This window comes from Pseudomonas fluorescens, assembly GCF_018614775.1.
Lineage (GTDB): Bacteria > Pseudomonadota > Gammaproteobacteria > Pseudomonadales > Pseudomonadaceae > Aquipseudomonas > Aquipseudomonas fluorescens_BY.
Genome location: NZ_JAGGOF010000010.1, coordinates 57672 through 170250, shown reverse-complemented (window position 1 = coordinate 170250; position 112579 = coordinate 57672). Strand labels below are relative to the sequence as shown.

The 112579-nt window shown below is 61.3% G+C and carries 104 protein-coding genes and 4 pseudogenes (2 of these 108 only partly in view); 52 read left to right on the top strand and 56 right to left on the bottom strand.

What is annotated here, in order from left to right:
* Both J7E36_RS03280 and J7E36_RS03275 read right to left on the bottom strand, forming a co-directional pair.
* A protein-coding gene (locus J7E36_RS03280; protein WP_214999822.1) for a YaiI/YqxD family protein crosses the window boundary here: on the bottom strand, nt 1–114 show its beginning. 342 nt of this gene lie to the left of the window's left edge; only the first 114 of its 456 coding nucleotides appear in the window; it begins with the start codon at nt 112–114; the stop codon falls past the left edge of the window.
* A complete protein-coding gene (locus tag J7E36_RS03275; protein WP_214999820.1) occupies nt 114–2012 on the bottom strand; it encodes a cytochrome c/FTR1 family iron permease in 1899 nt (632 codons plus the stop codon). Before J7E36_RS03275 ends, J7E36_RS03280 begins: the two co-directional genes overlap by 1 nt.
* Nucleotides 2013–2327: 315 nt before the next feature.
* Between J7E36_RS03275 and J7E36_RS03270 the strand changes: the two genes are divergently transcribed.
* From J7E36_RS03270 to J7E36_RS03255, 4 genes are all read left to right on the top strand, one after another.
* Nucleotides 2328–3725, top strand: a complete 1398-nt coding sequence (locus J7E36_RS03270) for a COG3014 family protein (protein WP_214999818.1) — start codon at nt 2328–2330, stop codon at nt 3723–3725.
* Nucleotides 3726–3744: 19 nt separating this feature from the next.
* A complete protein-coding gene (locus J7E36_RS03265) occupies nt 3745–4116 on the top strand; it encodes a YcfL family protein (protein ID WP_042731148.1) in 372 nt (123 codons plus the stop codon).
* Between the two features lie 117 nt (nt 4117–4233).
* Nucleotides 4234–4821 (top strand): penicillin-binding protein activator LpoB, encoded by a 588-nt coding sequence (gene lpoB, locus J7E36_RS03260; RefSeq protein WP_214999816.1) that lies wholly within the window; start codon nt 4234–4236, stop codon nt 4819–4821.
* 3 nt (nt 4822–4824) lie between these two features.
* Nucleotides 4825–5568 carry a penicillin-binding protein activator LpoB gene (locus tag J7E36_RS03255; RefSeq protein WP_214999814.1) on the top strand — a complete coding sequence of 248 codons (744 nt, stop codon included), beginning with the start codon at nt 4825–4827 and terminating at the stop codon, nt 5566–5568.
* A gap of 76 nt (nt 5569–5644) precedes the next feature.
* On the opposite strand, the gene rhtB is transcribed toward J7E36_RS03255, so the two are convergent.
* The 3 genes from rhtB to J7E36_RS03240 form a co-directional block, all read right to left on the bottom strand.
* A complete protein-coding gene (gene rhtB / locus J7E36_RS03250) occupies nt 5645–6277 on the bottom strand; it encodes a homoserine/homoserine lactone efflux protein (RefSeq protein ID WP_214999812.1) in 633 nt (210 codons plus the stop codon).
* Nucleotides 6278–6378: 101 nt separating this feature from the next.
* Complete coding sequence (locus J7E36_RS03245) at nt 6379–6960, bottom strand: mechanosensitive ion channel family protein (RefSeq protein WP_214999810.1); 582 nt, start codon at nt 6958–6960, stop codon at nt 6379–6381.
* Entirely contained in the window at nt 6960–8870 is a 1911-nt protein-coding gene (locus tag J7E36_RS03240; RefSeq protein WP_214999808.1) for an ATP-binding cassette domain-containing protein, read from the bottom strand. Before J7E36_RS03240 ends, J7E36_RS03245 begins: the two co-directional genes overlap by 1 nt.
* A 50-nt stretch (nt 8871–8920) precedes the next feature.
* Between J7E36_RS03240 and J7E36_RS03235 the strand changes: the two genes are divergently transcribed.
* Complete coding sequence (locus J7E36_RS03235; RefSeq protein ID WP_214999806.1) at nt 8921–9385, top strand: TIGR02444 family protein; 465 nt, start codon at nt 8921–8923, stop codon at nt 9383–9385.
* Here the strand turns inward: J7E36_RS03235 and J7E36_RS03230 are convergent.
* On the bottom strand, nt 9382–10506 hold the full coding sequence (locus J7E36_RS03230; RefSeq protein ID WP_214999804.1) for an AlgP family protein: 1125 nt from the start codon (nt 10504–10506) through the stop codon (nt 9382–9384). The genes J7E36_RS03235 and J7E36_RS03230 overlap by 4 nt on opposite strands.
* 191 nt (nt 10507–10697) lie before the next feature.
* On the opposite strand from J7E36_RS03230, the gene J7E36_RS03225 reads away from it, so the two are divergent.
* Complete coding sequence (locus J7E36_RS03225) at nt 10698–11363, top strand: FKBP-type peptidyl-prolyl cis-trans isomerase (protein WP_214999802.1); 666 nt, start codon at nt 10698–10700, stop codon at nt 11361–11363.
* Between the two features lie 55 nt (nt 11364–11418).
* Here the strand turns inward: J7E36_RS03225 and rsd are convergent, their stop codons facing one another.
* The 8 genes and pseudogenes from rsd to J7E36_RS03190 form a co-directional block, all read right to left on the bottom strand.
* Nucleotides 11419–11877 (bottom strand): sigma D regulator, encoded by a 459-nt coding sequence (rsd, locus tag J7E36_RS03220; RefSeq protein WP_214999800.1) that lies wholly within the window; start codon nt 11875–11877, stop codon nt 11419–11421.
* Between the two features lie 175 nt (nt 11878–12052).
* The gene (locus tag J7E36_RS03215; RefSeq protein ID WP_214999798.1) at nt 12053–12595 is read right to left on the bottom strand and encodes a disulfide bond formation protein B; all 543 of its coding nucleotides are present in this window, start codon (nt 12593–12595) and stop codon (nt 12053–12055) included.
* Between the two features lie 265 nt (nt 12596–12860).
* Nucleotides 12861–14108, bottom strand: coding sequence for a heme biosynthesis protein HemY (locus J7E36_RS03210; RefSeq protein ID WP_214999796.1), 1248 nt, complete (start codon nt 14106–14108; stop codon nt 12861–12863).
* On the bottom strand, nt 14105–15238 hold the full coding sequence (locus tag J7E36_RS25185; RefSeq protein ID WP_231286329.1) for a uroporphyrinogen-III C-methyltransferase: 1134 nt from the start codon (nt 15236–15238) through the stop codon (nt 14105–14107). The genes J7E36_RS03210 and J7E36_RS25185 overlap by 4 nt, the downstream gene beginning before the upstream one ends.
* A gap of 36 nt (nt 15239–15274) precedes the next feature.
* Nucleotides 15275–16021: pseudogene (locus J7E36_RS25180) on the bottom strand (uroporphyrinogen-III synthase); the annotation flags it as partial.
* Nucleotides 16018–16959, bottom strand: coding sequence for a hydroxymethylbilane synthase (gene hemC / locus J7E36_RS03200; RefSeq protein ID WP_214999792.1), 942 nt, complete (start codon nt 16957–16959; stop codon nt 16018–16020). The pseudogene J7E36_RS25180 and the gene hemC, both read right to left, overlap by 4 nt.
* A gap of 136 nt (nt 16960–17095) precedes the next feature.
* The gene (locus tag J7E36_RS03195) at nt 17096–17842 is read right to left on the bottom strand and encodes a LytR/AlgR family response regulator transcription factor (protein WP_214999790.1); all 747 of its coding nucleotides are present in this window, start codon (nt 17840–17842) and stop codon (nt 17096–17098) included.
* A pseudogene (locus J7E36_RS03190) lies at nt 17839–17991 on the bottom strand (sensor histidine kinase); the annotation flags it as partial. The gene J7E36_RS03195 and the pseudogene J7E36_RS03190, both read right to left, overlap by 4 nt.
* A 312-nt stretch (nt 17992–18303) precedes the next feature.
* On the opposite strand from J7E36_RS03190, the gene argH reads away from it, so the two are divergent.
* Entirely contained in the window at nt 18304–19698 is a 1395-nt protein-coding gene (gene argH / locus J7E36_RS03185; RefSeq protein WP_214999788.1) for an argininosuccinate lyase, read from the top strand.
* A gap of 131 nt (nt 19699–19829) precedes the next feature.
* On the opposite strand, the gene J7E36_RS03180 is transcribed toward argH, so the two are convergent.
* Nucleotides 19830–20489 (bottom strand): glutathione S-transferase family protein, encoded by a 660-nt coding sequence (locus J7E36_RS03180; protein WP_214999786.1) that lies wholly within the window; start codon nt 20487–20489, stop codon nt 19830–19832.
* Between the two features lie 125 nt (nt 20490–20614).
* On the opposite strand from J7E36_RS03180, the gene J7E36_RS03175 reads away from it, so the two are divergent.
* The 3 genes from J7E36_RS03175 to J7E36_RS03165 all read left to right on the top strand — a co-directional run bounded on the left by J7E36_RS03175 (nt 20615) and on the right by J7E36_RS03165 (nt 24396).
* The gene (locus tag J7E36_RS03175) at nt 20615–20899 is read left to right on the top strand and encodes a hypothetical protein (protein WP_214999784.1); all 285 of its coding nucleotides are present in this window, start codon (nt 20615–20617) and stop codon (nt 20897–20899) included.
* Nucleotides 20900–21132: 233 nt separating this feature from the next.
* Nucleotides 21133–21378, top strand: coding sequence for a TIGR02647 family protein (locus J7E36_RS03170; protein ID WP_214999781.1), 246 nt, complete (start codon nt 21133–21135; stop codon nt 21376–21378).
* A 174-nt stretch (nt 21379–21552) separates the two neighbouring features.
* On the top strand, nt 21553–24396 hold the full coding sequence (locus J7E36_RS03165; RefSeq protein WP_214999780.1) for a class I adenylate cyclase: 2844 nt from the start codon (nt 21553–21555) through the stop codon (nt 24394–24396).
* Nucleotides 24397–24409: 13 nt separating this feature from the next.
* On the opposite strand, the gene rnk is transcribed toward J7E36_RS03165, so the two are convergent.
* From rnk to cyaY, 3 genes are all read right to left on the bottom strand, one after another.
* Nucleotides 24410–24820 (bottom strand): nucleoside diphosphate kinase regulator, encoded by a 411-nt coding sequence (gene rnk / locus J7E36_RS03160; RefSeq protein ID WP_214999777.1) that lies wholly within the window; start codon nt 24818–24820, stop codon nt 24410–24412.
* Between the two features lie 181 nt (nt 24821–25001).
* On the bottom strand, nt 25002–25220 hold the full coding sequence (locus J7E36_RS03155; protein ID WP_214999775.1) for a DUF1289 domain-containing protein: 219 nt from the start codon (nt 25218–25220) through the stop codon (nt 25002–25004).
* 4 nt (nt 25221–25224) lie between these two features.
* The gene (gene cyaY / locus J7E36_RS03150; RefSeq protein WP_214999773.1) at nt 25225–25557 is read right to left on the bottom strand and encodes an iron donor protein CyaY; all 333 of its coding nucleotides are present in this window, start codon (nt 25555–25557) and stop codon (nt 25225–25227) included.
* 184 nt (nt 25558–25741) lie between these two features.
* Between cyaY and lptM the strand changes: the two genes are divergently transcribed.
* Genes lptM through J7E36_RS03120 form a run of 6 tightly spaced genes read left to right on the top strand, consistent with a single transcriptional unit; the run spans nt 25742 to nt 30349 of the window.
* A complete protein-coding gene (lptM, locus tag J7E36_RS03145) occupies nt 25742–25915 on the top strand; it encodes an LPS translocon maturation chaperone LptM (protein ID WP_214999771.1) in 174 nt (57 codons plus the stop codon).
* 9 nt (nt 25916–25924) lie between these two features.
* Nucleotides 25925–27172 carry a diaminopimelate decarboxylase gene (lysA, locus tag J7E36_RS03140; RefSeq protein WP_214999769.1) on the top strand — a complete coding sequence of 416 codons (1248 nt, stop codon included), beginning with the start codon at nt 25925–25927 and terminating at the stop codon, nt 27170–27172.
* A 4-nt stretch (nt 27173–27176) separates the two neighbouring features.
* On the top strand, nt 27177–28007 hold the full coding sequence (gene dapF / locus J7E36_RS03135; protein WP_214999766.1) for a diaminopimelate epimerase: 831 nt from the start codon (nt 27177–27179) through the stop codon (nt 28005–28007).
* A gap of 13 nt (nt 28008–28020) precedes the next feature.
* Entirely contained in the window at nt 28021–28746 is a 726-nt protein-coding gene (locus J7E36_RS03130) for a DUF484 family protein (RefSeq protein ID WP_214999764.1), read from the top strand.
* A gap of 2 nt (nt 28747–28748) precedes the next feature.
* On the top strand, nt 28749–29648 hold the full coding sequence (xerC, locus tag J7E36_RS03125) for a tyrosine recombinase XerC (RefSeq protein WP_214999842.1): 900 nt from the start codon (nt 28749–28751) through the stop codon (nt 29646–29648).
* Complete coding sequence (locus J7E36_RS03120; protein ID WP_214999763.1) at nt 29645–30349, top strand: HAD family hydrolase; 705 nt, start codon at nt 29645–29647, stop codon at nt 30347–30349. Before xerC ends, J7E36_RS03120 begins: the two co-directional genes overlap by 4 nt.
* A 201-nt stretch (nt 30350–30550) precedes the next feature.
* On the opposite strand, the gene sutA is transcribed toward J7E36_RS03120, so the two are convergent.
* The 4 genes from sutA to glnK form a co-directional block, all read right to left on the bottom strand.
* The gene (gene sutA, locus J7E36_RS03115) at nt 30551–30874 is read right to left on the bottom strand and encodes a transcriptional regulator SutA (RefSeq protein ID WP_214999761.1); all 324 of its coding nucleotides are present in this window, start codon (nt 30872–30874) and stop codon (nt 30551–30553) included.
* A gap of 101 nt (nt 30875–30975) precedes the next feature.
* The gene (locus J7E36_RS03110; protein ID WP_214999759.1) at nt 30976–31401 is read right to left on the bottom strand and encodes a secondary thiamine-phosphate synthase enzyme YjbQ; all 426 of its coding nucleotides are present in this window, start codon (nt 31399–31401) and stop codon (nt 30976–30978) included.
* Nucleotides 31402–31612: 211 nt separating this feature from the next.
* Nucleotides 31613–32947, bottom strand: coding sequence for an ammonium transporter (locus J7E36_RS03105; RefSeq protein WP_214999757.1), 1335 nt, complete (start codon nt 32945–32947; stop codon nt 31613–31615).
* A gap of 33 nt (nt 32948–32980) precedes the next feature.
* Nucleotides 32981–33319, bottom strand: a complete 339-nt coding sequence (gene glnK, locus J7E36_RS03100; RefSeq protein WP_002555808.1) for a P-II family nitrogen regulator — start codon at nt 33317–33319, stop codon at nt 32981–32983.
* Between the two features lie 413 nt (nt 33320–33732).
* Between glnK and J7E36_RS03095 the strand changes: the two genes are divergently transcribed.
* Together J7E36_RS03095 and J7E36_RS03090 are read left to right on the top strand one after the other, a co-directional pair.
* Entirely contained in the window at nt 33733–33987 is a 255-nt protein-coding gene (locus tag J7E36_RS03095; protein WP_214999755.1) for an accessory factor UbiK family protein, read from the top strand.
* Between the two features lie 788 nt (nt 33988–34775).
* On the top strand, nt 34776–34946 hold the full coding sequence (locus tag J7E36_RS03090; protein ID WP_214999753.1) for a hypothetical protein: 171 nt from the start codon (nt 34776–34778) through the stop codon (nt 34944–34946).
* Between the two features lie 80 nt (nt 34947–35026).
* On the opposite strand, the gene J7E36_RS03085 is transcribed toward J7E36_RS03090, so the two are convergent.
* Nucleotides 35027–36667, bottom strand: a complete 1641-nt coding sequence (locus tag J7E36_RS03085; RefSeq protein ID WP_214999752.1) for a methyl-accepting chemotaxis protein — start codon at nt 36665–36667, stop codon at nt 35027–35029.
* A gap of 353 nt (nt 36668–37020) precedes the next feature.
* Between J7E36_RS03085 and J7E36_RS03080 the strand changes: the two genes are divergently transcribed.
* On the top strand, nt 37021–38514 hold the full coding sequence (locus J7E36_RS03080; RefSeq protein ID WP_214999750.1) for a YifB family Mg chelatase-like AAA ATPase: 1494 nt from the start codon (nt 37021–37023) through the stop codon (nt 38512–38514).
* Between the two features lie 6 nt (nt 38515–38520).
* Here the strand turns inward: J7E36_RS03080 and J7E36_RS03075 are convergent, their stop codons facing one another.
* From J7E36_RS03075 to J7E36_RS03065, 4 genes and pseudogenes are all read right to left on the bottom strand, one after another.
* A complete protein-coding gene (locus J7E36_RS03075; RefSeq protein WP_214999748.1) occupies nt 38521–39735 on the bottom strand; it encodes an aldose 1-epimerase family protein in 1215 nt (404 codons plus the stop codon).
* Between the two features lie 306 nt (nt 39736–40041).
* Nucleotides 40042–40764 carry a methyl-accepting chemotaxis protein gene (locus J7E36_RS25460; protein ID WP_369811651.1) on the bottom strand — a complete coding sequence of 241 codons (723 nt, stop codon included), beginning with the start codon at nt 40762–40764 and terminating at the stop codon, nt 40042–40044.
* A gap of 180 nt (nt 40765–40944) precedes the next feature.
* A pseudogene (locus J7E36_RS25455) lies at nt 40945–41859 on the bottom strand (Cache 3/Cache 2 fusion domain-containing protein); the annotation flags it as partial.
* A gap of 346 nt (nt 41860–42205) precedes the next feature.
* Nucleotides 42206–43126: a LysR substrate-binding domain-containing protein gene (locus tag J7E36_RS03065; protein ID WP_214999744.1), complete on the bottom strand. Its 921-nt coding sequence runs from the start codon at nt 43124–43126 to the stop codon at nt 42206–42208.
* A gap of 156 nt (nt 43127–43282) precedes the next feature.
* Here J7E36_RS03065 and J7E36_RS03060 point away from each other — a divergent pair, with 156 nt between their 5' ends.
* The gene (locus tag J7E36_RS03060; protein ID WP_214999743.1) at nt 43283–44677 is read left to right on the top strand and encodes a NorM family multidrug efflux MATE transporter; all 1395 of its coding nucleotides are present in this window, start codon (nt 43283–43285) and stop codon (nt 44675–44677) included.
* A gap of 37 nt (nt 44678–44714) precedes the next feature.
* On the opposite strand, the gene J7E36_RS03055 is transcribed toward J7E36_RS03060, so the two are convergent.
* Nucleotides 44715–46385, bottom strand: coding sequence for a putative bifunctional diguanylate cyclase/phosphodiesterase (locus tag J7E36_RS03055; RefSeq protein WP_214999741.1), 1671 nt, complete (start codon nt 46383–46385; stop codon nt 44715–44717).
* A gap of 273 nt (nt 46386–46658) precedes the next feature.
* Between J7E36_RS03055 and rep the strand changes: the two genes are divergently transcribed.
* On the top strand, nt 46659–48668 hold the full coding sequence (rep, locus tag J7E36_RS03050) for a DNA helicase Rep (protein WP_214999739.1): 2010 nt from the start codon (nt 46659–46661) through the stop codon (nt 48666–48668).
* Nucleotides 48669–48723: 55 nt separating this feature from the next.
* Nucleotides 48724–49296, top strand: coding sequence for a xanthine phosphoribosyltransferase (locus tag J7E36_RS03045; protein WP_214999737.1), 573 nt, complete (start codon nt 48724–48726; stop codon nt 49294–49296).
* A 123-nt stretch (nt 49297–49419) separates the two neighbouring features.
* On the opposite strand, the gene J7E36_RS03040 is transcribed toward J7E36_RS03045, so the two are convergent.
* The gene (locus J7E36_RS03040) at nt 49420–51342 is read right to left on the bottom strand and encodes an acetyl-CoA hydrolase/transferase C-terminal domain-containing protein (protein WP_214999735.1); all 1923 of its coding nucleotides are present in this window, start codon (nt 51340–51342) and stop codon (nt 49420–49422) included.
* Between the two features lie 741 nt (nt 51343–52083).
* Between J7E36_RS03040 and J7E36_RS03035 the strand changes: the two genes are divergently transcribed.
* Genes J7E36_RS03035 through J7E36_RS03015 form a run of 5 tightly spaced genes read left to right on the top strand, consistent with a single transcriptional unit; the run spans nt 52084 to nt 57492 of the window.
* The gene (locus J7E36_RS03035; protein ID WP_214999734.1) at nt 52084–53778 is read left to right on the top strand and encodes a DUF4135 domain-containing protein; all 1695 of its coding nucleotides are present in this window, start codon (nt 52084–52086) and stop codon (nt 53776–53778) included.
* Nucleotides 53779–55017: a lanthionine synthetase LanC family protein gene (locus J7E36_RS03030; RefSeq protein ID WP_214999840.1), complete on the top strand. Its 1239-nt coding sequence runs from the start codon at nt 53779–53781 to the stop codon at nt 55015–55017.
* A 2-nt stretch (nt 55018–55019) separates the two neighbouring features.
* Entirely contained in the window at nt 55020–55895 is an 876-nt protein-coding gene (locus J7E36_RS03025; protein ID WP_214999733.1) for a hypothetical protein, read from the top strand.
* Complete coding sequence (locus tag J7E36_RS03020; protein ID WP_214999732.1) at nt 55888–56757, top strand: hypothetical protein; 870 nt, start codon at nt 55888–55890, stop codon at nt 56755–56757. Before J7E36_RS03025 ends, J7E36_RS03020 begins: the two co-directional genes overlap by 8 nt.
* Nucleotides 56758–57492 carry an AAA family ATPase gene (locus J7E36_RS03015; RefSeq protein ID WP_214999731.1) on the top strand — a complete coding sequence of 245 codons (735 nt, stop codon included), beginning with the start codon at nt 56758–56760 and terminating at the stop codon, nt 57490–57492. It begins immediately after the preceding gene.
* 69 nt (nt 57493–57561) lie between these two features.
* On the opposite strand, the gene J7E36_RS03010 is transcribed toward J7E36_RS03015, so the two are convergent.
* The 5 genes from J7E36_RS03010 to dadA all read right to left on the bottom strand — a co-directional run bounded on the left by J7E36_RS03010 (nt 57562) and on the right by dadA (nt 61620).
* On the bottom strand, nt 57562–57975 hold the full coding sequence (locus tag J7E36_RS03010) for a c-type cytochrome (RefSeq protein ID WP_214999838.1): 414 nt from the start codon (nt 57973–57975) through the stop codon (nt 57562–57564).
* Between the two features lie 182 nt (nt 57976–58157).
* Nucleotides 58158–58706, bottom strand: a complete 549-nt coding sequence (locus J7E36_RS03005) for a cupin domain-containing protein (RefSeq protein WP_092276228.1) — start codon at nt 58704–58706, stop codon at nt 58158–58160.
* Nucleotides 58707–58834: 128 nt separating this feature from the next.
* Nucleotides 58835–59908, bottom strand: a complete 1074-nt coding sequence (gene alr / locus J7E36_RS03000; protein WP_214999729.1) for an alanine racemase — start codon at nt 59906–59908, stop codon at nt 58835–58837.
* Between the two features lie 82 nt (nt 59909–59990).
* Entirely contained in the window at nt 59991–60344 is a 354-nt protein-coding gene (locus J7E36_RS02995) for a RidA family protein (RefSeq protein WP_214999727.1), read from the bottom strand.
* Nucleotides 60316–61620, bottom strand: a complete 1305-nt coding sequence (gene dadA / locus J7E36_RS02990) for a D-amino acid dehydrogenase (RefSeq protein WP_214999724.1) — start codon at nt 61618–61620, stop codon at nt 60316–60318. Before dadA ends, J7E36_RS02995 begins: the two co-directional genes overlap by 29 nt.
* A 156-nt stretch (nt 61621–61776) precedes the next feature.
* Between dadA and J7E36_RS02985 the strand changes: the two genes are divergently transcribed.
* Entirely contained in the window at nt 61777–62265 is a 489-nt protein-coding gene (locus tag J7E36_RS02985; protein ID WP_003177284.1) for an Lrp/AsnC ligand binding domain-containing protein, read from the top strand.
* Between the two features lie 128 nt (nt 62266–62393).
* On the opposite strand, the gene J7E36_RS02980 is transcribed toward J7E36_RS02985, so the two are convergent.
* Entirely contained in the window at nt 62394–62747 is a 354-nt protein-coding gene (locus tag J7E36_RS02980) for a YkgJ family cysteine cluster protein (protein ID WP_214999722.1), read from the bottom strand.
* A gap of 146 nt (nt 62748–62893) precedes the next feature.
* On the opposite strand from J7E36_RS02980, the gene J7E36_RS02975 reads away from it, so the two are divergent.
* Nucleotides 62894–64207 (top strand): NAD(P)/FAD-dependent oxidoreductase, encoded by a 1314-nt coding sequence (locus J7E36_RS02975; RefSeq protein WP_214999720.1) that lies wholly within the window; start codon nt 62894–62896, stop codon nt 64205–64207.
* Nucleotides 64208–64253: 46 nt separating this feature from the next.
* On the opposite strand, the gene J7E36_RS02970 is transcribed toward J7E36_RS02975, so the two are convergent.
* Nucleotides 64254–64499, bottom strand: coding sequence for a DUF1127 domain-containing protein (locus J7E36_RS02970; protein ID WP_214999718.1), 246 nt, complete (start codon nt 64497–64499; stop codon nt 64254–64256).
* A gap of 179 nt (nt 64500–64678) precedes the next feature.
* Here J7E36_RS02970 and J7E36_RS02965 point away from each other — a divergent pair, with 179 nt between their 5' ends.
* Both J7E36_RS02965 and J7E36_RS02960 read left to right on the top strand, forming a co-directional pair.
* On the top strand, nt 64679–66112 hold the full coding sequence (locus J7E36_RS02965) for a PLP-dependent aminotransferase family protein (RefSeq protein ID WP_214999716.1): 1434 nt from the start codon (nt 64679–64681) through the stop codon (nt 66110–66112).
* A 60-nt stretch (nt 66113–66172) separates the two neighbouring features.
* Nucleotides 66173–67738 carry a phospholipase D family protein gene (locus J7E36_RS02960; protein ID WP_214999714.1) on the top strand — a complete coding sequence of 522 codons (1566 nt, stop codon included), beginning with the start codon at nt 66173–66175 and terminating at the stop codon, nt 67736–67738.
* Between the two features lie 33 nt (nt 67739–67771).
* Here J7E36_RS02960 and J7E36_RS02955 read toward each other — a convergent pair whose 3' ends face one another.
* Both J7E36_RS02955 and J7E36_RS02950 read right to left on the bottom strand, forming a co-directional pair.
* Nucleotides 67772–68914, bottom strand: a complete 1143-nt coding sequence (locus tag J7E36_RS02955) for an MFS transporter (protein ID WP_214999712.1) — start codon at nt 68912–68914, stop codon at nt 67772–67774.
* A 197-nt stretch (nt 68915–69111) separates the two neighbouring features.
* The gene (locus tag J7E36_RS02950) at nt 69112–70605 is read right to left on the bottom strand and encodes an aldehyde dehydrogenase (protein WP_214999709.1); all 1494 of its coding nucleotides are present in this window, start codon (nt 70603–70605) and stop codon (nt 69112–69114) included.
* A gap of 243 nt (nt 70606–70848) precedes the next feature.
* On the opposite strand from J7E36_RS02950, the gene J7E36_RS02945 reads away from it, so the two are divergent.
* Together J7E36_RS02945 and J7E36_RS02940 are read left to right on the top strand one after the other, a co-directional pair.
* Nucleotides 70849–71211: a cupin domain-containing protein gene (locus J7E36_RS02945; protein WP_214999707.1), complete on the top strand. Its 363-nt coding sequence runs from the start codon at nt 70849–70851 to the stop codon at nt 71209–71211.
* A 172-nt stretch (nt 71212–71383) separates the two neighbouring features.
* A complete protein-coding gene (locus J7E36_RS02940) occupies nt 71384–71602 on the top strand; it encodes a peptidase inhibitor (protein ID WP_214999705.1) in 219 nt (72 codons plus the stop codon).
* Between the two features lie 97 nt (nt 71603–71699).
* Here the strand turns inward: J7E36_RS02940 and rpmG are convergent, their stop codons facing one another.
* Together rpmG and rpmB are read right to left on the bottom strand one after the other, a co-directional pair.
* On the bottom strand, nt 71700–71855 hold the full coding sequence (rpmG, locus tag J7E36_RS02935) for a 50S ribosomal protein L33 (RefSeq protein ID WP_003177274.1): 156 nt from the start codon (nt 71853–71855) through the stop codon (nt 71700–71702).
* A gap of 11 nt (nt 71856–71866) precedes the next feature.
* The gene (gene rpmB / locus J7E36_RS02930; protein WP_003177273.1) at nt 71867–72100 is read right to left on the bottom strand and encodes a 50S ribosomal protein L28; all 234 of its coding nucleotides are present in this window, start codon (nt 72098–72100) and stop codon (nt 71867–71869) included.
* A 437-nt stretch (nt 72101–72537) separates the two neighbouring features.
* Here rpmB and J7E36_RS02925 point away from each other — a divergent pair, with 437 nt between their 5' ends.
* Nucleotides 72538–74127 carry an ABC transporter substrate-binding protein gene (locus tag J7E36_RS02925; RefSeq protein WP_214999703.1) on the top strand — a complete coding sequence of 530 codons (1590 nt, stop codon included), beginning with the start codon at nt 72538–72540 and terminating at the stop codon, nt 74125–74127.
* Nucleotides 74128–74215: 88 nt separating this feature from the next.
* Here the strand turns inward: J7E36_RS02925 and radC are convergent, their stop codons facing one another.
* Entirely contained in the window at nt 74216–74890 is a 675-nt protein-coding gene (gene radC / locus J7E36_RS02920) for a RadC family protein (RefSeq protein WP_214999701.1), read from the bottom strand.
* A 145-nt stretch (nt 74891–75035) separates the two neighbouring features.
* Between radC and coaBC the strand changes: the two genes are divergently transcribed.
* The 4 genes and pseudogenes from coaBC to argB all read left to right on the top strand — a co-directional run bounded on the left by coaBC (nt 75036) and on the right by argB (nt 79295).
* Nucleotides 75036–76244: a bifunctional phosphopantothenoylcysteine decarboxylase/phosphopantothenate--cysteine ligase CoaBC gene (gene coaBC / locus J7E36_RS02915; protein ID WP_214999699.1), complete on the top strand. Its 1209-nt coding sequence runs from the start codon at nt 75036–75038 to the stop codon at nt 76242–76244.
* Nucleotides 76245–76248: 4 nt separating this feature from the next.
* Nucleotides 76249–76704 (top strand): dUTP diphosphatase, encoded by a 456-nt coding sequence (dut, locus tag J7E36_RS02910; protein WP_214999697.1) that lies wholly within the window; start codon nt 76249–76251, stop codon nt 76702–76704.
* Nucleotides 76705–76959: 255 nt separating this feature from the next.
* A pseudogene (locus J7E36_RS02905) lies at nt 76960–78363 on the top strand (phosphomannomutase/phosphoglucomutase); the annotation flags it as partial.
* A 26-nt stretch (nt 78364–78389) separates the two neighbouring features.
* On the top strand, nt 78390–79295 hold the full coding sequence (gene argB / locus J7E36_RS02900) for an acetylglutamate kinase (RefSeq protein ID WP_214999693.1): 906 nt from the start codon (nt 78390–78392) through the stop codon (nt 79293–79295).
* A 184-nt stretch (nt 79296–79479) separates the two neighbouring features.
* Here the strand turns inward: argB and pyrE are convergent, their stop codons facing one another.
* Nucleotides 79480–80124, bottom strand: a complete 645-nt coding sequence (gene pyrE / locus J7E36_RS02895) for an orotate phosphoribosyltransferase (RefSeq protein ID WP_214999691.1) — start codon at nt 80122–80124, stop codon at nt 79480–79482.
* 83 nt (nt 80125–80207) lie between these two features.
* Between pyrE and J7E36_RS02890 the strand changes: the two genes are divergently transcribed.
* Nucleotides 80208–80987 (top strand): exodeoxyribonuclease III, encoded by a 780-nt coding sequence (locus J7E36_RS02890; protein ID WP_214999689.1) that lies wholly within the window; start codon nt 80208–80210, stop codon nt 80985–80987.
* Nucleotides 80988–81093: 106 nt separating this feature from the next.
* Here the strand turns inward: J7E36_RS02890 and gltS are convergent, their stop codons facing one another.
* The 3 genes from gltS to rph form a co-directional block, all read right to left on the bottom strand.
* Complete coding sequence (gltS, locus tag J7E36_RS02885) at nt 81094–82299, bottom strand: sodium/glutamate symporter (RefSeq protein ID WP_214999687.1); 1206 nt, start codon at nt 82297–82299, stop codon at nt 81094–81096.
* 574 nt (nt 82300–82873) lie between these two features.
* Nucleotides 82874–83242 (bottom strand): DUF4870 domain-containing protein, encoded by a 369-nt coding sequence (locus J7E36_RS02880; RefSeq protein ID WP_214999685.1) that lies wholly within the window; start codon nt 83240–83242, stop codon nt 82874–82876.
* Nucleotides 83243–83272: 30 nt separating this feature from the next.
* The gene (gene rph / locus J7E36_RS02875; RefSeq protein WP_214999683.1) at nt 83273–83995 is read right to left on the bottom strand and encodes a ribonuclease PH; all 723 of its coding nucleotides are present in this window, start codon (nt 83993–83995) and stop codon (nt 83273–83275) included.
* Nucleotides 83996–84271: 276 nt separating this feature from the next.
* On the opposite strand from rph, the gene J7E36_RS02870 reads away from it, so the two are divergent.
* The 6 genes from J7E36_RS02870 (at nt 84272) to J7E36_RS02845 (ending at nt 89565) form a co-directional block, all read left to right on the top strand.
* Nucleotides 84272–85135, top strand: a complete 864-nt coding sequence (locus J7E36_RS02870) for a YicC/YloC family endoribonuclease (protein WP_214999680.1) — start codon at nt 84272–84274, stop codon at nt 85133–85135.
* Between the two features lie 12 nt (nt 85136–85147).
* Nucleotides 85148–85768, top strand: coding sequence for a guanylate kinase (gene gmk, locus J7E36_RS02865; RefSeq protein WP_214999678.1), 621 nt, complete (start codon nt 85148–85150; stop codon nt 85766–85768).
* 167 nt (nt 85769–85935) lie between these two features.
* Complete coding sequence (gene rpoZ, locus J7E36_RS02860; protein ID WP_003177259.1) at nt 85936–86199, top strand: DNA-directed RNA polymerase subunit omega; 264 nt, start codon at nt 85936–85938, stop codon at nt 86197–86199.
* A 60-nt stretch (nt 86200–86259) separates the two neighbouring features.
* Nucleotides 86260–88365, top strand: a complete 2106-nt coding sequence (spoT, locus tag J7E36_RS02855) for a bifunctional GTP diphosphokinase/guanosine-3',5'-bis pyrophosphate 3'-pyrophosphohydrolase (RefSeq protein ID WP_214999676.1) — start codon at nt 86260–86262, stop codon at nt 88363–88365.
* A 24-nt stretch (nt 88366–88389) separates the two neighbouring features.
* The gene (locus tag J7E36_RS02850; protein WP_014340863.1) at nt 88390–88770 is read left to right on the top strand and encodes a RidA family protein; all 381 of its coding nucleotides are present in this window, start codon (nt 88390–88392) and stop codon (nt 88768–88770) included.
* Between the two features lie 54 nt (nt 88771–88824).
* Entirely contained in the window at nt 88825–89565 is a 741-nt protein-coding gene (locus J7E36_RS02845) for a hypothetical protein (protein WP_214999674.1), read from the top strand.
* A gap of 130 nt (nt 89566–89695) precedes the next feature.
* Here the strand turns inward: J7E36_RS02845 and J7E36_RS02840 are convergent, their stop codons facing one another.
* Nucleotides 89696–90553 carry an SDR family oxidoreductase gene (locus tag J7E36_RS02840; protein WP_214999671.1) on the bottom strand — a complete coding sequence of 286 codons (858 nt, stop codon included), beginning with the start codon at nt 90551–90553 and terminating at the stop codon, nt 89696–89698.
* Between the two features lie 188 nt (nt 90554–90741).
* Here J7E36_RS02840 and exbB point away from each other — a divergent pair, with 188 nt between their 5' ends.
* The 6 genes from exbB to J7E36_RS02810 all read left to right on the top strand — a co-directional run bounded on the left by exbB (nt 90742) and on the right by J7E36_RS02810 (nt 97624).
* On the top strand, nt 90742–91692 hold the full coding sequence (exbB, locus tag J7E36_RS02835) for a tonB-system energizer ExbB (protein ID WP_214999669.1): 951 nt from the start codon (nt 90742–90744) through the stop codon (nt 91690–91692).
* A 6-nt stretch (nt 91693–91698) separates the two neighbouring features.
* Nucleotides 91699–92127: a TonB system transport protein ExbD gene (gene exbD / locus J7E36_RS02830; protein ID WP_214999667.1), complete on the top strand. Its 429-nt coding sequence runs from the start codon at nt 91699–91701 to the stop codon at nt 92125–92127.
* Nucleotides 92124–92882 (top strand): energy transducer TonB, encoded by a 759-nt coding sequence (locus tag J7E36_RS02825; RefSeq protein WP_214999665.1) that lies wholly within the window; start codon nt 92124–92126, stop codon nt 92880–92882. Before exbD ends, J7E36_RS02825 begins: the two co-directional genes overlap by 4 nt.
* Nucleotides 92883–93142: 260 nt before the next feature.
* A complete protein-coding gene (locus tag J7E36_RS02820) occupies nt 93143–94063 on the top strand; it encodes a hydrogen peroxide-inducible genes activator (protein ID WP_214999663.1) in 921 nt (306 codons plus the stop codon).
* 9 nt (nt 94064–94072) lie between these two features.
* Nucleotides 94073–96148 (top strand): ATP-dependent DNA helicase RecG, encoded by a 2076-nt coding sequence (gene recG / locus J7E36_RS02815; protein ID WP_214999661.1) that lies wholly within the window; start codon nt 94073–94075, stop codon nt 96146–96148.
* 78 nt (nt 96149–96226) lie between these two features.
* The gene (locus J7E36_RS02810; RefSeq protein ID WP_214999659.1) at nt 96227–97624 is read left to right on the top strand and encodes an aminoacyl-tRNA deacylase and HDOD domain-containing protein; all 1398 of its coding nucleotides are present in this window, start codon (nt 96227–96229) and stop codon (nt 97622–97624) included.
* Between the two features lie 87 nt (nt 97625–97711).
* Here J7E36_RS02810 and J7E36_RS02805 read toward each other — a convergent pair whose 3' ends face one another.
* On the bottom strand, nt 97712–98095 hold the full coding sequence (locus J7E36_RS02805) for a helicase (protein WP_214999657.1): 384 nt from the start codon (nt 98093–98095) through the stop codon (nt 97712–97714).
* Nucleotides 98096–98604: 509 nt separating this feature from the next.
* Between J7E36_RS02805 and J7E36_RS02800 the strand changes: the two genes are divergently transcribed.
* Nucleotides 98605–98988 carry a DUF6124 family protein gene (locus tag J7E36_RS02800; RefSeq protein ID WP_214999655.1) on the top strand — a complete coding sequence of 128 codons (384 nt, stop codon included), beginning with the start codon at nt 98605–98607 and terminating at the stop codon, nt 98986–98988.
* 845 nt (nt 98989–99833) lie between these two features.
* On the opposite strand, the gene tagQ is transcribed toward J7E36_RS02800, so the two are convergent.
* The 9 genes from tagQ to J7E36_RS02755 all read right to left on the bottom strand — a co-directional run.
* Nucleotides 99834–100769 (bottom strand): type VI secretion system-associated lipoprotein TagQ, encoded by a 936-nt coding sequence (gene tagQ / locus J7E36_RS02795; RefSeq protein ID WP_214999653.1) that lies wholly within the window; start codon nt 100767–100769, stop codon nt 99834–99836.
* A gap of 85 nt (nt 100770–100854) precedes the next feature.
* Nucleotides 100855–102537: a formylglycine-generating enzyme family protein gene (locus J7E36_RS02790; RefSeq protein ID WP_231286327.1), complete on the bottom strand. Its 1683-nt coding sequence runs from the start codon at nt 102535–102537 to the stop codon at nt 100855–100857.
* A gap of 37 nt (nt 102538–102574) precedes the next feature.
* On the bottom strand, nt 102575–103771 hold the full coding sequence (locus J7E36_RS02785) for an ABC transporter permease (protein WP_214999649.1): 1197 nt from the start codon (nt 103769–103771) through the stop codon (nt 102575–102577).
* Complete coding sequence (locus J7E36_RS02780; protein ID WP_214999647.1) at nt 103771–104487, bottom strand: ABC transporter ATP-binding protein; 717 nt, start codon at nt 104485–104487, stop codon at nt 103771–103773. The genes J7E36_RS02785 and J7E36_RS02780 overlap by 1 nt, the downstream gene beginning before the upstream one ends.
* Nucleotides 104487–107576, bottom strand: a complete 3090-nt coding sequence (locus J7E36_RS02775) for a serine/threonine-protein kinase (protein WP_269216526.1) — start codon at nt 107574–107576, stop codon at nt 104487–104489. Before J7E36_RS02775 ends, J7E36_RS02780 begins: the two co-directional genes overlap by 1 nt.
* Complete coding sequence (locus tag J7E36_RS02770) at nt 107573–108304, bottom strand: PP2C family protein-serine/threonine phosphatase (RefSeq protein ID WP_214999645.1); 732 nt, start codon at nt 108302–108304, stop codon at nt 107573–107575. The genes J7E36_RS02775 and J7E36_RS02770 overlap by 4 nt, the downstream gene beginning before the upstream one ends.
* On the bottom strand, nt 108305–108958 hold the full coding sequence (gene tagF, locus J7E36_RS02765) for a type VI secretion system-associated protein TagF (RefSeq protein ID WP_214999643.1): 654 nt from the start codon (nt 108956–108958) through the stop codon (nt 108305–108307).
* Complete coding sequence (gene tssM, locus J7E36_RS02760; protein ID WP_214999641.1) at nt 108955–112455, bottom strand: type VI secretion system membrane subunit TssM; 3501 nt, start codon at nt 112453–112455, stop codon at nt 108955–108957. The genes tagF and tssM overlap by 4 nt, the downstream gene beginning before the upstream one ends.
* Nucleotides 112452–112579, bottom strand: partial view of a DotU family type VI secretion system protein gene (locus tag J7E36_RS02755; RefSeq protein ID WP_214999639.1) — the final stretch only. The gene runs 1183 nt beyond the window's last position; the window shows 128 of its 1311 coding nt (coding positions 1184–1311); the start codon falls outside the window, past its right edge; its stop codon occupies nt 112452–112454. The genes tssM and J7E36_RS02755 overlap by 4 nt, the downstream gene beginning before the upstream one ends.

Sequence of the window (112579 nt, the reverse complement as noted above, 5' to 3'; positions counted from 1 at the left end):
GATCTGTGGCTGACCGGCCACCAGGACCACTTCGAACTGGCGCTTCAAGGCGAACTTGACCACCAGTTCCTTCGCCGGCTTGGGGCAGGCGTCAGCGTCGATCCATACGCGCATCAGGACACCTGCACCCTGCGCTTCTCTGCCACCCAACTGCGGCCATACAGCACGACGATCGCCAGGATCGCGATCACTTGGGCGGTCAGCGAGTAGGCGTCGGCATGGATGCCCAGCCAATCGAAATCGAAGAACGCCACCGGACGGGTGCCGAAGATTCCGGCTTCCTGCAAGGCCTTCACGCCATGGCCGGCGAACACCACGGACAGGGCGCACAACAACCCGGCGTTGATGCTGAAGAACAATGCCAGCGGCAGCTTCGCCGAGCCGCGCAGGATCACCCAGGCCAAGCCGACCAGCAAGACCAGCGCCGTCGCGCCGCCAGCCAGCACCGCGTTGTGCCCGGCAGGGCCGGCCTGCAACCAGAGGGTTTCGTAGAACAGGATCACTTCGAACAGTTCGCGATAGACCGAGAAAAACGCCAGGATGGCAAAACCGAAACGGCCCCCGCCGCCCACCAGGCTGCTCTTGATGTAATCCTGCCAGGCAGCCGCGTGGCGACGGTCGTGCATCCATACACCCAGCCACAGCACCATCACGCTGGCGAACAATGCCGTCGCACCTTCGAGCAGTTCGCGCTGGGCGCCGCTGACGTCGATCACATAGGCGGCCAGCCCCCAGGTCCCCAGGCCGGCCAGCAACGCCAGGCCCCAGCCCATGTTGACGCTACGCACCGCCGATTCCTGGCCGGTGTTGCGCAGGAACGCCAGAATCGAGGCCAGCACCAGGATCGCTTCCAGGCCTTCGCGTAGCAGAATCAGCAGACCGGAGATGAAGCTCAGCGACCAGCTCAAGCCATCGCCGCCCAGCAGGCCCGCAGACTGTTTCAATTTCGCCTTGGCCGCGTCCAGACGCTGAGTAGCCTGTTCGATCGGCAAGCCGTCCTGCAGCGACTGACGGTAGGCCATCAGGGACTTTTCCGTGTCCTTGCGCACGTTGGCATTGACGTTATCCAGCGAGCTTTCCACCAGCTCGAAACCTTCCAGGTAAGCCGCTACCGACAGGTCATAGGCCTGGTCGTGGTCGCCAGCGCGATAAGCCGCGATGCTCTTGTCCAGCGTGGCGGCGGTGTAGTCGAGCAACTGCGCCGGACCGCGCTGCACCTGCGGCGGCTGAGCGCGCTGGGCGCGGAACGTTGCCGCCGCTGCGGGCCCTTGGGCGGCGAGGACTTCGGCGGGCGTCTGGCGAGCGAGGTCGGCGAGGTTGTAGGTCTGTTCAGTTCTGGCGGCAGCCGGGTCGACGCTGAAGCTGGCGATGTAGGTCGCCAGGTCCCAGCGCTGACGGTCATCGAGTTGATCGGCGAAGGCCGGCATGTCCGTGCCTTCGATCCCCATGCCCAGGGTGTTGTAGATCGCGTAGAGACTCAGGCGATCCAGGCGCTGGCCGTCTCGCAGGTTGGCGGGCGGCGGTTCCAGGCCGACACCGGCTGGGCCATCGCCGGCACCATTGGCACCGTGGCACACCGAGCAGTTCTGGGCATACAGCGGTGCGCCGCGGGTGGGATCCGGGGTGATGATCGGTGCCTGGCTGACTTCATACGCCACTGCCAGCTTCGCCCCCAATTGCCGCGCCTGACGGGCAACATCGCCGCCGTCCTGGCGCTGGCTGATTGCATTGCGCAGGGCACTGATGCCCTGGCTCAGCTCAGCCTTTTCCGGCTTGGCCGGCAGCCCGGCGATCAGTCCTTCCAATACCTGGGTAAATTCAAGTTGCTCGCGGTATTCGGCATCGTCGATGACCTTGCCCGCGTCGACCGTCGCCGGATAATCCGCCCCGATATAATCCAACAGGTGCAGCGCCTGGGGGGCGCCCTCGACAGTATCGGCCAGCAGTGACGGGCTGCTCAGTGCCAGCATCGACAGCACAAGCCAGGCCAGGAAACGGAACGGGGCAGTCATGAATGACTCTCGATTGGTAATAAGAAGTAACACATTGTTCACTTCCAATGACTTTGGCTCAAGAGCCGAGATGATTTGGCGGCATTTTTTCATCGGAAATTCATGCTTTGGGTGTGATATCACAAAAACAGCATCACGGAATTGAAAAGCCATTACATAGCCAATCGCCATGTTTATAATCCCGCCGCCTTCTTATTATCAGAGGGCATAAAAGCGCCTCTTTTTATGAGGAACAGACAGCGTCTCGACGCTCGTCCGTGGGATCGCCCCAGCCCGACCCGCACACCCCGGCTGCTATTCAGGGAAGAAATGTCCATGGCATCCCGTGCCGTTTTCTCGGTCGCCCTTGGTGCGATTACCTTGCTGTCCGGCTGTACCGCCTTTCGCAACTACGACAGCGAACTGGCCCAGACCAACCAGCAGCTGGCTTCCGGCAACGTCGACGCAGCGTTGACCCTGCTGGAAAAGAACAACACCAGCCAGGACAAGGACCTGCTGTATTATTTCGAGAAAGGTGAGCTGCTGCGCGCCAAGGGCGACCTGTCCGGCAGCCAGACGGCCTGGAACAGTGCCGACCGACAGGTTGGCCAGTGGGAAGACGCGGTCAAACTCGACACCGCCAAGTACGTGGCCCAATTCGGCAGTTTCCTGGTTAACGACAAGGTCCGTCGCTACGAAGGCTACGACTACGAAAAAGTCATGCTGACCACGCAGATGGCCCTGAACCTGCTGGCCGTGAACGACTTCGATGGTGCACGGACCCAGATCAAGAAAACCCACGAACGCGAAGCGGTAATTGCCGACCTGCGGGACAAGGAATACCTCAAGCGCGAAGAAGAAGCCGAAGAGCACGGGGTCAAGACCGAATACAAGGACCTCAAGGGCTACCCGGTGGCCAGTCTCGACGCGCCGGAAGTGGTCAGCCTGAAAAACAGTTACCAGAGTGCGTTCAGCCATTACCTGGCCGGCTTCGTCTACGAAGCCCTGGGCGAAAAGGACCTGGCTGCACCGGGTTATCGCACGGCCGCCGAACTGCGGCCCAACACGCCGCTGCTGGAGCAGGCCCTGCTCAACCTCGACAAACCGGCCGCCAGGAACGACGACAGCGATATCCTGATCGTGGTGCAGAGCGGCCTGGCGCCGTCCCGGGACTCAATGCGTATTCCCCTGCCCTTGCCGATCAGTGGCCACCTGGTAATCACCCCGCTGTCGTTCCCGGTGATCAAGCCTGACACCTCCACGGCCACCTTCGCCCAGATCGGTGTCGACGGCCGCCAGATGGACCTGACCCAGCTCAGTAGCACCACCGCCATGTCCCGCCGCGCCCTGCGCGACGACATGCCCGGCATCATCCTGCGTACCACCGTGCGCGCCATCACCAAAGGCGTGGCGCAAAAGCAGATCAACGACACCAATCCCCTGGCCGGCCTGGCCGTGGGTATCACCTCGGCGGTGCTTGAAGGTGCCGACACCCGCACCTGGCGCACACTGCCCGATTACACCCAAGTGGTACGCCTGCGCCTGAAGAAGGGCGAGCACCAGGTCACCCTCCCGAGTGCGGTGGGTGGTTCGGTGGTCAAGGTCAACGTGGACCAGCGCTACCAGGTCATCAGCCTGCGGGCGGTGGGCAATCAGGTCTTCGCCGGCGGCCTGGCGGCCCAGGTGGTCCCGAGCGCCAACCCGAGCGCGGTCGCCAGCCTCAAACAACCTTAAGAACGGAGTCTTTGTTCACATGCGTTTAAAACTGATCGCCGTCGGCGCCCTGGCCTTGCTGGCCGGTTGCGCCACCCCGCCGCCACCGGAGCCGGGCACCGCCGCCAGCAAAGTCGTGGCCATGGGCAAGACCAAGAACATCGTGGTCGGCGCCATGCGCGTGGCCCGGGAAAACGGCTACATGACGGTCAATGTGCAGCTGAGCAACACCAGCTACAACAACAAGACGATGTATTACCGCTTTGCCTGGCTGGGGCCGGAAGGCTTTCCGATCGCCGAGGAAGAAACCTGGAAAACCCTGACGCTGTACGGCGAACAGACCAAGTTCCTGCCGGCCATCGCGCCGACGCCCAAGGCCGTGGACTTCCGTCTGGAGATCAATACGCCTTAAAGGCAAACCCTGTGGGAGCGAGCCTGCTCGCGATGGCGACGAGCAGGCTCGCTCCCACAGTTTGTTGACTGACTGGCATCACGCGTCATTCCTTATTCAGTTTTCGAGAGCCTCCACATGTTCCTACGCATTTCCTCCCTAGCCCTCGCCGTCCTGCTGGTCAGCGGCTGCGCCAACAACTCGCCGGTGCTGGGTAACAAGAACATCAGCTATGGCGACACCAAGGCCGTGGAAACCGTGACCAACGAGTTCGGCTCCACCGACCTGCAAATGATCGCCGAGTCCATGACCCGCTCGCTGGCCCAATCCGGTGTTCTGCAGGGTCGTCCCGTGGTGCAGGTCTATGACGTGAAGAACAAGACCAGCGAGTACATCGACACGCGCGAAATCACCACCAGCATCAAGACCCAACTGATGAAGACCGGCGCGGCGCGATTCGCCAGCGACAACAACGCCATGGACAGCCAGGTCGACCAACTCAAGCTGCAGAACCAGAGCGGCCTGTACAAGAAAAACACCGTAGCCAAGACCGGCAACATGATCGCGGCCAAGTACCGTATCGAGGGTTCCATCAGCTCCATCGTCAAGCGCAGCAGCGACTACAAGGACGTCTTCTACAAATTCAGCCTGCAATTGATCGACGTCGAAAGCGGTCTGGCCGAGTGGATGGATGAGAAAGAAATCCGCAAGACCACGGAGCGCTGAGTCATGCGCACATGGATTGGCATCATGGCCCTGGCCTGTGCGTTCGGCGCGCAGGCGGCCCCGAAAGTCGCGGTCACTGACCTGGCATATCAGGAACGGGTGGAGGAATACATCCACACCGTTTCGGCCCAGAGCAACTTCCAGGCGAACGCCTACAGCGCCAGCGCTTCGTCGAGCTACGACGAGATGGAAGCCACCAGCAGCTACATCGAGCAGGGTGAGCTGCGCAAGTTCACCGGTGACATCAAGGGCGAGATTCTGCGCAGCGGAATGTTCCAGCTGGTGCAGGGCACGCCCTACACCGCTGCGTCCAAGGGCGACGTCCATGACGTCATCAAGCGCATCAAGGCCGGGAACTTCAAGGGTGCCGACTACGTGCTGTTCGGTACGGTGTCGGACATCGATTTCACCCGCGACATCAACGAGCTGGCCAACACCAACAGCTACTCGGCGGTGCTGGCGTTGACCCTGGTGGCGGACTTCAGCCTGATCAACACCAAGACCTTCGAGATTACCTCGGCGTTCACCGCCATGGGCGAAGGCCAGGACACCAAGCTGCTGAACCACCGGGACGTGCACATCAGCCTCAACCGCCCGCGGGTGGTGCGCGATGTGTCCAAGGCTCTGGGTGAAGACGTGGCGCGGCAGATGAGCGAACAGCTCGGTGGTCCGAGCTACGAAGCACCCCGCGAGCCCGCGCAGCGCAACAACCTGCCACGGGATACGGCGCCGGTGATTTTGCGCTGAGCCCAACCACTGGATAGAGGCTTATGTGGCGAGGGAGCTTGCTCCCCCGTCACAGGTGGCGTGTTGAACGGTGCGGTTACACCGCCGCCTTGCGAATCGTCGCCAACAACCCCGCTGCGCCGATGAACAGACCGGCAAACGTGCGGTTCATCCGTCGTTGCTGTTTCGGCGTGCGCAACAGGCGCAGGACTTTCGACGCCAGTCCGGTGTAACCGGCCATGACGACAAGGTCGACGCAGATCATGGTCACGCCCAGGATCAGGTACTGCTTGAGCAAGGGGGCGTGGGGATCGATGAACTGCGGCAGCACCGCCAGCATGAACACCAGGGCCTTGGGGTTGCTGATGTTCACCAGGAACCCGCGAAACACCAGCGCCAAGGGCTTGCCGATAGGCCGCACGGCCGCATCGTCGCTGATATCGCTTGGGATGGCTCGCCACTGCTTGATGCCCAGGTAGACCAGATAGGCCACACCGAACCACTTGATCGCATAGAACGCGGTGGCCGACGCCGTGAGGATCGCCCCCACACCGGCCGCCACGATCGCAATCTGCAACGCCAGGCCCAGTTGCAGGCCCAGGGCATTCCAGTAGCCGCGCCAGAAACCGTATTGCAGGCCGCTGGACATCGATGCAATGGCACCGGCACCCGGCGAAAGACTGATCACCCAGCAGGCGGCGAAAAACGCCAGCCATGTTTCCAGGACCATTGCACACCTCGGCTCGGATTCGTCGAAACGACTACGCTAATACCCCGTTGCGCGGTTGACCACTGTTTTTTTGCATCGACTCGCGAGGAATGAACGCCACGCTATTCGACGAAACCACCCACCGGGAATGCCTCGCTGCCGCGCCAGCGCCGGACCGAACGCTGGAAGAACAGACTGTTGGGCACTTGCACCATGGCGCTGCCGGTGCCGAGCTCCTCGGGTTCGATCAGGGTGGTGTAGAGCAGATTGATCGCGACCACTCGGCCCTTGATGCCGGGTTTGTCGGTGGCGTCCACCAGCTCGACCACGTCACCCAGGCGAAACGGTCCGACGGTGTAGATGAGTACGGCGCAGAGCAGGTTCGACAAGACGCTCCAGATGGCGAAGAACGCCACCGCCGCCACCGCGACGAAACCCGACAGCGCGGTCCACAGCACCGTGGCCGAGACGCCCAGGCGCTCGAGCACGATCAACACCGCGCTGCCCATGATCAGCCAGCGCAACACACCCCGCAGGATGATCAGCAGCTGTGGCGGAAAGGGATAACGTTCGCCAAGGCCCGTGAGGGCGCGTGCCACGAAACGTTGTGCAAGATAACCGACCAGCAGGATCAGCAGGATTTGCACCCCGAGCCAGATCGGCTCGATCCACGTGACGGGGACAGGCAACGCCAACGCTTCCATCAGGACAATGCCTCCAGCTCCGCTTGCAGGTTTTCCAGCAACTCCAGGGCTTGCATCCAGGCTTCCTCCAGCTCTGCTTCGCGAACTTTCAGCTTGGCCTGTTCGGCCAGCAGGTCACGCAACTCATCCTTGCGCGCCGCCTCGTAGAGACCGCTGTCACCCAGGCTGGTTTCGATTTTCTGCAGCCTTTCATGCAGCTTGCCCAGTTCGGCTTCGAGCTTGTCGGCCTCGCGCTTGTGGGGCGCCAGTTGCTGACGCAACGCGGCGGCGGCCTGGCGCTGGGCCTTCTTGTCGGTCTTGTCCGGGTTGACCGGGGTGGTACTGACCGGCGCGTTGCGCTGGCGATAATCCACCAGCCAGCGTGCGTAGTCCTCCAGATCGCCGTCGAACTCCTCGACCTTGCCGTCAGCCACCAGGAAGAAATTGTCCGTGGTGCTCTTGAGCAGATGCCGATCGTGGGACACCACCAGCACCGCGCCGCTGAATTCCTGCAAGGCCATGGTCAGGGCCAGGCGCATTTCCAGGTCCAGGTGGTTGGTCGGTTCGTCGAGCAGCAACAGGTTCGGCCGGCCCCAGGCGATCAACGCCAATGCCAGGCGAGCCTTTTCGCCACCGGAAAAATTCAGCACCGGCTCGTCGATGCGCGCGCCACGGAAGTCGAAGCCACCGAGAAAATCGCGCAGGACCTGCTCGCGCTCGGTCGGCGCCAGGCGTTGCAGGTGCAACAACGGGCTGGCCTTGGAATCGAGGGAGTCGAGTTGATGTTGGGCGAAGTAACCGACCACGGTGTTTTCGCCACGGGTCAGGCGCCCGCCCAACGGCTGGAGGTCACCGGAGAGGTTTTTGATCAGGGTCGACTTACCGGCACCGTTAGGCCCCAGCAGGCCGATCCGCGCACCGGGGGTCAGCTGCAGCTTGACCTTCTCCAGCACGGTCTTGTCGCCGTAGCCCAGGCGTGCGTCGGACAGGTCGATCAACGGGCTGGAGATTTTGCTCGATTCGCGGAAGACGAAATCGAACGGCGAATCGACGTGGGCGGCCGACAGCTCTTCCATCCGCTCCAGCGCCTTGATCCGGCTCTGGGCCTGGCGGGCCTTGGTGGCCTGGGCCTTGAAGCGGGCGATGTAGCTTTCCATGTGCGCACGTTGCGCCTGCTGTTTCTCGTAGGCCTGCTGTTGCTGGGCCAGGCGCTCGGCACGGGCGCGCTCGAAGGCGCTGTAGCCGCCACGGTACAAGGTCAGCTTGCGTTGATCGACATGGGCGACGTGATCGACCACCGCATCGAGGAAGTCGCGGTCGTGGGAGATCAGCAGCAACGTGCCCGGATAGCTCTTGAGCCAGTCTTCGAGCCAGATGATCGCGTCCAGGTCCAGGTGGTTGGTCGGCTCATCGAGCAACAGCAGATCCGAAGGGCACATCAAGGCCTGCGCCAGGTTCAGGCGCATCCGCCAGCCGCCGGAGAAGTCCCCGACCTGGCGGTCCATCTGTTCATTGGTAAACCCCAGGCCGGCGAGCAGTTTGCGCGCGCGGGCATCGGAGGTGTAGCCATCGGCGCTGTCGAGCTCCGAGTGCAGGCGGGCCTGCGCCGCGCCGTCGTGGGCCGCTTCGGCCGCCGCCAGGTCGCGTTGCACCTGACGCAGACGCAAGTCGCCGTCGAGCACGTAGTCCACCGCCAGGCGCTCAAGGGTATCGACCTCCTGGCGCATGTGGGCAATACGCCAGTCGGCCGGCAGCAGGCAATTGCCCGAGTCCGGGTGCAGCTCACCGCGGAGCAAGGCGAACAGGCTCGATTTGCCGGCGCCGTTGGCACCGATGAGGCCGGCTTTGTGGCCGGCGTGCAGGGTCAGCTCGGCGTCTTCTAGCAGACGTTGCGGGCCACGCTGTAAAGTCAGGTTCTGAAGTCGGATCATAATGGCGGCGGAGTCTACCAGCTTCGCTCGCAACTGGCGCGAGTAGCACGATGTCCCTTGACCTTTGGAGCTTTTCCCTCGACCTCTATGCCAGGCCTGGCGTAGAAGCCGCTTGCCTGGCGGCACAGGACGCCGGCAGCCCTGTCTGCCTGCTGCTTTGTGGCCTGTGGCTGGAACAGCGCGGCGTGGCCTATAGCGAACAACGGCTGCAACAGCTTCGAGAACTGCTCGAACCCTGGGACAGAGAAGTGGTGCAGCCATTGCGCGCGCTTCGCACTCAATGGAAAACCAACGTACTACAAGACTCGGCACTGGAGAACCTGCGCGAACAGGTCAAGCGACTGGAACTGGAAGCCGAACGGCGGTTGCTGGAGCGATTGGAAGCGGCGACCAAGGATTGGCCCGCGGCACAAAACAAGGACTCAGCGCAATGGCTGCAAGCGCTGGCGGCGAATACCGACCCAGCGAACCATGACGCGCTGCATCAGCTGCGCGTCGCGGTGTCCGGCATTTAGGAAGCGCTGGTTGGGGTGCTGGTGCTTGGCGCCACGGAAGCGGACGGGCTGACCGTCGGGGTCGGAGTACTGGCGGTTGAAGCAGAAGCGGCTGCCGGGGCTGCGGTTGCCGGCTTGGCAGCAGGTGCGGTCGACGGCTTCGCGGCGGCTGGTTTTTTCACCGCAGGTTTAGCCGCCGGCTTGGCAGGCGCTTTTGCAGCGGCAGGCTTGGTGGCAGCTGGCTTGGCAGCAGGTTTTGCCGTAGCAGGTTTTGCCGCAGCTTTGGCTGGGGCTTTAACAGGTGCTTTGGCAGCGGCAGGCTTGGCAGCGGCTTTTACAGCAGACTTGGCAGCAGCGGGTTTGGCGGCGGTGGTCTTAGTTGCCGCTGGTTTGGCCGCTGGTTTCGCAGCAGCGGTTTTTGCAGTCGTTTTAGCAGCCGGTTTAGCTGCGGCGGTTTTCGTCACTGCGGGTTTGGCGGCGGTGGTTTTGGCAACCGGTTTAGTCGCAGCTTTTGCCACAGGTTTGGCGGCTGCAGTTTTGGCAGTTGGCTTGGCAGCAGTTCTGGCGGCCGATTTTCTTGCCGCAGGTTTTGCAGCACTCGCAGCGACCGCTTTGGCAGCCGGCTTGCTCGCGGTCTTGGCCGGTGCTTTTGCAGCGGATTTGGCTGCCACTTTGGCCGGTGTTTTTGCCGGGGTGGGTTTAGCGGCTGGCTTCTTGGCCGATACAGCAGCAGGCTTGGCAGCACGAAGGGTCAGCGCCTTGCTGGCAGCCTCTTGTACGCGACCCACACCTTGGGCCAGTTTCAGGCTTTCCTGGGCATCACGCTTGAGTTGCAGAATGTAGGCGCGGGTTTCGGACTGACGATCTTTCAGTGCGTCGAGCAGGTCTTCGAGTTCTTTCACACCGTCTTTGGCCTTGGCTTGTGCCTTGGCCTTGCCAGCAGTGGCTGCGCCTTGCAATTTGGTGCGCGACTTGTGCAGTTTTTCCTGCGCCTTGCCGCGTTGTTTTTCCAGTTTGGCGAGCAGTTTTTCAGCATCAGCCAGGGCTTGGGAGCAGGCATTTTCCAGATGTTCGAGCAGGCTGCCCGAGAGTTGTTGGAGTAAGTGCAACGGAGTGTTTACAGGCTTCTTGGTGGCCGACATGGTTTACCTCCTGACTGACGTGAGTGCGGCTCATACTAGACCTCTGCTACAACCGCCGCTAGGGCATGTTGACAGTACACAAGCCGTTGCGTTGCAAGGTACGAAAAATCTTCTGCATCAACGTCTGAGCAATTCATCTCTACCGATATCGGCACTGGCATAATCCCTCGATTCGAGGCCGGAGTTCCCCCATGTTGCGTCACCTGTTTCTATTCTTGTGCGTGAGTTGCGCCATGGCTCAGGCCGCTGAAAAAACCAGCACAAACGATGCCCGTGATCTGGCTTACAGCCTCGGCGCGAGCCTGGGTGAACGCTTGCGCCAGGACGTACCCGACCTGCAAATCCAGGCGTTGATCGAAGGCCTGCAACAGGCCTATCTGGGCAAGCCGCTGGCGCTCAAGGATGAACGCATCGAACAGATCCTGGCTGAGCACCAGGCACAACTGACAGCGCAGTCGACGACGCCGCAGGCCGAGAAAGCGTTGAAGATGGAGCAGAAGTTTCTCAACGAAGAAAAGAGCCGCCCCGGTGTCCAGCAACTCGCGGACGGCATCCTGTTGACCGAACTCAAACCAGGCAAAGGCGCAAAGGCAGGCCCCCATGGCAAGGTCCAGGTGTTGTATACCGGCCGATTGCCGGACGGCACCGTATTCGACTCCAACCGCCAGGCACAGTGGTTCAATCTCGACAGCGTGATTGATGGCTGGCGCAGCGCGTTGCCGCAGATGCCAGTAGGCGCGAAGTGGCGACTGGTGATTCCTTCGACCCAGGCCTACGGTGCCGAAGGGGCCGGGGATGTGATCCCGCCCTTCACGCCATTGGTGTTTGAAATCGAATTGCTGGGTGCGACGACCTGACGGCGCCCAAACGAAAACGGTGCGCAATGCGCACCGTTTTTAGACCGCGAAGCCTTCAGGCCTGGACCGCGGCTTCTTCCTTGTGAGCGTTGTGCAGCACTTCGATCAGGCAATCTTCCAGTTCGAAGCGCTCATGCAGCAAGCCACCCAGCTCCTTGAATTTCTCCGCGACGCATTTGCCTTCATCGCACAGGTCATTGAACGCCAGCAGTTTCTCGGTGATGACGTCGATTCGCGGATAGATCTGCTCGGCGAGTTCCAGGCCGCGCTTGTCGTTGAAGGCCTTGGCTTCGCCCGTCAGTTGTTCGTAGATCTCGAAATGACCGGCCGACACATAGTCGACCAGTACACCGCAGAACTCCTGCAAGGGTTTGCGGCTTTCGCTCAGCACTTCAGGCTTGTCGCCAAGGGCGTCGTAGGCTCGAACCAGCTCGTGACGCTCCTGCAACCAACGATCGATCAGCAGATGCACCCCACCCCAGCGTTCCTGAGCATTCTGACAACTTTCGAGCATGGTGATTTCTTCCCTTGTGAGTCATGCCCCTCGCAGCCTGCATACGCCTGAATGTTCAGGGACAAGCCAGACACAACATGATCGAGTGGCACAATTCCAATAACACGTGCGGGCCAGATTATGCCCGCACGACAACCGCTTCAAGGTACGCAGGAGATAAAGTTCATACAAGTGTTTAATCCACGGCCCGGGCCAACTGCGATGTATCGCCGCCGAGCGGTCGTGCCAGAGCATTGCGGACAAGGCGCAGCAGCAAGCAGGTCATCGCGACAGACACCGCAAGAAAAAACAACAGGCTCCATTCCGGGATGCTCAGGCCGAACAGCGTCCAGGAGATATTCGCGCAGTCAACCGCACCATCGAGGACGCGATGCAGCGCATACCACCAGGATTGCGCCCGGCTGAACGGCCCCACGCAATCAGCTAATAGCTGGATCGAACGACTCTGGATCAGGACCTGATGCCACGCCAACGTCATTCCCCCCGACGAAAATACCCATGCCGTGACGCCATAGAAAATGCTGCCCTTGCGCCTTGGGCCGTGCACGCAAGCCACGAGGCTGTTCACCAGGAACAGCATCAGGCATATACGCTGCAAGACACAGAGGCTGCATGGCGTCAGGCCGACCGAATATTCCAGGTAACTGGCGATGCCCAGGGCCAGGGCCGCGGCGATGGAAGCCATGAGAAACACGAAGCGTGAGCAAGCCGAAAACATGGCGATTCCGTAACAGAAGAGACAAGTAGTTACGGTAGAGGAAAGCCCTCGGGCCTTTCAAGGCGGGGCCACGCAGACACTTCACCAGGGATGTAGGGAATTCCCGACAGAGACAACAGGACTTAGTACCAGCCGCTGTAGGACTTTGCTGATGGCAGTGCTAAATGCCTCCAGACTCACAGAGATCAGCGGCGGCTGATGATCCTCTGAGGGATCAATCCCGTGGCGAGGAAGCTTGCTCCCTCGCCACGGGCCCAGGCGCGCTTCAGTTGGACACGACCTGCGCCGAAACCGGCAGTGGCGCGGCCAACAGGCGCTCGTCCAACAGCCCCAACCCTTCCTGGAACAATTGATTGCTGCGCTCGGCATCGCCCAGTTGCGCCAGCAGCCGCGCCAGCTCGGCGCAGGCTTCAGGGTTGCGCTGGACTCGTAGGCTGCTTTCCAGGTAATCCCGCGCCTTGCCCCACAAACTGTTTTGCAAGCAGAGACGCCCCAGCGTGAGCAGCAGGCTCGGATCGGCCGGATGGTCCTTGAGCCAACCTTCAGCGGTCTGCAGTTGTCGAGTCGGATCGCTGCCGCGCACCAACCCGTACAGACGCGCCAGATGGCTGTCGTAGTGACGCTTGAGTGCAACTCGTAACACCTCTTCGGCCTCGACCTGGGCCCCGAGCTGCCGCAATTGCTCGGCGTAAGCCAACACCAGCGCCGGCTCCTGGCGCTGGGCCGAGGTCAGTTGCTGCCAGGCGCGGTTCAGCGATTGCAGACCAACACTGCCATCCTCTTCACGGTGGGCCGCCAGGGTGAGGTTCTCGCCCCATGCCCGACGCTCCAGTTCAGCCAGTTCAGCGGCGGGCAGCACCTTGTCCTTGCGCAGCTCCGGCAACAGCCGGATCACTGCCGACCAGTCACCGCGCTGCTGATGCAGCCGTTGCAACTGACGCAGGGTCTGGGCGTTGTGGGGGTGACGCTCATGCATGGCTTGCAGCGTACCCAATGCACCTTCGGTATCACCCCGGTCGGTCTGCAACTGCGCGTGCGTCAGCGCGATCGCCAACTCTGCCTGGGGCTGACGTTCCAGGGCGCGCTCCAGCAGACTGTCGCTTTGCTCGTAAAGCCCCTGTTCATTCGCCGCTCGGGCAGCACCCAGGTAATACAGCAGCGGCTGGCGTTCGGCCTCGGCGGCACGGTGCAGGTGCCGCTGGGCGCTGGCCCAACGACCTTCGGCCAGGTCCAACTGGCCGTGTTCGATCGCCACTTGCACGCGACGGCTGCGGTTGCGCCGCGACCATGGGTTGACCACGCCACCGGAGGTGGTCACCAGCCCGATCAAGGCGCTCACGCCCTTCCACACCAGCCAGAGCAGTGCCACCAGCGCCAGGGTGACCCACAGGCCGGCTTCGTAACGAAAGTTCTTGTACGCCACCAGCACGTAACCCGAATGCTCGGCGATCGCCATGCCCAACAACGCGGCAGCAGCGATGACCACGAACAGAATCACGTAGAGACGCTTCATGGCGTGGTCTCCTGCGTGCCCGGTTTGGGCAGCGGCTTGACCGATTCTTCGGCATTCAGGTTGCGCCGCTCAAGGTAGGCCTGGACGCTGCTCAGGGTGCCCGTCAGGTCCGGCGTGACCACGGTCACTGGCTGGCTGGACAGCTCGGCCACGCGATCGAGCATGATTTTGCTTTGCGGGTTGTCCTGGTTGAAGTTGTGCTTCAACACGTCCCGCGCCTCGGTCAGCGCCTGGGTATACACCGGCGCTTGTCCATTAAGAGCGGCCCATTGCGCCTGCTCCAGCGCCAGGCTCAAGGCCAGGCGCACCTGCATCAGGCTTTGCCCGGCCAGGAGCGGACGGACGTTTTCATCGGCATTGAAATCGATGCGGATGTAACGCGAGAGCTGGTCCCACCACTGCGCCCACCGGCTGGCACCGTCGCCATCGGCGGTCAGGCCCAGCAGGGATTCACCGCGGTCCTTGTATTCCGGCGCCAGCTCAGTGAGCTGCTGCACCTGTTCACGCAGGGCGCCCAGTTGCAGGAACAGCCCGGTGCGATCCGGTTGCTCGGTGCTGCGCAGTGCAGCGAGGGTCTTTGCCAGCTGTTCACGGGCAGCGAACGACCCGGGGTCGTCCTGCTCGCGCAGGATTTCGTCAGCGCCCTGGACCAGGGCCTGAGCGCTGTTGATGTCCTGCAGGGCGGAAAGACGCAGGCTGGCGAGACGCAACAGGTGCTCGGCCTCTGCCAGGCGCCAGTCCTTGCGGCTGGCACCGAGCACGGTTTCCAGGCGCTGGTTCAAGTGCTGCTGATCGCCTTGCAGCTGGGCCACCAGGCGCCGCCGCTCCTCCAGCTCTTCGGCAGGGGGTAACTGGGCCAGGCGCTCGGTCAGGCGTTGCTCGTTGAGCTTGAGGGTCTGGGCCTGATCGTTCAGTGCCTGGACCTGGGCGGACTGCTGTTGGGTGTTGGCTTGCAGATGACGCATCTGCCATACGCCCCAACCCCCTACGGCCACGCCGGCAGCACCCAGCAACAACGCGATAATTGCCAGCCCGTTGCCACGACGCGGCGCCACGGTGGCCGGACTTTCAATCGGCGCATCGAGCGCCGGCTGGTTTTGATCTTCTTTTGGCAAGGCTGTTTCGCTCACGTATCCATCCTTTGCATTAGAAAACGGCACGGAGTGTGCCCGTAACGCCGCCAGCAAAGCCGCGGCATTGGCGCCACGGCAATCCACAACTGTTCGGGCCCCGGCGGCACGCGCCATCTCGGCAACCCTTGGGCTTGGAACAAACAACGGTAACCGCGCCAGCGCCGGCCACGCATCGCCGGCCAACCGCTGCAGATGCTCCAGGCCCTGCCCACTGCTGACCACCAGCGCGTTCAAGCGTTCCGCTTCAACCCTCGCCAGCAACTCCCCTGCGGCGTAACGCGGCACGTCGCGTCGGTACAACTCCAGGTAATCGACACTAGCACCTTGCTCGCGCAAACGCTCTGCCAGCAAGCCGCGCCCGCCCTCGCCGCGCACGATCAAGACCCGTGGATCGGGGCGGCTGACCGCCTGGCGCAGCGTCGCAAGTTCGAGCAAGGCTTCGCTGTCGTCACCGTTATCGGGATAGAACACGCTGAGGCCGGCGTCGGCAAGGATCTGTCCAGTGGCGGCCCCCACGCTGAACCAGGGCAGGTCGGGGGGCTCAGGCCAGTATTGACGCAGCCGCTCGACGCACAGGCGCGCGGCGGGTTTGCTGACCACGATCACCGCGCAATATTGGTCGAGTGCCTGAAGGATAATCCGCCCGGCATCGGACAGCGGGATCGGCTCGATCGCCAGCAACGGCAGGCTGCTGCTGAATATGCCCGCGTCGGCGAGAACCGCCGCCAAGACCGACGATTCGTCCTCTGGCCGGGTGAGCAGCAGTCGCCAGCCCGTCACGCGGGGCCAGCCTCGCCGTAGACCGCCTTGAGAATGTCGGCGGCGCCCTGGCTCAGCAGGTCTTCGGCTACCCGCACGCCCAGCGCCTCGGCGTCGCGGTGCGGCGCCCGGGCTTGGGCACTGATCAGCCGGCCGCCGTTCGGATCCCCCACCAGGCCACGCAACCAGACCTGCTCGCCTTCCAGCACGGCGTAACAGGCAATCGGCACCTGGCAGCCGCCATTGAGGTGTTTGTTGAGGGCGCGTTCGGCGAAAACCCGGGTGGCCGTATCTGCATGGTGCAGCGGCGCCAGCAGCGCGTGGATATCGCTGTCGGCGCTGCGGCACTCGATGCCCACCGCCCCTTGCCCACCGGCCGGCAGGCTGTCGTCGACGCTGATGGCCGTGGTAATGCGGTCTTCAAAGCCCAGGCGGATCAGGCCGGCGGCAGCGAGGATGATCGCGTCATACTCACCGGCATCGAGCTTGGCCAGGCGCGTGTTGACGTTGCCACGCAGGAAACGGATCTGCAGGTCAGGGCAACGGGTCAGCAACTGCGCCTGGCGACGCAGGCTGGAGGTGCCCACCACGCTCCCGGCAGGCAGTGCTTCCAGGCTGGCAAACGTGTTGGACACGAACGCATCGCGCGGATCTTCCCGCTCGCAGATACAAAACAGGCCCAGGCCTTCGGGGAAATCCATGGGCACGTCTTTCATCGAATGCACGGCGATGTCGGCTTCGTTATCCAGCAAGGCAGTTTCAAGTTCCTTGACGAACAACCCCTTGCCGCCGATTTTCGACAAGGGCGAGTCCAGCAGTTTGTCGCCGCGACTGACCATGGGCACCAGGGTCACGATCAACCCGGGATGAGCGGCTTCCAGGCGGGATTTGACGTATTCGGCCTGCCAGAGGGCCAGGGCACTTTTACGGGTGGCGATGCGGATCTCGCGAGGGGACATGGATCAATCCGTACTTAAAAGATACGGCAGATAATAACAGCTCAGTCAAAACCGCTTTGACTTGAATCACGACCCCAAGGCCTCCCTGGCCGCCAATGTCCTGGCATTGAAAGTCTGCAGCGCCCCGCAATCCGGGCTAAAGCTGCTGCATCATCTTGCGCACGCCGGCCACGTGCCGTCGGCTGACAATCAACGCATCGCCATTGAGGCCTTTGAGGAATAGCTGGAAATGCCCAAGGGGAGTGCGTTGCAAACGCTCGATCCGCTCGCGGGCCACCAGGGCATTGCGGTGGATCCGGACAAACCGCTCGCCAAACTCGTCCTCAAGGGCCTTGAGCGGCTCGTCCAGCAACACCTCGCCACTCTCATGGCGCAAGGTCACGTATTTATGGTCGGCAATGAAGTAGACCACCTGGTTCAGCGGGATCAGTTCGATGCCCTTGCGGGTTCGCGCGCTGATGTGGCTGCGAGGGCCGCTGCCGCTTTCGGCGGCCGGTCGGGTCAGCGCCGCCAGTTGCACCCGGTTGGGCCGCTCGGCCTTGCGCAAGGCGTCAATCAACGCCTCGGACGCCACCGGTTTGATCAGGTAGCCCACGGCACCAGCCTGCAACAACTCGGGTGCAAAGTCGTCCCGGGTGGTGCAGAACACCACCGCGGGCGGTGACTCTCGTTCGCACAACTTCGCCGCGACCTGCAGGCCATCCAGGCCAGGCATGCGAATGTCGAGCAGCACGATATCCGGCTTGTGGCTGTCAATAAGGGCCAACGCCTCTTCGCCATTGGTGGCGCTCGGCTCCAGGACACTGTAACCCTCGAGTTCGCCGACCATTCGGCTCAGGCGCTCGCGGGCCAGTGGTTCGTCATCAACGATCAGGACATTCATATTGCGCTGGATTCCTGCGTGAGTCTCGCACAAGGATAGCGTAGACAGGGGAAGTGACATCCGTCACCGCGATCCACGCTAAGACTCGCTCGAGGGCCAAAAAGTGCCGCGAGGCGGTTGCCTATCTTTACCAGCGCTTGCCTACCGATGCTCGAGGCCTGTTGTCGCACGGCGCCGCCGTAGGGATTGTTCATTCTCGATCTGACCAATATTGAGCACCCCCCTGATTGATTCGACCCATGCGCCCTGATGGAAAAGCACAACTCCTATCGTCCACTGTAGACGGTTGCAACGACGATATTGCTCAATCGAAAAATATCGTCGTGCAGAAACCTGCCCGGATGCCCGGGTCGTGCACAAAAAAACCTGGCGACCAGTGCCAGCGCCAGCCCCGGCAACCCTGCTATCATCCGCCGCAGCCTATAAGCGCATTTTTTCCACAGCCGATCACGAGCGAATTCATGAGCACTGACAAGACCAATCAGTCCTGGGGCGGCCGCTTCAGTGAACCCGTCGACGCCTTCGTCGCCCGCTTCACCGCCTCCGTCAACTTTGACCAGCGCCTGTATCGCCACGACATCATGGGTTCGATCGCCCACGCCACCATGCTGGCCAAGGTCGGCGTACTGACCGATGCCGAGCGTGACAGCATCATTGACGGCCTGAAGACCATCCAGGCTGAAATCGAGGCCGGCCAGTTCGACTGGCGCGTCGACCTTGAAGACGTGCACATGAACATCGAAGCGCGCCTGACCGACCGCATCGGCGTGACCGGCAAGAAACTGCACACCGGCCGCAGCCGCAACGACCAGGTCGCCACCGACATCCGCCTGTGGCTGCGCGACGAGATCGACCTGATCCTGGCCGAGATCACCCGCCTGCAAAAAGGCTTGCTGGAACAGGCCGAACGCGAAGCCGAGAGCATCATGCCCGGCTTCACCCACCTGCAGACTGCGCAACCGGTGACCTTCGGGCATCACATGCTGGCCTGGTTCGAGATGCTCAGCCGCGATTACGAGCGCCTGGTCGACTGCCGCAAACGCACCAATCGCATGCCTCTGGGCAGCGCCGCGCTGGCCGGCACCACCTACCCGATCGATCGCCAATACACCGCGCAGCTGCTGGGCTTCGACGCCGTGGGCGGTAACTCGCTGGATAATGTCTCGGACCGCGATTTCGCCATCGAATTCTGCGCCGCCGCGAGCATTGCGATGATGCACCTGTCGCGCTTCTCCGAAGAGCTGGTGTTGTGGACCAGCGCGCAATTCCAGTTCATTGACCTGCCAGACCGCTTCTGCACCGGCAGCTCGATCATGCCGCAAAAGAAAAACCCGGACGTGCCGGAACTGGTGCGTGGCAAGAGCGGCCGGGTGTTCGGCGCACTGATGGGCCTGCTGACGCTGATGAAAGGCCAACCGCTGGCGTACAACAAGGACAACCAGGAAGACAAGGAACCGCTGTTCGATGCCGCCGACACTCTGCGCGACTCGCTACGGGCCTTCGCCGACATGATCCCGGCCATCAGGCCCAAGCACGCGGTGATGCGCGAAGCGGCCCTGCGCGGTTTCTCCACCGCCACCGACCTGGCCGATTACCTGGTGCGCCGCGGCCTGCCGTTCCGCGACTGCCATGAAATCGTTGGTCATGCGGTGAAGTACGGCGTGGACAGCGGCAAGGACCTGGCGGAAATGAGCCTGGACGAACTGCGCCAGTTCAGCGACCAGATCGAACAGGACGTGTTTGCGGTGCTGACCCTCGAAGGCTCGGTCAATGCCCGTGACCACATCGGCGGCACCGCACCGGCGCAGGTCAAGGCTGCCGTCGTTCGTGGCCAGGCGTTGCTGGCCAGCCGCTAAGCGCTGAAAAGCATCGCGAGCAGGCTCGCTCCCACAATGGATCTCTGGGTGTTCACAAGATTGTGTTCACTGAAGATCCAAATGTGGGAGCGAGCCTGCTCGCGATGGCGGACTTCAATGCGCCACAACCCTCACTGCTTGGCAGCAATCATCGCCAAAAACCCCGGCATTGCCGCCTCCCTGTCCGCTGCGATGCGCTGCACATGCGGGTTCTGCTCCAGGCGTTCCATCAACGCCTTGGCCGCCGGCATATCCGCCAGCAGGTCGATGTCGAACAGTTTCCTGCCCACCTGTAAAGCCAGCGAAACACTGTAGAGAAAATACAGGTCGGCAATGCTCAGGCTGTCGCCCGCCACATAGGGCGCAAACTTGCCATGCCTGCCCAGCGAGGCGAACCCCAGCAATAATTCGGCCTTGGTTTTTTCCTTGATGGCATCGGCCACCGACATGCCGAAAAATGCCTCGGCATAACAAGCGCGCCCGGGCAGCTCGATGTACAGTTCGATCTCCCTGCACAGGGCCAATACCTGAGAGCGCTCGAACGGGTCGCTGGGCAGCAGGGCCTTGCCTGGCTGGGTCTGCTCGATGTATTCGAGGATCACACTGGTTTCGTTGACAAACCCGTGTTCGGTTTTCAACACCGGGACCTTGCCGCGCGGGCTGATGGCCAGCACCTCGGGGGTCTGGCTGCCATAGAACGGCACTTCCTCGAAGGGCACGCCCTTCTCCAGCAGCGCCAGCTTGACCATGTTGTAGTAGTTGCTGATACAGAAACCATAAAGCTTGAGCATTGCAGACGCCTCCGGGCCGTGTAGGGTTGGCAGCCTAGGGTTATAGACCGCCGGGGCACTTCGCGCCACAAGCAACACTCTGCTGAATGCAGGTAGACTGGCGACCTTTCTTACAGGAGCCTGCCATGAGCGAGCCAACCGACATCGACAGCGACGAAGAAGAGTTCGTCGAATCGACGCTGATCGAAGCCATTGAAAACCAGATCGAAAGCAACACTCCGCCAGCCGCCAAAGCCACCTTGAACAAGTTGACCCTGGTCGGTTATGAGCGTGAAGACATCCTCAATCTCATGGCCCATGTGCTGGCTTACGAGATCGACGCCATGCTCGATGAAGACCGCCCGTTCGATACCCAATGGTACGAAACCGCGCTGCGCGAACTGCCCGAGCTGCCGCCGCAAAGGCACTGAACCCACGGCCGTGGGAGGGACTGCCTCACACGCTGTGGGAGCAAGGCTTGCCCGCGATGAAGGCGGTGCGATCCCTCATGAATCGAGGCGCCTGTATCGCGAGCAAGCTTTGCTCCCCACAAAGCTCCATTGCACGAAAACGAAAAAAGCCTGCTTCTGACACTGGACAGCTCGGCCGAGTGCGCTCACCTTAGTGACGCTGTCGACCAATTCCTAGAAAGTCTGGAGTCCTTATGTCGCTTACCCCTGAGCTGGTTGCCGAACTGGAAATCCTCGCACTCTTCAACCTGGACAGTTCCCAGGAAGGTCTGAAAATTCATCAGACCGCTGCCCCTAAAGCGATTGCTGCCGCCCAACGCCTGTACGAAAAAGAGCTGATCAGCCAACCCGATGGTGGTTACCTGACCAGCCTGGGTCGGGACGCCGCACAGAATGTACAAACCGTCCTGACGATACTCAGCGTCCAAGAAGCCGCCTGATCCCCTGTCGCCCACGGAAATCTGCTTCGCCGGGTTTCCGCAGGCGCGGGCGCCTTGTGTGAAAAATCTGACATCCAAATCCTACTTTCGGCTTAAGAATTCCCGGGGCCGGACGCTAAACTCCCATCATCCCCGATCTTCCACGTTCGACGCCGCGAGCCGGTTTGAGCTGACATGACCCGCAACCACGAAATACGCCCTGATCTGGACGAGGGAATCGACCGCAAGGTCCTGAGCCAGTTGCGCGCACGTTTTCTCAAGCTCAACAGCGTCCGGATGGAACGTGCCCTGGAGGGTTTGTCATCGCGTCAGCAAGGCGTGTTGACGCTGCTGCCGCTGTTCTTCCACGTCAACCATCCGCTGTTGCCCGGCTACGTCTCCGGCAGCACGCCGGCGGGGCTGTCGAACTATGAGCCGGATGCCAGCGTTCTCGCCGAAGCCCAGCGGCTGACCCGTTCGTTTTCCTACAAGCCGCGCCACGGCACCAACCCGCCGCGACCGATTCTCGGCCTGTTCCTGATGGGCAGCCTCGGCACCCTGGCCCAGGCCGACCAGAGTGACATGGACGTGTGGGTTTGCCATGGACCGGACCTGAGCGACGACGAACTGGCCGAACTGCGCAGGAAATGCCAACTGTTGGAAGCCTGGGCGGCGACCCAGGGCGCCGAAGCGCATTTTTTTCTGATCGACCCGGCGCGTTTCGTCCGGGGCGACCGCGACAACCAGCTCAGCTCCGACGATTGCGGCACGACCCAGCATTACCTGCTGCTGGACGAGTTCTACCGCACCGCGATCTGGCTGGCCGGGCGCACCCCCATCTGGTGGCTGGTGCCGGTCTACGAGGAAGATAACTATGAGCAATACACCCACACATTGCTCTCCAAGCGTTTCATTCGCGCCGATGAGACGCTGGACCTGGGCCACTTGGCCTACATCCCGCCGGGAGAATTCATCGGCGCCGGGCTCTGGCAGTTGTTCAAAGGCATCGACTCGCCCTACAAGTCAGTGCTCAAGCTGTTGCTGACCGAGGTTTATGCCAGCGAACACCCGAATGTGCGCTGCCTGAGCCTGCGCTTCAAACAAGCGGTGTTCGCCAATCGCCTGGACCTGGACGAGCTGGACCCGTACATGGTGGTTTACCGCCGTCTCGAGGAATACCTCAACGCTCGCGGCGAACCCGAACGCCTGGAATTGATCCGCCGAGCGCTGTACTTGAAGGTCAACCGCAAGCTGACCGGCCAGGGCCGCAGCAGCGGCTGGCAACGGGTGCTGCTCGAACGGCTTGCCCGGGAATGGGGTTGGGACCCGCGTCAACTGGCGCTGCTGGACAGCCGCAGCCAGTGGAAGGTGCGCCAGGTCAGCCATGAGCGGCGGGCGCTGGTCAACGAACTGACCCACAGTTACCGCTTCCTGACCCAGTTCGCCCGTACGGAGAAAACCGTCAGCCTGATCAACAAGCGCGACCTGAACGTGCTCGGTCGGCGCCTGTATGCAGCATTCGAACGCAAGGCCGACAAGGTCGAAGTCATCAATCCCGGCATCGCCCCGGACCTGGCCGAAGACACCCTGACGCTGGTCCAGTCGCCCAACAAGAAAGAACCGGGGCAGAACCAGTGGGGCCTGTACAACGGCAGCCTCAATGCCCTGGAATGGGAAAACTTCGCGCCGATCAAGCGCAGCCGCGAGTTGCTGGAACTGCTGACCTGGTGCCATCGCAACGGCGTGATCGACAGCAGCACGCGCCTGGCCCTGCATCCGGGCAGCAGCGACCTGAGCGAGTTCGAACTGTTCAACCTGCTGGGCAGCCTGCAACAGTCCATCGCCCTGCCCTTGGGCACGGTCGATGAAGAACAGCTCTTGCGGGCCAGCGTACCGGGTGAAGTGCTGATCCTGGTGAACGTCGGTGTCGACCCGCTCAAGCATCACCGTGACCTCAATATCCTGATGACCACCGAGCGCACCGACTCCCTGAGCTATGCCGGGGTCCGGGAAAACCTGGTGCTGACCCTCGACCAGGTCACGCTCAACAGCTGGAACGAGGTGCTGGTCAACCGTTTTGACGGTGAGCACGCGCTGCTCGACTGCCTGCGCGACTACCTCAACGACCTGCCCGCCACGCAGCGCCAGCCGCACCTGCAGGTACGCTGCTTCTGCCACAACCGGGCGCAGTTCATTGCGCGTCGGGTTGAAGAAGTCTTCGAAACCGCGCAGACCCTGTTATTGAGCAAGCTCAACTACCGCTACCTGTTGCAGGTCCAGCAGCACTATCACGTACTGGAACTGGTGCCCGGCCAGGTCAATCACGTGGCGCTGGGCAGCCAGTCGGCGTTGATGGACTACCTGGGCGAAGAGTTGACTGCCTACAGCCCGCTGCACCTGGACTCGATGGCTCTGGAAGACCACGACCTGGCGCTGGTCCTGCCCATGGGGCAGCCCGAGTGCATCCAGGTGTTCTACCGGGTCAACGAAGACGATGCCGATCTGTACGTGCTCGATGAGCTCAATGCCCTCTGGCAGCAGCGTTTGCCGTATCACGACGAGCACAGCCTGCTGGTGCCGTTGCAGCGCTTTCTGCAATCAGTGCTGTATCGCCGCGACGCCCTGTTGCCGATGGATGCCGCCCAGCCGCTGACCCTGGAAACCCTGTATTACCAGCTTCTTCCACCAGGCAACGGGCGGGCACGGCGGATCGAGGCACGGCAGGCGCCGCAGACGCCGGAGAACAAGCCGTTCTACGACGTGCAGGCGATCATCGGCAAAGCGACCCACGGGCAGGTGCACGTCACGCTGTATTGCGATCAGCAGGAATTTTCCGAACTGGAACATGGCGACCAGCTGTTCCGGGTGGTCGCCAGGGAGATCGTCGGGCAGCGCCGCGAGGCCCAGCGCTATCGCTGCTACATCACCGATCTGGATCTCTCCGGCCTGGTGGGTGATGGTGCCTGCTCGAGCAATCTGTACCTGCGCTACAAGGCCGATCTTGAACGCGCCCTGAACGAGGCGCTGGCCCTGGCCTGAAGGGCCCGGGCACTCAGAGGTGGAAGTCACCACCGGCTTCGGGCTGGTACTCGACGTCGAGCAATGTCAGCTTCAGGGTCTTGCCGCCCGGGGCCGGCCAGTCGATGTGCTGGCCGACCTTCAGGCCCAGCAACGCACTGCCCACAGGTGCCAGGATCGAGATCCTGCCTTCGTCGGCGTTGGCGTCCTGGGGGTAAACCAGCGTCAGGTGATAATCCTTGCCACTGCTTTCTTCGCGGCAGTGCACGCGCGAGTTCATGGTCACGACATCGGCGGGCACTTCATCGTGGCCCACCAGGGTCTCGGCGCGGTCCAGTTCGGTCTGCAACGCAATGACGCCCGGCAGCGTTTCATCCAGGCTGTCGATCAGGCGCTCCAGACGCTGGACGTCCAGGCGGGTAAGGGTGATGGAAGGTACGGTCATGATCCTGGCAGACTCCTTTCTTCTGCACGAAAAAAGCAAAACCCCGCCACAAGAAGACGGGGTTTTCACGGGCCTCGATGGGTTGAGGCGTTGCCGGACACTACCACAGCTCAATAAATAAACAACCCGGGCCAGGCAGATGCACGCTTGCCGGGTCAGACAGCTCCCACAAGTACTGCATTCACTGTCGATGCTTGCGTTCGAGCGCCTCGGCACAGATCACCCGCCGACGCTCGTCATCGGCCGAGCGCCATTCGCGGATGTCCTCCACGTGGCGGAAGCAGCCGAGGCAAACCTTGCGTTCATCCAGTTTGCACACGCTGGTACAGGGTGACGGTACGGCCGGGCTGACGTTGCTGTAGAGCGGCTTGGGCGGCCGGGCCGGGGCGGTCTGGCTCACGCGGTCACAGGCCTTCGAAATCGAGTTTCACCCCGGCCTGCGTCTCGACGATGCGCTCGAGCATTTCACCCAACTGCTCCTCGCTCTTGTCGCACATCCAGCGCTCGCTTTCCTCGTCGTAGTCGAAGTGGAAACCACCGGACACCGCCGCCAGCCACAACTGGCGCAGCGGTTCCTGGCGACTGAAGATCAACTGGCTGCCGTTTTCGAACTTGACGGAGAGCACACCGGCGGAGCTTTCCAGGTCGATGTCCAGCTCACTGTCGTCGAACACATCTTCCAGCGTTTGCTGGGTCGCATCGACCAGATCGTGGAAACGGGCTTCAGTCAAACTCATTGCGGCAACCTCGAAAATGTCAGCTCATGCTCAAGCGCCGCAAGATACGGGCGCGGCCGGATGATTGCAAAGGATAACCCATCGACGACCAGCAGCGCCGCCGGACGGGTGCCCCGTTGCATAGGCAAGGCGCCGGGTGGCCGGTATACTCCGGCGCAATTAATGCATTTTCAAGGATTTCGCCATGAAGCGCCTGATCTCTTCCCTTGCTGCGCTCGTCGCGGTTGCCTGCCTCGTCACCGCCTGCGGTCAAAAAGGTCCGCTGTACCTGCCTGATGACAGCAAGTCCCCTGAAGAGCAGGCCAAGTCGTCGCAATCCAAGGCCCACGCGCACGACACCCACTCCACCACTTACTAAGGGAACGCCATGGACGCTTTTAACTACCGTGGCGGGGAACTGTTCGCGGAAGGGGTTGCCCTGTCCGCGATCGCAGAACGTTTCGGCACGCCGACCTACGTCTATTCCCGTGCCCATATCGAAGCCCAGTACCTGGCCTTCGCCGATGCCCTCGCCGGCATGCCGCACCTGGTGTGTTTCGCCGTCAAGGCCAACTCCAACCTGGGTGTGCTCAATGTCCTGGCACGCCTGGGCGCCGGTTTCGATATCGTTTCCGGGGGCGAACTCGAACGCGTCCTGGCCGCCGGCGGCGGCGCCGACAAGATCGTGTTCTCCGGCGTCGGCAAGACCCGTGAAGACATGCGCCGCGCCCTGGAAGTCGGCGTGCACTGCTTCAACATCGAATCCACCGACGAGCTTGAGCGTCTGCAAATCGTCGCCGCCGAGCTGGGCGTTCGCGCGCCGATCTCCCTACGCGTGAACCCGGACGTCGACGCCGGTACCCATCCGTACATTTCCACCGGTCTCAAGGAAAACAAGTTCGGCATCGCCATCGCCGACGCCGAAGACGTCTACGTGCGCGCCGCCCAACTGCCGAACCTGGAAGTGCTCGGCGTCGATTGCCACATCGGCTCGCAGCTGACCACCCTGGAACCCTTCATCGATGCCCTCGACCGCCTGCTGGCGCTGGTCGACCGTCTCGGCGATTGCGGCATCTACCTGCGCCACATCGACCTCGGCGGCGGTGTCGGCGTGCGCTACCGCGACGAAGAGCCGCCGTTGGTGGCCGACTACATCAAGACCGTGCGCGAGCGCCTCGAAGGTCGCGACCTGGCGCTGATGTTCGAGCCGGGTCGCTACATCGTGGCCAATGCCGGCGTGCTGCTGACCGAGGTCGAATACCTCAAGCACACCGAGCACAAGGATTTCGCCATCGTCGACGCGGCCATGAACGACCTGATCCGCCCGGCGCTGTACCAGGCCTGGATGGACGTGACGGCCGTGCGCCCACGCGATACCGCTGCCCGCAGCTACGACATCGTCGGGCCGATCTGTGAAACCGGTGACTTCCTGGCCAAGGGCCGGGAGCTGGCACTGGAAGAAGGCGATCTGCTGGCAGTGCATTCAGCGGGGGCCTATGGGTTTGTCATGAGTTCCAACTACAACACCCGCGGCCGTTGCGCCGAGGTGCTGGTGGACGGTGACCAAGCCTTCGAAGTGCGTCGCCGCGAGACGGTAGCCGAGTTGTTCGCCGGCGAAAGCCTGCTGCCGGAGTAAAACCATGCTGCTGCGTTTTACCAAGATGCACGGCCTGGGCAATGACTTCATGGTCCTCGACCTGGTCAGCCAGCACGCACACATCCTGCCCAAACACGCCAAGCAATGGGGCGATCGCCACACCGGCATTGGCTTCGACCAGTTGCTGATTGTCGAGGCGCCCAATAACCCGGATGTGGACTTCCGTTACCGGATCTTCAACGCCGACGGTTCGGAAGTGGAACAATGCGGCAACGGCGCGCGCTGCTTCGCCCGCTTCGTGCTGGACAAGCGCCTGACCGCCAAGCGGCAGATCCGTGTCGAGACCAAAAGCGGCATCATCGAACTGGATGTGCGCAGTGACGGCCAGATCGGCGTCAACATGGGCGCTCCGCGCCTGGTACCGGCGGATATTCCATTCCAGGCGCCGGCCCAGGCGTTGAGCTATCAGATCGACGTCGACGGCACTCCGGTGGAGCTGGCGGCGGTGTCCATGGGCAACCCCCATGCCGTGTTGCGGGTGACCGATATCAACAGCGCGCCGGTGCATGCACTGGGGCCGAAAATCGAACACCACCCACGCTTCCCCGCGCGGGTGAACGTCGGTTTCCTGCAAGTCATCGACCGTCACCGCGCGCAATTGCGCGTATGGGAGCGCGGCGCCGGGGAAACCCAGGCCTGCGGTACCGGCGCCTGTGCGGCGGCCGTTGCGGCGATCAGCCAGGGGTGGATGGATTCGCCCTTGTTGATCGACCTGCCCGGCGGGCGCCTGTCCATCGAATGGGCGGGCCCCGGCCAACCGGTGATGATGACCGGTCCGGCAGTACGCGTATACGAAGGACAAGTTCGTCTTTGAGTGAGCCAACCCCATGACCGACACGCCACAGGTTCCAGCCCCGCAGCCCGACGAATTGCCGAGTCAGCTTCCAGAAGCCGCGGCCGTGGCCGCTTACCTGGAGGCTCACCCGGACTTCTTCGTCGAGCATGAAGAGTTGCTGGCGACAATGCGCATCCCCCACCGGCGCGGCGACACCGTGTCGCTGGTGGAGCACCAGATGAAGATCCTGCGCGAGCGCAACATCGAGATGCGCCACCGTCTTTCACACCTGATGGACGTGGCCCGGGACAATGACCGGCTCTTCGACAAGACCCGTCGGCTGATCCTGGCCCTGATGGACGCCAGCACCCTCGAAGACCTGGTGATGAGCGTCGAAGACAGCCTGCGCCAGGATTTCCAGGTGCCCTTTGTGAGCCTGATCCTGTTCGGCGACAACGCCATGCCGGTCGGCCGCTGGGTAACCCACGCCGAAGCGCAGACAGCCATTGGCGGCCTGCTCACGGAAAACAAAAGCGTCAGTGGCAGCCTGCGTGAACATGAACTGGACTTCCTGTTCGGTGAAGAACAGCGCAAGCAGATCGGTTCCACCGCAGTCGTCGCCATCGCCCATCAGGGCGTGCACGGCGTGTTGGCCATTGCCAGCCGCGACCCGCAGCACTACAAGAGTTCGGTGGGCACACTGTTCCTCAGCTACATCGCCGAAGTCACCGGCCGCGTGCTGCCACGGGTTGCCGGTTCGCTGCGCTCGGTACGCTGATGATGGAGCGACAACTGGACGCCTACTGCGAACACCTGCGCAGTGAGCGCCAGGTGTCGCCCCACACGCTGTCGGCCTATCGCCGTGACCTGGACAAAGTGCTGGGCTGGTGCCAGAAACAGAACATCGGCAGCTGGCAGGCACTGGACATCCAGCGCCTGCGCAGCCTGGTCGCCCGCTTGCATCAACAGGGGCAATCCTCCCGCAGCCTGGCGCGATTGCTGTCGGCGGTACGCGGCCTGTATCACTACCTGAACCGCGAAGGCCTCTGCGACCACGATCCGGCCACCGGGCTGGCGCCTCCCAAAGGCGAGCGCCGGCTGCCGAAAACCCTCGACACCGACCGGGCCCTGCAATTGCTTGAAGGCGCCGTCGAGGATGATTTCCTGGCGCGGCGGGACCAGGCGATTCTCGAGCTGTTCTACTCTTCCGGCCTCAGGCTTTCAGAGCTGACCGGGCTGAACCTGGATCAACTGGACCTGGCCGACGGCATGGTCCAGGTGCTCGGCAAGGGCAGCAAGACCCGCCTGCTGCCCATCGGCCGCAAGGCCCGTGAAGCCCTCGATCTGTGGCTGCCGCTGCGGGCGCTGACCAACCCCGCCGACGATGCGGTATTTGTCAGCCAACAGGGCCGGCGCCTTGGCCCGCGGGCAATTCAGGTACGAGTCAAGGCAGCTGGCGAACGTGAGCTGGGGCAGAACCTGCATCCGCACATGCTCCGGCATTCCTTTGCCAGCCACCTGCTGGAGTCCTCCCAGGACCTGCGCGCCGTCCAGGAATTGCTCGGCCACTCGGACATCAAGACCACACAGATCTATACCCACCTGGACTTCCAGCACCTGGCGACGGTCTATGACAGTGCCCATCCCAGGGCCAAACGCATCAAGGGCGACGAATCATGACCATCGAGCTCATCACTTTCGACCTGGACGACACCCTGTGGGACACCGCCCCGGTGATTGCCAGCGCCGAGGCCGTCTTGCGCCAGTGGCTGACCGACAACGCACCCAACCTGGGCGGCGTACCGGTAGAGCACCTCTGGGCGATTCGCGAACAGGTCCTGCGCGAAGAACCCGGCCTGAAGCACCGTATCAGCGCGTTGCGTCGGCGCGTGCTGTTCCGCGCGTTGCAAGAAGCCGGTTATGACCAGTGGCAGGCGTCGGAGCTGGCGGACCAGGGATTCGAAACGTTCCTGCATGCCCGTCATCAGCTGGAGATCTTTCCCGAGGTGCAGCCCACCCTGGAAATCCTCGCCAATCAGTTCGCCCTCGGCGTAGTCACCAACGGCAACGCCGACGTGCGCCGCCTGGGGCTGGCGGACTACTTCAAGTTTGCTCTGTGCGCCGAAGACATCGGCATCGCCAAGCCCGACGCCCGACTGTTTCACGAAGCCTTGCAACGCGGCGGCGCTACAGCACAAACCGCCGTGCACGTGGGCGATCACCCGGGCGATGACATCGCCGGCGCCCAACAGGCCGGCCTGCGCGCGGTGTGGTTCAACCCGACGGGCAAGGCCTGGGATGCCGAGCAGGCGCCGGACGCCGAGATTCGCAGCCTGACCGAATTGCCAGGGTTGTTGGCGGGCTGGCATCGCCAGCGCTGAGTCTGCAAACACCACTAAACCCTAATGTGGGAGCGAGCCTGCTCGCGATGAGGGCGTGTCAGAGACATTCATGTAACAGACACACCGCAATCGCGAGCAGGCTCGCTCCCACGGGGGTTGTGCATAGCCTGGAAGCCAATCTGCACCCATGAAAAAGCCCGCAGCGACGGCGGGCTTTTTCAGCAAGCAAGAAACAGGAAATCAGATAGGGCGGCTGCCGTATTTGTTGTCAGGCTTCTTGGGCGGATCAGCGACCACGTTGGCCTCCACTTCCTGCACTTTTCCGCCCCTGGCCAGGAATTCCTCCATGGCCCGGGCGAGCGCGTCACGCTCCTTGTTCTTGGCTTCTACGCTCGGCAATTCGTCGATCGATACCGCAGCCTTGGCCTTGCCTTTGGCGGTTGGGACCGGAACGTCGGCCCCATCGTCGTCGGCAACGTCTTCAACTGCTGCTTCAAGGCCCTCTTCAGCCTCGTCTTCGTCGCCTACTTCGAGGTCGTCGTTTTCCAGATCATCGTCGCTCATGTTCTACCCCATGACTTGCGAAAAGCAGATTAGTTATAGCCCAGCTTCACCTTCTGTCGAAGGTTGCCAGAAAAAATTCAACATCCACCGGTAACCAGTGGTCATGCCCATTCACCGTACAAGGTGGCAAGGACCTTACGAGCACCGCCATGATCACGGTGCTCGCCCAGATAAACACCTTGCCAGGTCCCCAATGCCAGTCGACCTGCCGTCACCGGCAGACTGAGCTGACAACCGAGCACGCTGGCCTTGAAGTGCGCCGGGAGGTCGTCCAGGCCTTCGTCGTTGTGCTCATAGTCGGCGGTTCCTTGTGGGATCAGCCGATTGAAAAATCGTTCGAAGTCTCGACGCACCGCCGGATCGGCGTTCTCGTTGATCGTCAACGAGGCCGAGGTGTGCTGCAGCCACAGATGCAAAAGACCGACACGACATGCCCGGAGTTCAGGCAGGCCGGCGAGCAACTCGTCCGTCACCAGATGAAAGCCCCGGGGCCTTGCCCGCAGGGTGATCAGCGTCTGTTGCCACATACAGATCTCCGCACGCTCGGCGCGCATTCTAGCGCGCTCAGGAAAAAAACAAAGGGCCTAATATTCTTGCTTCGATGTAAGCCTTTGGCAGCAGAAAGTCCATGTCGCCTACACAACACAAGACGTCGGAAAAACCACGGCGCCCTGTGAGCAATGACAAATCCCAGGCAAAAAAATGCCCGGCGAACCGGGCATTTTTTATCGCGTGCGCTTACAGGTTGTAGCCACGTTCGTTGTGCTGCGCCAGGTCCAGACCCACCGCTTCTTCTTCCTCGGAGACACGCAGACCCATGACGGCGTCCAGCACCTTGAGGATGATGAAGGTGACGATGGCGGTGTAGATCACCGTAAAGCCCACGCCTTTGACTTGAATCCACACTTGCGCGCCGATGTCGGTCACGGTGCCGAAACCACCCAGGGCCGGTGCTGCGAACACACCGGTGAGGATCGCGCCGAGGATACCGCCGATGCCGTGTACGCCGAAGGCATCCAGGGAGTCGTCATAGCCAAGCTTGCGCTTGAGGGTGGTGGCGCAGAAGAAGCACACCACGCCCGCGGCCAGGCCGATGACCAGGGCGCCCATTGGGCCCACGGTGCCCGCAGCCGGAGTGATTGCAACCAGGCCCGCGACCACGCCCGAGGCGATGCCCAGCGCGCTTGGCTTGCCGTGGGTGATCCACTCGGCGAACATCCAGCCCAGCGCCGCTGCGGCGGTGGCGATCTGGGTGACCAGCATCGCCATGCCGGCGGTGCCGTTGGCGGCGACGGCGGAACCGGCGTTGAAGCCGAACCAGCCGACCCACAGCATGGCAGCGCCCATCAGGGTGTAACCGAGGTTATGCGGCGCCATCGGCGTAGTCGGGAAGCCTTTGCGCTTGCCCAGTACCAGGCACGCCACCAGGCCCGCGATACCGGCGTTGATGTGCACCACGGTGCCGCCCGCGAAATCCAGCACGCCCCAGTCCCACAACAGGCCGCCGTTACCGGACCAGACCATGTGCGCAATCGGTGCATAGACCAGGGTGAACCACACGCCCATGAAGATCAGCATGGCGGAGAATTTCATCCGCTCGGCAAATGCGCCGACGATCAGGGCCGGGGTGATGATGGCGAACGTCATCTGGAAGGTGATGAACACCGCCTCGGGAAACAGCGCCGTCGGACCGGTGATGCTCGCCGGAGTGACGCCCGCCAGGAACGCCTTGCCCAGGCCGCCGACGAAGGAGTTGAAGTTGACGACGCCCTGCTCCATGCCCGTGGTGTCGAACGCGATGCTGTAGCCATAAATGACCCACAGGACGCTGATCAGACCGGTAATGGCGAAGCACTGCATCATCACGGAAAGAAGGTTTTTCGACCGAACCATGCCGCCGTAGAACAGCGCCAGGCCGGGAATGGTCATGAACAGTACAAGGATCGTGGCAGTCAGCATCCAGGCGGTGTCGCCAGAATTGAGGACAGGGGCTGCCGCTTCTTCTGCCATGGCCAGGCCAGGCATTACGAAGGACAACAGGGCTCCTAGCCCTGCGAATTTACGCAGAGTCATATTGTTTTCTCCTGGGGCGTTGGGTTTGGCGGCTTAGATGGCGTCGGTATCGGTTTCGCCGGTACGGATGCGAATCGCCTGTTCCAGATTGACCACAAAGATCTTTCCATCACCAATCTTGCCGGTGTTGGCAGCCTTGGTGATCGCCTCGATCACTCGGTCAAGATCCTTGTCGTCAATGGCGACATCGATCTTGACCTTGGGCAGGAAATCGACCACGTACTCCGCGCCGCGATACAGCTCGGTGTGACCTTTCTGCCGGCCGAAGCCTTTGACCTCAGTAACGGTAATGCCCTGCACGCCGATCTCGGACAACGACTCGCGCACATCGTCCAACTTGAACGGCTTGATGATGGCAGTGACTAGCTTCATGAAACTTTCTCCCGAATTGGTGGACTTGCCCCAGGAAAACAAACCCGACTCAAGTCTAAGCGCAGTGCCTGGCTTTGTAACGCATCGTCGGCCCACGTGCCCGACAGGTGCCAGTTAACCGATCCTGACGAAGCTCCCCGCTTCGCCTGCTGCACTGCATTCGTCACGGCGACTGCATCAGTGCATGGGTCATGAGCCTCTAAGCAGAAACCTTGCCATCTGTGCCCAACCCCCCTGATTTCAATCCTTTACCCGCCACACCCGCGGGTGCCGCGCCGAGAACCGCAGCGATACGCACAATAATAGTGCGACACCGCCCGCCCCTGTGCGCGAAAAGCGTGCATCCCAGGCGTGCGAATTGACTATAGACACTGCGTGGTACACTGCCCGCCATCGTTTTCAGGACACCTGCCATGCTTGCGCCAAAAGACCTCCTCGACGCCTTGAGCGGCCACGCCTCCCGCCTCCTGAGCGGAGACACACCATTGCCCAAGAGCGAAATCGAAAGCCAGTTCAAGGCCCTGTTGCAAAGCGGCTTCAGCAAGCTGGACCTGGTGAGCCGGGAAGAATTCGACAGTCAGATGGTGGTGCTGGCCCGCACCCGGGCGCGGCTGGAAAGCCTGGAGGCGAAGGTGGCGGAATTGGAGGCGAGGCTTACCACAGACTGACGTCAGATAAGCGCGGCCAGCGAGGGACGCTTGCAGTCAGGTCGACCTTGTCTGGGCGCTTTAAGGCCCATGCGACGTCAAATAGTAGGAATGTCCAGTCTCTGATAGAGCTCCTGCATCTTTCCAGGAACAGTCCTACAGCTAACAGTTTATTGGCTGATTTCCGAGCTCGTTCCTCCTCATTACAGTTCTGACCTTGAACCGGGTAGAACGCTACTAATGAGAAGAAAAGGAAAGGGCACCGATCTTCGTAATCAGATACTCAAATCCGAGGCGCGGAAACTCGCCCACAGGGCGATATCAGATGACCCTGGCGCTCAAGAGGCTGGAATTCAGGGGGCAGACCTCAAACTTGAACCGATCACATCCGAAGCGATCCATGCGTGTCACTTCTGGGAGGGGAAGCTGCTCTACCCATGGCATCGCATCCCCGACTGGAAGTGCAGGGACGCCAAAGGTTTGGATATCGCGATTTGGCATCGCAAAGTACTGTGCGGTCTATGTTATGCGACTCCCAGGAAAAGCACTGTTCGCCTTAAAATCGTACTGCTTCAGGGCAGTCCGAATCCCGCTCATCCACTCCGCGGAAGGGTCGCTCCTATAGCGCTTCTAACAACAGAGTTTTACGCGAGGATGCTGGGCTGCAACCAGATTGAGATCCAAGAGCCGGCCGCAGGTGCCATCCCTTACTACCTGAAGTTGGGGTTCAGTTTCGATACGACCCAGCGCCTTGTCATTTCACTGGACGCCCCCTAAGATCGATAAAAACTCTCGGGCATGAGGTGTCGATGAAAACTCAAAAACGTAAAGCCAAGCTGATATTAGCTGCTGAATGCCATGCCGAGGCTCGCCGCTCAGTTGGTGGGATTTCTGCCAGCCAGATCCGCTTTCTGAAAGTTGCGGCGACTTGTGGCAAAGAGATGGAGCCAGCCGGTCTGCTCGCAGGCGCACGCGCCTGAAACCTTACCTGACAACGGCCGACTTCATGACGGTCCTTCTTGACGATTCACTTTCCGACCTCCGCTCTGGCCCCCAGAGGTCAGAGGCGGAAACGGCCAACCAGCGCATTGAATGACAGCGCCAGGTTGGAAAGCTCCTGGCTCGACGCGTTGGTCTGGTTCGCTCCCGCCGCGGTCTGGGTCGAGAGGTCCTGGATATTCACCAGGTTGCGATCAACCTCACGGGCAACGTGGGCCTGCTCCTCCGACGCCGTGGCGATCACCAGGTTACGGTCATTGATCTGCGAGATCCCCTCGGCGATCTGCTCCAGCGCTTCGCCAGTGGCGCGGGCGAGGCTCTGGGTCTCGGTGACCAGCGCCTGACTCTTGCCCATGGCATCGACTGCGCTGTCGGCACGGCCCTGGACGGCGTGGATCATGCTCTCGATTTCACCGGTGGACGCCTGGGTACGCGCCGCCAGGGCGCGAACCTCATCGGCCACCACAGCGAATCCACGACCCTGCTCTCCGGCGCGGGCTGCCTCGATGGCCGCGTTGAGGGCCAACAGGTTGGTTTGCTCGGCAATCCCGCGAATCACGTCCAGCACCTTGCCGATATCGCGCACTTGGACCGCAAGATCCCTGACCAACCCGGTGGACGAGGTGAGTTCCTGGGTCGCATTGTTGATCGCCTGCACCGCGTTACGCGCCTGATCGCGCCCACTGCTGGCCTGTGAGCTGGTCGATTGCGACGCTTGTGAAGTGCTCACGGCATTGCGCGCGACCTCCTCCACCGCTGACGTCATCTCGGTCACGGCCGTGGCGGCCTGTTGGATTTCGTCATTCTGCCGGGTCAATGCACGGCTGCCGTCGTCGGTGACCGCCGTCAGCTCCTCGGCGGCGGAAGCCAACTGGTCCGAGGCGCTGGCAATCTGCTGGATGGTGCTCCTCAGGCTGCCCTGCATATCGCCGAGGGCCTTGAGCAGTTGACCCGCCTCATCGCGACGATTGCTGGTGATGTGCTGCGTCAGGTCGCCCTGGGCGATACGCTCTGCACAATCGACCGCGACGGCAATCGGCCGACTGATCAGGCGGCTGATAAAAACCCCCAGCAGCAGCGCCGCGATAAAGGCGATGACGATGCCGCTGTACAGGATCGTCCTGGCCGAGGCCTCCTGACGCGCAGCGGCCTGGACGCCTTCATTGATCTGGCGGTCATTGGAATCGATCATGATGGTCAACTGGTCCATCACCTTGCGATAGGTCTTCTGCAAGTCTCCCAGCAGCAAGACGCGGCCGTTCTCCAGATCGCCCGCCGCCATCAGCGCCACGTATCGCTGCACCATGGCCTGATAGACGGGCCAGTCGAGGGCCATCTGGTCGCCAGCCAGGCGCTCGTCTTCGGCGAGGTTTCCTTTGCGGTAAGCGGCGAATGCCTGTTCGCTGGCCAGCTGATTGGCCTTCATCGACGCCAGGAACTCATCCTTCGTGCTTTGCGGGGCATTGCCGGCGGTGGCCACATACAGGCGGTACATGTCGCGCGTCTGACCAACGGCCTTGGTCTTGGTCTGCGCCGTATTGGCGACCGAGACCAGGTTATTGTTGAACACCGTTTGCAAGCGTGCCGACAAGGTGGAAACGCCGCTGACGCCAAGCATGCCCACGGCGAGCGTGATCAAGGCGCAGAGGAAAAACGAGGTGATCAGCTTGGTCGAGAATTTTGCATCGTTGAGCCAGTTCATTGGGGTCCTTATGGAGCGCCCATGGAGCGACCCCGTTGATGGGTGCATCTCCCCCTCCGGTGTAATCCAGACGAAGGAGCGACGGCTCTTCGCCACTCCGCAAATGTTATATCCCCTGAAAGTTGGCCAACAATGGACGGCACGGCATGACCGTATGGATTATTCAACGATCACGTGGCGCAACTGCTGGATTGTCGTTGATCTCGCCCACGCATACCTTCTGCGCCTTAGTCGGCGCTTGCGCAACATCCAGCCAACATTCAGCCCTTCAACGGCCGCGCCGAAGCGCATGTCCACGACTAACCTTCAAGAGCCGCAGGACGCGGCCTTCTATTTCACTCAAGGAACGACTCATGTCGCTTGCCATTGTCCACAGCCGCGCCCAGGTGGGGGTGGAGGCTCCTGCCGTTACCGTCGAAGTCCATCTGGCCAACGGCTTGCCGTCGTTGACCATGGTCGGCCTGCCCGAAGCGGCGGTGAAGGAAAGCAAGGACCGGGTGCGCAGCGCGATCATCAACTCGGGCCTGAATTTCCCGGCACGGCGCATCACCCTGAACCTGGCGCCAGCGGATCTGCCCAAGGACGGTGGGCGGTTCGACCTGGCCATTGCGCTGGGGATCCTGTCGGCCAGCGTGCAGGTGCCGACCCTGACGCTGGACGACGTGGAGTGCCTCGGCGAGTTGGCATTATCCGGCGCAGTGCGCCCGGTACGCGGGGTATTGCCGGCCGCGCTGGCGGCACGCAAGGCCGGGCGGACGCTGGTGGTGCCGCGCGACAATGCCGAGGAAGCCTGCCTGGCATCAGGCCTGAAGGTGATCGCCGTGGATCATCTGCTCGAAGCGGTCGCCCACTTCAACGGTCACACCCCGGTGGAACCCTATGTGTCCAACGGACTGCTCTGCGCCAGCAAACCCTACCCCGACCTGAATGAAGTACAAGGCCAGGTCGGCGCCAAGCGCGCGCTGCTGATCGCTGCCGCGGGGGCGCATAACCTGTTGTTCAGCGGTCCCCCCGGCACCGGCAAGACATTACTGGCGAGCCGTCTGCCAGGCTTGCTGCCACCCTTGGCCGAGAGCGAGGCCCTGGAGGTCGCGGCGATCCAGTCGGTCGCCAGTTGCGTGCCGTTGAGCCATTGGCCGCAGCGTCCGTTTCGCCAGCCGCATCACTCCGCTTCCGGGCCGGCGCTGGTCGGCGGAGGGTCCAAACCGCAACCGGGGGAAATCACCCTCGCCCACCACGGCGTGCTGTTCCTGGATGAACTGCCGGAGTTCGACCGCAAGGTGCTGGAGGTCTTGAGAGAACCGCTGGAGTCGGGGTACATCGTGGTGTCCCGCGCCCGTGACCGGGTGCGCTTTCCCGCCCGCTTCCAGTTGGTGGCGGCGATGAACCCCTGCCCCTGCGGTTACCTTGGCGAGCCCAGCGGCCGCTGTTCCTGTACACCGGACATGGTGCAGCGCTATCGCAATAAACTCTCCGGCCCATTGCTGGACCGCATCGACCTGCACTTGACCGTCGCCCGGGAAGCCACGGCGCTGAACCCCAAGCGCGAATCCGGCAGCGACACGGCCACCGTCGCCGAGCAGGTGGCCCAGGCGCGTGAGCATCAGCACCGACGCCAGGGTTGTGCCAATGCCTTCCTGGACCTGCCGGGCTTGCGTCGGCATTGCACATTATCCACAACCGACGAAGCCTGGCTGGAAACCGCCTGCGAACGGCTGACCTTGTCCCTGCGCGCGGCCCACCGCCTGCTCAAGGTCGCCCGGACGCTGGCGGACCTGGAGCAAGCGCAAAGTATCCGCCGTGAGCACCTGGCTGAAGCGTTGCAGTATCGGCCGGCTAGCGCTTGAACCGGATCATGGCTTGGTCAGGTCCACCAGCGGCGTTTCCCGCACCTCGGTCTTTTGCCCGTTCTGGATGCTATCGATGCGTTTGAGCGCTTTATCCACAGCGCCCTTGTCCGCCAACAGGCTGTAGTGGATCTGGAACTGTTTGTGCTCTTTCGGCCCGATAGTCGGCACCAGGCCCAGAGGGCGCTGGTACCGGCGGTTATAGGAAAAACTGGTGCCCGGCTCCAGCCCGGTCACGTAGCCCTGGCCTTGGGTGTCGGTGTTTTTCCACAGGGAAAATACCGGCAGCGTGGCGGTGTTGAAGCCCACCGAGACCCCGAGGCTACCGGCCTTGTTGTGCAGCACGGTCAGCGTGTCGCCCTTGGCGTCGGCATACGGCACGACGTTATAGACGGTCTCGTCGTAGTCCTTGGTCGGGGCCCGGTAGGTTTGCCAATCGGCCAGGTCGCCCTTGGCCTTGTCATTGAACGGCGAGACCTGCTTCACCGGTGCCGCGAACCGCGCGCCCTGTTCCAGGAACGGCGTACTGAAATTGCTGTGGTAGAGGGCCTGGTATTCCTTCGGATAATCGCCGTTGTTGGTCAGCGTGTCGTTGAGCGCGAAAGTCACGCTGCCCGGCTCGGTGACCAGTTCGGTCTGCACCGAGAAATCGACTTTCTTGAACGCCTGCTCTTTCAACTCGCCTCGCAGGGTGATGGCGTAGGGAGGTTTTTCATCGATGTGCAACGTGACCTTGTTGGCCGGAATGTTGGCAGCGCGACCGTGCAGGGTCAGCAACTCGCCGTTGTCCATGCCGGGATGGCCAACCCATTCGTAGCCGCAGCGGGTTACCAGCTCGTTGAAACCTTCGAGCCAACCCAATCCGCCGCGGCCATTGAGTTCAATGAAGGCCGGATTGACGACTTCCTTGACCGGCGAATCCCAGCCCATGCGTACGCTGCCGACCGATGCCTGCAGCACATTCATGCCTCGGGTCGGGACGACGGAAAGCTTCAGGGTGCCGTTATCGATATCGACAACGCTGACGCCTTCCTGGCGGCCGCCGTGCAGGGTGCGCATCGTCACGGAAAAAGGCTTGTCGGTTTTCACGCCCAGTTGCTGGCTGGTGATTTGCCAGGGCTGAGCCGCTTTGTCGGTGTCCAGCAGGACGTAATCCCAAGCCATGGCGTGGGAGGCAGCGCCCAGGGCGCCAAGGGTAACGAGGAGTTTGAGCGGAGTCATGGACTTGGCCTTTTATTGGAGTTGTGCGGTTTTTATAGTCCTGAAGAAACGTTTCAGCAAGCTTAAAAACGGCAATTACTCTAAAAAAAGGAAACGCAGGAGGGATGGCCGAAATTTTGCGATCGAACACAAAACCCCGTGGGAGCGAGCCTGCTCGCGAGGCGTCGGCACTGCCAACCACCGTGCAAGTTGAACCACCGCCATCGCGAGCAGGCTCGCTCCCACACTGACCGAGCTGGCCGGACGCTTTGTGATCGGACACAAAACAGTGTGGGGGTAAGCCTGGTCGCGGCGGTTGCAGAAGCCTCAGCGGAACCGATCAACCTCTTGGCGCAGGTCTTGGGCCAATTTTTCCAGTTCCTTGGCCGTGAGCGCCAGGTTCGAGACGACTTGGCGTTGTTCGCTGTTCGCCATGGCGATGCTCTGTAAGTTGCTGCTGAGCAGGGTCGCGGTGCTGCTCTGTTCCTGGGTGGCAGTGGTGATCGCGGCGAATTGCTGGCCGGCGGAGCGGCTTTGCTCGTCGATCCGCGCCAGGGCCGAGGCCACGTTGGCGTTACGCGACAGGCCTTCCTGCATCAGCAGGTTGCCTTGCTCCATGGTGCTGATGGCGTTGCCGGTTTCTTGCTGAATGCTATTGATCATGCCGGAAATCTCGTCAGTGGCCTGACGGGTACGGGACGCCAGGCTGCGGACCTCATCCGCCACCACAGCGAAACCACGGCCCTGCTCACCGGCACGCGCAGCCTCGATGGCAGCGTTCAGCGCCAGCAGGTTGGTCTGTTCGGCGATCGAGGTGATCACGCCCACAATGCCGCCGATTTCCTGGGAACGCTGGCCCAAGGTGTTGATCACCGTGGCCGTGCTGTTCAGCGCGCCGGCAATCTGCTCCAGGGACGACGATGCTTCATCCATCGAAGTCCGACCGATCCGCGTCTGTTGGGCGTTTTCCTGGGCCAGGCGCTCGGTATTGCCCATGTTGTCGGCAATGTTCAACGACGTCGCGCTGAACTCTTCCACTGCGCCGGCCATGCTGGTGATTTCACCGGACTGCTGCTCCATTCCCTCATACGCACCACTGGACAACCCCGACAGGGCCTGGGCACGGCTGTTGACCTCCTGGGCGGCCTTGCGGATGTGCTCGACCATGGTCGACAGTGCCTGGCTCATCTGGTTGAAGGCACGGGACAGCTGGCCGATTTCGTCATGGCTCGACACGTTCAGGCGCACGCTCAGGTCGCCGGCGCCCAAGGCTTCGGCCTGACGCACCAGATCGCCCAAAGGTGCCAGCTTGCTGCGCAGCAGCCACATCGCTGCGCCCACCGCCAGCAGCATCGCCAGCAGGCTGCCGATCGCCAGTTGCGTACCGACGCTCCAGGTCACTTCGCGGATCTCGGCCTTCGGCATGCTCGCCACCACCGCCCACGGTCCACCCTCGAACGGTACGGCGACGCTGTAGAAATCTTCGGCAGTGTCGCTCCAGAACGCGCCCTTACCCGGTTCCTTGACCAGGCCGACGACCGTGGTGACGGCGGCATCAAGGGCCTGGACGCCCGCCGGTGGCACCAGCCATTTGCTTTGCTCATCCAGCAGGGCCAGCGAGCCGGTCTTGCCGATACGGAAGCGCTTGAGGTTTTCGAACTGCGCATTTTGCGCGTCGGTGTAGTCGAAACCCACGTACAGCGCGGCGATGATCTTGCCGCTGCTGTCGCGCACAGGGCTGTACTGAGTCATGTAGTAACGGCCGAACAGCAAGACGCGACCGATGTAGCTCTGCCCACTCATCAAACGGGCGTAAGCCGGACTGGCATGGTCGAGCACGGTGCCGATGGCTCGCGAACCATCCTGCTTGGCCACCGACGTACTGACACGGATGAAATCGTCGCCGCTGCGCACGAATACCGTGGCGGTTCCGGCGGTCATCTGCTTGAACTCGTCAACTTCCTTGAAGTTGTTGTTCAGCACTTCGCCGCCCAGGTCCAGGCCAGGGGTCTGCACACCTGCCACGACAACCGGCTGGTCCGGGTGCACGATCAGGCCCGCGCTGAAACGCTTTTCGAACAGGCCGGCCAAGCGCTGGGTGCTCTCACGCAAGGTACCGTGGAAGGTATTGAGCTGATCGGCCATCAGACGCGCTTCGCTGGCCAGGTGCTCTTCACGGGTGGCAAGGTTGGCGGAGTCCAGCGAGCGGAGGGCGAAGACGGTACTGCCGGAGATCACGACCGCCAGTATCACGGCGAGGGCAAGGCCCAGCTGTGAGGCGATCCGGGCACGGGGTTGGGACATGACGGCTCCTGGCCGAGACACCGGATCATCCTGATCACGTCGCACGCTCGGCATTTTATCCAAGGGAAGGTAGGTGTGTGCCCTTCTGAACGAGGGTTCCATGGTGACGGATTCGGCAGCACAGCCGAATACTTGAACGGTCAGGAAGAAAATAATATTAAGTGGCTAGTACACACACTGCAACGTTTCAGCCAAGCCGTTCCACCATTGGCAATTGCATTGCCTTGACCTCGCCCTGCAGAAAGTCACTGAGCCGGCGCAAACGCTCACCACCCGGACGGGTTTTCGGCCATACCAGGTAATAGTGCTCACCGCTGGCGACGGCGGTCGGCCAGGGCAGGCTCAAGCGCCCCTGGGCGACATCCTCGGCCACCATCAGCAGGTCGCCCATCGAGACACCGTAACCCCGCGCCGCAGCAATCATGCCCAGCTCCAGCGTGTCGAACACCTGCCCGCCCTTGAGCGAGACCTGGTCGGACAAGCCCATGCGCTCCAGCCAACTGCGCCAGTCGCGGCGATCCGGCGTCGGGTGGAGCAGTTCGGCATTGGCCAGTCGCTGCGCATCCCAGGGTTGGTCGTTCAACAGGTTGGGCGCGCCCACCGGGATCAGCTCCTCGGGGAACAGGAAACTGGCCTCCCAATCCGCGGGAAAATGTCCATTACCCAGCAACACCGCGCAATCGAAGGGTTCGATGTTGAAGTCCACGGAATCGATGTCCATCCAGGCGCTGGTCAACTGCACTTCGTTGCCAGGCTGCAAATGCCGGAAGCGACTCAAGCGCGCCAACAACCAGCGCATGGTCAGGGTCGAAGGTGCCTTCATGCGCAGGATGCCATCTTCCCCGTGCAAGGTATGACACGCCCGTTCCAAGGCCATGAAGCCGTCACGCACGCCGGGTAGCAGCAAGCGCGCGGCTTCGGTCAGTTGCAGGTTGCGCCCGCTGCGATGAAACAAGCGACAGCCAAAGTGCTCTTCCAGCGTTCGGATATGCCGGCTGACCGCACTCTGGGTAATCGACAACTCTTCAGCGGCCCGGGTGAACGAGCTATACCGTGCCGCCGCTTCGAATGCCCGCAGCGCATAAAGAGGAGGAAGACGACGTGACATCAGCAAAGCTCCCATAGCAATGGACGGACCCTACCAGAAGTTCAGCTGCATGAGTTTTAATCATGCCAGCGATCGCTATTATCCTTTTGTGCCCATCGCCACGAGGGCCGAGAATCGTCGCTTTACTGCCTCGTCTGAACAAGGAGCGTGATGATCATGAAGCATCCGGTGCGGACCGAACTCGGGGCCATCCTGCGGTTGGCGGGACCGCTGATTGCCTCACAATTGGCGCACATGCTGATGGTGCTGACCGACACCGTGATGATGGCGCGCCTGAGCCCCGAAGCACTCGCTGGAGGCGGGCTCGGGGCGGCCAGTTATTCGTTCGTGTCGATTTTCTGCATCGGCGTGATCGCGGCGGTGGGCACGTTGGTGGCGATCCGCCAAGGCGCCGGAGACGTTGAAGGTGCCACCCGGTTGACTCAGGCGGGGCTATGGCTGGCGTGGCTGATGGCGCTGGTGGCCGGTTTATTGATGTGGAATCTCAAGCCGGTCTTGCTGCTGTTCGGCCAGACGGAAACCAACGTCCAGTCCGCCGGCCAATTCCTGCTGGCGCTGCCGTTCGCCCTGCCCGGCTACTTGAGCTTCATGGCCCTGCGCGGCTTCACCAGCGCCATCGGCCGGGCCACGCCGGTCATGGTGATCAGCCTCGGCGGTACGGTGGCCAACTTCCTGCTCAATTACGCGCTCATTACCGGCCTGTTCGGCCTGCCGAAACTCGGCCTGATGGGCATCGGCCTGGTCACGGCCATCGTCGCCAACTGCATGGCCCTGGCGCTGGCCTGGCACATTTACCGGCACCCGGCGTACCGGGCCTATCCGCTGCTGGACGGCCTGTCCCGGCCCAACCGTCAATACGTCAAGGAACTGTGGCGCCTGGGCCTGCCCATTGGTGGTACTTACGCGGTGGAAGTCGGGCTGTTCGCGTTTGCCGCGCTGTGCATGGGTACCATGGGCAGCACACCGCTGGCGGCCCACCAGATTGCCCTGCAGATCGTCTCGGTGGCGTTCATGGTCCCGGCAGGCATGTCCTACGCCATCACCATGCGCATCGGTCAGCACTATGGCGCCGGGCAATTGCCGATGGCGCGCCTGGCCGGACGGGTCGGGATCGGCTTTGGCGGGGCCACGATGCTGGCGTTCGCCATGGTGTTCTGGCTGCTCCCCCATGAATTGATCGGTCTGTTCCTTGACCACAAGGATCCGGCGTTTCGCGACGTGATCAACCTGGCCGTGAGCCTGCTGGCCGTGGCCGCATGGTTCGAGCTGTTCGACGGCACGCAAACCATCGCCATGGGCTGCATACGCGGTCTCAAGGACGCCAAGACCACCTTCTTGGTCGGCCTGGGCTGCTATTGGCTGATCGGCGCGCCGGCGGCCTGGTGGATGGCCTTCCACCTGAACTGGGGCGCGACCGGTGTCTGGTGGGGCCTGGCCCTGGGGCTGGCTTGCGCGGCCGTGAGCCTGACGCTGGCATTCGAGTGGAAGATGAAACGGATGATCAGGCGCGAGCCGGGGCGGCGGGGTTTCGCCGTCATCCAGGCCGAGTGAAATCCCCCTTGTGGGAGCGGGCCCACAGGACGGTGTCTCATCTGATCTCCAGCGTCGATTGCTGGCTGCCGTCAAGCGTCAGGTAGTCAACCAACTCAGGCAACGGCAGCGGTTTGCTGATCAGGAAGCCCTGCACCTGGTCGCAACCGAAACCCCGGAGCAAATCCAGTTGTTCCCGGGTTTCCACCCCCTCCGCTACCACTTCCAGCTTGAGGTTGTGGGCCAGGTTGATCATGGCGTGGACCAGCTTGCGGTTTTCTTCGCGTTGCTCCATTCCACCGACAAAACTCTTGTCGATCTTCAGCAAGGCGATCGGCAGGCTGTTGAGGTGCACGAACGAGGAGAACCCGGTGCCAAAGTCGTCCAGGGAAAAGCGCACGCCCAGCCGCCCCAGCGCATCCATGGTCTGCTTGACCAATTCGCTGCGACGCATCACGGCGGTTTCGGTCAGTTCGAATTCCAGCCATTGCGCCTCGACCCCGCGTTCGGCGATCAGCCTGCTCAGGGTCGACAGCAACTGGCTGTCCTGGAACTGCCTGAACGACAGGTTGACCGCCATGTGCAATGGCGCCAGCCCCCGCTCACGCAATGCCTGCATGTCCCGCAGCGCCCGGGAAATCACCCAGTAGCCCAGCGGCACGATCAGGCCGCTCTGCTCGGCCAGCGGCACGAACTCACTCGGCGGCAGCAGGCCACGCTCGCTGTGACGCCAGCGCACCAGGGCTTCGAGGCCGACGATGGTGCCGCCGTCGAGGTTCAACCGGGGTTGGTAATGCAGCTCCAGCTCGTCGCGACGCAGCGCCCGACGCAGTTCGCTTTCCAGATCGGCGAGACTGCGGGCATTGCGATTGATGCGTTCGTTGAAGATGTGAAAGGTACAGCCTTGGGTGCTCTTGGCCTGCTGCATGGCAATATGGGCATGCCACATCAAGGGGTCGGCGCCCGCCTGGGCACGCGCATGGGCAATGCCCAGGCTGCAACCGATCAGCAGGCTCTCACCATCGACCCAATAAGGTTCGGCCATGGCTTCGGTAATACGCTCGGCCATCCACTCGGCCCGCTGGGGCGCGCGACGGGTGTCGATCAGCAGGGCGAATTCATCGCTGCCCAGTCGCGCCAGTTGATCGCCGGCCTCAAGCGAGCCCTTGAGCCGCGACACGACCTGCAGAATCAAGCGGTCGCCGGCCTGGTGGCCGAGGGCGTCGTTGGCGTGGCGAAAGTTGTCCAGGTCCAGGTGACCGAGGGCCAGGCCACGCCCATCGTTTTCAGCCAGGCGTGCCGCCAGCAGGGTCTGGAATCCCTGGCGGTTGGCGATGCCGGTCAGTGGGTCCTGTTCGGCGAGGCGCTGCAAAGTGTTTTCCAGCACGCCGCGTTCGCGCACATGGCGCAGGCAACGACGCAGGGTCGCGGTATCGAGGGCATCATGCGCCAGCCAGTCGCTGACTCCGTCGGGGGGAGTCGCCGGTTCGTGCTCGAGCAACAGGACAGTCGGCAAACGGCAACGACCCGGCGCCGGCTGCAATGCGGCAATTGTCAGCAGTATCGCATTGCGGTTGTCTTCGAACAGGCTGCTGACGGACTCCCAGCTGGGTGCACTGATCAACACGATCGAGGGCCCCAGGGGCGCCAGGCACTCGCGCAAGATCGCTGACCACTCAGGCGTTTCGGCCAATAACAGCAAACGCAAGGGTTCGACAGGCGTTGACAAGCTGACTCCCTAGACTCTGCAAGGTGGTTGGCGCGGGCATTATGACCTGCCGGTGGGCAATGACCAATGCCAATGCTTCTCAAACACGTATTTGCGGCGGATTTTCTTCCATTCGAAGTCGTACGTTAGACGCCAATACACCCCACATCCTGCGTGAAAGTGGCAAAAGCGGCAAATGACAATCCTGTGTGCGTCACAAGTCGGACAGAGCAGCACAATTCTCTGAGCCTGTTAAAATGCCGGCCCATTTGCAAACGACTCCCTGACCCTGTCATGTCCCGACTCAATCCCCGGCAGCAAGAAGCCGTGAACTATGTCGGCGGCCCTCTTTTGGTGCTCGCCGGCGCAGGCTCCGGCAAGACCAGCGTGATCACTCGCAAGATCGCGCACTTGATCCAGAACTGTGGCATCCGCGCCCAGTACATCGTCGCCATGACCTTCACCAACAAGGCCGCCCGGGAAATGAAGGAACGGGTCGGCACGCTGCTGCGCGGCGGTGAAGGTCGCGGCCTGACGGTCTGCACCTTCCACAACCTGGGCCTGAACATCATCCGCAAGGAACATGCGCGGCTGGGCTACAAACCGGGCTTCTCGATTTTCGACGAGACCGACGTCAAGGCCTTGATGACCGACATCATGCAGAAGGAGTACTCGGGCGACGACGGCGTGGATGAGATCAAGAACATGATCGGCGCCTGGAAAAACGACCTGGTGCTGCCACCGCAAGCCCTGGAAAACGCCCGTAACCCCAAGGAACAGACTGCCGCCATCGTCTACGCCCACTACCAGCGCACGCTCAAGGCGTTCAACGCGGTGGACTTCGATGACCTGATCCTGTTGCCGGTCAAGCTGTTCCAGGACCACGCCGACATTCTCGAAAAATGGCAGAACAAGGTCCGCTACCTGCTGGTGGACGAATACCAGGACACCAATGCCAGCCAGTACCTGCTGGTGAAGTTGCTGATCGGCAAACGCAACCAGTTCACCGTGGTAGGCGACGACGACCAGTCGATTTATGCCTGGCGCGGCGCACGGCCGGAAAACCTGATGCTGCTCAAGGAAGACTACCCGTCGCTCAAAGTGGTGATGCTGGAGCAGAATTATCGCTCCACCAGCCGCATCCTGCGCTGCGCCAACGTGCTGATTTCCAACAACCCCCACGAATTCGAAAAACAACTGTGGAGCGAAATGGGCCACGGCGACGAGATTCGGGTGATCCGTTGCCGCAACGAAGACGCCGAAGCCGAGCGCGTGGCCATGGAAATCCTCAGCCTGCACTTGCGCACCGACCGGCCGTACAGCGACTTTGCGATCCTGTATCGCGGCAACTACCAAGCCAAGCTGATCGAGCTGAAATTGCAGCACCATCAGATCCCTTATCGCCTCTCGGGCGGCAACAGCTTTTTCGGACGCCAGGAAGTGAAGGACCTGATGGCCTACTTTCGCCTGATCGTGAACCCGGATGACGACAACGCCTTTCTGCGGGTGATCAACGTCCCACGCCGGGAAATCGGTTCGACCACCCTGGAAAAGCTTGGCAACTACGCCACCGAACGAAAGATCTCGATGTACGCCGCCACCGATGAAATCGGCCTGGGCGAGTACCTGGACAGCCGTTTCACCGATCGCCTGGCGCGCTTCAAGCGCTTCATGGACAAGGTCCGCGAACAGTGCGCCGGCGAAGACCCGATCTCGGCGCTGCGCAGCATGGTCATGGACATCGACTACGAAAACTGGCTGCGCACCAACAGCTCCAGCGACAAGGCCGCCGATTACCGCATGGGCAACGTCTGGTTCCTGATCGAGGCATTGAAGAACACCCTGGAAAAGGACGAAGACGGCGACATGACCGTCGAGGACGCCATTGGCAAACTCGTGCTGCGCGACATGCTGGAACGCCAGCAGGAAGAGGAAGATGGCGCCGAAGGCGTGCAGATGATGACGCTCCATGCCTCCAAGGGGCTGGAGTTCCCCTACGTGTTCATCATGGGCATGGAAGAAGAAATCCTGCCGCACCGCTCCAGCATTGAAGCCGACACCATCGAGGAAGAGCGGCGCCTGGCCTACGTCGGTATTACCCGGGCCCGTCAGACACTGGCCTTCACTTTCGCCGCCAAGCGCAAGCAATACGGCGAAGTGATCGACTGCGCCCCGAGCCGCTTCCTCGATGAGCTGCCGCCGGACGACCTGGCGTGGGAAGGCAACGACGACACTCCGAGCGAAGTCAAGGCCGTGCGTGGCAACAGTGCCCTGGCCGATATACGCGCCATGCTGAAACGTTAGAATCGACTACTTTTTACTGACCCCAGGCGCCGAAGGCGCCATCAGAGGAGGCTTCATGGAAGCCCTGCACCAGAAAATCCGTGAGCAAGGCATCGTGTTGTCCGATCAGGTCCTGAAAGTCGACGCGTTCCTGAACCACCAGATCGACCCGCAGTTGATGAAGCTGATCGGCGATGAATTTGCCGCGCTGTTCAAGGATTCGGGCATCACCAAGATCGTCACCATCGAAGCCTCGGGCATTGCCCCGGCGATCATGACCGGCCTGAACCTGGGCGTACCGGTGATTTTCGCCCGCAAGCAGCAGTCGCTGACCCTGACGGAAAACCTGCTGTCCGCCACGGTGTACTCGTTCACCAAGAGGACCGAAAGTACCGTCGCCATCAGCCCCCGTCACCTGACCAGCAGCGACCGGGTGTTGATCATCGATGACTTCCTGGCGAACGGCAAAGCGTCCCAGGCGCTGATCTCCATCATCAAGCAGGCCGGTGCCACCGTGGCCGGGCTGGGCATCGTGATCGAGAAATCGTTCCAGGGCGGCCGCGCGGAGCTGGATGCCCAGGGCTATCGCGTCGAATCTCTGGCGCGGGTGAAGTCGCTGACGGGTGGGGTGGTTACCTTCATCGAATAACCCCACCACTGATCGATGTGGGAGCGGGCTTGCTCGCGAATGCGGTGTGTCAGTCAAAATATTTCTGGCTGACACACCGCATTCGCGAGCAAGCCCGCTCCCACAAGAGGTTGCGGATGGCGGTTATTGCGCGGTGGCCTTGAGCCCCGCCAGCAACAGGCGCTGGAACAGGTCTTCCTTAATCCCGTCAGTGCTCACCAGCTGCATCCGCTCCAGATGTTCCTCGAACGCCGAGGGCTCCGGCGCGTCCAGGGCCGCCTTGCCCAACTCCAACATCTCGCTGAGCTTGAACTTGCTCTTGAGCCAGTTCAGCGCCCGCAACAGGTCGCGCTCTACGCCGTCGAAGTCAGAACCCAGCGGGTACTCGGGAAACAGGTTCGGATGCCGTGCCTGGATCGCCTGCAAACGCTGCGAGGTGTTGTCGGCGAATCGCGGATCGAGGCGGAACTCCTTCGGCAGCTTGCCGGCATTCTGCGCCTGCTCGATCAGCCCCGGCTGAAAGCGTGAGTCGCTGATGTTCAGCAACGCCTCGATCACCGCGGCATCCGTCTTGCCCCGCAGGTCGGCGATGCCGTACTCGGTCACCACGATGTCCCGCAGGTGCCGGGGAATCGTGCAGTGGCCGTACTCCCAGACGATGTTCGAGCTGATCTCGCCGCCGGCCTCACGCCAGCTGCGCAACAGCAGGATCGAACGGCCGCCCTCCAGCGCGTGGCCCTGGGCAACGAAGTTGTACTGCCCGCCTACGCCGCTGAGTACCCGACCGTCTTCCAACTGATCGGCCACGCCCGCGCCCAACAGGGTCATGGTGAAAACCGTGTTGATGAAGCGTGCATCGAGTCGCTGCAAGCGCTTGAGGCGTTCCTGGCCGTAGAGCTCGTTGATGTAGCTGATCCGCGTCATGTTGAATTCGAGCCGCCGGCTCTGGGGCAACTCATGCAAGCGCTGGTAAAAACTGCGTGGGCCGAGGAAGAACCCGCCGTGTATGCAGATGCCGTCGGGCTGCGCCGCTTCGTCGAGGGTCCCAGCGTTGGCTTGTTCCTGGGTGGGCTCGTCGGGGTAGACCCTGCGCCGGATGATCCCGGCCTCCGCCAGCACCAGCAAGCCGTTGACGAACATCTCACTGCAGCCGTACAGCCCTTTGGCAAACGGTTCGATGCCACCTTCGCGCTCGATCAATTGGGCCCATTGACTGAGATTCAGGTCTGCCAGCAACGCCTGGTAACCGACGTTATCGGCCTGACGCGCCAGCAGCGCCGCCGTCAACGCGTCGCCCATTGAACCGATGCCGATCTGCAAGGTGCCACCGTCGCGCACCAGGGTACTGGCGTGCAGGCCGATAAAATGATCCTGAAACCCCACCGGCATGTTCGGCGTGGAAAACAGCGTGTGGTTGTCCTTCTCGTCGATCAGCAGGTCGAAACCGTCGATGCCGACTTCGGCGTCGCCCGGCATGTAGGGCAAGTCGCTGTGCACCTGGCCGACCAGCAGGATGGTCTCCCCGGCCGCCCGCCGTTTGGCGATCATCGGCAGCAGGTCCAGGGTGATGTCCGGGTTGCAGCTCAGGCTCAGGCGATCCGGGTGTTGCGGATCGCTTGCCACCAACTGCGCCACCAGATTCAAGCCGGCGGCGTTGATGTCCCGGGCCGCGTGGCTGTAGTTGCTGCTGACGTAGTTTTGCTGGGCCGACACACTGTTCAACAGGCTGCCGGGCTGCATGAAGAACTGCTCGACGCGAATGTTCGCCGGCAAGCTGTCCTGCTGCAGATCCGCGAGGTAATCCAGTTCGGGGTAGTCGCCGAAGACCCGCTCGATAAACGGCTCGAGGAAGCGCTTCTGCAAGCCATCGCCCAGGTTGGGCCGACCCAGGCTCAGCGCCGTGTAGATCGTCAGCTGTCGCTCGGGCATCTGGGCGATGCGCCGGTACAGCGCGTTGGCAAACAGATTGGGCTTGCCCAGCCCCAGCGGCATGCCGAGGTGGATATGCGCGGGCAGGCGCTCAAGCACATCCTCCACCGCCTGCTCGATTGAACACAACTGCACCATCCGACCCTCCGGGACATTCCATGAATGTGGGTTGGACCGAGCTTGCCGGGTCTTGGTTGCGATGAACAGTAGGCAAAGGAGAAATGTATCAACTATTCAGGCACTTGAATCGTTTTTCCTGAATTGATCTCAACCAACCCTTCTTCCCACTCAGAACTATCCTACGCCGCCTCCTACAAACACGCTTGAGACAAAGAAACCACCCACACATATAGATCATCAGACCTCACACTAAAATTACAAATTTCACTCGACTATACCGGCCGTTTCCGATTGATTCTAATTTTACCGGGACTAATATCTATAACTAGACATTCAGAACAATATCCACACCGCAAAAAAAACCTTGGAAAGACTTTGTCAGCCCCAAAAACTTATAGCGAGGATTTTATATGGATAGCTCCTAACGTCAATTTCCCAGTAAGCCCACCCGCAATAACTAAACCGTGAATAAGAGCGCGGTTCAGCCAAACCCAATAAGGATAATATTGAGGTATATACATGCAAATTGACTTGCAAGCCATTCAGTGCGCCCGAACAAGTCTGTTCACTGCCAGTGCTCCAATTTCGTCACTGGTTATTCAGGCCTATAGCAATCTGACTGCCGCATCGAGTGGTACTCGCCCGTGCACAAGTTGCTGCACTCAGTGTTGGAACCAATGCTGCTTTGCCACATACGGCTAATCGTTAAATAGGTGGCCGACCCACTGTCGGCCACTTCCACATTTTTTCGGAGCAATCATGACAAAACCTTTAGACTTCTTAAGAGCGTCCGCACTAGCGGATATGAACGAACTACATACCGACTGCCCTGTCTGGCCGTATCTCGCGTACTACATACAACAAAGCAAACAAGCATTTAAAGACATTGATGGGCTGTCCGACAACGACAAGTCGACAATTATTAATGGCTTCCTTTGCAATTTAGCCTCCCGAATTACAGCAGCATCAAACAATGTTCTATTCACTGAACGTGACATTTTGGAAAAAACCGTTCCTCTTGGAAAAATAACAGTCAGAGAACATTATGAAATACTAAAAAAAACCGCACCTTACCTGCTGAACATATTAACAGCCTATCCGGAGCTAGATAGGTTATTAGAAAAGATGACAGATAACTTTATCGATCAAAGCTTCCGCTTAGCAAAAAACCTCTGCGCCGACAAAAACTCCTTATGCAAAATAGTTAATATTCATCAGCCTCATAGCTTGAAGCGATGTGACGTTTCAGAAGGCGAAACTCACAACGGATCCGCAACCGTATGCATATTGACGTTTTGTAACGGAGAGCGAATAGTTTATAAGCCAAGAAACCTAGAGCTCGAGTGTGCGGCATCTACATTACTAACAAATCTATCTGATGGCGCAGGTGAAGACTACGCCGACTGGACAATTCCTAGCTATATTATTGGTCCAGCACATGGGTGGACACAGTATGTAGAACAACAGTCAGCCGAGTCTGCTGATCAAGTGACTCAATTCTATAAGAGAGCAGGCTTTTTACTTGGTTTCTGCACCGTATTCACCGCATCCGACATTACATCTGACAATCTTATCGCCCATGCAAACAGCCCAATCCCTATCGACCTCGAGACAATTTTTTATAACGTTCTAAATACCCGCAGCATACCCAAAGAAATACGATGGAATTCCACTCAAACTAGTATGCTTCCCAATTGGACTTGGAAGGGAACCGATGGAATAGGAGTAGACTTAAGTGCTTTGGGAGGCTTAAAGGAGCAGTACGTAAGTTTAAACCTATACCAACATATAAAAGACAAACAAGGCAACGACAACTTTGGTATGGATGGGGTAAAAATCCTACCGGGACAAAATGTTCTATATCAGAGTGGTGACGCCGTTAAACCGTGGGAATATCAGGAAGAAATAATAGAAGGATTCCAGTGTTTTTTTCGTTTGGTAAGCGAGCAAAAGGCGTCGATTATCGAAAAAATCAGCCTTCTCGCAAATCTGCCGTGTAGATACGTCCCTAGAGCGACAGCGACATATCATTATGCCATTCAGTGTTCACTTCATGCCTCATTAATGACCTCCAGCGAAGACCGAAGAGCTTTTCTAAAAAAAATACTTGATAACGACACTGCGCCGGCCGTTGGTTTTTTGGACGCAGAAATAAAAGCATGTTTAGATTTAGACATTCCATACGCAAAAAGCCAAGTAGGTAATCTTGAATTCACTGAACCCTTTTATTTGGGCGAAGGGTATCTGAGTGATATCGATTATCTAGACGGATTATCCAACAGCATCAATTATCTACAAAACCTATCAGAGCAAAGACTGGCTTTTGAGATCAGCTTAATAAACAATACGTTGATCGCAATGCAAAACATGTACGAACATGATGAAAATCTCACCGATCATAAATTTCGCCAACATGACTGTCTCGATGAAGTAGGCGATCACAGCTTGGATTAAATACTAGATACGATCCAACAAGCACAACATAAAAACATCGATTTTTTAAAAAATAAAATTGCAACCGAATTATCCTCCAATGGCCTATGGCTAGGGTTTCACGCGTCACCGGGTGGCTATGTAGAATACTCAGAATTAGGGGAAGACTATTACTACGGTTTAACCGGGATCCTTTATGGATGTACCCTGGCCAGTCAGTGGGTAGCTATACCCCAAGCAGTTATTCACGCTTTACTTGACCAAGTGTATATAAGAGTTCACACAAAGCTTACCAACCCAGGCACCCATCTAGGTGGATTCCACTTTGGTCTTTCCTCTGCAATCCTACCATTGTACATCAGTCTCTCCCACTATAACGACAAGCGATGCGCTGACTTATTACTCGGTTATAAAAGCTACCTAAACTCTGTCCTCAATGAAAATTGGTGGCAAAAATACTTCTGGGGAAATGACCTGCTTTCCGGGACATTTGGAACACTGGCAGTGACCACTAAACTTTACGAACTCACCAACGACCCGGACTTTTCCTTACTTAGCAAAACACTTTACACAAAAATAGAATCTGAATTAGGCACCGTCGACGGTCGCAGGATAGTAACGTTCGACAAATCCATAACCAATCGCGATGATGGGTTGCTCAGCGGCATATCTCACGGCGTTATGGGATGCGCATATTCTATTTTTTATTTTAATAAAATCATCATGAACAGCACGTCAACTTACTCAATCTTCTTGGATTTATTAAGCTGGGAACTGTCTGAGTTCGATGTCGACATTGAAAACTGGCGAGATTACCGCAGGCGGTCTACTGACTCGTCACTTGGCGAGTTCGCCTGGAGTCATGGACTACCTGGCAACTATCTAGCACTCCATTACTTTGCCTCCGAAGGCGTTGTCGACGCGGCCAACTTCTTAGAAAGATTTCCTGCAAATAAAATATTTGCTTATGAGAACTTGCTCAGGCGAAAGCGACCCATTAATGATTCGCTTTGCCATGGAGCATACGGGCTATTGAATATAATAAAAAAATTAAACCCAGATGCCTCATTCGATCATCGAATTTATATTTGGGCCAATGTATTGAATCTGGCAGAACATGATGCGCGCGAATTGAGGAACCGATCTGCCGACCCCTTGGGTTTGTGGGTGGGAAAGGTAGGTTCGCTACTAGGAACAATAGGGATACTTAACAATGATTTTGAATTTCCATTTCTCGCCCATGAGATGAAGTATATATAATAATGATTTCAAATTTCAGGGTAATTTTAATGGGGATAGCTGTTGCGTTTACTAGCATCGCCTCCCCATATTTAATAGGCATGATAATCAATTTTTACACTCAATACGGCGAAATTGAAAACGTCGTTATTGTTGTGACCTGCTTGCTCATCACAACCAGTCCATGCGCAAGATTAGCGTCAAACCTATACATCCAGAAACTTTCTGCAGCCACTCGAAAACAGCTAAAATCCCAGCTAACAAACGCGATAATCCCCAACACAACCATTTCAAACTATGGCGAGGCAATCGATTTGATCGACGGCGATGTGGAAGGTGCAATCTACTTGTATCACCACATTTACCTGGACATCACCTTAAATCTCGGGATCCTTCTACCCTCTCTTTTCATAATTTTCTCATACAACACCCTAATCATCATCGCACCAATGGCTGCAATTTTGTACACGATCACAATCACAGTACTTTCACGGAAATTATATTCACGCTCACATGAACAATACGTCGAGGCAAACACCCTTCTAATTCGTAGTATCAGCACAGCAAAAAGTAGTGCTTCACGATCAAATTTTGATAAGCTTCAAGGTAACTGCGGCAAGATAGAACTTCTTTCATTATTCGCCAGAGGCAAAATATCACTTCTTGAGTTTTTCTCCAACCTCTCCTATTTGTTTGGCATCATTTTACTATTTTACCTTGGATCTAGCCTTATCATTGAAAGCACGTTGCCTATCGGTGATTTTGTTTCAGCAGCTATCTATTTAGAACGGGTGCTTCTGCCGACAGCCTCGCTCATCAACATCTATTACGCTACCAGCGAGGCGCGCTACCGTCGGAAGCGGATTAACCAACGTCTTCAGGAAACGCTTGATGAGTAAAATCCTTAGAAAACGCTTAACAATACTAACCTTTGTTACCCTATGCCTTATCTTATCGGCCGGCTGTCAACTGCTCATTCCTTATATTATTTCGGGAGGAATATCAAAAATAGCTGATACGGATTACATTATTAACCTATTACGAACCCTGACATTGATTTTTATCGCAAAAGGGGTTTTGCAAGGAATCGCAGATTGCCTTAGCGCCTATATTGAAACAACTTTGCGAATGGATCTAATCAAATACATTTGTGAGAACCACAAACATACAACATACAGCGCTTTCATGACACGCATAACAGAGGATGCAGAACGTATAGCCGCAGCAATATTGAGTTCTCTTTATTTCCTTGGCTCTACTCTACTGGCGCTATCCACCTCTTATTTACTTATTGTCGAGACCCCGTACTTCCTATTACCGTTATCAATCATTTGGTCGCTTACAGCATACCAATTAAAAAAGCACTCCTCAGGTACCGCCAGTCGCTACAAAAATGAGATAATTAAAGAAGAACAGTATAAACTGTCCGTTCTAAGACTAATCGAGCACTTTAGGTCCGTATCGCACAATGACATTCATGCACGGTACTCCTCACACCTTAACGAAGCGATAGCGGCCCGCTATGAGTACCAGAAACTAAACCTGCTAATCTGTTTTACACCTGAATTCTTTATTGCCATCACCACCGTATTAATTGTTGTACTTGTTGCAACCGTCTCTCCAGAGCTTTTTGGTTCAAAATACATTTACTATCTCGGGTACTTGGGGCTCTTTTCAATGGCAAGTCGTCATTCACTTGAAATTGCACTCTCTCTGGTCGGAGTCAATGAATCCGTAAAGCGAATTTTCGAGGGCGTATAAATGGATAATCTTTATCTACGGGAAGTCCGCGTAAAGCCCGGGGCCTGTATTCGCCCTTGTTTACGTAATTCATTTCCGATCATTTTCTCTCGCCGTGTAACCATATTCATTGGTGAAAACGGATGCGGAAAATCTACATTGCTAGAGAGTATCGCTGTCAAATTGGGATGTAACCCTGAAGGCGGAGGAAAAAATTTCATATTTAAAACAGAAGACACTCACTCTGATTTTTATCAAAAGCTAATACTCTCGAAGGGACACATAAAGGAAAAAGACCTGTTTTTTTATAGAGCAGAAACCTTCTATAATCTGAACACAGAAATTCGGCGTCTGGATGAAGAAAGGAGTTTTGGACCTGAGATAAAGACTTATTATGGCGGTCGAGACTTACACACCATCTCCCATGGGGAAGCCATGGAAAACCTTTTTCAATTCAGATTCAATCATAAAGGGCTTTATATCCTCGACGAGCCTGAAGCTTCTTTATCTCCGCAGCGGCAACTGGCTTTTATTCTGCGAGTTTTTGAGCTTGCCCATCAAGGGGCGCAGTTTATTATTGCTACTCATTCGCCAATCATCATGTCAATGCCGGGATGCGAACTACTTGAAATAGCTGATGGGACGATCAATAAGATACAGCCAACTGAAACAAACGCTTATAGCATCTATAAATCAGTCTTGAATTCGTCAGGGGACTTTTTAAGAAAGCTGGTCTTTGCCAAGGAAAATAGCTGAGTATCTTCGTATTCAAATTCACCCAGCCAAAAGCGGGCCTTTCGGCCCGCTCTAAACCTGCTTGATTTTTTACAGGCCGGACATCTCTTTGATGGCGCCCTTGAGCTCGTCATCCGAGCAATCGGCGCAGGTGCCTTTAGGCGGCATGGAGTTGATGCCGGTAATCGCCTTGGCGAGGATGCCGTCGAGACCGCCCTGGTGATCGGCACGCTCTTTCCACGCAGCCTTGTCACCGATTTTCGGCGCGCCCATCAGCCCGGTGCCGTGGCAAGCGCCGCAGTGCTTGGCAATCACGTCTTTTGGTGCCTTGGCCCCACCGGCACCACCCACCGCAGTGGCAACTTCCATGCCTTTGCATTCCTGCCCCTGAACGCAGACCTGTCCGACCGGTTCAAGGCGCTTGGCAATTTCGTCGTTGGTCGCCGCTTGGGCGCTGACTGCCCATAGGGCCAATACGGTTGCTGGTGCAGCCAGCATTTTCATAATTAGGTTCACGCGTACACCCTCAATGGTGGCTAGTCACGCCTGCGGCCACGGTTTGCAGGCGGGCGCAAGTATAGCGGTAAGCCCGTCACACTGAAACAACCCTAAAGTCACAAGGGTCTTGTTCGTGGTGGCCGCTTACCCCGTGGGCGCCTTGCCGTACAGGCTCGGCGCCTCTTTCCTTAGAAATTGGCCGGTGTGGCTGCGCTGATCAGTCGCGCCGGCGCATCGAACGGATTACGAAAACGATGGGGCTTGGTGCTTTCGAAATAGTAGCTGTCGCCCGCTTCAAGCACGAAGGTTTCGCCGCCTACGACCAGTTCCAGTCGCCCTTCTACCAGGATCCCGGTTTCCTCGCCCTCGTGGGTGAGCATTTCGTCACCGGTGTCGGCGCCAGGCGGGTAGATTTCATTGAGAAAGGCAATCGCCCGGCTCGGGTGTGCCCTGCCCACCAGTTTCATGGTCACGGCACCGTCGGAGATGTCGATCAGTTCGTTGGCTTTGTAGACGATCTGGGTCGGTTTCTCCTGAAGGATCTCCTCGGAGAAAAATTCGACCATGGACATGGGAATCCCGCCAAGGACCTTACGCAGCGAGCTGATCGAGGGGCTCACACTGTTCTTCTCGATCATCGAAATAGTGCTGTTGGTGACGCCCGCGCGCTTGGCGAGTTCACGCTGGGAAAGGCCTTTGAGTTTACGAATGGATTGCAGTCGTTCACCGACGTCCAATGCTGGAGCCTCCAGGGAATCAAATGGTGTGGAAAGTGAGCGTTATCATGGCGACAGCGTTCAGTATTTACAACACCTTGACCCGAATCCTGTGCGGTGAAGCGACTTCCGGTAGGGTGCGCCGCGTATCAGGCCCCGGAATAGAGCCGTGGCACCCGTCGCAGATTGCAGAAAATCTGGTAAGGAATCGTGTCGGCAGCCTTCGCCACGTCGCTGGCGAGCACGTTCCTGCCCCATAGCTCCACGGTTGAACCGAGCCCGGCCTGAGGAATGTGCGTCAGGTCGACACACAGCATGTCCATCGATACCCGCCCGACCAGCTCACTGCGTTGCCCAGCCACCCGCACCGGCGTGCCGGTGGGTGCCTGACGCGGGTAGCCGTCGGCATAACCCATGGCGACCACCCCGACCCGGGTCGGTTGCGTCGTCACGAAACGGGCGCCATAGCCCACCGGCTCGCCAGCAGGCAGCTCACGCACGCTGATGATCTTCGATTCCAGGGTCATCACCGGTTGCAGGCGCGAGGCGAGCGCATGGGCTTCCTCGAAGGGGGTGGCACCGTAGAGCATGATGCCCGGGCGCACCCAGTCGCTCGGCATCTGTGGCCAGCCGAGTACAGCGGGGGAATTGCGCAGGCTGATCTCCGCCGCCAGCCCGTGGCGAGCCGCTTCGAAAACCGCCAGTTGTTGGGTGCTGCTGGGATCGTGCAGCTCATCGGCACGGGCGAAGTGGCTCATCAAGACGATCTTCGCCACGTTGCCGCTGGCCAACAGGCGGCGATAAGCTGCTTGGTAGTCCGCCGGGTGCAAGCCAACCCGGTGCATGCCGGAGTCGAGCTTGAGCCAGACCGTAATCGGCTTGTTCAGCCGGGCCTTTTCAAGCGCTTCGAGCTGCCACAGCGAATGCACCACGCACCAGAAATCATGCTCGACAATCAACGACAATTCATCGGCTTCGAAGAACCCCTCCAGCAACAGGATCGGCCCACGGATCCCGCCGGCGCGCAGCTCCAAGGCTTCTTCGATGCACGCCACGGCGAATCCGTCCGCCGTGTTCTGCAGCGCCTCGGCGCAGCGCACTGCGCCATGCCCGTAGGCGTCGGCCTTGATCACCGCAAGGGCTTTGGCTCCGGTGACTTCGCGAGCCAATTGGTAGTTGTGACGCAGGGCTTGAAGGTCGATCAGGGCACGGGCAGGACGCATGGCGGCAGGCTTCTAGGCGATCATGAATGAAAAAACCGGTGGGTGGATGGCATGACCACCCCCGCACCGGGAGAGGGATCGTTTAAGGCAACGCCGCCACGACGGACAGCTCCACCAGAATCTCTGGCTCGCACAATCTGGCTTCCACCGTGGCCCGGGCCGGGGCGACGCCTTTGGGCAACCACGTATCCCAGACCGCGTTCATCCCGGCGAAATGGGCCTCGATGTCCTTCAGGTAGATCGTCACCGACAGCAAGTGGCTCTTGTCGGTGCCGGCCAGGTCAAGCAAACGCTCGATATTGGCCAGGGTTTCCCGAGTCTGCTGCTCAATACCGGCGCTCATGTCGTCGCCGACCTGTCCCGCCAGGTAAACGGTGCCGTTGTGCACGACCACCTGGCTCATGCGGTCATTGGTGAGCTGGCGCTGGATTGACATGTTTCGCAGACTCCTTTTTTTGGCTGCCATAACGGGAAATATCGAGGCCTTCGGCGCTGATCTGCGGCTTTTTCTTCGCCATCAGGTCGGCCAGCAGACGGCCAGAACCACAGGCCATGGTCCACCCGAGGGTGCCATGGCCGGTGTTCAGGAACAGATTCTTGAACGGGGTGGCGCCCACGATCGGCGTACCGTCCGGGGTGGTCGGGCGCAGGCCGGTCCAGAAACTGGCCTGGGCCAGATCGCCGCCCTGAGGATAAAGGTCGCCCACGATCATCTCCAGGGTTTCACGCCGACGCGGGTTGAGGGACAGGTCAAACCCGGCAATTTCGGCCATGCCGCCCACGCGGATACGGTTGTCGAAACGGGTGATCGCCACCTTGTAGGTTTCGTCGAGAATGGTCGAGGTCGGGGCCATTGCCGGGTTGGTGATCGGCACGGTCAGGGAGTAACCCTTGAGCGGGTACACCGGCGCGCGGATGCCCAGGGGCTTGAGCAGTTGCGGCGAATAGCTGCCCAAAGCGAGGACGTAGCGGTCGGCGGTTTCCAGCTTGCCGTCGATCCAGACACCGTTGACGCGATCACCGGCGAAGTCCAGGCGCTGGATGTCCTGGCCGAAGCGGAACTGTACGCCGAGCTTCACGGCCATTTCCGCCAGGCGCGTGGTAAACATCTGACAGTCACCGGTCTGGTCGTTGGGCAGGCGCAAGGCACCGGCCAGGATATCGGTGACATTGGCCAGCGCCGGTTCGACGCGAGCGATGCCTGCGCGATCGAGCACTTCGAACGGTACGCCCGACTCTTTCAGCACCGCGATGTCTTTCGCCGCACCGTCGAGCTGTGCCTGAGTACGAAACAGCTGGGTCGTGCCCAGGCTGCGGCCTTCGTAGGCAATGCCGGTTTCGGCACGCAGTTCGTCGAGACAGTCGCGGCTGTACTCGGAGAGGCGGACCATGCGTTCCTTGTTGATGGCGTAACGGCCTGCAGTGCAATTGCGCAGCATCTGCGCCATCCACAAGTACTGGTCGATGTCGGCGGTGGCCTTGATGGCCAACGGCGCATGACGCTGCAACAGCCACTTGATGGCCTTGAGCGGCACGCCCGGCGCGGCCCACGGCGAGGCATAGCCCGGCGATACCTGCCCGGCGTTGGCGAAGCTGGTTTCCATCGCAGGCGCCGGCTGACGATCGACCACCACCACTTCAAACCCGGCCCGCGCCAGGTAGTAAGCACTGACGGTACCGATGACGCCGCTACCCAAGACCAGAACGCGCATGTTGTTGCCCTCATCGCGGATAACCGCTGACGTTTTGTTGTACACACCTTCAATGGGCGCAGTGTAAAAAAGATCAGCCAGTGCTTTTCACTATATAACTGCCTATATTTGGCGAGAATTCTCGGTAAAAACCCTTTTCACGGAGGCGCATCACCTGTGCGTACCAACACCCAGACCAAACGCGAACTGGACAAGATCGACCGCAACATCCTGCGCATCCTCCAGGCGGACGGGCGGATCTCCTTCACGGAATTGGGGGAAAAGGTCGGCCTTTCGACAACACCCTGCACCGAGCGGGTCCGGCGCCTGGAACGCGAAGGCATCATTATGGGCTACAACGCCCGGCTCAATCCGCAGCACTTGAAGGGGAGCCTGCTGGTGTTTGTCGAAATCAGCCTCGACTACAAATCCGGCGACACCTTTGAAGAGTTCCGACGCGCCGTGCTGAAATTACCCCATGTGCTGGAGTGTCACCTGGTGTCCGGGGATTTCGATTACCTGGTAAAGGCACGGATTTCCGAAATGGCCTCGTACCGCAAGCTGCTGGGCGACATCCTGCTCAAGCTGCCCCATGTGCGCGAATCCAAGAGCTACATCGTGATGGAAGAAGTGAAGGAAAGCCTGAGTTTGCCGATTCCGGATTGATCGCTCCCGCGCAGAGGATCGTTCCTACGCTCCGCGTGGGAATGCAGCCAGGGACGCTCCGCGTTCCACAAAGCCGAACGCGGAGCGTTCGATGAGGCATTCCCACGCAGAGCGTAGGAACGATCTGACTAGACCAACACCTGGCGATTGGACGCCATATACTCATGAATCTGCTGCTCGACCCGCGGATGGATCAATGCCACCGGCCGCCGCCCGTTGGGGCACGGCAACGTCGCGGTGGTGCCGAACAGCCGGCAGATCAGCGGTCGTTCGTCATAGACCGTGCAACCGTTCGGCCCCAGGTGAACGCAGTCGAGCGCTTCCATGGCCGCGTCCTGCTCGGCACGGGTCTTACGCGGCAAGCGTGACATTTCCTCGGGAGAAGTGGTCACCGGACCACAGCAGTCGTGACAGCCCGGTACGCACTCGAACGAGGGAATCTGCTGACGCAACGTGCGGATTTTTTGACTGTTGCAGCTCATCGAGGCGATTACCGAGTGGGGTCTGCTACCGATTCTGCCCGAAAAGCCTCATCCCAGACACCGCCAGCCGACCACTGTTGCCCAGGGACGAATCCCCAGCTTATGCTCCGTAAAATTTCTCAAACACAACAATCAGGATTACGCACATGAACGCCCGTGTTCAGCAACCTGTCCCGAGCCACGCGCACGCCGCCTCCTACTATGCCGCCAGCAGCTTGCCGCAACCGGACCATCCGCTGCTGCAAGGCGAGCTGGTTGCGGATGTCTGCGTGGTGGGCGGGGGGTTTTCCGGGCTGAACACGGCAATCGAACTGGCCGAGCGCGGCTTGAGTGTGGTGCTGCTGGAAGCCCACAAGATCGGCTGGGGAGCCAGCGGACGTAACGGTGGCCAATTGATCCGCGGCGTCGGCCATGGGCTGGATCAGTTCGCCCCGGTCATCGGCGCCGATGGTGTCCGTCAGATGAAACTCATGGGCCTTGAGGCGGTGGAAATCGTCCGACAGCGGGTCGAGCGTTTTCGGATCCCCTGCGACCTCACCTGGGGTTACTGTGACCTCGCCAACAAACCCGGTGACCTGGAAGGCTTCGCCGAGGATGCCGAGGAACTGCGCAGCCTGGGTTATCGCCACCAGACCCGGCTCCTGCAAGCTCACGAAATGCACAGTGTCGTGGGTTCGGACCGCTACGTCGGCGGCTTGATCGACATGGGCTCGGGCCATCTGCACCCACTGAACCTGGCCCTGGGCGAAGCCGCCGCCGCACAACAACTCGGGGTCAGACTGTTCGAGCAATCGGCGGTCACCCGCATCGACTATGGCACTGAAGTGAAGGCGCACACCCAGCAGGGCTCGGTGCGGGCCAAGACGCTGGTGCTGGGCTGCAACGCCTACCTCAATGGGCTCAACCCGGAACTGAGCGGCAAAGTGTTACCCGCCGGCAGTTACATCATCGCCACCGACCCCCTGAGCCAGGCCCAGGCCCAGGCATTATTGCCGCAGAACATGGCGGTCTGTGATCAACGGGTAGCGCTGGATTACTACCGGCTTTCGGCGGACCGACGTTTGTTGTTCGGCGGCGCCTGTCACTATTCAGGCCGCGATCCGCAGGACATTGGCGCCTACATGCGGCCGAAAATGCTCAAGGTGTTCCCGCAGTTGGCGGACGTGAAGATCGATTACCAGTGGGGCGGGATGATTGGCATCGGCGCCAACCGGCTGCCGCAGATCGGCCGGCTCAAGGACCAGCCCAACGTGTATTACGCCCAGGCCTATTCCGGTCACGGAGTGAATGCCACGCACCTGGCCGGCAAACTGCTGGCCGAAGCGATCAGTGGGCGGCACAGCGGCGGCTTCGATTTGTTTGCCCAGGTTCCGCACATGACCTTCCCGGGCGGCAAACACCTGCGCTCGCCGCTGCTGGCACTGGGGATGTTGTGGCATCGGCTGAAGGAGTTGGTTTGATCTGTGGCGAGGGCGCTTGCTCCCTCGCCACAGGTACTGCTTCGTTTCAAATCCGCCAGAACGGCTTGAGCCCCTCCTCTCGCGCTTGCTGCCGACTCAGCCCGATATCCCGCAACTGTTCGGGTGTCAGCTCCAACAAGGCTTTGCGTGTATGCAGGCGATGCCAGAACAGACCCCAGCGGCTCAGGCAGGGCGGGGCATTGCGCATTGTCGCGCCACGCAGCCCCTTTTCCTGCCCTGCCACCAGTTCCTGACTGTGTATCGTCAGCCGCACATCGCTCAAGCCGTTCATTTTGGTCGCTCCTGTTTACTTGGGTAGCCAGAGGTTTCATGATGTGCGAACAGCGAAAAGCAATACAGATTCAATCGATTTGTTTTATTTCCATACAGAATGGGCCTTTCTTGCACTGAATCGTCATTTTCTCGCCCATCTGTATTGGTCACCGTTGTCCAGCTCATCGGGAATGCGCCATGACCCTCTACGTGAATCTCGCCGAATTGCTCGGCACCCGGATCGAACAAGGCTTCTACCGCCCAGGCGACCGGCTGCCATCGGTACGGGCCTTGAGCACGGAGCACGGGGTCAGTCTGAGTACGGTGCAGCAGGCCTATCGCATGCTGGAGGACAGCGGGCTGGCGATGCCGAAACCCAAATCCGGCTATTTCGTACCGGTCAGCCGCGAACTGCCGGACCTGCCGGCCGTAGGCCGTCCAGCCCAGCGACCCGTGGATATTTCCCAGTGGGACCAAGTGCTCGAGTTGATACGCGCGGTGCCGCGCAAGGATGTGGTGCAGCTAGGTCGCGGCATGCCGGATATCAATTCACCGACCATGAAACCGCTGCTGCGCAGCCTCGCGCAGATCAGCCGCCGGCAAGACATGCCGGGGCTGTATTACGACAACATCTACGGCAACCTGGCGTTGCGCGAACAGATTGCACGCCTGTTGCTGGACTCGGGATGTCAGCTGGGGGCCAACGATCTGATCGTTACCACGGGCTGCCACGAAGCACTGTCCGTGAGTATCCGCGCCACGTGCGAGCAGGGCGACATCGTCGCCGTGGACTCGCCAAGCTTCCATGGCGCCATGCAAACCCTCAAGGGCCTGGGCATGAAGGCCCTGGAAATCCCCACCGACCCGCTCACCGGTATCAGCCTGGAGGCATTGGAACTGGCCTTGGAGCAATGGCCCATCAAGGCCATACAGTTGACGCCCAGTTGCAACAATCCGCTGGGCTACATCATGCCGGAAGCCAACAAGCGCGCCCTGTTGACCCTGGCACAGCGCTTCGATGTGGCGATTATCGAAGACGACGTGTATGGCGAACTGGCCTACACCTACCCGCGCCCCCGCACGATCAAATCCTTCGACGATGACGGCCGGGTCCTGCTCTGCAGTTCGTTTTCCAAGACCCTGGCGCCCGGCCTGCGCGTGGGCTGGGTAGCGCCCGGCCGGTACCTGGAGCGGGTACTGCACATGAAATACATCAGCACCGGTTCCACCGCGCCGCAACCACAGATTGCCATCGCCGAGTTTCTCAAGGGCGGTCACTTCGAACCGCATTTACGCCGGATGCGCACTCAATACCAGCGTAATCGTGACGTGATGATCGATTGGGTCAGCCGCTATTTTCCATCTGGCACCCGCGCCAGCCGTCCGCGGGGCAGCTTCATGCTATGGGTGGAACTGCCCGAAGGCTTTGACACCTTGAAGCTCAATCGGGTCTTGCAAGACCAAGGCGTGCAGGTAGCCGTCGGCAGTATCTTTTCCGCGTCGGGCAAGTACCGCAACTGCCTGCGGATGAACTACGCTGCCAAGCCAACGACCCAGATCGAAGAGGCCGTGCGCAGGGTCGGAACCGCCGCTATCGCGCTGTTGAACGAAACCCGGCGCGACGGCGTCTGAACTGTACGCCGGGAAGCGGCACCCACAGCCAATCAACGCATTCGAGCGGAATGATCCTACGTGAGATCCACACCGATCCTGCCTGCGCTACTGCTTGTCGCCTCGCTGCTGGGCGGCTGCGCCAGTTTTGATGTCACCCGCGAGCCCTCCCAGGCGTTGCCGGCCGCCGAATCCGCGTTCGGTCGCTCGGTCCAGGCCCAGGTCGCACCCCATGGCGGGCAGTCGGGCTTTCGGTTGCTCTCCGACAGCACCGATGCCTTCACCGCGCGGGCCGAGCTGATTCGCCACGCCCAGAGCAGCCTGGACTTGCAGTACTACATCGTTCACGACGGCATCAGCACCCGGATGCTGGTGGATGAACTGCTCAAGGCCGCCGACCGGGGCGTACGCGTGCGGATCCTGCTGGACGACACCACCAGCGATGGCCAGGAACAGGTCATTGCGACCCTGGCTGCCCATCCACAGATCCAGATTCGCCTGTTCAACCCGCTGCACCTGGGACGCGCCACCGGCGTGACCCGCAGTCTCGGGCGCCTGTTCAACCTGTCGCAGCAACACCGGCGGATGCACAACAAGCTGTGGCTGGCGGACAACAGCATGGCCATCGTTGGCGGCCGCAACCTGGGGGATGAATATTTCGACGCCGAACCCAACCTGAATTTCACCGACATCGACCTGCTCGGGGTCGGGCCGGTGGCCGAACAACTGGGGCATAGCTTCGACCAGTACTGGAACAGCGCCCTGAGCAAACCCATCGAACAGTTCCTGTCGCATCGCCCTACGCCCAAGGACCTGGCCAACAGTCGCCTGCGCCTGCAAGAGTCACTTGAACAGACCCACAGGGAAAATCAAGCGCTCTACCAGCAACTGACCACCTACAGAACTCAGCCGCGCCTGGACATCTGGCGCGGCCAACTGATCTGGGCCTGGAACCAGGCCATGTGGGACGCGCCCAGCAAAATACTGGCCAAGGACGAGCCGGACCCACAATTGCTGCTGACCACTCAACTGGCGCCAGAGCTGACGGGCGTCAGCAAAGAACTGATCATGATTTCCGCCTACTTCGTCCCCGGCCAGCCAGGGCTGGTGTACCTGACCAGTCGCGCCGATGCCGGGGTGTCGGTGAGCCTCCTGACCAATGCCCTGGAAGCTACGGACGTGCCGGCGGTGCACGGCGGCTATGCGCCGTATCGCAAGGCGTTGCTGGAACACGGCGTGCGCTTGTTCGAGCTGCGTCGGCAACCGGGCGACAGCGGCAGCAGCCCACACCTGTTCTACAGCAAATCCTACGGCGAATCGGACTCCAGCCTGCACAGCAAGGCGATCATTTTTGACCGACAGAAAGCGTTCGTCGGCTCGTTCAATTTCGACCCGCGCTCGGTGCTGTGGAACACCGAAGTCGGCGTGCTGGTGGACAGTCAGGAACTCGCCGGCCAGGTGCGCGAGCTGGCGCTGCAAGGCATGGCGCCGACCTTGAGTTACCAGGTGCGGCTGGAAGATGGAAAGCTCGCCTGGACCACCGAGGACAACGGCAAACTGCACGACCTGGACCGCGAGCCTGGCAGCTGGTGGCGCCGGTTCAATGCCTGGTTCGCCACGACTGTCGGGTTGGAGCGGATGTTGTAGCCTGCAAAAGCTGTGGAGATCATCCGTGGCTGATCAGGCAGGCTGAGGGGCCCCAAGCGCCCCGTGACGCAGCAACACAATCACCAGGCCAAACGCCCCCGCCGCCATGAGCAGCGGCAGTGCATGCCCGCTGACCCACTGGCTGCCGGCCCCTGCTGCCAGGGGGCCGACCAGGCAGCCGATGCCCCACAGTTGCGCGACATGGGCATTGGCCCGCACCAGCGCATCGTCCCGGTAACGCTCGCCGATCAGGATCAGCGACAAGGTAAACAGACCGCCCGCGCTGGCACCGAACAGCACCCACAATGGCCAGATCAACAGCGTATCGATCAGCAGTGGAACTGCCAGGCTCGATAACGCCAGCAGCACCGCGCAGCTCATGAGCAATGTCCGGCGAGACACGTAATCGGCCAAGGCACCGATAGGCAATTGCAGCACCGCATCACCGACTACCACCGTGCTGACCATCGCCAGTGCAATCTCGGCGCTGAGGCCCTGGCGCAAGCAGTAAACCGGCAGTAACGTCAGGATCATTGCCTCGAAGGCGGCGAACAACGACACCGCCCACGCTATCGCCGGCAAGCCTCGGCAAAACGCCCACAGATTGCCAAACGTAACGCTGCCGGCCTCGCTGGTCGGTGCACCACTACGGCCAAGCAACAGCAGTGGCGCAATCAACAACAGCGCGACGCCCGTCCAGAACCCGTAATCGTGGTCAGTCCCCAGCGCTCCAAGCAACAGCGGGCCCGATAACTGGCTCAGCGCATAGCTGCTGCCATACAGCGCCACCAACCGTCCGCGCCATTGTTCAATGACCAGTTGATTGATCCAGCTCTCACCAAGAATGAACACCAGGGTCAGGACCAGGCCAATCACCAGGCGCAGCAGCAGCCAGACCGGATAACTGGGCAGCAGCGCCAACAATCCGATCGACAGCGCCCCGCCCCAGAGACACAGCCGCATCAACGCCGCCGTGCCAAAGCGCGCGGCCAAACGACTCGACACCTTGGCCCCCAGCAACACGCCAACCGCCGGCATGGCCGCCATTACGCCGATGGCGAATGAGCCATAACCCCAGCCCTCCAGGCGCAGCGACACCAGCGGCATGCTGACACCCAGCGCCAGACCGACGCTCAGGACCGACGCCAACACGGCGAAGTAAGTCGCCCAACGCATTTCCACGCTCCTGTGGACTGTGATCGGTTTCAGACACGACCAAAACATTGTGGGAGCGAGCCTGCTCGCGATGACGGGACAACATCCAACACAATCGTCGACTGTCGTACCGCTATCGCGAGCAGGCTCGCTCCCACAGGGATATGTGTCGACCGCCCAGCTTCAGCTCGTTCCCACAGGGGATCAGTGTTGCGCAGTCACAGCTTGATCCAGGTCGCCTTCAGCTCGGTGTACTTGTCGAACGCATGCAGTGACTTGTCGCGACCGTTGCCCGACTGCTTGAAGCCACCGAACGGCGCGGTCATGTCGCCACCGTCGTACTGATTGACCCAAACGCTGCCGGCGCGCAGTGCCTTGGCGGTCAGGTGAGCCTTGGAGATGTCCTTGGTCCACACCGCCGCCGCCAGGCCGTAAGGCGTGTCGTTGGCGATCTGGATAGCTTCTTCGGCGGTGTCGAAGGCGATGACCGACAGCACCGGGCCGAAGATCTCTTCCTGGGCGATTTTCATGGCATTGCTCACGCCATCGAAAATCGTCGGCTCGACGTAGGTGCCGCCGGTCTCCTCGAGAATCCGCTTGCCACCGGCCACCAGCTTGGCGCCGTCGCTGTGACCGGCCTCGATGTAGGACAGCACGGTGTTCATTTGCTGAGTATCCACCAAGGCACCGACGTTGGTCGCAGGGTCCAGAGGATTACCTGGCTTCCAGCCCTTGAGGGCTTCGATCACCAGCGGCAGGAAGGTGTCCTTGATGGAGCGCTCTACCAGCAAGCGCGAACCGGCGGTGCAGACTTCGCCCTGGTTGAAGGCGATGGCGCTGGCGGCGGATTCGGCGGCGGCTTGCAAGTCCGGGGCATCGGCGAAGACGATGTTCGGACTCTTGCCACCGGCTTCCAGCCAGACGCGCTTCATGTTGGATTCGCCCGAGTAAATCATCAGTTGCTTGGCGATCTTGGTCGACCCGGTGAACACCAGGGTATCGACGTCCATGTGCAGGGCCAACGCCTTGCCGACAGTATGGCCGTAGCCTGGCAGCACGTTCAGCACGCCTTTCGGAATACCGGCTTCGACCGCCAGGGCAGCGATGCGGATGGCCGTCAGCGGCGATTTTTCCGACGGTTTCAGCACCACCGAGTTACCGGTGGACAGCGCCGGACCGAGCTTCCAGCAAGCCATCATCAACGGGAAATTCCACGGCACGATCGCGCCCACGACGCCTACCGGCTCGCGCGTCACCAGGCCCAACTGGTCGTGGGGAGTCGCGGCCACTTCGTCGTAGATCTTGTCGATGGCTTCGCCACTCCAGCTCAACGCCTGGGCCGCACCGGGAATGTCGATGTACAGGGAATCGCTGATCGGCTTACCCATGTCCAGGGTTTCGAGCAGGGCCAGTTCTTCGGCGTGCTGCTTGAGCAGGCCGGCAAAACGAATCATGGTGGCTTTGCGCTTGCTGGGGGCCAGGCGTGACCAGGCGCCGGCGTTGAAGGTCGCACGGGCGTTTTCGACCGCACGCTGGGCGTCGGCCACGTCGCAACTGGCGATTTTGCCCAGCAGGCGGCCATCGACCGGGCTTAGGCAATCAAAGGTTTCGCCGGACACCGCATCGGTGTATTCACCGTTGATGAAGGCACGGCCTTCGATTTTCAGGTCGCGGGCGCGTTGTTCCCAGTCGGCACGAGTCAGGGTGGTCATGCGAGTGTCCTCCTCTTATTGAGTAAGAGCGCCGCGCAGCACGCAGTGCTCAACGAATTCTGCCCCGGCCAGCCTGTTTCGGGGCTGTTTTCGCCAGAGGGCACCCGCCACCCTAAACCAGCGGCCGGTGAAGTTTCAATATATTTGACACAACGCCAGCAAACGGCCTTGCGATGTTCGTTTTAATAAACATAGACTTTGGCTCTTCCAGCCATCCGCGCCGTCACTAACGGGGTTTACCGCATGAGCATCCAGGACATAGTCGATTTCAGCCACGCCACCACTGCCGCCGACCGCTATCGCCCGGACCCGGCGAAGGTGCTCAAGGGCGATCCCGAACAAGCGGTGTACAACCACTACAACAGCCCGTGCGGACAGATGAATGCCGGGGTATGGGAAGGCGCTGTCGGGCAATGGACAGTCAACTACACCGAGCATGAGTACTGCGAGATCGTCCAGGGTGTTTCCGTGTTGCGCGACAGCGATGGGAACGCCAAGACCCTGCGGGCCGGCGACCGATTTGTGATTCCGGCCGGGTTCAAGGGAACCTGGGAAGTGCTGGAACCGTGCCGCAAGATTTATGTGGTGTTTGAACAGAAGGCTTGAGCCACGGCAAATCCGTAGCAGGCGCTAACACTCCGCTACTGGTCAACCACTGCAGACTTGGATAAGACTGCTCACGGGCGCTGCACGATCGATATCGTCGGGCGGTAACGCGCAGGATGCGCAACCGCTTCAACAGGACGCCTGATTCCCAACCATTTGCAAGGAGGCAAACATGCCCGCCCTACCTGATCAATGCGACCTCGCCGTGGCCCAGTACACCATTGGCAAGTTGTGCACCCCCGAGCTTCTCGAAGAAGTCCGAGCGCTGGCCAATGGCGCCAAAGTGCGCGCCACGGGCCCCAGGTACGCCAGTACCCATGACCTGCGCCCGACCCGGATCAACCTTCGCACCAACGCCGACAGGATCATCATCGGCATTGCCTGTGGCTGACCGATTGCCGCGCTGATAAAGCCGACCGATGCAACATTCAAACGAAAAAAAGCCCGTATCTCGCGATACGGGCTTTTTTTGTCGGAGAGAAAATCAATTACTTGATTTTGCCTTCCTTGTAGATCACGTGCTTGCGAACAACCGGATCATATTTCTTGATCTCGATTTTGTCCGGGGTAGTACGCTTGTTCTTGTCGGTAGTGTAGAAGTGACCAGTACCGGCGCTCGAGATCAAACGAATCAATTCACGCATGATTAGCTCCCTTAAACCTTGCCATCGCGACGAAGTTCGGCCAGCACGACACTGATGCCACGCTTGTCGATGATACGCATGCCTTTGGCAGATACGCGCAGACGCACAAAACGTTTCTCTTCTTCAACCCAGAAGCGGTGATGCTGCAGGTTCGGCAGGAAACGACGACGGGTTTTGTTGTTTGCGTGGGAAATGTTATTCCCAGTCACCGGACCCTTACCGGTAACTTGACAGACTCTCGACATGCCTCAGCCCTCTAAAACCACATGCCCAACCCGGCATGGGTTGGCCGCTTAATCTCTCAGTCATTTGGCGCCAGGCGCCGCGTTTCTTTAAGGGTCTTACCGGCTACACCTACAGTGAAGGAACCGGGCCCCTAGAAAAGAGCGCTGCTTTATACCAGAAAGACCTCGGTGCAACAACAACCGATGTGATTTGTCTTTGCGGGAAACGCCTGACAAACCCTTCCGGGCGGCTCAGGCCAAGGCCGGCGCAGCCCGTGACCGCTCGTCGCTGCATTCGGGTATTTTTCATCCGTGGCCGGTTTGAGCCATTCCACGTGCCGCCACAGAGTGCCGGAAAATGCAAAAAGGGGATAGTCATTTACCTACGGGCCCACTAGGGTAGGCCTTTTCCAGACTGCACTCGCAGATGGGCTTTCGACCTGACAAGGAAACCGATCATGCGCCTCGCTGCCCTCCCCCTGTTGCTCGCCCCCCTGCTGATCAGCCCGCTGACCCAGGCCGCCGCCCTGAGTGTCTGTACCGAGGCCAGCCCGGAAGGATTCGATGTCGTCCAGTACAACTCGCTGACGACCACCAACGCCTCTGCCGACGTACTGATGAACCGCCTGGTGGACTTCGACACCGCCAGCGGCAAGGTAGTCCCCAGCCTGGCCACTCGCTGGGAAGTCTCGACCGATGGTCTGACGTACGTGTTCAAGCTGCGCCCACAGGTCAAGTTCCATCACACCGACTACTTCACACCGCGGCGCGACCTGACCGCCGAGGACGTGAAATTCAGCTTCGAGCGCATGCTTGATCCGGCCAACCCCTGGCACAAGGTCGCCCAGAGCGGTTTTCCCCATGCCCAGTCCATGCAGTTGCCCACGCTGGTCAAGAAAATCGATGCGCTGGACCCGCTGACCGTGCGCTTCACCCTTGATCATGCCGACTCAACCTTCCTGGCGACCTTGAGCATGGGCTTTGCTTCCATCTATTCGGCCGATTATGCCGACCAGTTGATGAAAGCCGGCACGCCGGAAAAACTCAACAACCAACCCATCGGTACCGGCCCGTTCATTTTCAACCGATTCCAGAAGGATGCCTCGATTCGCTACAAGGCCAACGACGACTATTTCGGCGGCAAGCCTGCGGTGGACCCGTTGATCTTCGCCATCACGCCAGATGCCAACGTGCGCCTGCAGAAACTGCGGCGCAATGAATGCCAGATCGCCCTGTCGCCCAAGCCGCTGGATGTGCAGGCCGCCAGGCAGGACCCGACGTTGGACGTGACCCAGACCGACGCCTTCATGACCGCGTTCGTGGCGATCAACAGCCAACATCCTCCGCTGGACAAGCCTGAGGTACGCCAAGCCATCAACCTCGCTTTCGACAAGGCCAGCTACCTCAAGACCGTCTTCGAAGGCACTGCCGAAGCAGCCAACGGCCCCTACCCGCCCAATACCTGGAGCTACGCCAAGAGCTTGCCCGGCTACCCCCACGACCTGGCCAAGGCCCGTGACTTGCTGGCCAAGGCCGGCTTGAAGGAAGGTTTCCAGACGACCCTCTGGACCCGCCCTTCCGGCAGCCTGCTGAACCCCAACCCGAGCCTTGGCGCACAGCTGCTGCAATCGGACCTGGCCCAAATCGGCATCCAGGCCGAGATCCGCGTGATCGAATGGGGCGAGCTGATTCGCCGCGCCAAGGCCGGTGAACACGACCTGCTGTTCATGGGTTGGGCGGGCGACAACGGCGACCCGGATAACTTCCTCACGCCGCAGTTTTCCTGCGCGGCAGTCACGTCCGGCACCAACTTCGCCCGTTACTGCAATCCGGACCTGGACAAACTGATCAGCGCCGGCAAGACCACCGGTGAACAAGGCGTGCGTGCCAAGCTCTACGAACAGGCCCAGGCCCAGATCCAGCAACAGGCCCTGTGGCTGCCCCTGGCCCACCCGACCGCATTCGCCCTCACCCGCAAGGAGGTGCAGGGGTATTCGGTAAGCCCGTTTGGCCGTCAGGATTATTCCAAGGTCAGCCTCAAGCCGTAAGCTGCAAGCTGCAAGCTGCAAGCTCAAGTCAAAAGCAGATCGCACATAGCTCTGACTTGCCGCTTGAAACTTGCAGCTTGCCGCTGCTTCACATCCACCCATACTCCGCCATCGACAACGGTTCCCCATCGCCGACGATAAAGTGGTCAAGTACCCGCACATCGATCAGCTCCAGGGCCTCCTGAAGCCGCTCGGTGAGCATCCGGTCGGCCTGGCTGGGCTCGGCGTTGCCGGAGGGGTGGTTGTGGCACAGAATCAGCGCGGCGGCGTTATGGGCCAGGGCACGCTTGACCACCTGCCGGGGATGCACGCTGGCATTGTCGATGGAGCCGCGAAACAGCGTCTCGAAGCCCAGTACTTGATGCCTGGCGTTGAGAAACAGACAGCCAAACACTTCATGGGGCTCGTGGCGCAGCATCGACTTCAGGTAGTCACGGACGACGCCCGGGCTTTCCAGTGTCGTGCGTTGCCGCGCCCGTTCGGCCAGATGCCGGCGGCTCATCTCCTGGGCCGCCTGCAATTGGGCAAATTTCGCCGGTCCCAGCCCCATCTGGCTGCTGAACGTGACCTGATCGGCCTCGAGCAGCGCACGCAAACTGCCAAATTGAGTCAACAGTTGTCGCGCCAGATCAACCGCGCTTTTGCCGGACACGCCGGTGCGCAGGAAAATCGCCAGCAATTCGGCGTCTGAAAGACTGCCTGCCCCCGACACCAGCAACCGCTCCCGCGGCCGCTCGGCCACGGGCCAATCGCGAATACTCATAGCCTCTCCCTGATTGTGGGCACCGCTGTTCCGTAGCGGTCGCTGTGATATCGTAGCCCATCTTTTTTGCAGGCGATTTGCCCCCCGGCAGGCTGTTGCCAAAGGGTTCGCCCTGCACTGACCACTGAAATCGAAAGGCAGGCCTATGCAGCGGCTGTATCGGAAACGCATCGTTCTGGGCGTCGGCGGCGGCATTGCTGCCTACAAGAGCGCCGAGCTGGTTCGCCGACTCATCGACCAGGGCGCGGAAGTACGGGTCGTGATGACCCGCGGCGGCACTGAGTTCATCACCCCGCTGACCCTGCAGGCCCTCTCCGGCCACCCGGTTCACCTGGACCTGCTCGACCCGGCGGCCGAAGCCGCCATGGGCCATATCGAACTGGCCAAGTGGGCCGACCTGGTGCTGATCGCCCCGGCCACCGCCGACCTGATCGCCCGCCTGGCCCAAGGGATTGCCGATGATCTGCTGACCACCCTGGTGCTCGCCACCGACGCCGTGGTAGCCGTCGCACCGGCGATGAACCAGGCCATGTGGCGCGACCCGGCCACCCAGGCCAACCTGCAATTACTCCAGAGCCGTGACCTGAAAGTCTTCGGCCCGGCCTCCGGCAGCCAGGCCTGCGGCGATGTCGGCATGGGCCGCATGCTCGAAGCCACCGACCTGGCCCAATGCGCCGCCGACTGCTTCCAGCGCCAGGCCCTGACCGGCAAACATGTGCTGATCACCGCCGGCCCGACCCAGGAAAATATCGATCCGGTGCGCTACATCACCAACCACAGCTCCGGGAAAATGGGCTTCGCCCTGGCCGAAGCCGCCGTAGAGGCCGGTGCCCGGGTGACCTTGATCACCGGTCCGGTGCACTTGCCAACGCCGGACCGGGTCACCCGCATCGACGTCGTCAGCGCCCGGGACATGCTTGCGGCCTGCGAAGCAGCCATCCCCTGCGACCTGTTCATCGCTTCGGCGGCGGTAGCGGACTACCGTCCTGAAGTCGTTGCCCCACAAAAATTGAAGAAAGACCCTACGAGCGGCGACGGCCTGCTACTACAAATGGTTCGCAACCCGGACATCCTTGCCAGCATCGCCACCCGTCCCGACCGTCCGTTCAGTGTCGGCTTCGCCGCCGAAACCGAACACCTGCTCGATTACGCCGCCCGCAAGCTCAAGGACAAGAACCTGGACTTGATCGTCGCCAACGACGTCGCCAACCCGAGCATCGGCTTCAACAGCGAAGAAAACGCCTGCAGCGTGATCGACCGCCAGTTGCACGCCACACTTTTCGCCCAGACCAGCAAGAGCAAGATTGCTCGCCAACTGATCACTTTCATCGCCGAACGGCTGAACCAGGTTTAACTGCATGCACGCGCTACAAGCCAAGATCCTCGACCCCCGCATCGGCAACGAATTTCCGCTGCCGCAATACGCCACGCCAGGCTCCGCCGGCCTCGACCTGCGGGCAATGCTCACGCAGGACACGCTTCTGGAGCCGGGCCAGACCCTGCTGATCCCGACCGGGCTGTCGGTATACATCGGCGATCCGGGGCTGGCTGCGCTGATCCTGCCGCGCTCGGGCCTGGGCCATAAGCACGGCATCGTGCTGGGCAACCTGGTGGGCCTGATCGACTCCGATTACCAGGGCGAGCTGATGGTTTCGTGTTGGAACCGCGGCCAGACCGCCTTCAACATCGCCGTCGGCGAGCGCATCGCGCAACTCGTGCTGGTGCCAGTGGTGCAGGCGCATTTCGAACTGGTCACCGAATTCGACGAAAGCCAGCGCGGCGCCGGCGGTTTCGGGCACTCCGGCAGCCACTGATTCAGTGGGGCCAGGCCGGGCGTCCCGCCCGGCTGTATATTAAGCTTCTGTTTCAGGGCGAAAAATGCGCAATGGCTTTCTGCTAGGTTTCCCATCCGGAATCAATGTATTAGGCGACCGAGGCCGGGATAACGCTGTCTCATGGCACTTTCCCACCACGAACTCTCTGTCAAAAACGCCGTCATACCCTTCAGCTTGAGCCTGCCGACGCCCATTGTCGGCCTGTCCCCAGTCACTTTTCCTTGATAGAGCGCCCCGCCCATGAACACCCCAGCCGCAATCGCCCCGATCTTCCCTGACAGCATCTTCCGCGCCTACGACATCCGTGGCGTGGTACCGGAAACCCTCACCGCCGAAACCGCCTACTGGATCGGCCGCGCCATCGGCTCCCAGAGCCTGGCCCAGGGCGAACCGAACGTGTCCGTCGGCCGCGATGGCCGCTTGTCCGGCCCTGAACTGGTCGAGCAGCTGATCAAGGGCGTCGCCGACAGCGGCTGCCACGTCAGCGACGTGGGCCTGGTGCCGACACCGGCGCTGTATTACGCCGCCAACGTATTGGCCGGCAAATCCGGCGTGATGCTCACCGGCAGTCACAACCCATCGAACTACAACGGCTTCAAGATCGTCATTGCCGGCGACACCCTGGCCAACGAGCAAATCCAGGCCCTGCACACCCGCCTCAAGACCAACGACCTGAGCAGCGGCCAGGGCAGCGTGACCAAGGTCGAGATTCTCGGGCGCTACAACGATGAAATCGTCAAGGACGTGAAGCTCGCCCGCCGCCTGAAGGTGGTGGTCGACTGCGGCAACGGCGCGGCTGGCGTGATCGCGCCACAACTGATCGAAGCGCTGAACTGCGAAGTCATCCCGCTGTTCTGCGAGGTGGATGGCAACTTCCCCAACCACCACCCGGACCCGGGCAAGCTGGAAAACCTGCAAGACCTTATTGCCAAGGTCAAGGAAACCAACGCCGACCTGGGCCTGGCCTTCGACGGCGATGGCGACCGCGTGGGCGTGGTCACCAACACCGGCAGCGTCGTGTTCCCGGACCGCCTGTTAATGCTGTTCGCCAAGGACGTGGTGGCGCGCAACCCGGATGCCGAGATCATTTTCGACGTAAAATGCACCCGTCGACTGGTGCCGTTGATCAAGGAATATGGCGGTCGCCCACTGATGTGGAAGACCGGTCACTCGCTGATCAAGAAGAAAATGAAACAAAGCGGCGCCCTGCTGGCCGGCGAAATGAGCGGCCACATCTTCTTCAAGGAGCGCTGGTTCGGTTTCGACGACGGCATTTACAGCGCGGCGCGCCTGCTGGAGATCCTCAGCAAGGAGCCCTCCAGCGCCGAAGAGCTGTTCGCGACCTTCCCCAACGATATTTCTACGCCAGAAATCAATATCCATGTGACCGAAGAGAGCAAATTCAGCATCATTGACGCACTGCACGACGCGCAATGGGGCGAAGGCGCCGAACTGACCACCATCGACGGTGTGCGGGTCGACTATCCCCAGGGCTGGGGCCTGGTGCGCGCGTCCAACACCACGCCGGTGCTGGTCCTGCGCTTCGAGGCCGACAACGAAGCCGAACTGCAGCGCATCAAGGATGTGTTCCACAGCCAACTCAAACGTGTTGCACCTGATCTTCAACTACCGTTCTGATTTTTGAAGTACCACCGGAGCCCTGAATGACCCTCGAACGCGAAGCCGCCGCCAATACCGCCAAGGTCCTGTCCGAAGCGTTGCCTTACATCCGACGCTACGTCGGCAAGACCCTGGTGATCAAATACGGCGGCAACGCGATGGAAAGCGAGGAGCTGAAAACCGGCTTCGCCCGCGACATCGTGCTGATGAAGGCCGTGGGCATCAACCCGGTGGTGGTGCACGGTGGCGGCCCGCAGATCGGTGACCTGCTCAAGCGCCTGGCGATCGAAAGCCATTTCATCGATGGCATGCGCGTTACCGACGCGCAGACCATGGATGTGGTGGAAATGGTCCTGGGCGGTCAGGTCAACAAGGACATCGTCAACCTGATCAACCGCCATGGCGGCAGCGCCATCGGCCTGACCGGCAAGGACGCCGAGTTGATCCGGGCGAAAAAACTCACCGTCACCCGCCAGACCCCGGAGATGACCCAGCCGGAAATCATCGACATCGGCCAGGTGGGCGAAGTGGTCGGCATCAACACCGACCTGCTGAACCTGCTGGTCAAGGGCGACTTCATCCCGGTGATCGCGCCCATCGGCGTAGGTGCCAATGGCGAGTCGTACAACATCAACGCCGACCTGGTGGCCGGCAAGGTTGCTGAAGCACTGAAAGCTGAAAAGCTGATGCTGCTGACCAATATCGCCGGCCTGATGGACAAGTCGGGCAAGGTCCTGACCGGGCTGTCGACCCAACAGGTCGACGACCTCATCGCCGACGGCACCATCTACGGCGGCATGCTGCCGAAGATCCGTTGCGCGCTGGAAGCGGTTCAGGGTGGCGTCGGCAGCTCGCTGATCATTGATGGGCGGGTACCGAATGCAATCCTGCTGGAGATCTTCACCGATACCGGCGTGGGCACGTTGATCAGTAATCGCAAGCGCGCTTGAACGACACCTAAAAAAGACCCCGCTCAGCCTGGCTGAGCGGGGTCTTTTTTTGTACGACACTCTGAAAAAAACCCAATGTGGGAGCGAGCCTGCTCGCGATGACGGATTGAGCCTCAACACTGAGGTTGATTGATCCGCCGCTATCGCGAGCAGGCTCGCTCCCACAGGACGCTCTGCAAACTAATCAGACGCCGAACTGCGCCCGATAAGCCTCGACTGCCGGCAAATGCTGCTTGAGCTGCGGATCGTCGGCCAGAAATTCCAGCACCTGGTTCAGCGACACAATGCTGATCACCGGAATGCCGAAGTCGCGCTCCACTTCCTGGATCGCCGACAGCTCACCGTTGCCGCGCTCCTGGCGGTTCAGGGCGATCAGCACGCCGGCGGCCTTGGCGCCGTCCTGGGAAGCGATGATCTGCATCACTTCGCGGATGGCGGTGCCGGCAGTGATCACGTCGTCGATGATCAACACTTCGCCCGTCAGCGGGGCACCGACCAGGCTGCCGCCTTCACCGTGGGCCTTGGCTTCCTTGCGGTTGAAGCACCAGGGCAGGTCGCGGCCGTGGTGTTCGGCCAGGGCGACGGCCGTGGTGGCCGCCAGCGGGATACCTTTGTAGGCCGGGCCGAACAGCACGTCGAACGGGATGCCGCTCTCGACGATGGCCGCCGCATAGAAACGACCCAACTGCGCCAGGGCGGAACCGCTGTTGAACAGGCCGGCATTGAAGAAGTACGGGCTGGTGCGTCCGGACTTGAGGGTGAACTCACCGAAGCGCAAAACGCCGCGATCGATGGCAAAACGAATGAAATCGCGCTGATACGCCTGCATGAAAAAAAGCCTCAAATACCGCGGATTTAGCTAAATAGGTACACGCCGTGTATCATACACGCACGTGATTTTTGGGGCCATTTATGCGGATCATCAGTGTGAACGTCAATGGTATTCAGGCTGCAGTGGAGCGTGGTTTGCTCAGTTGGCTGCAAGCACAGAATGCCGACGTCATCTGCCTGCAGGACACCCGTGCCTCCGCCTTTGAACTGGACGATGCAGCCTTCCAACTGGATGGTTACTTCCTTTATGCCTGCGATGCCGAAGTCCCCACCCAGGGTGGCGTGGCTTTGTACTCGCGGCTGCAACCGAAGGCTGTCATCAACGGTCTCGGTTTCGAGACGGCGGACCGCTACGGGCGCTACCTGCAAGCCGATTTCGACAAGGTCAGCATCGCGACCTTGCTGCTCCCTTCGGGGCAGAACGGCGATGAAGATTTGAATCAGAAATTCAAGTTGATGGACGACTTCGCCCGTTACCTTGATAAACAGCGACGCAAGCGTCGCGAGTACATTTATTGTGGCTCGCTGTACGTGGCGCAACAGAAGCTGGATATCAAGAACTGGCGCGACAGCCAACAATCCCCGGGTTTCCTGGCGCCGGAACGGGCCTGGATGGACGAGATCATTGGCAACATGGGTTATGTCGACGCCCTGCGCGAAGTCAGCCGTGAAGGCGACCAGTACAGCTGGTGGCCGGACAACGAGCAGGCCGAGATGCTCAACCTCGGCTGGCGTTTCGACTACCAGTTGCTGACACCCGGCCTGCGCCGCTTCGTACGTAGCGCTCGCTTGCCACGTCAGCCGCGGTTCTCGCAGCATGCGCCGCTGATCGTGGATTACGACTGGACGCTGACGATCTGAGTGCCGCTTTCCAGTGGCTTCAGTCAGGCCCTGGTAGTTGAGCGGCTAAAGAGAAATGCCCGTATCGCAAGATACGGGCATTTTTTTGGCAGATGTTATTCGGGCCTCAGCCCGCAGCAAAAAACGGCAGCGCCAGGTACAGCTTGATCACGATGACATTAATGATGTCGATGAAAAATGCTCCTACCATCGGCACCACCAGAAAGGCGATCTGCGAAGCGCCATAACGCTGGGTCACCGCTTGCATGTTAGCGATGGCCGTCGGCGTGGCCCCCAGGCCAAAACCGCAGTGCCCCGCCGCCAATACCGCCGCATCGTAGTTACGCCCCATCATCCTGAACGTCACGAAAATCGCGAACAACGCCATGACCAGCGCCTGCGCGGCGAGGATGATGAAGATCGGCAACGCCAACGCTGCCAGGTCCCAGAGCTTGAGCGACATCAGCGCGATCGCCAGGAACAGCGACAAGCTGACATTTCCCAGCACGGAGACCTCCCGCTCAAACACCTGATACACGCCAAGCGCCGAAAGTCCGTTGCGCAGCACGACACCGACGAACAAGACACAGACGAAGGTCGGCAACTCGAATGCGGTGTCGTGAAGCCAGCCATTGAGCAGCGTGCCTGCCAGCAGGCTGACCGCGATCAGGGCCAGGGTCTCGATGAACGAAAACGGGGTGATCGAGCGCTCTTTGTTCGGTTGCTCAAAGCCCTTCGGCAGCCGTGGCTTCTCAGGCTCAGGGCCGGGTTTCGGGACACGCTTGATCAGCACGCGAGCGACCGGCCCACCAATCAGGCCACCCAATACCAGGCCGAACGTTGCCGAGGCCATCGCCAGCTCCGAGGCAGAGGCCAGCCCGAACTTCTCACTGAACAGCGTTCCCCAGGCTGCACCGGTCCCGTGCCCGCCCGCCAGGGTGATCGACCCTGTCAGCAAGCCCATCAGTGGGTCGAGCCCCAACATACTGGCAAGCCCGATGCCCAATGCGTTCTGGACCACAAGGAGTCCGGTCACCGCCAACAGGAAGATCCCCACGACACGCCCGCCCTTTCTCAGGCTGGCGAAGTCTGCGCTCAAACCGATGGTGGCGAAGAAAGCCAACATCAGAGGCGTCTGCAATGAAGTATCGAATCGTACTTCAATATCAAGGAACCGCAGTATCAAGAGCACCAGGGCAACTACGAGACCGCCCGCGACAGGCTCGGGAATATTATAGGCACGCAAAAAACCGACACGCGCGACGAGTCCGCGGCCCAGCAAAAGTACTAGAGAGGCGGCGACCAGCGTTCCATAGAAATCGAGTTGAACCATTGAGTTTATTCTTGGGCTGGATATTCAGAGACAACCTGTTTACCTGGGCTCGCCTCATGAATAGGTTAATGGTCTTAACGCGGGTAGCGTTGGGAATCCGAGGGCCTTCAATGGCCTGGATATGTCGAGAGATTTCTTGGTGAACAAGACTGCGGGAAACCTTAGCAATCGATAAAGGTTGTTGCCAAGGACATAAGTTGGGTTAGGGGCTTTTAGTTGTGACTGGAAATGTAAGATAGTTTAATAAGCCAGCCGACTTACATGTATGGACGCCATTTACAAGTCAGATAAATCTGATTTGGTTGGCGCACATATCTGTTTCTGCGGTAACTTTTGGACGAACCGAAATGCCGCCCAGACAAAAGTAACTAAAAGCGCAGGAGTAGGAGCATTTGCAGATCTATTGCTATCGCGAGCAGGCTCGCTCCCACATCCGGTCTTCAGTGGATACAAAAATTCATGCGCACCCCAAAAACCACTGTGGGAGCGGGCTTGCTCGCGAAAGCGGTGTGTCAGTCAACGTTGAGCAGAATGACACGACGCCTCCGCGAGCAAGCTCGCTCCCACAGGTTCGTTACTTGACCAGCCGCCAGGTAAACGGATAACGATACGGCTGCCCCTCATTGGCTTTCACACCACCGATGATCGTCAGCACCAGCGCGCCGATGGCTACCAGACCGAACAGAAAGAAGCCAATCACCACGACCATCAGCAACAGACTGATCGCCGAGGCAATCGCCACGGTGATCTGGAAGTTCAGCGCCTCCTTGCCCTGGGCATCGACGAACGGGTCGGAGTCGCGCTTGAGTTGCCAGAGCACCAGCGGCCCGATCAACGTACCGAACGGAATCCAGATCCCCAACAAGGCGGACAGGTGACAAAACATTGCCCATTGGCGCGCCTCTTTGCTCGGCTGGGGCAGCAGGACTGGCTCATCACTCATGTCGCTCTCCTTGTCTGAAACGTGCATCGATCAGTCGGCCAGCGCGGCCTTTTGCAGTTCGAAGATCTGGCTCATGCCGTGCTTCGCCAATTCCAGCATAGCGTTCAATTCTTCCGGCTGGAACGGCGCGCCTTCGGCAGTCCCCTGGACCTCGATGAAGCCGCCGGCACTGGTCATGACCACGTTAAGGTCGGTCTCGGCCGCCGAGTCTTCCAGGTAGTCCAGGTCCAGGACCGGCTCACCCTGGTACATGCCCACGGACACCGCGGCGATCATCTGCTTGAGCGGGTCGCCGCCCTTGAGGCTGCCACGCTTCTTGATCACTTTCAAGGCATCGACCAGCGCGACCATGGCACCGGTAATGGACGCCGTGCGAGTGCCGCCGTCAGCCTGGATCACGTCGCAATCGACATACAGGGTCACGTCCCCCAGTTTGGACATGTCCAGGGCTGCGCGCAGCGAACGGCCGATCAGGCGCTGGATTTCCAGGGTGCGCCCGCCTTGCTTGCCACGGCTGGCCTCGCGCTGGTTCCGCTCACCGGTGGCGCGCGGCAGCATGCCGTACTCGGCGGTCAGCCAACCCTGGCCCTGGCCCTTGAGGAACCGCGGCACGCCGTTTTCGACGCTGACGGTGCAGATCACCTTGGTATCACCGAACTCGACCAGTACAGACCCCTCGGCGTGTTTGGTGTAGTTGCGGGTAATGCGGATCGAGCGGAGCTGATCGGCAGCGCGACCACTTGGACGTTTCATAGGGAACACCTGTACAGGGGACGGAAAACTGCCGGCATTATAAAGCCGTGTGCTGTTATAGGGCAGTCTAAACGTAGCGCAGTTCCAAAAAGCGCGGGCCCGCGCAGCCCCTCAAAGGCCCGGCCGACGGGCTGCAGCGCTTTGTCATTGGCGCGGTTTGGGGGCATGCGCCTCACTGCGCTACAATCCTGCGCCTTTGCAGCCCTCGGGCTTCAATCCACAGTTTCCAGGCGTCACGATCTCATGTCGTGCCGGCCTGCATTGCGAGGAACCTCCATGGTGCACAGCATGACCGCCTTCGCCCGCGTCGAAAAAGCCGGGGCCCAAGGCACGCTGAGCTGGGAACTGCGCTCGGTCAACAGCCGCTACCTGGAACCGCACCTGCGTTTGCCTGAATCCTTCCGCGACCTGGAAGGCGGCGTGCGCGAAGCCCTGCGCCAGGGCGTGTCCCGGGGCAAACTGGAATGCACCCTGCGCTTTACCGAGGAAAGCACCGGCAAAACGCTGCAAGTCGACCGCGAGCGCGCCGCGCAACTGGTTGCAGCCGCCGAAACCGTCGCCAGCCTGATCCAGAACCCTGCGGCCCTGAACCCGCTGGAAGTGCTGGCCTGGCCCGGCGTGCTGGTGGGCGACGCCAGCGATCCGCAAGCGCTGAACGCCGAGGCGCTGGCGCTGTTCAACCAGGGCCTGAAAGAACTCAAGGCGGGTCGCGAGCGCGAAGGCGCGGAGCTGGCCCGGCTGATCAACGAGCGCCTGACCGCCATAGAGGCCGACGTCACCACCCTGCGCGAGCTGGTCCCGCAGATGCTCGCCACCCAGCGCCAGAAAGTCCTCGACCGCTTCGCCGACATGAAGGCCGAGCTGGACCCGCAACGCCTGGAGCAGGAAATGGTCATGCTCGCCCAGAAAAGCGACGTGGCCGAAGAACTGGACCGCCTGAGCACCCACATCATCGAAGTTCGCCGGGTGCTCAAGTCCGGTGGCGCGGCCGGGCGCCGCCTGGACTTCCTGATGCAGGAACTCAACCGCGAAGCCAACACATTGGGCTCCAAGGCCTTCGACCCGCGCAGCACCCAGGCTGCGGTCAACCTCAAGGTGTTGATCGAGCAGATGCGCGAACAAGTACAGAACATTGAGTAAGGCTAACCCGACATGACCCACAGCACCGGCACCCTCTACATCATTTCCGCGCCCTCGGGCGCCGGCAAGACCAGCCTGGTCAAGGCCCTGATCGACGCCGAGCCGGACATCCGCGTCTCGGTGTCCCACACCACCCGCGCCATGCGCCCGGGCGAAATGAACGGCGTGAACTATCACTTCGTCGACCGCGAAGAATTCGTGAAGATGGCCGAACACGGTGATTTCCTCGAGCGCGCCGAAGTCTTCGGCAACCTCTATGGCACCTCGCAAAGTTACCTGCAGCAGACCCTGGATGAAGGCCACGACCTGATCCTGGAAATCGACTGGCAAGGCGCCGAGCAGGTGCGCAAACTGATGCCTCAGGCGCGTTCGATCTTCATCCTGCCGCCGAGCCAGCAGGCATTGCGCCAGCGCCTGACCAACCGCGGCCAGGACAGCGACGAGATCATTGAAGGTCGGATGCGTGAAGCGGTCAGCGAAATGAGCCACTACGTTGACTACGACTACCTGATCATCAACGACGATTTCGCCCACGCACTGGACGATCTGAAAGCGATTTTCCGCGCCAGCCAGCTGCAGCAGAAACGCCAGCAGCAACGTTTCGGTAAATTATTGGCCGAACTGCTGGGCTGAACAGCCCTTCCCAAAACCGCTGCGAGGGCTTTACATTGGTACTCGCAGCGCGTCGAGGAGTTTGGTCAAAAAATCAGCGCTTCCCTAAACGCTGGTGTTTTTTTAAACTGTCGAGTCCGCTCGCCCAACCGGGCAGCGCGCATATTGCATTCGCTCCGAGGAATACCATGGCCCGCGTAACCGTTGAAGACTGCCTAGAACACGTGGAAAACCGCTTTGAGCTGGTCATGCTCTCTACCAAGCGTGCCCGTCAACTGGCCACCGGCGGCAAAGAGCCATTGGTCCAGTGGGAAAACGACAAGCCTACCGTGGTAGCGCTGCGTGAAATCGCTGAAGGCCTGATGAGCTACGAGTTCATCGCCAACGCTGAAATCGTCGAAGACGAACCGCTGTTCGCAGCGTTCGAGGACGAGTCCAACGAGGCGGTCTAAGCCTATGCCTGGTCGACGTAGCACGGCGCGGGGTCACAGCAGACGGCAGGAGTCATCATCATGCCGAGCATAGACGCCCTCGCCGATCGCTTATCGGCCTACCTCGGCACGGACCAGGTCAACCTGGTCCGCCGAGCCTATTTCTACGCCGAACAAGCCCACGACGGCCAGCGCCGCCGCAGCGGCGAGGCGTACGTCACGCACCCGCTTGCGGTGGCGAATATTCTTGCCGACATGCACATGGACCATCAGAGCCTGATGGCCGCCATGCTCCATGACGTGATCGAAGACACCGGCATTGCCAAGGAAGCGCTGCAAGCGCAATTCGGCGAAACCGTGGCCGAACTGGTCGACGGGGTCAGCAAACTGACCCAGATGAACTTCGAGACCAAGGCCGAAGCCCAGGCCGAAAACTTCCAGAAAATGGCCATGGCCATGGCGCGCGACATTCGCGTGATCCTGGTCAAGCTCGCTGACCGCCTGCACAACATGCGCACCCTTGAAGTGCTGTCCGGCGAAAAACGCCGGCGCATCGCCAAGGAAACCCTGGAAATCTACGCGCCCATCGCCAATCGCCTGGGCATGCACGCCATCCGCATCGAGTTCGAAGACTTAGGCTTCAAGGCCATGCACCCGATGCGTTCGGCGCGGATCAACCAGGCCGTCAAGCGCGCCCGGGGCAACCGCAAGGAAATCGTCAACAAGATCGAAGAGTCGCTGAGCCACTGCCTGGCCATCGACGGCATCGAAGGCGAAGTCAGCGGCCGGCAGAAACACCTCTACGGCATCTACAAGAAAATGCGCGGCAAACGCCGGGCCTTCAACGAGATCATGGACGTCTATGCGTTCCGGATCATCGTCGACAAGGTCGATACCTGCTACCGCGTATTGGGCGCTGTACATAATTTGTACAAGCCGTTGCCGGGGCGCTTCAAGGACTACATCGCAATCCCCAAGGCCAACGGCTACCAGTCGCTGCACACCACCCTGTTCGGCATGCACGGCGTACCGATCGAGATCCAGATCCGCACCCGCGAAATGGAAGAAATGGCCAACAACGGCATCGCTGCCCATTGGCTCTACAAATCCAGCGGTGACGAGCAACCCAAGAGCACCCACGCCCGGGCCCGACAATGGGTCAAGGGTGTGCTGGAAATGCAGCAACGGGCCGGCAACTCCCTGGAATTCATCGAAAGCGTCAAGATCGACCTGTTTCCGGACGAGGTCTACGTCTTCACGCCCAAGGGTCGGATCATGGAGCTGCCCAAGGGCTCCACGGCCGTGGACTTTGCCTACGCGGTGCACACCGACGTCGGCAACAGCTGCATCGCCTGCCGGATCAACCGTCGTCTCGCACCGTTGTCCGAACCGCTGCAAAGCGGCTCCACGGTGGAAATCGTCAGCGCCCCCGGCGCCCGGCCGAACCCGGCGTGGCTCAACTTCGTCGTTACCGGCAAGGCACGCACGCACATCCGCCACGCCTTGAAACTGCAACGCCGCTCCGAGTCCATCAACCTCGGCGAACGGCTGCTGAACAAGGTGCTGAACGGTTTCGACAGCTCGCTCGACAAGATCCCGACCGAACGCGTGCAGGTGATGCTCCACGAGTATCGCCTCGAACTGATCGAAGACCTGCTCGAAGACATCGGCCTGGGCAATCGCATGGCCTATGTCGTCGCCCGCCGCCTGCTGGGCGAAGGCGAACAGCTGCCAAGCCCCGAAGGCCCGCTGGCGATTCGCGGCACCGAAGGCCTGGTGCTCAGCTACGCCAAATGCTGCACGCCGATCCCGGGCGACCCGATTGTCGGTCACCTGTCCGCCGGCAAGGGGATGGTGGTGCACCTGGACAACTGCCGCAACATCAGTGAAATCCGTCATAACCCGGAAAAATGCATCCAGCTTTCCTGGGCCAAGGATGTCACCGGCGAATTCAACGTCGAGCTGCGGGTCGAACTGGAGCACCAGCGCGGCCTGATCGCCTTGCTGGCCAGCAGCGTCAATGCCGCCGACGGCAACATCGAAAAAATCAGCATGGACGAACGCGACGGCCGCATCAGCGTCGTCCAGCTGGTGGTCAGCGTGCACGACCGCGTGCACCTGGCCCGCGTGATCAAGAAACTGCGCGCCCTGACCGGGGTCATCCGTATCACCCGGATGCGCGCGTAGCCTGTTCATTACAAGGAGTCATTCATGACCAAGACCGTTATCACCAGCGACAAGGCCCCGGCCGCCATCGGCACCTACTCCCAGGCAATCAAGGCCGGCAACACCGTGTACATGTCAGGCCAGATCCCCCTGGACCCGAAAACCATGGAACTGGTCGAAGGCTTCGAAGCCCAGACCGTGCAGGTCTTTGAAAACCTCAAGGCCGTGGCTGAAGCCGCCGGCGGTTCGTTCAAGGACATCGTCAAGCTGAACATCTTCCTCACTGACCTGAGCCACTTCGCCAAGGTCAACGAGATCATGGGCAAGTACTTCGACCAGCCTTACCCTGCCCGCGCCGCCATCGGCGTGGCCGCCCTGCCGAAGGGCGCCCAGGTCGAGATGGACGCCATCCTGGTCATCGAGTAATAAGGCCGGCGCAGCCACCGCGCTGCGCCGTTTTCGTCTTGAAAGGATTCCACCATGCGCAACGCGCTTGCTCTTTCGCTGGTCGCCCTGCTCCTGGGTGGCTGTGCCAGCGACCCCGCCGACCGTGACATCAGCGGCACCTGGATCAACCAGGCCGCCATCGACGCTGCCGCCAAGGGTGGCGCACTTCGCGAGGCATTGCAGGGCTATGGCCCGAACCTGGAATGGGACATCAACACCCGGGCTGGCCAGGCACGCTACACCAACGGCTTTGAAAACGTCGAAGGCAAGTTGCTGGGCGAAGAAGATGGCACCTGGAAAGTCGATTTCTACGGCAGTGCCGCCAGCGAGCTGAAACGCGACGGCGACCGGCTGAGCCAGGCCGCCAACGAGAACGAGCCGCAGCAAGTGTTCGACCGCGCGTCCATCCAGGTCCCGGAAGGCGCCCCCATCGGCGCCAGCTTCGAGCGAGCGCTGTATGCCGCCTACCTCGGTGGCACCTGGCACATCGTCAACGGCCCCGGCCAAGGCGCGGCGGTGCAGTTCCAGCCGAACGGCCAGGTCAGCGGCCTGCCGGGCGCCGATCGCTACGCCCTGTGCCTGGCCGGCGATTGCGCCTCCATGAGCGGCGGCAACGACAACATCTGGCTGCAACAGAACGGCCAGGGCAACACCTGGATCTTCGCCCGCGACGGCAAGAAGCTGGAGATCTTCCAGACCATCAACGCCGCGCTGGCGGATGAAATGCCCTCGTTCACGCCGGGGACGCGGCAGTGGGTGCTGGAAAAGCAGTAACCCAAACAGAAATCCCAGTGTGGGAGCGGGCTTGCTCGCGAAAGCGTCCTTCCAGCCAACGAAGATGTTGGATGCCGGGTCCCCTTCGCGAGCAAGCCCGCTCCCACAAGTGCATCCGGGTATCTGAAAATCAGCAGCGCCCTTCCAGAATCGCCGCATACCCCTCGCGAAAACTCGGATACCGCGGCGTCCAGCCCAGCGCCTTCGCCCGGGCGTTGCTGCAGCGTTTGCTGCCAGCGCGGCGCACACTGGCGTCTTCGGCCCATTGGGTCACCCCCATGTGCTCGCGCAACCAGCCCACCACTTCGGCCAGCGGCGCGGGCGCGTCATCGACGCCGATGTAACAGTCGTCCAGCGCCTTGCCCTGGCGATCCGCCTCCAGCAGAAACGCCAGCAACCCCGCCGCATCGTCGGCGTGGATGCGATTGGCATACAACGGCGGGTCGATCACCACGCGATAGCCTTGGCGCACCTGGCTCAGCAGCCACTCACGACCCGGCCCATAGATGCCCGTAAGACGCACGCGGCTCGCCGGGATGCCGCTGCCCAGCGCCACTTGCTCGGCTTCGAGCATCAGCCGGCCGGAGTAACCGCCGGCCTCGGTGACGGAGGTTTCATCGACCCACTCGCCCTGCTGCTGCCCATAGACGCTGCTGCTGGAGACAAAAAGCAGGCGCTTGGGCCGCTGGCCGTGCTGCTTCAACCAGCCCAGCACATGCTGCAGCCCGTCGACGTAAGCCGCACGATAACCGGCCTCGTCATGCTCGGTGGCGGCGACGCTGTAGACCAGGTAATCCAGCGGGCCGGTGGGCCAATCGGCCGGGCATCGCTCGCTGAACAAATCACCGGCTACGCCCATCACCCCTGCGGGCAGGCGCGCAACCGTGCGCCGCAGACCGTGGACCTGCCAATTCCCAGCCACAAGCTGGCGAGCCAGGCGACCGCCGATATCACCGCAGCCGGCGATCAAAACAGAAGAAGCGGACATCAATATCTCCTCTGGTAAAGCCGCAGACTAGCCCTCGGAGGGGATGAGCGGCCAGCGAAGTGAGAAAAAAGTTACAGTATTACTTTTGTTAACAAGAATTACTTGCAATAATGTACGCCACTTTTGTTCTCGGCCCCCACGAGGCCTGGAAGAACATCAACCGTCTTTTCCTCTCAGGTCCGGCCAGCATGAAACACTTTCTATCCTCCGCTTCGCCAACCCACCGACCTCGCGCCTGGAGCGCCATGGCAGCCCTGCTGCTCAGTCTGTTGCTGGCGCCGGCCGCCGCCTTCGCCGATGCCCAGGCGCCGGCCAATCCGCCGACGGCCACCCAGGCTCCAGCCGCGGCCACCGCCCCCGATGCAACGCCAGTGGCCGCTGAACCGGTCCAGGTCGATGCGCCGCAAGTGCTCGAAGCCGACAATTCCCTGGGCATGGCCCACGACCTGTCGCCCTGGGGCATGTACAAGAACGCCGACATCATCGTCAAGATCGTGATGATCGGCCTGGCCATCGCCTCGATCATCACCTGGACCATCTGGATTGCCAAAGGCTTCGAGCTGCTGGGCGCCAAGCGCCGCCTGCGGGGTGAAATCGCCGCCCTGAAAAAGGCCACCACCCTCAGAGAAGCCAGCGCCACCGCCGCTAAAGAAGGCACCCTCGCCAACCTGCTGGTACACGACGCGCTGGAAGAAATGCGCCTGTCGGCCAACAGCCGCGAGAAAGAAGGCATCAAGGAACGGGTCAGCTTCCGCCTGGAGCGCCTGGTCGCCGCCTGCGGTCGCAACATGAGCAGCGGCACCGGCGTGCTCGCCACCATCGGTTCCACCGCGCCGTTCGTAGGTCTGTTCGGTACCGTATGGGGCATCATGAACAGCTTCATCGGCATCGCCAAGACCCAGACCACCAACCTCGCCGTCGTCGCGCCCGGCATTGCCGAAGCCCTGCTGGCGACCGCGCTGGGCCTGGTCGCGGCGATCCCGGCCGTGGTCATCTACAACGTCTTCGCCCGCTCGATTGCCGGCTACAAGGCCCAGGTCTCCGACGCTTCGGCCGAAGTCCTGCTGCTGGTCAGCCGTGACCTCGACCACCTGCCGCCCGAGCGTGGTTCGCAGCCGCACATGGTGAAAGTGGGGTAAACGACCATGGGCCTGCATTTGAAAGAAGGCGCAGACGACGATCTGGCCGAGAATCACGAAATCAACGTCACGCCGTTCATCGACGTGATGCTGGTGCTGTTGATCATCTTCATGGTCGCCGCCCCGCTCGCCACCGTGGACATCAAGGTCGATCTGCCGGCGTCCACGGCCAAGCCATCACCGCGCCCGGAAAAACCGGTGTTCCTCAGCGTCAAGGCCGACCAGCGCCTGTTCCTCGGCGAAGACGAGGTCAAGACCGAGAACCTCGGTGCGACCCTCGATGCCAAGACCCGGGGCAAGAAGGACACGACGATTTTCTTCCAGGCCGATAAAGGCGTCGACTATGGCGACCTGATGAACGTGATGGACGCCCTGCGTGGCGCCGGCTATTTGAAGGTCGGCCTGGTCGGACTCGAGACGGCGCCGAAAAAATGATCACAACGCGCCAAAAGCTGACGCGTTACAGCGGTAGCCTGGCCGTGGTGCTGGGCGTGCATGCGCTCGCCATCGCGCTGACGCTGAACTGGACGTCCCGCCCGCCCATCGAATTGCCCCCCCAGGCGATGATGGTCGAGCTGGCACCGCTGCCCGCACCGCCACCGCCAGCTCCACCGAAAGTCGTCACGCCACCGAAACCGCCAGAGCCGATCGAAGAGCTGCCGCTGCCCAAGCTCGCCGAAGCGCCGAAGGCCGAGATTGCCGTGCCCAAGCCGGTCAAGCCCAAGCCCAAGCCGCAACCGCCCAAACCCAAGCCGGTGGAGGAGAAGAAGCCGGAGCCGCCGAAGGAACAACCGTCGGAGCAGAAGCCGAGCGATACCCCGCCAACGCCTGCGCCAACCGAGAAATCCGCGCAACCGGCCCCTGGGCCTTCGCCTGCGCAGGCGGCCGTCAAAGCCAGTTGGCAGAACACGCTGCTGTCTCACTTGGGCAAGTACAAGACGTACCCGCCCCGGGCCCTGCAGATGAACAAGGAAGGCACCAGCCGCCTGCGCTTCGTGGTGGATGCCAATGGCAACGTATTGTCCTACGAACTGGTGGGCAGCGCAGGCACCGACTCCCTGGACCGGGCGACCCTGGAAATGATCCGCCGCGCCCAACCGCTGCCCAAGCCACCGCCGGAGTTGCTGACCAACGGCACCATCGAACTGACGGCACCGTTTGTGTACTCGATCGACAAGCGCCGACGCTGAGTCCTCCTCCGTGGATCGTTCCCACGCTCTGCGTGGGAATGCCTCAAGGGACGCTCCGCGTTCCAACCCTGGCGCGCCGCAAGCAGGTGTGACGCAGAGCGTCACGGGCTGCGTTCCCACGCAGGAGCGTGGGAACGATCAACATATCCGGCAATGACCCAACAGACATTACCCAGTGTCGCACCGCGCCCTCAGTCTGATAACGTGCGTCTATCGATTGCAGCCGGTATGCTTGGCTCGCAACTTCACGGACGCTCGCCATGACCCTCACAGAATTACGCTACATCGTCACCCTCGCCCAAGAGCAGCACTTCGGCCACGCGGCTGAACGTTGCCACGTCAGCCAGCCGACGCTGTCGGTGGGCGTGAAAAAGCTCGAAGACGAACTCGGTGTGCTGATTTTCGAGCGCAGCAAGAGCGCCGTGCGCCTGACGCCGGTGGGCGAAGGCATTGTTGCCCAGGCGCAAAAAGTGCTGGAACAGGCCCAGGGCATCCGCGAACTGGCCCAGGCTGGCAAGAACCAGCTCACCGCCCCGCTGAAGGTCGGCGCAATCTACACCGTCGGCCCCTACCTGTTCCCGCACCTGATTCCGCAACTGCACCGGGTCGCCCCGCAGATGCCGTTGTACATCGAAGAAAACTTCACCCATGTGCTGCGCGACAAACTGCGCAACGGCGAACTGGACGCGATCATCATCGCCCTGCCGTTCAACGAACCCGACGTCCTGACCCTGCAACTCTACGACGAGCCGTTCTACGTCCTGATGCCGGCCCAGCACCCCTGGACCCAGAAAAAGTCCATCGACGCCGGCCTGCTCAACGACAAGAGCCTGCTGCTGCTCGGCGAGGGTCACTGCTTCCGCGACCAGGTGCTCGAAGCCTGCCCGACCCTGACCAAGGGCAGCGAAGGCGCCAAGCACACCACGGTGGAATCCAGCTCCCTGGAAACCATCCGCCACATGGTCGCTTCCGGCCTGGGCATCTCGATCCTGCCGCTGTCGGCGGTGGACAGCCATCACTATGCCCCAGGCGTGATCGAAGTCCGTCCGCTCTCGGCGCCCGTGCCGTTCCGCACCGTTGCCATCGCCTGGCGCGCCAGTTTCCCGCGGCCCAAGGCCATCGAGATCCTCGCTGACTCGATCCGCTTGTGTTCCGTGGCCAAGCCGCCCGCTGCCAAGTAAGTCGGTGCCATGACTGAGCTGTCGAACGTACCGGTCACGGCACTCAAGGGTGTCGGTGAAGCGATGGCCGAAAAACTGGCCAAGGTCGGCCTGGAAAACCTCCAGGACGTACTGTTTCACCTGCCGCTGCGTTACCAGGACCGCACCCGCGTGGTGCCCATCGGTCATTTGCGCCCGGGCCAGGACGCGGTGGTCGAAGGCACCGTCAGCGGCGCCGACGTGGTCATGGGCCGGCGTCGCAGCCTCGTCGTGCGAATGCAAGACGGCACCGGCGGGCTCAGCCTGCGCTTCTACCATTTCAGCAATGCGCAGAAAGAAGGCCTCAAGCGCGGCACGCGGATTCGCTGTTACGGCGAAGCGCGGCCCGGTGCATCGGGGCTGGAAATCTACCACCCCGAGTACCGCGCCATTACCGGCGACGAACCGCCACCGGTGGATGAAACCCTGACCCCGGTCTATCCGCTCACCGAAGGCCTGACCCAACAGCGCCTGCGCCAATTGTGCATGCAGACCCTGACCCTGCTCGGCCCCAGCAGCCTGCCCGACTGGCTGCCCACCGAACTGGCCCGGGACTACCAACTGGCGCCGCTGGCCGACGCGATCCGCTACCTGCACAACCCGCCGGCCGATGCCGATGTCGACGAACTCGCCCTGGGTCATCATTGGGCCCAGCATCGCCTGGCCTTCGAAGAACTGCTGACCCATCAACTGTCCCAGCAGCGCCTGCGCGAAAGCCTGCGTTCGTTGCGCGCACCGGCCATGCCCAAGGCCACCGTGCTGCCGCCCAAATACCTGCGCAACCTGGGCTTCAACCCCACCGGTGCCCAGCAACGGGTCGGTAACGAAATCGCCTACGACCTGAGCCAGCCCGAACCCATGCTGCGGCTGATCCAGGGTGACGTCGGCGCCGGCAAGACCGTGGTCGCCGCCCTCGCTGCGCTCCAGGCCCTGGAGGCCGGTTACCAGGTGGCGCTGATGGCGCCCACCGAGATTCTCGCCGAGCAACATTTCATCACCTTCCAACGCTGGCTCGAACCGCTGGGCATCGAAGTCGCCTGGCTGGCCGGCAAGCTCAAGGGCAAGAACCGCGCCGCCGCCCTGGCGCAGATCGCCGAGGGTGCGCCGATGGTGGTTGGCACCCACGCGCTGTTCCAGAACGAAGTGCAGTTCAAGAACCTGGCCCTGGTGATCATCGACGAACAGCACCGCTTCGGCGTGCAACAGCGCCTGGCCCTGCGGCAGAAAGGCGTCGGTGGGCGGATGTGCCCTCACCAGTTGATCATGACCGCCACACCGATCCCGCGGACCCTGGCCATGAGCGCCTACGCCGACCTCGACACCTCGATCCTCGACGAACTGCCGCCCGGGCGCACACCGGTCAATACCGTGCTGGTCACCGACACCCGGCGGGTCGAAGTGATCGAGCGGGTGCGCGGGGCCTGTGCCGAAGGGCGGCAGGCCTATTGGGTGTGCACGCTGATCGAAGAGTCGGAAGAACTGACCTGCCAGGCGGCCGAGACCACCTATGAAGACCTCACCGCCGCCCTTGGCGAATTGAAGGTCGGGCTGATCCACGGCCGCATGAAGCCCGCCGAGAAGGCCGCCGTCATGGCCGAATTCAAAGCCGGTGCCCTGCAATTGCTGGTCGCGACCACCGTGATCGAAGTCGGCGTGGACGTGCCCAATGCCAGCCTGATGATCATCGAAAACCCCGAGCGCCTGGGTCTCGCACAGTTGCACCAGCTACGCGGCCGGGTCGGCCGGGGCAGCGCCGCCAGCCATTGCGTCTTGCTGTATCACCCGCCGCTGTCGCAGATCGGGCGCCAGCGGCTGGGGATCATGCGCGAAACCAACGACGGCTTCGTCATCGCCGAAAAAGACCTTGAATTGCGCGGCCCCGGTGAAATGCTCGGCACGCGCCAGACCGGTCTGCTTCAATTCAAGGTAGCCGACCTGATGCGTGACGCCGACCTGCTCCCGGCCGTGCGCGACGCCGCCCAGGCCCTGCTGGAACGCTGGCCCGATCACGTCAGCCCGCTGCTGGACCGCTGGCTACGCCATGGGCAGCAATACGGCCAAGTGTGAGCACGCTCGCAGTTTCAAGTCCCGCGTGCCGGGCAAGCTGGTTATACTGATCGACTTGTAGGAAAACGGATACAGACCATGACAGAAGCTGCCCTAGCCCCCGAATCCCCGCACGCTCCGTCTGTTATTCGGCTGCTGCTCGAGAAATTGGGCATCGCCTATGACGAAGTTCTCGAACGGCCCGGCCTGAACCCGGCCCGTAAGGTGCAAGCCGTTCTGTTGCACGACGCCGTCGGCGCGCTCATGGTGCTGTTTCCACAAAGCCAGCTGCTGGACCTCAACCGCCTGGCCGAACTCACCGGCCGCAAGCTCACGGCGGTGCCCACCGAGCGCCTGGAGAAGATGCTCGGCAAACACAACCTGGGCCTGCTGCCCGGCCTGCCGGCGCTGACCAGCTCTCCGTGCCTGTACGAAGAGTGCCTGCTGCGCGAGCCCAAGCTGCTGATCCACTCCGGTGAGCCGGGGCTGCTGCTGGAAGTCACCAGCGAAGCCTTCAAGACCATGCTCACCAAGGCCAGTGCCGCATCTTTCGGCGAAGCCACCAGCAACATCACCCCCAACCTGGACCGCCCGCACGACGACCGCGCGGAAATCACCCAGGCGGTGCAAGCGTTCACGGCGCGACGGATCCAGCAACGGCTGGAGGAAACCATCGAAATCCCGCCGCTGGCCGAAACCGCGCAGAAAATCATCAAGCTGCGGGTCGATCCTGATGCAACCATCGATGACATCACCGGCGTCGTAGAGACCGACCCGGCCCTGGCCGCGCAAGTGGTGAGCTGGGCCGCGTCGCCGTACTACGCCTCGCCGGGCAAGATTCGCTCGGTGGAAGATGCCATCGTCCGGGTGCTGGGCTTCGACCTGGTGATCAACCTGGCGCTGGGCCTGGCCCTGGGCAAGACCCTGAGCCTGCCCAAGGACCACCCGCAACACACCACGCCGTACTGGCAGCAGTCGATCTACACCGCCGCCGTCATCGAAGGCCTGACCCGCGCCATGCCACGCGCCCAGCGCCCTGAAGGTGGCCTGACCTACCTGTCCGGCCTGCTGCACAACTTCGGCTATCTGTTGCTGGCCCACGTGTTCCCGCCGCACTTTTCGTTGATCTGCCGGCACCTGGAGGTCAACCCGCACCTGTGCCACAGCTATGTGGAACAACACCTGTTGGGGATCAGTCGCGAGCAGATCGGTGCGTGGCTGATGCGCTATTGGGACATGCCCGACGAACTGGCCACCGCCCTGCGCTTCCAGCACGACCCGCACTACGACGGTGAATACGCCGCCTACCCGAACCTGGTGTGCCTGGCCGTGCGCCTGCTGCGCGCCCGCGGCGTCGGCTCCGGCCCGGACGAGGAAATCCCCGATGCGTTGCTGGAGCGCGTGGGCCTGACGCGGGAAAAAGCCAACGACGTTGTCAGCAAGGTGCTGGAGGCTGAGGTGTTGCTGCGAGAACTGGCTTCGCAGTTTCACAACTGAGAGCCGCGGCCTGATTGGCACAGATGGAGTAGCGGGCGAGTACTTGTGGCGAGGGGATTTATCCCCGCGCCACAGAGATTGGTGGCCTCAACCCTTCGGCTTGGCCTTCTTCGGCTTCAGATACCGGGTCAACCCCTGAAACCAGATCACCAGCGCCGGGTTGCCCTTGATCTGGATTGACTTGTCCTGGATCCCCGTCATGAACGCCAGCTGCTTGTTCTTGGCCTGCATCGTCGCGAAACCATAGGCCGCGTCCTTGAACGCGATGGCGAACGCCGGTGTCGGGTAAGTGCCGGACTGGCTGGTGATGCGCTGGTTCTTCACGGTGAAATGCCGGGCGACCTTGCCGTCCAGGGTTTGCAACTGGAACACCAACTCCTTGTCGCCCAACTGCTGCTGGAACGCTGGATTGCTCCGGCTGGCCTTGCTCATCAACAGCCCCAGCATCCACAGCAGAAAACGAAATTTCATCGACAGCGCCTCGAAAAGAAAGATGAATGCAGGCGCAGTTTAGCGATTCTTCGGCGGAACGCCATCATCGGATCGGTTTAGCAGGAGATGAATGGGTTTTCTTGCATGATGACTGCCAAGTCACCAAATTATTCGCGTGTAAGAAGTTTCTGTAGGCGCTGCCGAAGAATGCGGTTTCTTGATCCCTTTCCCTGTCCAGTTTCTCGGACGTTTCCTTCAAGATGCCGGGCTGTTCATGAACTAGGCAGCCTGCCGAAGCGCCGCTAACCTTGGTCCGTCATCGCAAAAAACGGTGACACGGACGTGCAAGTCCGAGTAAAACAACCAACTCATGATGACTCCGTCGATTCAAGGCGCATTCGTGCCCGTGTTTTATGGCGGCTGTGTTCGGGAGACTCCTGAGGTCTGCCGGGGTTTGGTGGTTTACCCGGTCTTGCACACTCGCTCACAGCTGCCACCTTCCATCGCGTGCAAGCGGTTCAAAGTGGTTCTCCAATGGAAAACCTACCATGTTCAAAGTAACTCCGAATCCGCCGCAAAGCGGCTCCAGATCCCGCGCCGAAGCCCTAGAAGCCAAAAAAGACGAAGACGCCGCCACCCGCGCCCTCGATTACTACCTCAACCCCAAACCCTCTGCTCCACCCGAAACCGACAAAAACCAACTCTTCATCGTCGCGCCCCACATCGACACTGAAACCCTGTTGGCCAATGCTTCCGAAGACCTGCTATCGATCAGCACCCTCGCCGCCGACCTGGCCGACGACGTCGACGACTCACGCCGCAGCGTAGCCCTGGCAATCAGCCGCATGGCCGATGGGGTTCAGTTGTTGGTTGAGCGAGCGCTGGATCATCTGGAGGCGCAAGAGACGGCGGCGCCGGGGGCCAAGGGGTAAATCAGCCGGTAATGGTGCCAGCCTGGCTGACGCCATCGCGAGCAGGCTCGCTCCCACAATGGGATCTGGGTTGCCACGGATACCGCAACCAACACAAAACCAGACTGTGGGAGCGGGCTTGCTCGCGAAAGCGGTATGTCAGGCCACATCAATGCTGACCGGGCCGCCGCCTTCGCGAGCAAGCCCGCTCCCACATTTGGACTCAGGTACAGCCGGGAGAAGTAGGTCGGCTGTCAGGGCGCATCGCGAGCAAGCTTTGCTCCCACAGTTCCAGCCCGAGCCCGAGCTCTAAACTCAGCCCAGCCCAGCTAAATCTGACGGGTTGTACAACCGAAGGAGCCAGGTCGGCTATAAGGCCGCCTCGACGAGCTTTTGATCTGACGGCCCCGTTAACCACGCTGGCCGAACGCAGGTATTGCGCAGTGGGTAATCCGGCATGGATGCCGGATTAGCCGCGCTGGGCCATGGAAGGTCCTTCGCGGCGGCCCACGGAGNNCCGAGTGGTGGGGCAAAGCGTTTTGCTTACTTTTGCGCTGTTCAAAAGTAAGTCGCCGTCAGGCGAAACCCTAAGCGGCCGTTACCGCAGCAATGGATATGTACCCGGTCAAAATACCCAGACTAGCCATTAGACCGCCATCGCGAGCAGGCTCGCTCCCACAGGAGATCGGGGCTGTTACGGATATTGCAGCCAACCCGAGACAACTGTGGGAGCGAGCCCGCTCGCGATAGCGGAGGGTCAGTCGACATTGAAGCCAACTGAACCGACGCCTTCGCGAGCAAGCCCGCTCCCACAGGTTTTATGTCGTGATCACTCCCGGCAGGAATGATCAGCAACCATCACTCAATCAAACATTCGGGCAAGGCACCGGTGCCCAGTCGCCCAGGTCCGGGTTCTTGCACATGCTGTTGACCTGGCTGGTGCCGGCGCTGGCGACCTGCTTGCTTTCAGCCTGCTTGGCCTTGGCGGTCTGCAGGGTTTTCTCGGTGGTTACCGCTTCTTTCGGCACGGTTGGCAGAACAGGCTTTTTCGCCGGTTTCACGGTTTTCTTGTTCTTGGTCGCAGGCGCCACGACTGGCGTGGTATCAGCAGTGGCCACGGTCACCACGTCAGTACGCTGCACACCCACCTGCTGCAAGTCTTTCTCATAAGCCTGGGTGTAGTTGTTCAGGTCTTCGGACGCCTTGCCGTTGACCGCGACGATCAGGTCGTTGGACTCTTTCAGGCCGGCGACGATTTCCGCCAGGCGCTTGCGGCCTTCGGTGTCGTTGACGGTCTTGGCCTTGCGGTCGGCAACCAGTTTGCTGAACGCGTTCTGGTAGCACTGCTGCGACGTCTTGGCGTAGGCGGTGCTGCGGTCGATGTCGGAAGCGCTTTTGTTGACGTCGGCGGCATAGGAAGCAATGCGCTGGTTGTCATCGGCGATCTGTTTCTGACGCTCGTTGTAGTAACCCACCGCGCCGCCCGCCAGGGCACCGCCCGCAGCGCCGATGGCAGCGTTGCGGCCACGTTTTTCCGAGTCGCCGGACAGGGCACCCAACAGTGCACCACCCACGGCGCCGACAGCCGCGCCGGTGACCACGGACTTGGTCATGTCGCCCTCGGTGGCGCGCAGGTGTTGCACCGGCTCGTAGCAGTTCGGGTAGTACTCGACCTTGGTGCTCGACGCGACCTTGGCGGTCGGCGACGTGGCGCAGCCGGTCAGTACGGTGCTGAAGCCAACAGCGACCATCAGCAAGTGACGCTTGGAAACCGAAGCAAAAGGTTTACGGGAGAAAAGCATAGTTGTGTTCTCGTTTAAGTTTTGACCAGCTCAGCGCGGCCCCATCGCCGCCTGAGTCCCTTCCAAGCTCGCTAACAGCGAACGCTCAAGACCGCTGAGCGCCCGATGCGAGCAATTCCTTCAATATCGCCGCCGGGTCGGCGCGTTTCTGCTGACGATAATCCCCGACATGACGAACGAATAACGTGGCCCGTGCCACCAGGCTCTTGCCCAGTACCGGCTTGCGCTCCAACTCTTCCTTGATGCGCTGCAACTGCGCCTGGATCACGGCATCGGTGTAGCGCGTGCCGGTCGCCAGGTTGTCGATGTAGATCGCCACCGCGCCATCCAGGGCACTGCGACCGTTGTCGATGGCCGTGGCGAACAACTGCGCACTGGCCTCGTCCTTGGCGTCCAGGGCCACCTGCCGACTGTTCTGCAAGTTGGTCAGGCGAATGTTGTAGTTGTTGACGGTCTCGGCCACCAGCGCCGATGACTGGATCAGGTTGCCAGCCGCTTCCTCGCGTTGCTGGGCGATCAGCGAGACGTTGCGCTTGAGCTCTTCGTTGACCAGCCCCAACTCGGCTTGCAGGCGCGGGTCGACGCTGGCGGCGATGATGCTGTCCAGGCGCTTGGTCGGGTCGTCGGCGTCGTCGATGGCGTCGGTCAGGGACGCAAGGCGGCCTTCCTTCTGCCATTGGGCAAACAATTCCTTGTAGCGTGAACGCGGCGCCGACAACGCCCCGACGGCCACGCGGAAACCGGTGGTCTCGTTGCTTTGCTCGGTGCCGTCGGCGGCGAACAACGGGTACTCGCGACGCATGCCGGTGAACAGCGTGCCCTCGCCTTCCAGGTAGTTGCCGCCCTTGACCACGAAGCCGCCGTAGGCGCCCTGGCGACGTCCGGCGTGCACCAGCTGGAAGGATTCCTGGACCATCTCGGCGGCGTTGCCCACCACATCGAACAGGCCGATGGGGTTGGGCAGCTTGGTGCCGATCGGCATCAACCGCGCGGCCTGACCGGTGCCGCCGGCGACCTGATTGAACACCGCCCAATCGGCCAGTGGCCCGTCGCTTTCGCTGCCTTCCAGGCGCCGGGGGAACAGGCGCCCTTCCAGGTCCTGACGGCTGACGGCTTGCCCGCCACGGGCGGCGAATTCCCATTCGACTTCGGTGGGCAAACGCACGAAGCCCAGGCCGCCGTCTTCGGCGGAAGTGCCGCGGCCGCTCACCGGCAGCAAGTCCTTGTGGTATTTCATCAGCCAGGCGCTGTACACCGCCGAGAAGCGCTCAGCCTCGAACTTCGACAGTTTGACCTTGGGCAGACGCCCGGCCACGCCTTCGGGCAGGTCGGCTTGCAAGGTCTCGCAGACCGGTGCCGGCTCGCCGCTGGCCAGCGATTGCGCCTGGGCCATGACCTGGGCGTATTGGCGCGCGGTGACCTCGTACTTGCCGATGAAGTACAGCATCGGCTTGAGCGGCGTCTTGGCGTCGGTCTTGGGCATCAACGGCGTGAGGGTCTGGTTCCAGTCCTTGGGCAGATCCTTGAGGGTGAACTGGCCGTTGATGAAGTCGCGCCGGTAACCGGAAATGAACGACTGCTGGTAACCGGCCTCGCCTTCGCTGAACGGGTAGCCGAGGCTGATCTCACGGTCGTCCAGGGTGCCCTGGGCGAGGATGTAGACGTAACGGAACACCATCTGCCCGTCGCACGGCAGCGGCAGGCTGACGTCATCGGGCAATGGCTTGGGGTTGTCGAGTTTGTCGCTGGCCTCATCGGCGCAAACCATACCGGCCAGGCTCAACGCGACGGCGGCGGCTAATAACTTATACATCACGGATTCCTTCACTCGCCTGGATGTGCGCCACGCGCCAGCCACCGCACGCCGCGGCCACGGCACTGACGCCGAGCACGGCCATCAGGGCCAACAGGTAGTGACGCAGCAGCAGATGGCTGGCGTATTCGCCCGGCAGCTGCGCAAATAAATGATTCAGGCCCGACTGCGCCAGGCCATACAGCCCGGCGCTAAGCAGGGCCGCAAGCCCGGCACTGTAAAGCGCTTGCAACACCACAAACAACAACAGCGCGGCGGTGGAAACCCCCAGCAGACGCAACACCGACAACTCCCTGCGCTTGCGCTCGACCGCCGCCAGGGCGCCGGCAAAAATCGCCGCGAACGCGCCGGCCAGGGCCAACCCGGCGATGATCCAGAACACGATCGACAGATTGCGGCTCAGCGATTGCACTTGTGCGATGGTCTGGGCCTGGGTCGACACCAACAGATTCTGCCCGGCGAAATACTGCCGCAGCGGCTCGACATCACTGAGGCTGCGGGCGTACAGCCGGAACGCCGGGTACACCCGCTGCCCCGCCACGCCCACCGCATCGCCCGGCCAGTTGAACGCCGGCACCGCGCGACCGTCGCGGTAATCCTCGGCTGCTTCGAGCAAGGCCAATGGCGCGAACAAACCGTCCCGGGCGAAGGCTTCCAGGGGCAGCACGTGCAGCACCTGGACCTGTGTGCGCTGGGCTTCGCTGCGCCCGGCCACCTGCCGGCCGAAACTGGCTTGCAGCCAATCCCCGGCCTTGGCCCCGAGTTTTTCCGCAGCGGTCTGACTGAGCACCACTTGATCCAGCCCCTGCGGCACCGGCAGGCGTGCGAGCAACGGATCGTTGGCCGCCGTGGGGAGCATTTCCACGGTGACCGCCGCAGCCGCATTGCTCAAGTCGGCAGTCGCCGCGATTTGCCGGGTGCGCGGCAAGGCGAAGGCCACGTCGCTGCGCTGGCCCAGTTGTTCGATGAATTGCGCACTGAAGCGACCACCGCCCAAGGGAATGATCTCCCGCGTGGCCGGGTCGTTTTGCAGGCGTTCGGTGAGGCTGCTGACCAGGCCGAATTTCAGCCCGAACAACACCAACAACGGCGCCACCACGGCCACCAGGGCCAATACCGAGCAGGCCGACAGCCAGGCGTCGTTGCGATAATCCTGCCAGGCCAGGGAAGCCACCAGGGCGCTGCGCATCAGCAAGCCTCCCCGAGCGTGGCGGTGACGCCGCCGTCGGCATCACGTCGGCAACTGATGCGGCGCACCTGCAAGCCGCTGGCGCGGGCCAGCGCTTCGTCGTGGGTGGCGACGACGCAGCAGACGCCGTGCTCGCGGGCCTGGGCCACCAGCAACTGCATGACACGCTCGGCGTTCAGCGGGTCGAGGGCGGCGGTCGGCTCATCGGCCAGCAACAAGCGCGGGCCGTGGGCCAGGGCGCGGGCGCAACTGACGCGCTGGCGCTGGCCGACGGACAGGTCCGCCGGTTTCTTGTCCAATTGATCGGTGATGTCCAGCTGCTTGGCCAGGCGCGTCACGCTGCCGTCATCCTTCAACCCCAACAACTGGCGCGGCAATGCGATGTTGCCGCGCACATCCAGGAAGCCCAGCAGGCCGCCGGTTTGCAACACATAACCGAGGTGCCGACTGCGCAGCTCAGCCAGGTCGCCCTGGCGCGAACCCCGCCACAATCTGGCGATGTCCAGCGGCGTGTTGGCGGGCGTGAAGTCGAAGCGGCCGGCCTGATCCGGCGCCAGCACCAGCGCCAGCAGATCGAGCAGCGTGCTCTTGCCACAACCGCTTGGGCCGACCACCGCCAGTTGTTCACCGCCGCGCAATTGCAGCCGTGGAATCACCAGGCTGTAGCGCTGGCTGCCGACGCCCCGGCTTTTGTGCACTGCGCTCATGTCCAGCATCACGGCAGCGTCGACAACGGAACGCGGTACAAGGCGTCACCCGGCTCGGCATCGCCGAAGCGCACCCAGTTCGCCAAGTCGTTGTGGAAGGTTTCGTAGAGGCGGATTTTCGAATCCAGCTCGTCGATGAAATCTTCCTGCTCGGCCACGCTCAACGACAGCCACAGATCCTGGGTCATGTTCAGCGACTTGCTGCGGTACGGCAGCCCTTCCAGGTACTCGCCGAGGATCCCGCCGTCGGCGAGGTTGCCGCCCTTGCGCAACGCCGACGGATCGCGGCTCATGTAGGCACTGGCGCTGGCGATTTCCTGGAAGAAATCCTTCGGCGAACTCTGGGTCTTGCGGGCCGCGTCGACAATCAGCTTCAACGATTGCTGCAGGTCGTTGAGTTGCAGCTTGGTCAGCATCACGCACACCTGGAACGCCGGCAGCGCCGGGTTGGTCAGGTCGCGGTCGGCGGTCCAGGCGCTGACCAGTTGCGGCGCCTGGCTGGCGGTCTTGCGCCCGAGAAAATCCATGTGCATCGCGTAGCCGACCGCCGCCGACTTATCGACCAAGCTGGGCGCGGCGCCCAGTTGCGGAACGCTTTGCGCCTGGTTGCTGCGCACCTGGTGCACCAGGTCGGCGAACACCGAGCCGATCTCGCCGACGCGCTCACCGAGCTTGTGCACATCGGCGCCCGGCACCGGAATGTACAAGTCACCGATCTGCGGATTGGCGTCGGCGGTCAGGGTGCGGTACTGGCTCTGGGCGCCGGCGTGGGTTTTCCTGCCGGCGTCGCTGAGCAGGTGCAGGGCGTAGATCTTGATCTGTTTGCCCAGTGCCGCCTGACGCACTTCGGCCTCGTTCATCTGCGTGGCGGCAAACGGATCGTTCTTGCGCAACGCGCCGGCGTCGGTGACCAGCAGGATCAAGCGGCCGCCATAACCGGACCAGTCCATGCCCTCCACCGCTTCCATGACCCCGGCAAACGCGTCTTCGTTGAACGAATGGCTCGACACGGTGGACGCCTTGACCTGTCGCGCCAGGTCCATGAAGCGTTGCGGATCGCGGCCCTGCTCCAGGGTGATCAGGGTCTTGGCGACGTATTCCAGGCCCGGGGTCTTCTTCGTGCTGTTGCGGAAACCCACCAGGCCGAAGCTGACACTGTCCAGTTCGCCGCGCTCGGCAATGCGGGTTTGCAGTTCGTGGACCACGTCACGCACCTGATCGATGTACGGCTGCATCGACACGGTGGTGTCCACCACCAGTACCACGGCGGTACGGAACGCATCGGCGTTGGCGCTCAGGATCGGCGTGTTGCCGGACGCCGCTTTCGGCGCGTTGCCGGGGTCGATGGACGCGACGTTGAGCAACTGCACCGGCTGGCCGTTCTCGTCGAGGCTCTCGCGGGCATCGAAGATCGGCAGCAGGTAGAACTGGTTCTGCGGCACGGCGCTGGCAGCCGGTTCCAGGGCCAGCACTTGCTGGTTGTCGGCCGGGTTCTGTTGGGCCTTGAGCAGCACGTTCCTGGCGTTTGCAGGGTTGGCCAGCAGCTTCTCCACCTCGCCAGGCTGGCGCAGGAACATCACCGGCGCACGGCCGGAGCGCTCGGTGAACTTGAGCACCAGGCTTTGCTTCCAGTCGCTGACCTGGGCGGCCGGCAACCAGCCGTCGCTGCGGCCATCGGTGGCGGCACCGACTCGTACCCACGCGCTGCCATCGACGTCTTTGCGCTGATAGACGTACAGCACGGAAAAGGCCGGCAAGTCTTTGCCGGCCGCAGCGCCCGGCGCGTCGACGAGTTTCGCACCCGGCTTGCTCAGCACCCGCTGGAACAGGGTTTTCTTGCCGGCCATCAGCAGCGGACGCTGGCCGCCATCGGCCTCGGTCGCTACCGGCAGGTTCACGGGCGGCTTGACCGGTGGTGCGTCGGAGGTCTTCGCCGGCGGCAGGTCGGGCGCTTTCACCGGTGGCTTGCTGGACGGCGAAGTGGACGCAACAGGCGGCTTCGTGGTTTTGCCGTCACCACCGGACAACCACCAATAGCCCGCGCCCCCCAACGCCAGCGCCACGGCCACCGCGACGGCAGCCAGGGCGAACACCGGGGTTTTGCGCGGCGGCGAAGCGGCTGGTCGCTGCGGCGCAGTCACCGGCGGCGGTGTCGGTTGGGAACGCGATTGCGGCTGCGCGGGACCGCTCGGCATGTCGATGGACACCGGCGTCAGCCCCGCCAAGTCATCGACCACCGGTTGCGGCGCGCCCGGCAGGGGCAACGGGCGGATCAGGGTCGCCTCGTTCGAGTCCTGAGGCAGATTATCCAGCGCCCGCTGCAGCGCCGCCGCGTCCGGGAAACGCTCCGCCGGGTCCTTCGCCAACAGCTTGCGCAACACGTCCTGGTAACGGCCGTGATGCAGCGGCAGTTCCGGCAGCGGTTCGGTCAGGTGGGCCAGGGCCGTGGACAGCGCATCGCTGCCGGTGTACGGCAGCTTGCCGACGAGGATTTCGTAGAGCACCACGCCCAGGGCATACAGGTCGGCACGGCCGTCGATGTCCTGCCCACGGGCCTGCTCGGGGCTCATGTAGCTCGGGGTGCCGACGGCAAAACCGGCCTGGGTGAACTGGGTGCGGTCGTCCAGGGACTTGGCGATGCCGAAGTCCGAGAGCACCGCCGTGCCGTCGGCGCGGAACAGGATGTTCGCCGGCTTGACGTCACGGTGCACCAGGCCCAGGCCGTGGGCATAACCCAGGGCCGAGGCGATCTGGCGGATGTAGGCCAGGCCCTGCTCCGGCGTCAGCCCGGCGGCGATGCGCTCCTTGAGCGTGCCGTTGGGCAGGTACTCCATCGCCATGTAGTACAGCTCACCGACATTGCCGATGTCATGGATGGTGACGGTGTGGGGGTGCGACAGGCGTGCCAGGGTCTTGCCTTCGCGCAGGAAACGCTCGCAGAAGGTCGGGTCGGCGGCCAATGCGGCGGCCATGACTTTCAGCGCGACCTTGCGCTCCAGCGAGCGCTGGGTCGCCAGGTAAACGTTGGCCATCGCGCCTTCGCCGATCTCGCCGTCGATGTCGTAGCCGGGGATCTGGATATTCAAGGCGGGGGTCATGACGGCACCTTCACGACCACCACGGTGATGTTGTCCGGCGCGCCACGCATCAGGCCCAGGGACACCAGGCTGCTGGCGATTTCGCCGGGGTCGTCGTGGCTCAGCACTTCACGGATTTCCTCGTCCTCGACGGTCTTGTTCAGCCCGTCGCTGCACAGCAGGTAGCTGTCGCCGGGCACCAGCAGCAGTTCCACCAGCGCCAGGTTCAGCTGCGCCTCGACGCCGATGGCGCGGGTGACGATGTTGGCCCGCGGATGCACCCGGGCTTCGGCTTCGCTGAGCAGACCGCTGTCCTGCAAATCCTGGACGTAACTGTGATCCCGGGAGACGCTTTCCAGCACGCCGTCGCGCAGGCGATACAAGCGACTGTCGCCGGCCCACAGGCACATGCCGCGCAGGTCACGCGTGGCCAGCACCACCACGGTGCTGCCCATCATGGTCACGCCACGGTTGGCGGTTTCTTCACGCACGGCGGCGTTGACCCGCAACAGGTCGCTTTGCAGCGCCGCGACGTATTCGTCCAGCGAGCGGCCCACGGCGATGCTGCGCAGGCTGTCGACGATCAGGCTGCTGACGTAGTCGCCCGCCGCGTGCCCACCCATGCCATCGGCAACTACCCACAGACCGTTTTCCGGCAGGTCCAGACAGGCGTCTTCGTTGACCTGGCGGACCATGCCGACATGGCTCTTGCTTGCAGACTTGAATGCTTTTCCGGCACTTGCACGCATCTACACAACACCTTCTTGGCCGAGCAAAAATTGCGCAAAATCAGCGGCGGCCGGCAGGCCCTGGCAGCGCATCAAACCGGGCGCGATGCGCTCCGAACCCTGGCCCCACCACAGGCTCGCACCTTCGCAGGCTGACTCGGCGAGCGCGCTCATGCGCTGCTGCGGGTCCGTGGCATCGAAGCGATGCAGGCTGGCGAAGCGGCCACCCGGTGTGCGCGGCCGGTACGTCGGGCTGCCGAGGTTTTCCAGTTCGGCGCCAAAGGCTTCGAAACTGGCTTCCACGTTCAAGGTGCTCAGTAACAGGTTTTCTGCCCGCTCGAACCACTCGTCCGCGCCGCCCACCACCGACGCCGGGTCCGCGTCAGCCTCCAGCAGCGCCGCGACCGTCAGCGGAAAATAGCGCCCGACCCGGTCGATGCTCGGCATCACCACGCCCACCGCCGCATCCGGCCCACACACGCCGGGCGCGACCAGAAAACGCCACAGCGGGCTGACCAGATAGGCATCCAGCCAGCGCTCGCCCAGGCTGCTCTGACTGGCGAGCAAACCGGCCGCCAACCACGAATCCCACGGACCGATGAAGCTCTGGGGCAAGCCTCGGCTGACGAAGTCGCCACGGCTGGCCAACTTTCCATAGAAGCCCGGCGTACTCATAGCCGCTCCGGCAGGCTGAAGCCGCTGAGCACTCGGCTCTTGAACGGGTTGAAGGCGCTGTTGGCGCGCAATTCGTAAGAGGCACTGGCGTTATCGACCCGCAGGCGCAGATTGAAGCGGTCCGGCGAGTTGCCAGCGGTCAGGTCCGATTGCTCCAGCAACCGGAACCACGCCCACGGGCCGTCCAGGGTGATGCCGGAGCGACCACTGGAAGACGGCGGCATGATCGAGATCCGCACCACGCCGATGCTGCCCGGGTTCGGCCACTGCATGGCCGTCGGACGGCTCGGACCGTGGTCGTAGCTCAACTGCTGGCCGTCGAGGTCGAGCAGGAATTGGGTAATGGTCGAGTCCATCGCCACCGGCTTGAGCTCGAAGCGCACCATCGGCTGGGTCCCGCCGGAACGGAAAAATGCATCGCGGATGCTCGCCGCGCGCTGGAAGGTTTGCAGCACGCCGGGAGCGATGCCGAGCTTCTGCGCCGCGCCCGGCTGCCAGCGCCAGGTCGGTGTGGAGGTGTCCACGTAAGGTTGCAGGTACTTGCGGAAGTAGTTGTCCATCACTCCGCCGACGCCGAAGAACTGACCGAAGTCGTCGAGGGTCGCGTCCCGCGCACTGCCCGGCGACATCGGGTAACGCCCGGCCAGGGACTGGCGATAGATGTTCACCACTTCGCTGGTCCAGGCGGCATTCAGTTGATTGCGCACGCCGCCCATCATGGTGTTGGTGGTGGAGTTGATCACCGACTTGACCAACCCCTGCACCAGCGGCGGTTGGCGTTCGGCGTTGAGGCTGACCCTTGTCGCGGCAGCGCTGGCCTGATTCTTGGCCTCGCCCAGCAAGGCCTCGCCGCTGGCGCCGACCATGGCACTGACCTGCACGTACAGGGCATTCATGTCAGCCAGCAGGCCATCGATGGCCGCCGGTTCGCCTTCGTTCTTGCTGACGATGCTGTTGAGTTCGGCAAAGTGCGCGGTGATCGGATCATCGCTGGCCTGGGGCGCGTTTTGCGGTGCCTGCTCCTGGCCAAGCAAACTACCCAGGCGCTCCTTGAGCTTGTCGACACCCCCTTCCACGGGCACGCCTTGGGCAGCCAGCCGGCGTTCATCCTGTTGCAGGTCGGTCTCCTTCGCCACGGCCACCAGCAGTTTTTTCAACGGCGAGGTCGGCCCGGAAATCACCCGCAGCACATCGGCGGCCTGGGCCACGCTGGTGATCGGCACGAAGTCGATATCGGCCAGCAAGGCATCCCATTGGCGCTGATAGTCCTGGAAGTACAGGCGGCGCACATCGGCGGCGAGGCTGGCGACGTTCTGCTGGTCGGCCTGCTCAAAGCCCAGCACCCACTGCTCTTCGGCGAGGGTGCCGGTCTGGCTCAGACTGGTGAGCAAGAAGCCCTGGCGGTAACCCTTGACGGTGAAGAACCCGCTCAACGGCTCGCCCAACGGTTTGCCACTCTTGCGGCTGAACACCAGCGCGGCGTCACGCCCGGCGGCTTCGGTGATGCGGAAGTCCGGGATGCCATCGGGCAGCTTCTGGCGCTTGATCCGGTCGTAGACCCGTTGCGCCACGGGCAGTTGCTGCAATTGGCGGCGCAGGTCTTCGATCAGCCGCGGGTCCAGCCGCGCGGTCGGCGGCCGGCGCTCGAACAGCGCCTGCAAGTGCTCGCTCAAGGCCGCACGCTGCTCGGCCGGCAGGTCACGCGGCAGGCTGCGATCCCAATCCAGGGCGATCCAGGCCTTGATGAAATCGGCGTCGTAGTGCTCGGTGTCGGCGAGCATCAGGTAAGCCTTCAAACCTTCGTAGAGGAAATCAGAATTGCCGCCGCTGTGCAGTTGCTCTTCGATTCGCGCCACCAGGCGCGGGCCGAGCACGGCGATCAGCAGCTTGCGATACACGCTGCCGGACTCGGCTTCCAGCATGTCGCCCTGGTACAGGCCCAGGCCTTCGGCCCAATCCGGCGCGTCGTCGGCCAGGTGCTTCACCGCATTGAGCAGCGGCAATACGGCGAGCACATCACGCTGCGCCGGGCTGAGGTTTTGCACGGTCTGGCCCAGTGGCGCGACCTTTTGGTCGACCTGGGTGATGTACGCCTGGTTGGCGCGGTAGCTGACCCACCACAACGTCCCGACCACCAGCACCAGGACGACGGTGGAGGCCAGGACGCCCCGGGCAATCCACTTGCGCCGACGCTCGACCTTCGGGTCGACGCCCACCAGCCCCCGTTCGGCGAAGGCCACGGCGGTGAAGAGTTTTTCGATGAAGTAGCTGCGCCCGGTGCCGGTCTGGCGCGCCAGGTGCTGGCGGTCCAGGTTCATGCTCTGGGCCATGGAGCCAATCAGGCGGTCGATCGGGCTGCCTTCCTGGGTGCCGCTGGTGAAATACACCCCGCGCAGCAACACCCGCTCTTCGAAGGCATTGGGTTTGAACACGCCTTCGAGGAAGCTTTGCAGGCAATCCTTGAGTGCGCCGAACTGCTGTGGGAAGCCGTAGATCAGGTCGCGTCGCGCCGGGTCGCGCTCTTGTTGCAAGCGCTCCACCAGGCGGTCGTTGAGGCGCTGTTCGAGGCCGGCGAATTCGCTTTGCAGGTGCGCCAGCGGGCTGTCATTGCCCTTGCCATCGTCCAGGGCGAAGGTCATGCCCCAGACCTGGGCGCGCTCTTCCTTGCTCAGGGTATCGAAATACTCCATGAAGCCCGGCACCAGGTCGAGCTTGGTCAGCATCAGGTAGATCGGGAAGCGCACGCCCAGCTGGGTGTACAACTCCTGGATCCGCAGGCGGATCGCCGCGGCATGGGCGGCGCGCTCGGCGTCGCTGCCCAGCAACAGGTCGGACAGGCTGATGGCGATGAACGCGCCGTCAATCGGGCGCCGGGCCCGCTGCTTTTTCAACAGGCCGAGAAAGCCCAGCCACGCAGCCTTGTCGACCGTCGCATCGCTGTCCTGGGTGGTGTAGCGGCCGGCGGTGTCGAGCAACACGGCCTGATCGGTGAACCACCAATCGCAGTTGCGCGTGCCGCCGACGCCGCGTACCGCACCGGCGCCCAGTTGCGCGGCCAGCGGGAAGTGCAAGCCGGAGTTCACCAGCGCCGTGGTCTTGCCCGAGCCCGGCGGGCCGATGATCACGTACCACGGCAGCTCGTAGAGGTTGCGACGTTCGTCACCGCCCAGCTTGGCTTTCTTGAGCAGCGCCAAGGCTTCGTCCATGCGCTGGCGCAGGGTTTCCAGCTCTTCGGCCGTAGCGATGCTGCTCGGGTCGGGCGGGGTTTGCTCGGCGAGGCTGCGCATGACCTCGGCGGCCTGGCGCCGGGCCTGGATGATGCGGAACACGCGGTAGGCGATCCACACCGCGAACACCAGGACGATCAACGCCCAGCGCCGGCCTTCGGGCACCAGCCAGTCAAGCAACGGGCCGACGAACCAGATGATCAGGCTCAGGGCGATAAGACCCAACAATGGAATGACCCAGCGGATCATGAAACTGAAAAACGCCTTCACTCGACCCCCTCCGCCAACACTGTGATTTCAACCCGACGGTTACGCGCACGTCCCTCTGCGGTGGCGTTGGACGCCAGCGGCTCGGTGTCGCTGCGGCCTTCGGCACTGAAGCGCTCGGGCTGGC

What these genes read in the sequence shown, in the direction of transcription:
- J7E36_RS03275 (WP_214999820.1), bottom strand. Translation starts at nt 2,012, where the DNA reads ATGACTGCCCCGTTCCGTTTCCTGGCCTGGCTTGTGCTGTCGATGCTG.
- J7E36_RS03270 (WP_214999818.1), top strand. Translation starts at nt 2,328, where the DNA reads ATGGCATCCCGTGCCGTTTTCTCGGTCGCCCTTGGTGCGATTACCTTG.
- J7E36_RS03265 (WP_042731148.1), top strand. Translation starts at nt 3,745, where the DNA reads ATGCGTTTAAAACTGATCGCCGTCGGCGCCCTGGCCTTGCTGGCCGGT.
- lpoB (WP_214999816.1), top strand. Translation starts at nt 4,234, where the DNA reads ATGTTCCTACGCATTTCCTCCCTAGCCCTCGCCGTCCTGCTGGTCAGC.
- J7E36_RS03255 (WP_214999814.1), top strand. Translation starts at nt 4,825, where the DNA reads ATGCGCACATGGATTGGCATCATGGCCCTGGCCTGTGCGTTCGGCGCG.
- rhtB (WP_214999812.1), bottom strand. Translation starts at nt 6,277, where the DNA reads ATGGTCCTGGAAACATGGCTGGCGTTTTTCGCCGCCTGCTGGGTGATC.
- J7E36_RS03245 (WP_214999810.1), bottom strand. Translation starts at nt 6,960, where the DNA reads ATGGAAGCGTTGGCGTTGCCTGTCCCCGTCACGTGGATCGAGCCGATC.
- J7E36_RS03240 (WP_214999808.1), bottom strand. Translation starts at nt 8,870, where the DNA reads ATGATCCGACTTCAGAACCTGACTTTACAGCGTGGCCCGCAACGTCTG.
- J7E36_RS03235 (WP_214999806.1), top strand. Translation starts at nt 8,921, where the DNA reads ATGTCCCTTGACCTTTGGAGCTTTTCCCTCGACCTCTATGCCAGGCCT.
- J7E36_RS03230 (WP_214999804.1), bottom strand. Translation starts at nt 10,506, where the DNA reads ATGTCGGCCACCAAGAAGCCTGTAAACACTCCGTTGCACTTACTCCAA.
- J7E36_RS03225 (WP_214999802.1), top strand. Translation starts at nt 10,698, where the DNA reads ATGTTGCGTCACCTGTTTCTATTCTTGTGCGTGAGTTGCGCCATGGCT.
- rsd (WP_214999800.1), bottom strand. Translation starts at nt 11,877, where the DNA reads ATGCTCGAAAGTTGTCAGAATGCTCAGGAACGCTGGGGTGGGGTGCAT.
- J7E36_RS03215 (WP_214999798.1), bottom strand. Translation starts at nt 12,595, where the DNA reads ATGTTTTCGGCTTGCTCACGCTTCGTGTTTCTCATGGCTTCCATCGCC.
- J7E36_RS03210 (WP_214999796.1), bottom strand. Translation starts at nt 14,108, where the DNA reads ATGAAGCGTCTCTACGTGATTCTGTTCGTGGTCATCGCTGCTGCCGCG.
- hemC (WP_214999792.1), bottom strand. Translation starts at nt 16,959, where the DNA reads ATGTCCCCTCGCGAGATCCGCATCGCCACCCGTAAAAGTGCCCTGGCC.
- J7E36_RS03195 (WP_214999790.1), bottom strand. Translation starts at nt 17,842, where the DNA reads ATGAATGTCCTGATCGTTGATGACGAACCACTGGCCCGCGAGCGCCTG.
- argH (WP_214999788.1), top strand. Translation starts at nt 18,304, where the DNA reads ATGAGCACTGACAAGACCAATCAGTCCTGGGGCGGCCGCTTCAGTGAA.
- J7E36_RS03180 (WP_214999786.1), bottom strand. Translation starts at nt 20,489, where the DNA reads ATGCTCAAGCTTTATGGTTTCTGTATCAGCAACTACTACAACATGGTC.
- J7E36_RS03175 (WP_214999784.1), top strand. Translation starts at nt 20,615, where the DNA reads ATGAGCGAGCCAACCGACATCGACAGCGACGAAGAAGAGTTCGTCGAA.
- J7E36_RS03170 (WP_214999781.1), top strand. Translation starts at nt 21,133, where the DNA reads ATGTCGCTTACCCCTGAGCTGGTTGCCGAACTGGAAATCCTCGCACTC.
- J7E36_RS03165 (WP_214999780.1), top strand. Translation starts at nt 21,553, where the DNA reads ATGACCCGCAACCACGAAATACGCCCTGATCTGGACGAGGGAATCGAC.
- rnk (WP_214999777.1), bottom strand. Translation starts at nt 24,820, where the DNA reads ATGACCGTACCTTCCATCACCCTTACCCGCCTGGACGTCCAGCGTCTG.
- cyaY (WP_214999773.1), bottom strand. Translation starts at nt 25,557, where the DNA reads ATGAGTTTGACTGAAGCCCGTTTCCACGATCTGGTCGATGCGACCCAG.
- lptM (WP_214999771.1), top strand. Translation starts at nt 25,742, where the DNA reads ATGAAGCGCCTGATCTCTTCCCTTGCTGCGCTCGTCGCGGTTGCCTGC.
- lysA (WP_214999769.1), top strand. Translation starts at nt 25,925, where the DNA reads ATGGACGCTTTTAACTACCGTGGCGGGGAACTGTTCGCGGAAGGGGTT.
- dapF (WP_214999766.1), top strand. Translation starts at nt 27,177, where the DNA reads ATGCTGCTGCGTTTTACCAAGATGCACGGCCTGGGCAATGACTTCATG.
- J7E36_RS03130 (WP_214999764.1), top strand. Translation starts at nt 28,021, where the DNA reads ATGACCGACACGCCACAGGTTCCAGCCCCGCAGCCCGACGAATTGCCG.
- xerC (WP_214999842.1), top strand. Translation starts at nt 28,749, where the DNA reads ATGGAGCGACAACTGGACGCCTACTGCGAACACCTGCGCAGTGAGCGC.
- J7E36_RS03120 (WP_214999763.1), top strand. Translation starts at nt 29,645, where the DNA reads ATGACCATCGAGCTCATCACTTTCGACCTGGACGACACCCTGTGGGAC.
- sutA (WP_214999761.1), bottom strand. Translation starts at nt 30,874, where the DNA reads ATGAGCGACGATGATCTGGAAAACGACGACCTCGAAGTAGGCGACGAA.
- J7E36_RS03110 (WP_214999759.1), bottom strand. Translation starts at nt 31,401, where the DNA reads ATGTGGCAACAGACGCTGATCACCCTGCGGGCAAGGCCCCGGGGCTTT.
- J7E36_RS03105 (WP_214999757.1), bottom strand. Translation starts at nt 32,947, where the DNA reads ATGACTCTGCGTAAATTCGCAGGGCTAGGAGCCCTGTTGTCCTTCGTA.
- glnK (WP_002555808.1), bottom strand. Translation starts at nt 33,319, where the DNA reads ATGAAGCTAGTCACTGCCATCATCAAGCCGTTCAAGTTGGACGATGTG.
- J7E36_RS03095 (WP_214999755.1), top strand. Translation starts at nt 33,733, where the DNA reads ATGCTTGCGCCAAAAGACCTCCTCGACGCCTTGAGCGGCCACGCCTCC.
- J7E36_RS03090 (WP_214999753.1), top strand. Translation starts at nt 34,776, where the DNA reads ATGAAAACTCAAAAACGTAAAGCCAAGCTGATATTAGCTGCTGAATGC.
- J7E36_RS03085 (WP_214999752.1), bottom strand. Translation starts at nt 36,667, where the DNA reads ATGAACTGGCTCAACGATGCAAAATTCTCGACCAAGCTGATCACCTCG.
- J7E36_RS03080 (WP_214999750.1), top strand. Translation starts at nt 37,021, where the DNA reads ATGTCGCTTGCCATTGTCCACAGCCGCGCCCAGGTGGGGGTGGAGGCT.
- J7E36_RS03075 (WP_214999748.1), bottom strand. Translation starts at nt 39,735, where the DNA reads ATGACTCCGCTCAAACTCCTCGTTACCCTTGGCGCCCTGGGCGCTGCC.
- J7E36_RS25460 (WP_369811651.1), bottom strand. Translation starts at nt 40,764, where the DNA reads ATGGCCGGCGCAGTGGAAGAGTTCAGCGCGACGTCGTTGAACATTGCC.
- J7E36_RS03065 (WP_214999744.1), bottom strand. Translation starts at nt 43,126, where the DNA reads ATGTCACGTCGTCTTCCTCCTCTTTATGCGCTGCGGGCATTCGAAGCG.
- J7E36_RS03060 (WP_214999743.1), top strand. Translation starts at nt 43,283, where the DNA reads ATGAAGCATCCGGTGCGGACCGAACTCGGGGCCATCCTGCGGTTGGCG.
- rep (WP_214999739.1), top strand. Translation starts at nt 46,659, where the DNA reads ATGTCCCGACTCAATCCCCGGCAGCAAGAAGCCGTGAACTATGTCGGC.
- J7E36_RS03045 (WP_214999737.1), top strand. Translation starts at nt 48,724, where the DNA reads ATGGAAGCCCTGCACCAGAAAATCCGTGAGCAAGGCATCGTGTTGTCC.
- J7E36_RS03040 (WP_214999735.1), bottom strand. Translation starts at nt 51,342, where the DNA reads ATGGTGCAGTTGTGTTCAATCGAGCAGGCGGTGGAGGATGTGCTTGAG.
- J7E36_RS03035 (WP_214999734.1), top strand. Translation starts at nt 52,084, where the DNA reads ATGACAAAACCTTTAGACTTCTTAAGAGCGTCCGCACTAGCGGATATG.
- J7E36_RS03025 (WP_214999733.1), top strand. Translation starts at nt 55,020, where the DNA reads ATGATTTCAAATTTCAGGGTAATTTTAATGGGGATAGCTGTTGCGTTT.
- J7E36_RS03020 (WP_214999732.1), top strand. Translation starts at nt 55,888, where the DNA reads ATGAGTAAAATCCTTAGAAAACGCTTAACAATACTAACCTTTGTTACC.
- J7E36_RS03015 (WP_214999731.1), top strand. Translation starts at nt 56,758, where the DNA reads ATGGATAATCTTTATCTACGGGAAGTCCGCGTAAAGCCCGGGGCCTGT.
- J7E36_RS03010 (WP_214999838.1), bottom strand. Translation starts at nt 57,975, where the DNA reads ATGAAAATGCTGGCTGCACCAGCAACCGTATTGGCCCTATGGGCAGTC.
- alr (WP_214999729.1), bottom strand. Translation starts at nt 59,908, where the DNA reads ATGCGTCCTGCCCGTGCCCTGATCGACCTTCAAGCCCTGCGTCACAAC.
- J7E36_RS02995 (WP_214999727.1), bottom strand. Translation starts at nt 60,344, where the DNA reads ATGTCAATCCAGCGCCAGCTCACCAATGACCGCATGAGCCAGGTGGTC.
- dadA (WP_214999724.1), bottom strand. Translation starts at nt 61,620, where the DNA reads ATGCGCGTTCTGGTCTTGGGTAGCGGCGTCATCGGTACCGTCAGTGCT.
- J7E36_RS02980 (WP_214999722.1), bottom strand. Translation starts at nt 62,747, where the DNA reads ATGAGCTGCAACAGTCAAAAAATCCGCACGTTGCGTCAGCAGATTCCC.
- J7E36_RS02975 (WP_214999720.1), top strand. Translation starts at nt 62,894, where the DNA reads ATGAACGCCCGTGTTCAGCAACCTGTCCCGAGCCACGCGCACGCCGCC.
- J7E36_RS02970 (WP_214999718.1), bottom strand. Translation starts at nt 64,499, where the DNA reads ATGAACGGCTTGAGCGATGTGCGGCTGACGATACACAGTCAGGAACTG.
- J7E36_RS02965 (WP_214999716.1), top strand. Translation starts at nt 64,679, where the DNA reads ATGACCCTCTACGTGAATCTCGCCGAATTGCTCGGCACCCGGATCGAA.
- J7E36_RS02955 (WP_214999712.1), bottom strand. Translation starts at nt 68,914, where the DNA reads ATGCGTTGGGCGACTTACTTCGCCGTGTTGGCGTCGGTCCTGAGCGTC.
- J7E36_RS02950 (WP_214999709.1), bottom strand. Translation starts at nt 70,605, where the DNA reads ATGACCACCCTGACTCGTGCCGACTGGGAACAACGCGCCCGCGACCTG.
- J7E36_RS02945 (WP_214999707.1), top strand. Translation starts at nt 70,849, where the DNA reads ATGAGCATCCAGGACATAGTCGATTTCAGCCACGCCACCACTGCCGCC.
- J7E36_RS02940 (WP_214999705.1), top strand. Translation starts at nt 71,384, where the DNA reads ATGCCCGCCCTACCTGATCAATGCGACCTCGCCGTGGCCCAGTACACC.
- rpmG (WP_003177274.1), bottom strand. Translation starts at nt 71,855, where the DNA reads ATGCGTGAATTGATTCGTTTGATCTCGAGCGCCGGTACTGGTCACTTC.
- rpmB (WP_003177273.1), bottom strand. Translation starts at nt 72,100, where the DNA reads ATGTCGAGAGTCTGTCAAGTTACCGGTAAGGGTCCGGTGACTGGGAAT.
- J7E36_RS02925 (WP_214999703.1), top strand. Translation starts at nt 72,538, where the DNA reads ATGCGCCTCGCTGCCCTCCCCCTGTTGCTCGCCCCCCTGCTGATCAGC.
- radC (WP_214999701.1), bottom strand. Translation starts at nt 74,890, where the DNA reads ATGAGTATTCGCGATTGGCCCGTGGCCGAGCGGCCGCGGGAGCGGTTG.
- coaBC (WP_214999699.1), top strand. Translation starts at nt 75,036, where the DNA reads ATGCAGCGGCTGTATCGGAAACGCATCGTTCTGGGCGTCGGCGGCGGC.
- dut (WP_214999697.1), top strand. Translation starts at nt 76,249, where the DNA reads ATGCACGCGCTACAAGCCAAGATCCTCGACCCCCGCATCGGCAACGAA.
- argB (WP_214999693.1), top strand. Translation starts at nt 78,390, where the DNA reads ATGACCCTCGAACGCGAAGCCGCCGCCAATACCGCCAAGGTCCTGTCC.
- pyrE (WP_214999691.1), bottom strand. Translation starts at nt 80,124, where the DNA reads ATGCAGGCGTATCAGCGCGATTTCATTCGTTTTGCCATCGATCGCGGC.
- J7E36_RS02890 (WP_214999689.1), top strand. Translation starts at nt 80,208, where the DNA reads ATGCGGATCATCAGTGTGAACGTCAATGGTATTCAGGCTGCAGTGGAG.
- gltS (WP_214999687.1), bottom strand. Translation starts at nt 82,299, where the DNA reads ATGGTTCAACTCGATTTCTATGGAACGCTGGTCGCCGCCTCTCTAGTA.
- J7E36_RS02880 (WP_214999685.1), bottom strand. Translation starts at nt 83,242, where the DNA reads ATGAGTGATGAGCCAGTCCTGCTGCCCCAGCCGAGCAAAGAGGCGCGC.
- rph (WP_214999683.1), bottom strand. Translation starts at nt 83,995, where the DNA reads ATGAAACGTCCAAGTGGTCGCGCTGCCGATCAGCTCCGCTCGATCCGC.
- J7E36_RS02870 (WP_214999680.1), top strand. Translation starts at nt 84,272, where the DNA reads ATGGTGCACAGCATGACCGCCTTCGCCCGCGTCGAAAAAGCCGGGGCC.
- gmk (WP_214999678.1), top strand. Translation starts at nt 85,148, where the DNA reads ATGACCCACAGCACCGGCACCCTCTACATCATTTCCGCGCCCTCGGGC.
- rpoZ (WP_003177259.1), top strand. Translation starts at nt 85,936, where the DNA reads ATGGCCCGCGTAACCGTTGAAGACTGCCTAGAACACGTGGAAAACCGC.
- spoT (WP_214999676.1), top strand. Translation starts at nt 86,260, where the DNA reads ATGCCGAGCATAGACGCCCTCGCCGATCGCTTATCGGCCTACCTCGGC.
- J7E36_RS02850 (WP_014340863.1), top strand. Translation starts at nt 88,390, where the DNA reads ATGACCAAGACCGTTATCACCAGCGACAAGGCCCCGGCCGCCATCGGC.
- J7E36_RS02845 (WP_214999674.1), top strand. Translation starts at nt 88,825, where the DNA reads ATGCGCAACGCGCTTGCTCTTTCGCTGGTCGCCCTGCTCCTGGGTGGC.
- J7E36_RS02840 (WP_214999671.1), bottom strand. Translation starts at nt 90,553, where the DNA reads ATGTCCGCTTCTTCTGTTTTGATCGCCGGCTGCGGTGATATCGGCGGT.
- exbB (WP_214999669.1), top strand. Translation starts at nt 90,742, where the DNA reads ATGAAACACTTTCTATCCTCCGCTTCGCCAACCCACCGACCTCGCGCC.
- exbD (WP_214999667.1), top strand. Translation starts at nt 91,699, where the DNA reads ATGGGCCTGCATTTGAAAGAAGGCGCAGACGACGATCTGGCCGAGAAT.
- J7E36_RS02825 (WP_214999665.1), top strand. Translation starts at nt 92,124, where the DNA reads ATGATCACAACGCGCCAAAAGCTGACGCGTTACAGCGGTAGCCTGGCC.
- J7E36_RS02820 (WP_214999663.1), top strand. Translation starts at nt 93,143, where the DNA reads ATGACCCTCACAGAATTACGCTACATCGTCACCCTCGCCCAAGAGCAG.
- recG (WP_214999661.1), top strand. Translation starts at nt 94,073, where the DNA reads ATGACTGAGCTGTCGAACGTACCGGTCACGGCACTCAAGGGTGTCGGT.
- J7E36_RS02810 (WP_214999659.1), top strand. Translation starts at nt 96,227, where the DNA reads ATGACAGAAGCTGCCCTAGCCCCCGAATCCCCGCACGCTCCGTCTGTT.
- J7E36_RS02805 (WP_214999657.1), bottom strand. Translation starts at nt 98,095, where the DNA reads ATGAAATTTCGTTTTCTGCTGTGGATGCTGGGGCTGTTGATGAGCAAG.
- J7E36_RS02800 (WP_214999655.1), top strand. Translation starts at nt 98,605, where the DNA reads ATGTTCAAAGTAACTCCGAATCCGCCGCAAAGCGGCTCCAGATCCCGC.
- tagQ (WP_214999653.1), bottom strand. Translation starts at nt 100,769, where the DNA reads ATGCTTTTCTCCCGTAAACCTTTTGCTTCGGTTTCCAAGCGTCACTTG.
- J7E36_RS02790 (WP_231286327.1), bottom strand. Translation starts at nt 102,537, where the DNA reads ATGGTTTGCGCCGATGAGGCCAGCGACAAACTCGACAACCCCAAGCCA.
- J7E36_RS02785 (WP_214999649.1), bottom strand. Translation starts at nt 103,771, where the DNA reads ATGCGCAGCGCCCTGGTGGCTTCCCTGGCCTGGCAGGATTATCGCAAC.
- J7E36_RS02780 (WP_214999647.1), bottom strand. Translation starts at nt 104,487, where the DNA reads ATGCTGGACATGAGCGCAGTGCACAAAAGCCGGGGCGTCGGCAGCCAG.
- J7E36_RS02775 (WP_269216526.1), bottom strand. Translation starts at nt 107,576, where the DNA reads ATGACCCCCGCCTTGAATATCCAGATCCCCGGCTACGACATCGACGGC.
- J7E36_RS02770 (WP_214999645.1), bottom strand. Translation starts at nt 108,304, where the DNA reads ATGCGTGCAAGTGCCGGAAAAGCATTCAAGTCTGCAAGCAAGAGCCAT.
- tagF (WP_214999643.1), bottom strand. Translation starts at nt 108,958, where the DNA reads ATGAGTACGCCGGGCTTCTATGGAAAGTTGGCCAGCCGTGGCGACTTC.